Source organism: Marinomonas sp. G8-14, assembly GCF_055808935.1.
This window is the reverse complement of sequence record NZ_CM147891.1, coordinates 1519206-1632924: the sequence shown is the minus strand read 5'-3', so window position 1 is coordinate 1632924 and position 113719 is coordinate 1519206. Positions and strand designations below refer to the sequence as shown.

Genomic DNA, 113719 nt, shown 5'->3' with positions numbered 1-113719 from the left:
TTCAAACGTGGTAATGATGCGATGGCGCAATACTGGCAAGGCAACTTGGCGAACATCATCTGGTGTCACAAAGTCTCTGCCGTTTAATAATGCATTGGCTCGAGCGCAACGATCCAGCGCAAGCGTACCCCGTGGACTCGCTCCAAACTCAATCAAATTAGTGCCTTTGCCCGCTTCGCCCAAGTAACGTTCAGGTTGGCGAGTGGCCATAACAAGCTGCACTATGTATTGCTCAACGCTTTCTGACATATATAAGGATAAAGCTTTATGTTGAAGTTCAAGAATATCATGGGGCTTGCAAATGGGTTGTGGTTTGCTTGCTGAAGTCTTGTGTAAGTCTTGTTGGCGAACCAGTCTTAGTACATCTAATTCGCTGGCTGCACTCGGATAACCAAGATTGATCTTCATCATAAAACGATCAAGCTGCGCCTCTGGCAAAGGATAAGTTCCTTCTTGCTCTATTGGGTTTTGTGTGGCGATAACAAAAAACAGCGCTGACAGTGGGTAGCTGTGATTGCCCACCGTGACTTGTCTTTCCCCCATGGCTTCCAGTAATGCTGATTGCACCTTGGCAGGCGCTCGGTTGATCTCATCCGCCAGCACGATATCATTCATAATGGGGCCAGGGACGAAACTAAATTTCCCTGTTTCTTGCTGGTAAATATCAGAGCCCGTCACATCGCCGGGTAATAAATCTGGTGTGAACTGAATACGCTGGAAACGACTGTCGATTGCGCCAGCTAGGGCTTTTGCCGCGGTGGTTTTGGCGATGCCAGGAGGCCCTTCAAGCAGCACATGGCCATTAGCGATTAAAGCGACGAGTAATTCATGAGTTAAATCTGGCTGACCAACGACGGCATGATTTAGGTGATCTTTTAATTGCTCAATTACAGTTACCATCGAACCTAGGTTCCTTATACTTCTATCAAAAAAAGTGTCAACGCAATATAATAGACTTCATCTTATCGGATTCAAATCTTTACGCACAGAGCGTTTTCTGTAAGGGTAGCGTAAGCACAGGACGAACAAAATGGCAAAAATTGTATTAAATGTGGCCCTGCCTGCGTTTAAATATGAAGCTATGTATGCTGGAGCGGCAAAAAACCTCGTCGCAAACAGTCTAGATGGGCGTAAAGTCCAGCTGCCTTTGTCGGCTTTTCAGCGGTTTGTGACCCATCAAGGGATTTACGGTTTTTTTGAAGTAGAATTTGATGACACGAATAAGCTGATTGCCGTCACTAAAGTTAGATAGCACGAATTAGAAGACCACATAAATTAGACAGCACAGATCGGATAAGGCATTTATCTGATCTTAATCGCCTAGGAGCCTTAACAATGTACCAACTTGCCCGCTCGTTACTTTTTAAATTGGACGCTGAAGTGTCCCATGAATTGTCATTGGATCTTCTTGCAGCAGGCAGTCGGTTGGGGTTGAACAAATTTCTAGGCGGATTACCGTCTACCAGACCGGTTGATGTAATGGGGCTACGTTTCCCCAATGCGGTGGGTTTGGCAGCGGGGCTGGATAAAAATGCCGATGCCTTTGAAGCGTTAGGCGCGTTAGGTTTTGGTTTTGTCGAAGTGGGCACCGTGACACCGAAAGGCCAAGCGGGGAATCCTAAGCCACGTTTGTTCCGTTTGCCCGAACACGAAGCCATCATCAACCGCATGGGCTTTAATAACAAAGGCGTGGATCATCTCGTGTCGCGTATTAAATCTCATCGCTATCCAGGCGTGTTGGGTGTCAATATTGGCAAAAACTTAACCACCTCGGTAGAAGACGCTGCAGCAGATTATTTGGCGTGTTTAGAGTCGGTTATTCCTTACGCGGATTACATCACCGCCAACATCAGCTCGCCAAATACGCCTGGTCTTCGCAGCTTGCAATTTGGTGAAAGCTTGGCGCAATTAATCGCGCCATTGGTTGCGGCGCGTGACCGTTATGAGGCGGAACAGGGGAAACGTGTTCCATTAGCGGTAAAAATCGCCCCAGATATGACAGACGATGAAATTAAAATGGTCGCTGATACCCTCGTAGCACAGGGCGTTGATGGTATTATTGCCACCAACACGACACTATCCCGCGATGCGGTTGTCGGTCATGCCTTTGAAAAAGAAGCAGGTGGTTTGAGTGGGGCACCGGTTCGTGACGCCTCAACCCATGTGGTAAAAGTACTGGCTGAACACTTGAAAGACACACTGCCTATTATTGGCGTGGGGGGTATTTCCAGTGGTGCAGATGCGGTAGAGAAGCTGCAAGCAGGGGCACGCCTAGTACAAATTTATTCAGGTTTTATTTATCACGGACCAGAGTTAATCAAGGAAGCCATAGCCAGCACTGATGCTTATTACCGTGAGCTTGATCTCGGTATCTAAAGATCGAATAGAAAACAAGGCGCTGCGTATTTTTGCACCTTGTTTTATAAGAGGGCGGGACACGATCTCGCCTTTCTGCGTTTCGAAACCTTCATTGAAATTTAAAAAAGTATTTTATAAATGAGCACGATATTACAGACAACTGATTCAGCAAGTCAGGTTTACGCATTAGAAATAACCTGTCCTCTTGGGTTAGAAAATGTCTTAGAAAAAGAGTTGCATGGCGAAGGCCTAACGCAAACCCGATTGGGTGAAGCTCAGGTGAAGCTAACCACAGATCTAGAAGGCATGTACAAAGCCTGCCTTTGGTCACGTGTTGCGACTCGCGTTATGTTGCCAATTGCTAACTTTAAAATGGAATCGGCCGACGATCTATACAATGGTGTAAAAGCGATTCAGTGGTCTGATCACATGAGCGCTACCAATACCATGGCGATTGACTGTCACGGTACCAACCACCATATTCGCAACACACAATTTGGTGCCGTGCGCGCCAAAGATGCGATAGCCGATTACTTTGTGGCCTTGTCTGGCGAACGTCCTAACGTTGAAAAAGAACAGCCAGAAGTCCGCATTGCCTTGCGTATCAAACGTGACGTCGTGACGGTGAGTATCGATTTATCTGGCGAAAGTATGCACCGCCGTGGCTACCGTCAACAAGGCGGCATGGCACCGCTTAAAGAAAACCTAGCCGCCGGTCTTTTGCTGCGTGCAGGTTGGGGAACCGATTGCGGCTTGACGCAACTTATCGACCCTATGTGCGGTTCTGGTACATTTTTAGTGGAAGCCGCGATGATGTCTTTGGACATTGCACCAGGTTTACGTCGCTCCTATTGGGGATTCAAGGGCTGGAAGCAGCACGACCATCGTATGTGGCAACAGCTAATGGACTTCGCGAAGAACCGCAAAAAGATCCAGCCACATTGGGTATTCGTTTCCAAGGCACAGATCGTGAGCAAAAAGCCATCGCGGCCGCCCGTGAAAACATCAAGCGTGCAGGGCTGACAGGCGTTATTGATGTCACCATGTCGTCGTTTCAAGAGCATGAATTCGATATCAACCCTGATGCGCTGGGTCTATTAATTACCAACCCTCCTTATGGCGAGCGTATTGGCGATGAAATGGCCTTGATTGCGTTGTATCGTCAATTGGGCGAATGGGTTGTCAACCATGTGCGTGGCTGGCAGTTTATGATGCTCACCAGCAACGATCATTTGGCGCGTCAAATTCCCGCTCGACCTGAAAAAAGCACCCGAGTGATTAACGGTGGTATCGAGTGTCGTGCTTATCAGTTCCCCTTATTGGCAGGCAACATAAAAGAAGACGTGGTCGCGCAATCGGTGATGACGCCGGGCGCGCAAATGTTTGCCAATCGTCTGCAAAAGAATGCCAAAAAGCTGAAAAAATGGGTCGAGAAAAACAAGATTCAATGTTACCGCCTGTATGACGCTGACATGCCAGAATACTCAGTGGCCATTGATATTTACCAAGATTGGGCGCACGTTCAAGAGTATCAAGCGCCCAAGAGCGTTGACCCTGAAAAAGCCAAACAGCGTTTGTTCGACGTGATGTCTGCGATTCCTAGTGCCTTGAATATTTCAGAGGCCAAGGTCATCTTGAAGCAGCGTCAAAGACAGACAGGCAAAGAGCAATACGAAAAATTCGATCAGACAAAACACGAAATGATTGTAGAAGAGTATGGCTGTGACTTCATCGTCAACTTGAAAGATTACTTGGATACTGGCTTATTCCTTGATCACCGTCCTGTTCGTAAATTGATTCAAGACAAAGCCAACGGCAAGCGATTCTTGAACCTCTTTTGCTATACCGCAACAGCATCCGTGCACGCGGGTCAGGGTGGGGCGCACAGTTCATTGAGTGTTGACATGTCGAACACCTATACCGAGTGGGCGCGTCGTAATATCGAACTGAATGAATTTTCGGATCGATATCATCAAGTAGAACGTGCAGACTGCATCGAATGGCTAAAACAAAGCCGCGACACCTTTGATCTAATTTTTATGGACCCACCCACGTTTTCGAACTCGAAAAAAATGGCCGATGTGTTGGATATCCAACGCGACCATGGCGAGCTAGTGCGTTTGGCCATGGCAAGATTGGCGAAAGGAGGCGAATTAATCTTCTCCAATAACTACCGTCGCTTTGTGTTGGATGAAGCGTTAGAGCACGAGTTTGAGGTGAAGAACATCACTCGTGAAACGCTAGATCCGGACTTTGATCGTAATGACAAAATTCATCAGTGCTATATCATTAAACACAAATCATAACTGACTAAGCACACGTGAGTTTATTCGGTATAATTCGCAAACATATCAAGGGCTAAACACCTGATTTAGCCCTGTTTTTTTAGGTTTAATACGTTTTAAGGTTTATAAGTTTTTAGTATGAAAAAAACATTTCGACTTGTGATTAGTTGCCCCGACAGAGTGGGCATTGTAGCGGCCGTGAGTCAGTTTTTGAACGAGCGCCAAGGCTCCATTATGGAAGCCAGCCACCACACAGATTTAGAGCAAAAATGGTTCTTCATGCGTCATGACATCGACGCAGAAAGCTTGTCCATCGATGTTGAGACATTCCGCAAAGAATTCGCCCCCATCGCAGAAGAATTCAACATGCGCTGGTACGTAAAAGACAGTGAAGATCGTCCTAAAGTGGTACTCCTTGCCACCAAAGAATCTCACTGCTTAAACGACATCATGCATCGCTGGCACACAGGCGAGCTGAACTGCGAAATCGTCGGCGTCATTGCCAACCACGAAGACCTTCGCTCCATGGTCGAATGGTACAAGATTCCATACTTCTGCATTCCCGTGCCAAAAGAAAACAAAATGCCCGCTTTCCAAGAAATTGAAGCCTGCATTGATGCGTCTGGCGCCGACACCATAGTATTGGCTCGCTACATGCAGATTTTCCCTGAATACTTGTGCGAGAAATACCGCCACAAAGTCATCAACATACACCACAGCTTCTTGCCGTCTTTCATTGGTGCGAAACCCTACCACCAAGCCGCGGTTCGTGGCGTGAAATTGATCGGCGCCACTTGCCACTATGTGACAGCAGACCTAGATGCCGGCCCGATTATCGAACAAGACGTGATTCGCGTTCGCCACAGCCACGCGGCAGAAGACATGGTTCGCCTAGGTAAAGACATCGAAAAACTCGTACTGTCACGTGGCCTACGCTACCACCTAGAAGACCGCGTACTCGTACATGGCAATAAAACCGTCGTGTTTGCAGAATAACGCCACTACTACAAGGTTAAGCAAAAAAAGGAAGGCCACGGCCTTCCCTTTTTTATTTTGTCATCTTAGTACGATAAAATTTTTTCTTGAAAAAAGTGTCTATAGTCTATAGTTAATAAAACAATTCATTAAGAGACGGCTAGTGAGGTGACGAATGAAACTCAAATTAACGCCAACTCAGAACCTATGTGTTGGCTATTTAGAATCTGGTTTTAAATTGATCCAAATGGGCGAACAATTCTACTTTATCAAAGGCGAACGCCGACAAAAGGTATTACCCAAAACCCTAGACGCACTCGTCAACCGAGGGGCACTAGACTATACCGAACAAGGCGACTACATGCTGAGTGACGAATTTATCGAACACCGCAAACGCATGCGCGAAATGAACGATCCCAAACAGACTCGTCATTAACAAAAGACCAACGACCAACTTGGCCCCATTTTTCTCGTTAGGAATGGGGCCTTTTTTATGACAAGTATTCAGCGCCCAGATGAAACCAAACGGCGTTTATCTTCGAAACTATCGCCTACCTCATCAAAACGCCGTTTGCTTTCATCGTAAATCCTCATAAATCAACATTCCACGTAGGTCTGCATGAGGGAGGCACGACCGTAATCAGACATAAAAGCCTCGTAGCCACAACCTATCTTATCGAAGCACCAAACAACGTTCAGCACCCAAAATGCTGCGCATTTATGCCGACAACGTAATTATTCCCTCCCCTTATGTCTTCCAAGGGGAGGGCTAGGGTGGGGTTATTTCTTAGATTTTCAAGTCTGTTCGCTACTTCTCAGCGTTTCCTAGTTTGCAAGCTTGGTTCCGCTCTGCTGAGCGGGTAACTTTTGCCCAGATCCGCAAAAGTAACCAAAAAGTCTCTTTAAGATCTTTAATGCCTGATTTTCATCATAGGCACATAACTGTTCCCCTACGCTCGTTATATCGTAAGGCATAGATTGTTTTTGCTGGTAGGGGGAAGGGAGTTTTAACTGACTCTGAAACGCCATAAAGTCGCGCAACTTCGTCGCGTCGAACTGGCTTCATCTGTGATGCTGGTTTTTCGTAGGGCGTGATGAGGGAAGTACGACCGCTTTTCCATAACAAAAAAGCCGCTGAAAGCGAAGCTTTCATTGTCGCGCCTTCAGGCCGACAACGTAATTATTGTCTTCTAATTAAGCTAGGGTGGTGTTATTGCTTTGCTGCGTATCACCACAATCTAAGTACTAAAAAAACACACAAAATTTATATGGTTTTCGCTTTTCGCTTCTTGTATTCTGTAAAGAAATGGTCAGGGAAGACGAACAGATAACTCATATCAAATGAACACGTCCTTCTCCCTTTCCCTGGCTAACGTTAAATTTAACACACGCATTTTTGCTTAGCTAAAAAAATAAATGACAAGTCAACGACAAGCCTGATTGGGACATTCTGGGACTAACATCGTTTCGTTGAAAACGCTAAAATGATTAGAACCAAGTAAGCGCTGTTTGCTCGTTGAAAACGCCAAAATGATTAGAACCAAGTAAGCGCTGTTTGCTCGTTGCAATAGCATCAGGGATAAAAGCTAAAAAAGCTTTACGAAAAATCCGAATAGATGGCTGCAAAACTGTTCTTGTTAGATCTTGATTTTACTTGCAAAAATCGGGGTGTCCATAGATGTTAGCACTACTAATTTTACCATCGTGAATAATTCGCGAATTTAGGAAAGAGCATGAAAGATTATGTAAATCAGTTAGACCAGGAAACACGAAAGGTAGATTTCGACTCGTTTGATATATCTGTTAAAGAGTTAGTTTCAATGTCAGATGAGGGAATAGTCGACATTGCGCCTGAATACCAAAGACAGTTTAGGTGGCCTCATGAAAATCAATCAAGACTAATTGAATCAGTTCTTTTAGGAATTCCTGTGCCAAGTCTATTTATGGCAGCAAACAAGGATGGATCTTGGGAGTTAATAGATGGTGTGCAAAGATTAAACTCGTTAATCCATTTTGTTGGAACTGATGAACAGTTAAAAAAATTTGGTTTTGATTCCAATTTAGTGTTAAACGGCTTGGATGTACTAACCGAGTTCAATGGCTCGAGTTTTAAAGATCTCCCCCAAACTTTGAAACTAAAATTCAGCTTGAGACCACTGAAAGTTACTACTTTAAGCGACAAGAGTGATTTAAAAGTTCGCTTCGATCTTTTTGAAAGATTAAATACTGGTGGTATCAAATTAACAGATCAAGAAATTCGCGCTTGTGTATTTAGGGGACAATTTAATGACTTCCTTACTGAGTTATCAGAAAATGAACATTTCAACACCGTAGTAAACCTTCCTAAAGCAAAAAGTAATGATGGCACTAAGAGCGAGTTAATCTTAAAGTTCTTTGCATATAAAAATAATAGAGACAAATTCGACCATAGTGTTGTCGGCTTTCTTAATGATTATATGGCAGAGGCGTCGACCTCATTCAATTACAAGAAGAATCGTTCTATATTTGAGAAAACATTTGAGGCTCTAGCAAACGAATTGCCGGATGGAATAAAAAGGGGAAATAGGAGCACAACACCCTATAACCTTTTTGAAGCTGTAGCTATTGGTGCGGCAGATGCTATTGAGGAAGGACTAAATATTCTTGGCAAAGATGTTGCGAATTGGATTAACGATGAAGAACTTACAAAGTTAACATCTTCCGCAACTAACTCGAGGCCTAAATTACAAGCACGGATTACGTACGCGTACGATAGGTTTAAATAGAATGTATCAAACTATCGAGTTAGAGATAAGAGATAGGCTAAATCAATCAAAAGAGTTGATCAGCCATATTTCTAGTTTGGAAACGGTTGAACAAAGCTCCGATTTATTGAAAATCCAAAAAGGTTTCTTGTTTATCTCTATGTATTCCTCCATTGAGTACACGATAACAAGTGTTGTTTCTAGGTTTTTAGAACTCATAAAACAAGAAGAACTAAAGCCAATGGAGTTCAAAAAATATTTATTATGTACAGTATTGGATAGTAAATTTAATGCATTGTTGGGCAGCAGCAAAAAAATGGTCTGGCATAAGAAAAAAGAGCTTTTCGATGCTTTATTTTCTTCAGAACCCGCAGTTATAGATGATTCTGTTTTTCCAACAGATGGCATTAATATCTCTCAGCAACAGATTGAAGACATTTGGCAAATATTTCATTTGTCAGGTGAAGCTATTCCAACGGGTGTAAACACTTGGATTTTGAAAGAAATAAAAGATCATCGCAATGCTATTGCACATGGCAGAGAGAAAGCCGTAACTATTGGAGGACGGTATACCGCACAAACTCTTATGCAAAGGGTAGCGGATGTAGAGACTCTTTGTTTTCATATTGTTGCTGGATTCGAGAGTTTAACCGTCAGCAAAGCCTATAAATATTCAGGGGTAGCCTAGTGCTAACAAGCACTTTCAGTCTTACGCCAAAACCTCCGGGTTCGGCGCAGCTGAAGTGAGTGTTATAGCAACGAATGCTCGGGCCAAACTAATGAGTAGAGAAAAGGAAATTAAAGTAGCATTTTGGCGGGGAATTCTTGTTGGCCCGTTGGCTATATTTCCGGCTACCTTTCTTTTAGCTTTGGCTTCAATAGCAAGTGAATTTTCGCTGAGAAAGCTGTTTGAATCTTTATTTGTAGGTCTTTATGGGGCGTGCATTGCCTATATAGTCATAATCATTTACGGCAGTATTATTTGGTATTTCTTGCGCCTGCTTAACAAGCTGGCATTAGCAACTCTATTGCTAGCCGCACTTGCTCCAGCTCTAACAGTGGCGCTACTCACGCGAGAGTTTGTATTTTCATTACTAATAGCTTATTACTCTCTTGTGGTCGCATTTACGGCTTGGTTTTTTGGTTTGCGCCAAGTTAAAAAGCTATAACAAAGCGGTCAAACATCGTTCCGCTTCGCTCCACTGGACAGAATTCAAGGATAGAGCTGAGTAAGTAATTTAAAGTGGGTGGCGATATCAATCATTGTCCCATCACTAATAGTAGTATTGGGTGTTCAGTGCTCTTATTGGTTTTCAAGACTAACAAGACACCCACATAAACTTGGTAGCTAAAAATAATAATTATCCGTTAAAAACACACGCACCTCAGAAAGCCAGCATTTACAAGGTTTTTAACATGCGCGTGGACTAACAAGACACCCACACAAATTTGACAGCTAAAAACAATACTGTATATTTAGCCAGTATTGTTTTTTCTCATGGAAGAGAGGTTTCGTCATGCCAAGAGCCAGAAGTCAGCAAGTTAGTTTACAAGATACGCCTTACTATCACTGTGTTTCACGCTGTGTTCGTAGGGCGTTTTTGTGTGGAGAAGATCCTGTCTCTGGTGCAAGCTTTGAGCACCGTCGTGGCTGGGTTGAAAAGCGTTTGTTATTTTTAGCCGGTGTCTTTGCTATCGATGTTTGTGCCTATGCGGTAATGAGTAACCATCTTCATGTGGTGTTGCATATCAATACAGAAAAAGCCGCGAAGTGGTCTACATTAGAGGTTCTGCAAAGGTGGCATAAGTTACATAAAGGCACCGTGTTTACTCAGCAATTTGTACGAGGTGAGTCATTGCCTGACTATGCTATGACGTTGGTGGAATCGTCTGCCGAAACCTTTAGAAATCGTCTTACAGACATTAGCTGGTTTATGAGGGAATTGAATGAACCTATTGCTCGCCAAGCGAATTTTGAAGACCAATGTACAGGTCGGTTCTGGGAGGGGCGATTTAAGTCTCAGGCTCTTCTAGATGAATCGGCATTAGTGGCTTGTATGGCCTATGTTGATCTTAACCCATTGAGAGCAAAAATAAGCCAGACACCAGAAACCTCAGAATTCACCAGTGTTAAAAAACGTGTGACCGCTGCAAGGCATCAAAAGCAACCAAAGTTGCTTTATCCTTTTGTTGGTAACCCCAGAGAAAGCATGCCAGATGGTCTACCTTTTGAATTGTCAGATTACCTTGAGTTGGTTGATATGACTGGGCGAATCATCCGAGAAGATAAACGAGGTGCGATAGACGCTTCATTGTTACCGATTCTTCAACGACTCAACATATCCTCAGAAAATTGGCTGTGTATTGCAACAGAATTTGGCGCAAGAACGGGTGCTGTGGTTGGTGCTGAACATTCCATTGCTCATTATTGTGATTCAAACAAACTAAATAGAAAACCAAGATCCAGTCATAACCGACTACTCGCCTAGCTTCATTCCATCCACCATCCACCATTCATCGTCTTTCTTTACTAATCATATATTAGTAAATTTACTCGCCTAACAACCTAATAACTAGCCTTTTAGTAGTGAATTGCTCCTTACCAAAACGATAAAAGATGAACTCCATATAAGTACTATCTCTTGAGAAGGTGGTTTTGTATGATAAATATCAGTGTTTAACGTGGGTGTCTTGGTAAGCCCCTTATAAATACTCATTCCTCAGTATTTGTGGCTGACGAGCATCTACATCAAAAAATCTATAAAGTTGAGAAGGAAGATAGTATTACTCACTTTAGGTACGTTGATCAATTGGATAAGCCCTATGTTGTATTTGAATTATTAGGTCAGTGTTTAACGTGGGTGTCTTGGTAAGCCCCTTTTCGACTTGATGCATTGTAATTATATAGTATCAATTTTCAGGAAGAGAGGTGGGCAGTTATGCCGCGGCCAAGAAGTTAACAAATCAGTGTAAGCGATACGCCTTATTATCATCTAATAAAAATCAGCGGTAGTTGGGAGTATCAGGCTTTAATAGGAGACATTATGAGACTCGAAGGAAAGGTGGCTTTAGTCACTGGGGCTGCTAAAGGGATTGGTGAGTCAATTGTTCGACATTTTGCTCAGGAAGGTGCCTTTGTTTATGTCACGGATATTGATCAGGACAATGGGCTGCAAGTAGCGCTATCCATTGGTCAATCTGCCCAGTTTGCTTTGTTAGATGTTCGCGACGAAGGAGCGTGGCAGAAGCTTATTGGGAAAATAATCGATGTACATGGTCGGCTTGATATTGTCGTTAACAATGCTGGCATTACTGGCTTCGAAGAGGGCTTCGTCCCGCATGATCCAGAGAATGCAACCTTAGACGCTTGGCGCAAAGTACATGAGACAAACCTTGATGGGGTATTTTTAGGATGTAAGTATGCCATTAAAGCCATGCGTGCCACACAGAAAGGGTCCATTATTAATATATCCTCACGCTCTGGCATCGTCGGTATTCCAACGGCCGCGGCCTATGCTTCCAGTAAAGCGGCAGTGCGAAATCATACAAAAAGTGTCGCCTTGTACTGCGCACAGCAAGGCTTAAAAGTGCGGTGTAATTCCATTCACCCTGCTGCAATTCTGACGCCTATGTGGGAACCGATGCTGGGTGATGGGCCTGAACGTGAAGCGAATATGGCCGCTTTTGTTCAAGATACACCGCTTAGGCGTTTTGGTTTACCTGAGGAAGTCGCTTGTGTTGCTGTCATGTTGGCTTCAGATGAATCTGGCTATTTGACAGGAACAGAGATAAATATTGACGGTGGCATTCTTGCAGGTTCAGCCGGAACGCCTGCAAAATAATGTTTAACAACGTTGATCTCACTATTTACATAGATAGATTTTATACAGGGGAGTAACGCATAAAATTTGTCGTTCGTTTTACGGTCTGTCGGCTGTCGTCACTTACAGGGATGCTCGTATTCGTCTAATTTCAGTCAGGCGTTCCCGCAATAAGGAGATTGAGCTTTATGAAAGCTAAAGACTTCGATAAAAAATTTGAGGAAGGCCAGGAAGACATGGTTGATGACCTAGATCTTTCTTCTGCTCGCCGCGTAAATCAGGAACAGAAGCTGATGGTGGAACGTATGAAGATCTTGGAAGGTATTGCGAAGGGCGAGCAGGCCATCCGTGAAGGTCGAACAATGGATATGTCGCAAGCCAAAGATAAAATGAGTAAATGGCTCAAATAATTTGGACTGAGCCAGCACTGAATAGTCTGAACGATATTGCTGAGTATATTGCCGTTAATAAGTCACGCACTTTAGAAAGCCAGCATTTAAAAGGTTTTTAACATGCGTGTGCTTATCAAATCGATTTTTCAAAAAAGCCGTTATCAATTGAAGTACGTTAAGGAGAGATGTTGAAAACAAGTATCCGTATCAGTTTGGCTCAGGTTCCTGTTGTTAAAGGTGATGTGACAGAAAATCTCGCACAGCATATTAAGATGATTGAGCAGTCTTCATCATGCAAAGCTGATGTGGTGGTGTTTCCTGAGTTATCTTTGACGGGCTATGAGCTTGAACTTGCTCAAGAACTGGCTTTATCTGAAACATCACATGTGTTCGAAGCGTTATCTCAAGCGGCAGTAGATCACAACATTATTGTTCTCGCAGGGTGCCCTCTTAAAGTCACTCTTACATCGGGAAGGGACGCCAAACCAACCATCGGAGCGGTTATTTGTTTTCCTGATGGGGCACGAGAGTTCTATGCTAAGCAGTATTTGCATGAAGGCGAGGGTAAGCATTGTTCGAGCGGTGCAGCTGACTACGTTTTCACTGTAAATGGTTATCGAATTGCATTGGCGATATGCGCGGATTTTGCGTCGCCAGAACACGCTCAAAAAGCACGCGAACTGGGTGCTGATATATACATTGCCAGCGCTTTAATATCTGAACGTGGCTTTGAAGCGGACGCCAAAATGTTGTCCTCCATCGCAGCGATACATGGTTTTCCTGTGCTTTTGAGCAACCATATATCTACAACGGGCGGTTGGTCCTCATGCGGTAATAACTCAATTTGGAATGCAAGTGGAGAGCGTGTTTTCAGTTCGGAGTCGAAAGAGCCTTGCCTCGTTTTATGTGCAATGGCCGACCACAAGATAGACGCTATCAAAATATGATATTGAGACAAAAAGATCAGCATGTAGTTGGTGAATATTTGCATACTGGCGTTGTGCGCAAAAGGAGCGGCTGTGATTAGTCCCATTATACAAGAAGAAACCACAGGATGCGGGATTGCTTCTGTGGCTAATGTTGTTGGTAAAAGTTACGCGGAGATGAAGGCATTAGCGAATTCAATGGGTATTTATGCTTCTGATACATCGCTGTGGTCGGATACGCAATATGTTCGACATATGTTGTCTCGTGTTGGTGTTGAGGCTACTGAGAATGAAATTCTATTTGAATCTTGGGGCGCATTGCCTGATCTGGCGTTGTTGGCTATTAAACATCATCAGGAAGAGGGGAGAGATTTTTGGCACTGGGTTGTTTTTAAACGTGTGGATGGGCGAGACCTTGTTCTCGATTCTGCTAGTTATTTGACCTCTAACATTCGAACCGATTTTAATGCCATGCAGCCCAAGTGGTATATTGGACTCAAAACTATCAAACGTTAAGAAGACACGCACTTTAGAAAGTCAGTATTTACAAGGTTTTTAACATGCGTGTCCTAATAAAATTTACATGATCTGTTGGGTGAATGTTTGTCAGGTCACATTCTATCAAGGAGGCTTAGAGTTACTAATGAGTCGTACCATTAAACAATTATTCAAGGGCTACTTATTACAGTTGGAGACGATTGTTAATAAAGTGCCCCCTGAACTGTTCTCTGAGTCTTTAGCGGATGATATGTTTTCGCTTGAAATGAACGCAAAAATTGCAGCCAATTTTGTGTTAAGAGGGTATTACCCGCTGCTGGGGAAAGAGGCTGTTTCATTAATGTCGGATGAGGTAGGGAAAGCCGCCGTTGTTCGTCAAATCATTGAAACGAGAGAACTGTTAGAAAAGCTTCCTGATATTTGTTTTTTTGATGATAGTAAAGTTTTGAATGATAAAGCGGGTTTTTCAGAAGTTCAGCTGTGCCAGTCAGATTTTATTCATCAATACATAGTGCCTAATTACTTCTTTCATATGGGGATGGTTTACGCTATCGCTAAAAGCAAGGGCGTAGCGGTGAGTAAAGGCGATTTTGATGGTCTTCATTCTTACCCTGTAGGCTTTAGTTTTGTAAGTAGTTAAGCATGGCTGCTTGGTGTTATACATTGAGTATTAAATTAGGCTATTAGAAAGATTTAAATTTTATGATTACTTGCTATGTCAGGTACGTGATTGACCCGAAAAAGGTTAAAGAATTTGAAGAATACGCAAGAATGTGGATTCCACTTGTTGAGAAGTTCGGTGGTCAACACAATGGCTATTTCCTACCGTCAGAAGGTGCGAATAATATAGCTCTAGCTTTGTTCACATTTGAAAGCTTATCTGTATATGAAGAGTATCGTCTTAAATCTTTAAATGATCCCGAGTGTATTGAGGTTTTTAAGTTTGCAGATAAAGTCGACTGTATTATTAGCTACGAACGTAGTTTTTTCAGACCAGTGCTTGGGCAGGGAAGCAACGTATAACAAACCTTTCAAGTCGGATTCTCAACACTTGGTGGTTTTGGGTTTATTTGGCTCCTGCGTTTATAGGATAACAGTTGAGTGTTGGGATAGTGTTGTTCACCATTTGAGCGGGCGTTATGTGTCAGGGAGAGTTCACTAATTGGAAATATTGATATTCGCAGGAATCATCGCTTTATTAGCATGTCTTTCGGCAGGGCCATGTTTGCTGATCTGGTCATTGTCGGCTAAATGGCTTCCTGAAAAGTATTACTTCCCACCTATTAAAATGACTTTTTTATGTGTGGTGTTGTCTTTGGTTACCGCATACGCCATTAATTTTGAGCTTGAGGGAGGCGGCATATCCATACTCATCGCAATCCTATTTCTATCAACTATTTGGTCAGTTGTTTTGTTGCCGATACTTTTAGTATTTAAATTGTTTGCAAAAGATTCTTGCAGTAAGAGAAACACATAATAAATCGCTCATATACGGAGATCTAAATGAATAAGAAGGAAGCTGAAGAACTAAGTGTTCTACTAATGCAAGTGTCAGGAAAGCTTGACCAAAGCGTGCGTTTCGTTATGGATAAGGATACAAAAGAAAATTTTGAATCTTATAGATCAAGCGCAGGGAAAGTTATGGGAGAGCTGTTCTTAGAGATGCTACAGCCTTTATGGGAACGTTATCCTGAGCTTAGGCCAAAAGAAATGGATGGAATTTACGAGGTAAACCCTCAAATACACGAACCACATTTTTACAAGCCAGATGACAATACATAACAAGCACATGAAAAATCGCCAACAAAAAGCGTGGGCTGGACTCGCTACTGTTCGTCTTTTATGTGGGCATTAGTTCTTTTTAAATTGGAGTGATACTATAGTGATACATTTTAATCTGAGGTGTCGCTATGAGAACCGAAGTCGTTACTACATTAAAGAGGCAGGCAACGAAGCTGCTTGCTGACTTGCGTGAGTCAAAAGAGCCTATTCTCATAACCGAGCATGGTCAGCCATCAGCTTATTTGCTTGATGTTGCTGATTACGAGTTGATGGTGGAACGGATGAATATCTTGGAAGGTATTGCGAAGGGCGAACAGGCCATCCGTGAAGGTAGAACAATGGATATGTCGCAAGCCAAAGAGAAAATGAGTAAATGGCTCAAATAATTTGGACTGAGCCAGCACTGAATAATCTGAACGATATTGCTGAGTATATTGCAGTGAGTAATCCGTACGCTGCGAGGCAATTAGTAGAAAATGTTTTCAGTAAGGTGCAGAGACTCGAACAATTTCCTGACTCCGGTAGAATCCCTGAAGAAATTTCGACTCTAAATTATCGAGAAGTGGTAGTGAATCCTTGCCGTGTTTTCTACAAAGTTGATAACGATTCAGTCTATATCCTTCATCTGTTGAGGCAAGAAAGAGATTTACGCAAGTATTTATTGTCTACTACGGATGAGAACTAGAGGATTATCGCTATGCGTGATCATTATGATTTTTCAAATTCAGTCAAAAACCCTTACGCTAAAAAGCTTAAGAAGCAGGTTACGATAAGGCTTGATGAAGATACTGTTGAGTATTTTAAGGCTTTGGCAGATGATAAGGGCATTCCTTATCAAAGCTTAATTAACCTGTATTTAAGGGGATTGTGCGCAGTCACGCCGTGACTTGAAGATAGCATGGCAGTAAGCCATTTCACTCATTTCAAAAAACCAAAGTCTGAAGCGTTTTTTTCTATGTAAAACGCCACAGACTCTATTCTTTTCGTTACTAACTATTTCTCATCACTGTACCGATGTGGGCGTTTGTGTGAATAAATAACTTACCGCTTGGGCCAGTTTCGGGCTGACGTGGCCGCTGCGTAACAAGCTCCAAAGGGGTTGTTTGGCTTCAGGGTGTTGGCTCAGTTCGGCGGCGATTTGTCTGAAAGCGATGTAGCCGTCTTCTCGGTGCGCCAGTTTTTCCATGATAATACGCAGTAGCTGTGGGTTTTGACCCAGCCAATGGGGGCATTTTGCGGCGAGAGCAGCAATGGGGTGAAGGTCGTTGTCTTGGCATTCTGTTAGACTGCCGAGCAAACCAAACAGTGGTAATAACAATGTATTGTTTAACTCTGCTCTGGATAAGGCGCGTAGGTAGCTTGCTTGCATGAGTGCGTCTTGCTCCGTTTGCAGTTGCGCAATCAGCGTTTCTTGTAGCTGACTTGACAGCGTTTCGTGCTCAAGAGCATGGCATAGGGCGCTGACAACGGGCTTGGCGGCGTGTTGAATGGCTTTTTGTATGAGCACTTGGTATGTGTCTTCGTCTACTCTGGCGGCGAGTTCGGCAATGCCTTGCAGCCCGAGTGTTTGCCAGCTGTCGTCTTGTTTGTTTACGTCCGATGACAGGTGTTTAACCACGTCGTCAAAGTAGTGCGAAGGGGCTTTGTGAAGATCTTTGCCAAGAATAGCGTGAAAACTGGCCATGCGTTCTTGATCTGGCTTGAAGACATAAGGGTTGTCTTCGAGGGCTTCGGATAAGCCAGCTTCTTCGCCTTTGTGCAGTATTTTATCGACAATACTTTTGATGAAGTGATCTCGCGTACCAAGATTTAGGCAACCTGCTTCGTCGAGCGGCAGTTTAACAAACCAAATGACGCCAGCATTGGCACTGTCTTTTTTGGCTGTGTCTTTTGATGTTAACAGGCAAGCTAGCCAAGCGTGTTGGCGAAAGGGAAAAGGGTAGGCTTGCTGTTTGCGATCGAACTGTATGGCTTGCTGCGGAGTGATTTTGGTGATGTTGCGTCCTAGGTCGTAGTAGCTCACATCACATCCGACCATATCAAATAAGTCAGAAAGCGATTCTATTTTGTTCATGATAAAGTATGGATTCGTTTTGCAAGTAAGGGCGCAGTGGGCGCCCTTTGTTGAATAAAAGACAGTTATATAAAGAGAAAGTTACATAAAAAGATGCGTTATCTTACCGTTTTTTAGAGGAGAAATCAGGTTGAAAAAAGCCTTTTCTGACCATCATGTGTTGGCGGATTTGTTGATGGACTTGCAAATGGCGATGCAAGATTGTGGTGTTTGGGAATGTGGTACGCCAAGTAACGAGGCCTTACAGAGTACAGAGCCTTTTTGTATTGATACGATGCGGTTTGAGCAGTGGTTGCGATTTGTGATGATAGAGCGTTTTAAAACCTTGTTAGCCACTGGGAGTGATTTGCCTGTGCGCTGTCATATTTCTCCCATGGCGGAAGAGGCGTTTAAACATAAGCCTTCAGCCAACGTTGCGCATCTTGTCAATTGTTTGAATCGCATCGATCAACATTTAAGTGGCGCATTGTGATTTCTGATCAGCTTCATCATCCTTTGGTAAAAGACCTTGCTTGGTTGGTGGAAGGGCATTATATCGAGCGAGATTTTTACCTCGAAGCCTATTGGGTGGCCGATGTTGAAGCGCGGTTATTGGCACTGGATCAGATGCCTGCGCCATTGATTAATGCCCTTGCTGAATGTAAGTCACATTTTTTGGGCAGCTACTTTGAAAGTCTGTTTTCGTATGCGATAGAACATTTGTCTTGTTTAACGGTTATTCGCGAACATTTTCAAATAACGGCGTCAGGAAAGACGCTGGGCGAAGTGGATATGTTGGTGGAGACACCTGACGGAGTGCTCCATCAATTTGAAATCGCCGTTAAATTTTATTTAGAGCGTCCCGATCTTTTTCCCCATGATTGGATTGGGCCAAATAAAAATGATAGCTTATTAAAAAAGGTCACCAGAGCCAGAGAGCATCAGTTACAGATTTTACAAACGCAAGAAGGTTTTTCTGCCATTGCCGAGTTTGCTAGAGATCGTGTGCCGCAGACCAGTTTGTTGATATTTGGGCGTTTGTATCTTGCTCTTAATCATCAGCAGGATGTGGAGAAGTGGTTGAGTCAAACTGAGCATGGTGGCTGGATACGGGTGTCCCAAATGGCGTTGCTAACGCCGTATTTTTCTTATTTTTCTATCTTACAAAAGCCTCATTGGTTGGCGAATCAAAATATAACTGATAATTTCACTTTCAATTCTCTACAATCTGCCTACAATCTTGTAAGCGAATTCCTACATGACAGTCGCCCCAAACATGTACTTTTATGGCGAGCTGTGCGTCATGCTGAAAATAATAGAAATGTATTTATTGTGCCAGATTCATGGTGAAACAGAGTCCAATATTAAGATGCACTTTAGTTGCTTTACAAACTAGTAGTATTAAAAAGTAGATGACCGATTTATCAAAGTTACTGCAGGCTAAAATGCCATTAGCCGCGTGGATTATAGACGTAGAGCAATCAAGTGTACCGTGCTGTAATGAAGCGGCTGAAGCCTTGTTAATTGGCTCTCTGAAGGACATTAAATTGGGGCAACGTGCTATTCCGAGTGGATTAAGAGAACGTTTGTCACTTCATTTAGCGTCGCTTGATATTGGTGAAAGCTTACCCTTTAAGTGGCCATTTACGTCCAAGGATGGGGTTGAGTATCAGGTTCGTGGCTCGGTCATTGCTCTAGAGGACGCGCGAAAAGGGTTGTTTGTTGAGGCACACCCGGTCTCGCATTACGATGCTGTTTCTGTTGTTCAGGATGACTCTATTATTGTTCATCATGCCGGTTTGTTGGCGCAGTTTCGAAGTTTGTCTTTCGCTATTTTTGATCAATATGGTCAGTATCTTGAAGCCAGTGAGCATTTTATTGCGCATTTTGGTGTCATTCAGCACGTTCGAGATTTGTTTGCTGTGTCTGGTGCGGCTAATAGTTTTATTCGTCGTCTTGCTCATCAAGAAAATTTATTCCAAGAAATTCGGCTGGCGACACAAAATGGAATACGCTGGCATAAGATAGAAGTGTCTTATCATCCCTCAACGAACATGATTTATCTGTTAACTCATGATATTCAAGAAGAGCGAGATCATGAGGTGGCGCTTTATCGTCTTAATAATTACGATGGTTTAACCAATTTGCCCAATCGTAATTTGCTTTATCATCAGTTAGAAAGTGCGCTGATTAATGCCCGTAAGCGTCATCGACAGTTTGGTCTTTTGTATTTGGATTTAGATGGTTTTAAAGTCATTAATGACAATTTTGGTCATCGGGTCGGTGACGAGCTGATTCAACGCGTGGCGGAACGTATCAAAGACAGTATCCCTTCTGGAGCGTGTTTATATCGTTTGGGCGGCGATGAATTTGTTGTGGTGCTTGAGAATACGAATTCTATTGCAGAATTAGAAAGCATTGCTGAAAGTATTATGCAGAATGCCAGCAATACTTACCCTGTGGCCAAAATGGAAATGATGATCACCGCCAGTATTGGTATTGCCAGTTACCCTCAACATGCTGACAACGTGGATCATCTACTGAAAAATGCCGATGCTGCTATGTATCGTGCAAAATCCATGGGCCATAATATGTGTTTTGTCTATCAAAATAGCATGGCAGAGAATATTGATGCGTATTTAACATTGGGCGGTGGGTTGCGAAAAGCGATAGAAGAAGAGCAATTTATTTTGCACTATCAGCCTAAAATTCGCCTTCCAGATGAGACGGTAGTGGGCGCCGAAGCCCTTATTCGTTGGATTCATCCTGAGCTTGGCATGATTAGCCCAGATCAATTTATTCCTTTAGCAGAAGAGAGTGGTCTTATTCTGCCTTTAGGGGAATGGGTCATTCGCAGGGCGTGTCGTCAGTTACAGGAATGGCGCAAAGCGGGTTATCCTGATATCAAATTGTCGGTCAATTTATCCAGTCGGCAATTTATGCAGGCAGATTTGGTTGATATGGTTGAGCGAGTCCTTGAAGAAACGGGCGTTGATTCGAAATATTTCGAACTTGAGGCTCACTGAAAGCATGTTGATGGTCGATGCACAGCAATCGATTGAAAAACTGCACAGCTTTCGTAAGCTCGGCTTAACCTTATCAATTGACGATTTTGGTACGGGCTATTCTTCATTGGCTTATTTGAAAAAATTCCCTATTCAAACGTTAAAAATCGATCGTTCTTTTATTCATGATTTGGGGTTGGACAGTGATAATGACGCCATTGTTAAAGCCACCATTGCTATGGCAAATAGCCTGAATCTAAAAGTGATTGCAGAAGGCGTCGAAAACCGCGGCCAGGTAGATGTGTTGAATAAATATCATTGTCAAGAAGTGCAGGGGTATTTGTTTTCTAAACCCTTGAGTAGTGATGATTTTCTTGTCTATCTTGATAGCCATAATGTTGTCGCTTAGCAAGGGCTGGTTAGAATGAATGGCCGAAATAAGAAAGCATTATGGCAGCGCTTTTTTTCGTGTTCAGTATCCCACTAATAGGTTATCCTTATCGTTAATAGCGCTTATTAATCAACTATGGATACATTGTGTCGACGCTTGAAAATCTTTCTTGTCCGATAGATTCTGCGCCCTTGCAAAGACGCGAGCGCAGCTTAATTTGTCAACACGGACACACTTATGATTTGGCCAAAACTGGCTATGTCAATCTTCTTCCAGTACAAAACAAACGTTCTAAAGACCCAGGCGACAGCAAGGAAATGGTGGCTTCACGCCATGCTTTTCTCAATCAACACCACTATCTGCCTATCGTTCAGGCAATTCTCTCGTCTTGGCCAAAAGAAAACTTACACAGCGGTGTTCGTATTCTTGACGCTGGGTGTGGGGAGGGCTATTACCTTAGTGAGCTCGGCCGTGCCTTGTCAGGCCAAGGTATCTATGCTGAACGTATGGGGTTGGATATTTCCAAATGGGCGGTCACGGCCGCTAGTAAACGCGATAAAGATATCAGCTGGCTGGTAGCCAGTAATGCCGGTTTGCCGATGCCAAAGGAACGCTTTGATGCGGTGCTGTGCTTGTTTGGCTTTCCCGTATTTACAGAGTTTTCTCGGGTATTAAGTGATCATGGTGTGTTATTGCTGGTGGAGTCTGGTGCCGATCACTTGATTGAGTTACGTAAATTACTTTATCCATCCATTTATGAGTATAAAGCCACATTTGCGTCGGGTGTGTCGGGCTTTGAGTTGCTACATGAGCAGGCTGAACGCTTTACTTTTACTCTGGATTCCCAGTTGCACATTCAACAATTGTTGAGCATGACGCCTCACATTCATAAGGCTTCCTATGATGGCCGCGAGGCGGTAAAGCAGCTTAACTCTATTACACTGACGGCGGACATTAAGCTGCGTTGGTATCGAAAGGAAATAAAGGAAGTGAATTATGTCTAGTCATTTAGATGAGCTGTTTAATAAAAATAGAGAATGGGCGGCCAAGGTGACGGCAGAGGACCCAGAATTTTTTTCTACCTTATCGAAACAACAAAAGCCGGAATATCTTTGGATTGGTTGTGCCGATAGCCGCGTTCCTGCCAATCAAATAGTGGATCTTTTACCTGGCGAAGTCTTTGTTCATCGTAATATTGCCAATGTAGTGGTGCATACAGACTTAAATTGTCTGTCTGTTATTCAGTTCGCTGTGGATGTGTTAAAAGTGAAACACATCATGGTGGTGGGGCATTATGGTTGCGGTGGTATCAAAGCGGCCATGGGGACGGAAGAGCACGGTATGATAGACAACTGGCTGCGTCATATTAAAGATGTTTATCGCTTGCATCGTGACGAGTTGGATAGCATTGAAGATGAGCACGCGCGTTTTGATCGTATGTGTGAGTTAAATGTGGTAGAGCAAGTGGCGAACGTTTGCCAGAGCAGTATCGTGCAAAACGCTTGGAAAATCGGTCAAGAATTGCATGTGCATGGTTGGTGTTACAGTATAGATAATGGGCATATTACGGATTTGAAAAGAACCGTTTCTAATGCAGAAGAGTCGATACAGCAGTTGAACAATATGTCATAGATGTGGCGTATTGCAGCGAGATAAAAAAACGAGCCAAGAGCCTCGTTTTTTTATGAATCAGACGTAAGACGGTCGATTATAAATTGTTGTTTTCAGCAATAGTGCGGGCGCATCCTGCAATAGTGGAGCGCAGCCAAATGTGTCCTGGATCATGTTGTAATAATGGGCTCCATAGCATTTTCAATTCCACTGGTGGAATGTCAAACGGTGGCGGTAGCACCACAACACTTTGATTGCCTTTCATAAGGCGTGTGGCCAACGATGGCAGTGTGGCAATGAGTCCCAGTTGTTCTGTAGCGCGCATGGCGACATTATAGTTGCGTGTGAATAGACGGATATTGCGTTTAAAGCCTAAGTCCGCCAAGGTGCCATCGACCCAACCCAGTTTTTGCACTTCTTCTGGCTGAATGCCAACACCGACACCAAAGCCTGTTTTACTGACCCAAACATGCGGGGAAGCAAGGTACATTTCTAAGGAGAAATTTTTGGCAATATCAGAATTGGCCGGTACTAGACAAGAGAAATGATCCACCCAAACGGACTTTTGGTGGAAAGATTGTGGCAGGGTATCAAAGCGATTGATAACCAAATCTACTTTACCCTTTTCTACATCGTGAAAGCTGACATCACTTGGGTTCATGACATCGAGTATGACATTGGGTGCTTCATCCTGTAGCTTTTTCATCAGCGGTGGAATGAGCGTGGCTTCTGCGTAGTCACTGGCCATAATACGAAACACTCGAGAGCTTGATTCCGCTTCAAAGTTTTGGCCTAGGTGCAGCACTTCATCGACCGCTTGTAAAATGTTTTGCACACGAGGTTGCAGTTGTATGGCGAGTGCGGTTGGCATCATGCCATCACTGGTTCTTACTAGAAGTGGGTCGTGGAATAGATCTCTTAAACGTCTTAGTCCATTGCTCATCGCTGGCTGAGTGATGCCCAACTGATTGGCGGCGTGGGTGACATTCTGCTCCCGAAGTAAGGAGTCCAAATATCGAAGTAAGTTGAGATCTATTTTGTCTAACTGCATAAGGGAAGAGGCTCATGTCCACTGACGTTGGGGCTGCATGATACTGTATTTTGCCACTAAATAGAATGAGACCTTTGCTTGTGACATTGTGCAAAGGTCTCATAATGATTGCCCTCTAGTGAGTAAGGGGGATTATTTCACCTTGGTTAGCTGGTCTATTACCTCATAACAAGCGCCCATGGTGTGGTAGTCGGTTTTTCCGGCTGGACTTTTGCAGTCATCGTAGGCTTGGTTGTCTTGGGTAAGAATGCGAAACCAAGCACCGTATTGGTGATCAATCATGTGGGACCAGCTGTATTGCCAAAGTTGCTGATATTTATCCCAGTAGTGTGTTTCTTTGGTTAGGATCGCAAGCATGGCGGCAGCGGCAAACGATTCGGCTTGAACCCAAAAATATTTATCCCCATCGCAAATATTACCTTCTGGATCATAGCCATAACAAAGGCCACCATTGGTTTCATCCCAAGATTTTTTCCACGCTGAGTCAAACAGTGTCTGAGCTGTTGGAATCAACCAATCAAGTGGTGAGCGTTGATGAATCAATAGCAGCAGTTTGGCCCATTCCGTCTGGTGACCGGGCTGAAATCCCCATGGGCGGAATAAATGTTTAGGGTTGTCTTTGTTGTAATCCCAGTCCACTTGCCAATCTGGCGTGTAGTGTTCCCAAATCTCACCACCTGCTAACGCCGCTTGGCGTTGGCAAATGTGCTTGGCGAGTAGAGTAGCGCGTTCTAAATAACGATGTTCATGTGTTGCATCATAGGCGGCAAGCAGTGCTTCACAGCTGTGCATGTTGGCGTTTTGGCCACGGTAAGGGGAAACGTTTTGCCAATCGCTGGAAATTTCATCTTTGTATAATCCGAATTCAGCGTCCCAGAAATGTTCTTCCATGGTATGAAAGGTTTCTTCAATCCACGGTTTAGCTTCTGCTACACCCGCTTTGTAGGCCGTTGCATAAGCCAGCATAACAAAGGCAAACCCATAACAATGATTGGTTTCGTCGAGGTTTTGATTCTTGCTGAGTAGCCAGACATAGCCGCCATTTTCTCGACGGTGGCGATCACGCAAATACCTCAGTCCATGGCGAGTGGCATTTAAATAAGCCTGCTTACCTTCGGCTTGATAGGCTTTGGCGTAGTTAAAAATAAAACGCGTGCTGCTGACGAGATGACGCGTATCGGTATCGTAAATGTTACCGTTGTCTTTGAAAAATTGAAAAAAGCCACCCTCAGAGTCGATGCATTTAGGATGATAGAAATTCATGGTGGATTGGATGTGTTCTGTTAAAAAACCAATTGAAGTAAATTCAGGAAAAGAAGACATGATGTTGTCCTTTACTTTGGCTCTGCTTTTAAAAGCCAGCCGTGTTATTTTTGTTGGATAGGTTGTTTAACTCTATTGCTGATTTTCCATATTAATGGGTTATGTGATTAAATCAATTAGATTTATTAAATGTTAGCGATTAGTTTGCGGGCTTAACGTGAGAGTAAGATTATATGAAGTCGTCAGGCAGTACCTCAGAACAAAGCCGTATATACAACGAGCGAATTATTTTGCATTTGGTGCGTCAGCATCCTGAGATATCCCGAGTCACTATTGCAGAGCGAACTGGCTTAAGCGCTCAAACGATCTCGGTGATTACCTCGTCTTTGCTTGAGCGGCAGCTATTACAGATTGACGGCAAGGTAAAAGGCCGTCGTGGGCAGCCTTCGGTCAAATTAAGCATCAACAAACAAGGCGCTTATGGATTGGGTATTAACGTTGACCGAGACCATATCAGTGCTGCGCTGTTGGATTTTAGTGGTCGCTGTATTTTGTTGTTAGAGCGCGTGGTGTCTTTTCCTTCAGAAATGCTTGCGAAAAAAATCGCTGAAGACTTGATTGAAGAGGTCAAGGCGACCTTAGGGACAAATTGGAGTAAGGTGCAGGGCGTTGGTCTGGCCAGACCCGATTATATGGATTCGTGGCTGGAGACTTTAGTAACGGATACCGACCAGCGGGCGGACTTAGACAGGCTAAAAGAAGCACTAGCTTACTGGCAGTCTGATGCATTTGAATCCTGGCTAACCCAATTAACGGGGTTGCCATGTTTTTGTGAGAACGATGCCGTGGCCGCTGCAACCAGTGAATTATTATTGGCATCAGAGGTGCCACAACGGCATTTCTTTTACCTGTTTGTGAGTACGGCCTGTGGTGGCAGTTTTGTTGCCAACGGCGAGTGTTATTTTGGTGCGCATGGCAAAGCTGGCAGTTTTGGTTTGATTCCTTCCGCCACGGGAAAGCATGGTAAGTGGATTCTTGAAGCCTTGTCTTTGTCGTCATTGCGACGTTTTTTTATGGAACAGCAAGTCTTATGGCCAACATCGGCGGACGCTTGGCATGATAGGCAATACCATCAACTTATCGATCGATGGGCAGAAGAGGTGGCATTCGAAGTCACACCGGCTTTGGCTTCGGTGATTGCGTTGTATGATCCGGAAGCGATTCTCATTGGTGGGCGTTTACCGACTTGCGTATTGAACGCTTTAATAGCAAGCATGGAGCGCTCTTTGATGGCTCATAGTATGTTGCCATTACCTATGATACGCATCGCCCAAACAGGCCATACGGCAGGAGTGTTGGGGGCGGCGGTATTGCCCTTGTATGAAACCTTTGCGCCGCAGCAAAATTTGTTGCTTTTAAGTTCAAAAGAAAAGTAGCTCAAAAGAAAAGTAGCTCAAAGGAAAAATAATGCTTCGCTCTGAAGCAAGAGAATGACCATGAGATTAGCAATGCCATGAGATTAGAAATTCAGTGTGAAGACAGAATTGGTATGGTGCGTGAAGCCCTTGATCTGTTTATCCCTCATCAAATTGACATGCGTTTGGTTGAAGTGGATACCAAGCGACGTTGTATTTATTGCGGTTTCTCCGACATTCCTTTTCCTAAATTACAGCGCTTATTGGCGGATATTCGTCGTTTAGACAGTGTGGAAGATGTTAAAACGGTGATGTTTACACCATCGGAAAGAGAGCATAACGCGCTTTATACGCTACTTGAGGCTTTGCCTGATGGTGTGATTTCTGTCGACTTGAAAGGCCATATTACCATGGTGACGGAGGCTCGCGGCGGAAGATTTACAAGTGCCCATTTCGGAGCTGTTACACAAACCTTTGCAGCAATTTATAAAAGGGATTCACTTCTCTAAGGACACTTGGGCCAATCCTAAAGAGGGTATCAGTAAACGCATACGCATTCGTCACAAAACCTTGTTGCTGGAAATGAAGCCTATTTTTGTGTCTGATGATGAAGGGGTTGCCAATCCTGCCGGAACGGTGATTTATGTAAAATCGAAAGTGCGTTTAGATCGCCAAGCAGAAAGTCTTAAGCAAGCGCCAGACGCAGAGAACCCCCTTGAAAGCTATTTTCAACCTGCGGTACGCAAAAGTCCTAGCATGAGGCAAACTTTGAACCAAGCCAAAGCCTTTGTCGACGTTCCTCAGCCGTTATTGGTGCAAGGAGAAACGGGAACCGGCAAACGCAGCTTGATTGATGCCTTGTTTCAGTATTGGCATAAACGGCATGGCGAGCGTGATGCTAGCTTGATCGTTCGTCATGCTAGAGACTTGACCAAGGCAGACATCGAAGCGTTCGATAACCTATCTGGTTGGATTGTCATTGAGGAGATCGAATACCTCAGTGAATCAATGCAAATTGAGATAATGAACTGGCTAACTCGGCAACCCAGTATGCGTTTGGTGAGTGTGTCTTCTTTGAGCCAAGCTCAGTTGGCTGATGGAACGAGGTTAAATAAAGCGCTGTATTTCGCTTTAGCGACGCTGGTTTTGTCTATGCCGCCATTGCGAGAGCGAAAAGAAGACATAGAAGGTTTAGTTCAGCAAATAGTGGTTGCTCAATCTGAGCGTCATCGACAAACGGTGCCATCAATAGCAAAAAATGCGATAGTGAAGTTGGCCCTGTATGATTGGCCGGGAAACCTGAAAGAGTTACAGAATATTTGCTTGCAAACCTTGCTGACGCAAAAAACATTATGGCTCGCGGAAGACATTCATGTGCCTCAATTAAATGCGTTTGCTGAGATGGCATTGGTAAACGATTCATTAGAGCAAACCGTAAAACAATGGGAAGCAGAGTTGCTAAAAAGGTTGTATCCAAACTTTCCTAGCACTAGACGTTTGGCCAAAGCGGTTGGCATGAGCCACAGTGCGATTGCTAATAAACTAAAAGAGTATGGTATTAAGACGTAAATGCCAGATCGAATGAATCAATCTGGCAAGCAGAGAATGGAAAAATGTCTTATTAAAGCACACTCACTCAGTAACGAGGTCTTTGGCGAGGTACTGGGCGACGTGTTTCTTCGCGTTCAATTTTGATAGGTTGCAGCTTTGTTTTTGGTTGCATAGTCTGTTTCTGGATGTTGGCAACCAAGAAAGCAATTGCCGCGCAGGCAACGATGAATAGCAAAAATTCAAACATGGCATTTCTCCAAACTAATTATTCTTTTAACAATCATGGTTCAAAATGATCGCTGGGTAAAGGCATTTATGTTGTCTTTTGGTAACTTAAAAGCACTTACAGACTACAAGTCGTACCTTTTTCTTAAGTATCTTGCAACGCCATCTTCGTCATGATGACCAATCACATCGGTGGCTGCATCTTTAACGTGCAGCAAAGCATTTTCAGTGGCAAAGGCTTCATCTGAAACAGAGAACATTGATAAATCGTTGTCACCGTCACCGAAGACTAGCATTCTTTTGGCACCAATTTCTGCCTTTAGTTCCATTAATGCGGAACCTTTACACACATCACTGTGGTGGATATCCAGCCAGAACGCATCAGGGTTATAGATGCCACCGCCAGAATACGCTGTCAGATGGCGGTGTTTTTGTGTGTCTTGCACAATATTTTCAATAAACTCAGGGCGTCCCATGGCACTGATATTGGTGATTCTGGCGGTATGAGAAAGCTCAGCCAAAGGGTGAAGGCTCATGTTCTTATGGTTGCCTAGTTCATTGGCAATGTGGTCGCTTAGATGACCACTCAAGGGGGAATGATACACGCGGTGAGAACCATCGTCTTCTAAACAAAAAACAAACGGCGTGACTTGGTTTTCTTCAAAAGAGCTTAGCAGTTCTGAAATGTGGCTCTGAGACAGTAAATTGCGGTGACGATACAGATTTTGTTGAGGATTCCACCATTCAACACCATTTTTAAAAATCTGCCAGTTAGGAAAGTCATGTCCCTCAATGCAAGGCATGGCTGCAAAACGTGTGCGGCCCGTTGCAATTGTATAAAAAACACCAGCAGACTTTAAGCGCTTAAGCGTCTCGAGAGTGTATTCAGAAAGACGCTGGTGCCGATTTAATAGCGTGCCGTCTAGATCAAATGCCACTAATTCCATAATCACCTCATGTTCAAGGGTATCGACTATCGCACTGATTTAACGAGGTGTTCAAGTGTCTTTTTCATTTTCCTCATGGTTTTCTTTCATATTTTTTAGCCGTTTACTGAGTGCAGGTTGTGAAATGCCGAGCATTCTTGCGGCGAGTGATTGGTTGTTGCTGGCTCTCTTCATGGCTTCATCGACTAATAAATCGGCCATATTGCTCAGCGTCGGCAACGGCATATTGGCAGCAAAGAGAATGCTGCTTTCCGTTAAGACGACGGGCTTTTCTCGATTGAACAGTGGCTCAAAAGGTGCGCAGTTTAGTTCATTCGATGTGCTTTGGCTTACCGCATCGTAAACCAGGGCCTTTAGCTCTCGTGCATTGCCAGGGAAAGAGTACTGGGACAAGTTCACAGACAAGTTTTTGGGGACGGTTAAACTTGGTTTATTCATCTCTTTGCAAGCTAACGTCATAAAGTGGTCGATTAGCAAGGGAAGGTCCGCTAATCGTTCTCGTAACGGTGGAATCGTCACCATATGCGTTTTTAGGCGGAAAAATAAATCTTTGCGAAATTTACCTTCCGCTTGGAGCTGTGCTAGTTGTTGATGTGTTGCGACAACGATTCTAGCTTCCAGTCTCTTGGGTTTATCGCTGCCAACAGGGTAGTACTCGCCTTCTTGCAAAAGGCGTAACAGTTTAATTTGAGACGCCAGACTGAGATCACCAATTTCATCGAGAAATAATGTCCCTCCAGCCGCTTTTTCCACTAAACCTAGTCGTGTTTTGTCTGCGCCAGTGAAAGCGCCTCGAGCGTGTCCAAAGAGTGTGTCTGCGAAGACATTGTCATCGACGCCCGCTACATTGACGCTGACAAGTGGTCCTGGGCAACGACTTAATTCATGGATAACATTGGCGATTAGCTCTTTGCCAACGCCACTTTCACCAGATATTAAAACAGGTTGGCGTGTACTGGCGATTGACTCAATATAGCGAAAAGCAGACCACATGGCTTTGTCTGAGGTAATAATGTTTGCAAAGGCATCTGGTTTTTCTAGCTCGTTTGACAAAATTTGCGCGCGTAAAGCTTGGTTTTCTAGAGTGAGTTCTTGGGTATGAATGGCGCGCTTTAAACCGTCTAGGATTTGATTCTGGTCTGAGGTTTTTACAAAGTAGTCAAAAGCGCCTTGTTTGACGCACTCCACAGCGGTGTTGACTTGATTGACACCACTAATAATGATGACGCACACATTGGGGTATTCTTCTTTTAACCAAGACAATACTTTTTGGCCCGATACTTTTGGCATGGTGAGGTCTAATAAGACCAATCCTATGTCTTCACTTTCCATTAATGACGGGATGAGACTTGGATCAGAGCAGGTTATTAGGTTGTTAAAACCTTGTATTTCCAATGTTAACGACATGCTTCTAAGAAAGGCGATTTCATCATCAACCAATAAAATCTTAAATTGAGGGTAGAGATTATGTTTCATGAAAAGGCTCTTATTTTTTGGTAGGGAGTTCAAAAAGATCAGTATTGCTCAATGTGCCTTCCATTGCCGTGTTTGGCTTATAGACTGGGAAAGACACGGTTACACAAGTCCCTTTGCCTACTTCAGAATCAAAGGCCAATTTCCCTTGATGTGTATTAATAATGGCCGAAGAAACAGACAGCCCCAATCCTGTTCCACCTTGCTCCCTTTTGGTGGTAAAAAAGGGATCGGTTAAGCGAATTAGGTTGGCAGGATCAATGCCTTTTCCTTGATCCTCAATGACAATAAGGACCTCTTTCTCATCCAAGCTTAAAGTCGTTGTGACACGAATGCTATCTTGGCGTTTTTCTATGGCGTCACAAGCGTTGATAATTAAGTTAATCATCACTTGTTCTACTCGTTGAGCGCTACCGATGATGATTGGATCGCGTTTGTCTACATAAAGTTCAAAGTCATCGGTGGCATTCCGAATTGAGGTGTCCACGAGTCTTATGGCGGTGGAGACCACTTCATTTATATTGACTTCTTGGGTGATTTCATTGGGTTCTTCACGGGCAAAATCTTTTAAATCATTGACTATGTTGCGGATGCGCAATGTACTTTGATCCATTTCGTCTAGTAAATACGGTAACTCCTGACGTAAACGATCAAACTTAAGGCCCGCGAGTGAAAAACTAGGGTCATTTTGGGCGTGTTTTGCTAAATAGGGGAGCGCGTCTTCCCAAGCGGCTTTCAAAATGGGGAGATTCAGCATTAATAAGCCAGTTGGGTTGTTGATTTCATGGGCAACACCGGAAACGAGTATACCCAACGAGGCCATTTTATCCGCTTGAATGAGTTGTTCTTGCTGAGACTTGAGTTGATTAGAGCGCTTTTCTACTTCTTTTCTCAGCATTGCGTTCCATATGCTTATGGCGCCGATGGCGAGCAACAAAGCGATAATGATAGAAGCTGCATACAGCCCCAGTTTTTTCCAAGGAAAAGGTGGTGGTTCTAGTGCACCAAACCATTTCTCATAAATTTGTTGTTGCTTGCCAGTGTTTTTAAGAATAGCGAGGCCTTCATTGAAAAGGGCGATGATGTCTTCATTTTTGGGCAAGGCGCCATAACCCAAGCGTTGACCCGATATTGGGCTGGCGATGGCATGAATATTATTAAGCTGCATTTCCTTGCTTAAATAAAGGCTAGGGGAGTTGGCTGTTAAGGCGTAATCATGTTTTCCCGACGCCAATAAACGCAGTGCTTCAGCGTGGGTTTGAACGGGAATGATGATGGCTTGGATGTTATTGTCGATTAGGTATTCGTGCATGATGCTGGCGTTTTGGATCATGACTTCTTTGTTTTTGAGTTGTGAGACATCGTCAATAACGGGCGAGTCTTTACGAGCAAAAACAGAGTAATTGACAATCGAATGTGCGGATGAGAAGCGAATACTCTGGGCACGCTCATCGGAATACGCAATGCCTTGAAGAACGTCTAAACGACCAGAATGTAGGCCTTCAAATACGGTTTGCCAATCGGCCATTTCTATTTGGACATGAACTCCCATTACTTCTGCAATAGCGTTTGTGAGTTCAACCGTGTAGCCCGTAGGCTCACCGTCGTCTCCCGCAAATTCGTAAGGTGGAAAATTATAATCCGCACCTACGGATATGACTCTTTTTCCAGCCAGTATGGCCGAATTGCTGTCTCTTGCCGATAGCGGACCAGATAAGGACGCCAAGCCTAAAAATAGACAAAACAACGAGGCTAAAGTGCGTATTTTTAATGAGCTTAGCATGTACGGAAGGTCTTTTTTATTGATGTTATTGGGGCGAATACTAACGGTATAAGCCCAATAAAAAAAGCGTGGGAAATGAAATAGAGGTGAGCAATGAGTTTATTTATTGGTGCAATATAACAAAAGTTATAATTATAGCTTTTGTTATTAAGTGTATAGAGTGTGCATGTTTCGTAGGCTCTGGCTGACAGTTTCTTTGCAAAGCGATTTTTCTATAACTTAAGTTATAATTTTGATCACGAATAAATGTGTGTTTTTATTTTGTTATTTTTATAAATATCAATTGGTTAGAGAGTTTTATGGAGTTGGCACTTAATTTGCCATATAGCCCTGGTCACATGACATTAATTTAAATACCGGAATGCTTGAGGATTCTATGACAATTAAAAAAACACTATTTAAAGCTTTGTTTGTACCTGCTCTTGCGGGCGCTTCTATGTTGTCTATGGCTGACACGCAGTTTGTTTCGATTGGTACAGGTGGTGTAACAGGGGTTTACTACCCAGCTGGTGGTTCAATTTGCCGTATGTTAAACAAAGATCGCAAAGAACATGGTATTCGTTGTTCTGCCGAGTCCACAGGTGGTTCAGGTTATAACGTCAACAGTATTCGTGCTGGTGAATTAGAGTTTGGTGTTGCTCAGTCCGATGTTCAAACAGCCGCCCTAGCAGGTACAGGACCATTTGAAGGGAATCCTTTCCCTGAGTTGCGTTCGGTTTTTTCGTTGCATCCAGAGCCTATTCATCTAATGGCGCGTGCTGATTCTGGTATTAAAACATTTGATGATCTTGCTGGTAAGCGAGTCAATATCGGTAACCCAGGTTCTGGTAACCGTTCGATGATGGAGCTATTAATGGCGGAAAAAGGCTGGACCACAGCAGACTTCGCTATAGCCGCTGAGCTAAAAGCATCGGAGCAAGCACAAGGTATTTGTGATGATAAATTTGATGTGACCATCTACGTGTCAGGTCTTCCAAATGGCGTTGCCCAAGAAGCAACGACGACTTGTGATATTAAATTGATTCCAATGAATGGATCTGCCTCTCTTGCGGTAATGCAAAAAAATAGCGCTTTCTCACAAGCGATTATTCCAGCCGGAATGTACACAGGAAATAATCAAGATATTGCGACATTTGGACCCAAAGCGACCATAGTGACGTCTGCTAATGTCTCTGATGAGGTGGTTTATCAACTGACAAAATCTGTTTTCGAAAATTTAGATTCTTTTAAACGTCTGCATCCTGCCTTCGATCGTCTTGAGCCACTTGAAATGGTTCACACTTCCCTTGTGGCACCATTGCACCCAGGTGCTGTGCGTTACTACCAAGAAAAAGGTTATATCAAGTAAGTACTCTGTTGCATGACGTTTCATGCACTTTGAATCAAGCACCTATCTTTTGATGGGTGCTTTTTGAGTTTTGCAATGCGCTGCCACTGTGAAGTGGTGGATTAGGAGTCTGTATGTCGACCAACACAAGCACCACAGTTTCACCCGATAAGTTAGATGAACTTGTCGCGGAAGCCGATATCGGTAAGCGTAGCCCGACAGGTAAAATCTCTATCGGTTTACTTTTTTTGGTACCACTGATGTGGTCTTTGTTTCAGCTATGGACAGGCTCACCGTTGCCATCACAATTTGGCATTGGTTTTTTAAATGATACCCAATCTCGTGCCCTTCATTTGGCTTTTGCGGTTTTTTTGGCATTTTTAGCGTTTCCCGCTTTTAGTAACAGTCCTACACGTTATATTCCATGGTTTGATTATGGTTTGGCTATTCTGGCAGCGGCTTGCGCTTCCTATTTGTTTCTCTTTAATGATCAGTTAGCCATGCGTCCTGGTCTGCCAACGACTATGGATCTTGTGGTGTCTGCGATTGGTTTGGCCTTAACTTTAGAGGCGGCAAGACGCTCTCTTGGGCCGGCATTGATGTTGATTGCCTTATTTTTCCTGCTGTATGTCTTTTTTGGCGACAGCGCTGTGTTACCAGAAATATTACGCTGGAAGGGGGCCTCTTTCGAAAAAGCCATGAATCATATGTGGCTCACAACGGAAGGTGTATTTGGTATTGCCTTGGGCGTGTCTTCTGGTTTTGTTTTCTTATTTGTTTTGTTCGGAGCCTTGTTAAATCAAGCGGGAGCGGGGAATTATTTTATTAAAGTGGCGTTTGCTTTACTGGGTCACATGCGTGGCGGTCCAGCAAAAGCCGCGGTTCTTTCCTCTGCCATGACGGGCTTGATTTCGGGATCTTCTATTGCCAATGTGGTGACGACGGGAACCTTTACTATTCCACTAATGAAGAAGGTGGGGTTTAGCGCCGAGAAAGCGGGTGCGGTAGAAGTGTCGTCATCGGTAAATGGTGTCATCATGCCACCGGTTATGGGGGCGGTGGCTTTTTTGATGGTGGAATACGTTGGTATTTCATACATTGAGGTGGTCAAGCATGCTTTTTTACCAGCCACTATCTCTTACATTGCCTTGCTATACATTGTGCATTTAGAGGCGCTTAAAGCGGATATGCAAGGTTTACCTCGCTCTACGCCAGCACGCACGTGGACTGCACAGTTGATTCGTACCGGTATTCTTGTCACCAGTATGTTGATATTGGCGGGCCTTTTTTACTACATCGTTGTGGCGGTTAAGTGGTTACTCGGTGACTATGCCAACGCCGGGTTATTGGCACTGGTGGTGCTGGGTTATTTTGGTTTGTTGTATGTGTCTTCAAAGTCCGATGATTTAGAAATAGAGGCGAGTGATGAGGCGATTATTAAGCTGCCTATTTTCTCGGAAGTTTACAAAGCCGGTTTGTATTACCTTGTACCACTTCTTGTCTTGGTGTGGTTTTTAATGGTTGAGCGCAAGTCTCCGGGGTTATCGGCTTTTTGGGCTTGTATGTTGATGGCTTTCATTTTGTTAACACAGAAGCCTTTAAAAGCTTGGTTTCGTCAACAAAAGCACATTGTGCAGCAGGCAAAGTCGGGGGTTGTTGATTTGGTTGACGGGACTCAATACAGGCGCTCGTAATATGATCGGTATTGGTGTGGCAACCGCAACGGCGGGGATTATCGTCGGCACGGTTACCTTGACGGGGATTGGTCAAGTCATGGCCGAGTTCGTCGAGCTGGTCTCTGGCGGTGTGTTGATCATTATGCTACTGATGGTGGCGTTGATCTCCTTAGTACTTGGAATGGGATTGCCAACGACAGCGAACTACATTGTTGTGTCTTCACTGATGGCAAGCGTTGTGGTGGAGCTTGGTGCTCAGTCAGGTTTGATTGTTCCTTTAATTGCCATCCATATGTTTGTGTTCTATTTTGGCATTATGGCCGATGTGACTCCCCCTGTCGGTTTGGCTTCCTTTGCCGCTGCCGCTGTGTCGGGTGGGGATCCGATTAAAACGGGCTTTACTGCGTTTTTTTACTCGATGCGCACCGCTTTGTTGCCATTCTTGTTTATTTTCAACACGGATTTATTGTTAATCGATGTAACCTTTATTGAAGGGGTGGTGGTTTTTATTGTGTCTTTAGCGGCCATGTTGATTTTTGCGGCTGGTACTCAAGGGTACTTTATGGCACGCAGCAAATGGTATGAAAGTGCAGCATTGTTATTGATCGCCTTTACGCTTTTCCGCCCTGGTTTTTGGTTGGATATGGTCGAGGCTCCATACCAAGCGCAGTCAACTCAAGAGATGTATCGCTACATTGATCAGCATCCTAGTTTAGACACACTAAGAATGTCGGTGGAAGGCGAGAATTTAGACGGTCGTTGGATATCGAAAACGGTGCATATGCCGTTATCAGGTCAAGGTGATGCCATCGATAGGTTAGCCAAAGGTTCGGGTATTGAGTTGCGCGAAGAAGACGGAAAATTTCTAATTGATAATTTGGCGTTCGGGAGTTTCGCAGAACAACAAAAATTAGATTTTGACTGGGAAATAACACAATTTGAAGTTGAGTCAGATAGGCCTGCGAAAGAATGGTTTTTTATCCCAGCCTTTTTATTGGCTGTGTTCGTTGCTTGGTGTCAGAGTAAACGTAAAGCGAACGCTCTATAGGGTGGTCACAGATGACCTGTTGCTCAGAGTAAACTAAAAAAGGGCCGGTTGCGATAACCGGCCTTTTTGTTTAAGCGCTTTTTTTCACCAAAGCCGAGGTTTCTAAGTGTATTCCAGACCAGCCATTCTCGATAAATTGGCGAATGTTTTGATGGTCTGTTCCTGCTGGATTATCTAAAACGTCTACTCGATAGAAGTCGCCAAATAAATGCAAGGTTTCCACTTCGTTAAGCTGATGGATCGATGCAAAAGAGAAAATTTTGCAAGAGCCATTGTTTTCATTGACGCCATTTTTTTGTTTGCCGTTGCTAAAGGCCATTGGTGTGAAATCGTACTCTTGCTCAATCACTTCAATGACTTCTTTGAACTGAACCTGTTCAGGCGTGGTTTTGATTTTTTCAATGAGTGTTTGTGTGCTTAGCATGGTTACTCCATGTAGTGAGTTGGTTTTATAGTATATGGATCAGTACTAACGTTCGGTTAGGGTTATCTTGTTGGTGTATCTTACGGTGGCTTTGAAGCAGACAAAAGCAATAATACCGCATGCGGCTATGGTGCCAAGCATTGGTATGGAAGTACCGTTATGAAGAATACTAACGACCGCGCCGCCCAGTGCTCCCATTGCGAACCGCGATGTTCCTGCAAGGGCTGTCACGCTGCCGTTATGATTACCTGCGTTTTTCAGTGCTCCAGCCATAAAACCACTGCCAAGGATGCCCATCGGTCCCATGAATAACATGCTTGAAACTATGATTAACCAAAGGGGGGATGGTTAAAAAGGCTAAGGACAATCATGAGTATTGAAGCGACTAACGGAATATAGATGGCGTATTTAGACAAAACTTCGGTGCCCAGTTTTTCTACATAGCGCCCGTTAATAGTGGAAGCAAACATCATGGAAATGACATTGAGACCGACTAAAAATCCAAAATGAGCTGGGTTAACATGATAAATTTCAATATAGACAAACGAACAGCCAGTAATAAAACTCATCATGCCAGCAAAGTAAAAAGCGGAGGCAATGATATAGCCCATGACTGAATGATTTTTAAGTAAGGTAATATAGTTTCGTATGGCATTTAAAAAAGAAAAAGGGGTGCGTTTTTCAACGGGTAATGTTTCTGGAATTGTTCGTAAAAAAAGCAACACAGCGACGATAGCTAATACACCTAAGAGGACAAAAATATAGTGCCAACTTAATACCGTCAGGATAGCGCCACCAATAATGGGCGCAGCCAAAGGGGCCAACGCCATGACCAACATGATCATCGACATGGCTTTAGCAAACTGATTAATGGACAAGCCATCTTTCACCAAAGCCGGAACACAAACCGCTACCGCTGCGCCACCAAAGGCCTGAATAGCTCGTCCTACCAACAGCACTTCATAACTTTGCGCCAACGCGCACAAAAAACTACCTATAGCAAAAATACCCAATCCGCCAACCACAACTTTACGACGGCCAATCGCATCGGAAATAGGACCAAACAAAATTTGCATAAACGCAAACACCAGTAAGTAGATACTTAGCGTCATTTGAACGAGGCCGATGTCTGTGTTTAGACTTTTGGAAATCGTTGGAATGCTAGGTAGGTATGCATCAATTGCTAAGGGTGTTAGCCCAGATAAAAGACCAAGTACAAGAATGATTGGGAAGGTGAGTTTCATAGGGTGACTCAATGAGTAGGTTGGTCGCTAATCGACATAGGGTAAGCCAATAACAGAACGAGCTAAATTATAATCGGTTTAGGCGCAATGAAGCAGATTAATTGTGCAAGTAATAAGTAAAGCTGGGTAATCATGTGGGAGGAGGGTCTATCTGGTGAGGTTTAGCCGAATAAAAAAAGAGACAACCCAATGACTGAATTGTCTCCAAATACCCTATCTAATAAAATCTATTGCCGTACTGTGTTGCATACGACTATTTCATGACGCTGCGGTTTTGTTTCTTTTGCCTAATAATTTGCTAATTAGTGGCATAAGCAACAATATTACTGCAATGATCATGATGGTTAAGGTTAGCGGACGCTCCCAAAGGAAAGACAAACTGCCATCCGACAATACCATAGAGCGGCTGAGGTTTTGTTCCATAATGTCACCAAGAATATAGCCCAATAGCATCGGTGCCATAGGGAAGTCCAACATCTTAAGAAAGATGGCAATCACGGTAATGAATACCATCATCTGAATATCAAACGTATTGAAGCTGACCAAATACACGCCCGTGACTGAGAAGAACAAAATCAGCGGAATCAGTATGGGACGAGGAATGGCTAACAAACGTGAAATATAGGGAATCAAGGGTAGATTCAAAATCAACAGTACCAAGTTACCAAAGTACATTGAAATGATCACCGACCAAAACACATCAGGATTATCGACAAACAAACGTGGACCAGGTTGCACACCTGCGGCAATCAGCGCGCCCAGCATGATGGCAGTGGTACCTGACCCTGGAATCCCCAAGGTTAACAATGGCACAAAAGACCCTGTAGACGCCGCATTGTTAGCTGTTTCAGGGGCGGCAAGACCGCGCAAAGCCCCTTTACCAAATTTTAGCTTTTCTTTTGCTGAAGCAAAGTTACGCTCCATGCCGTAGGCCAAGAAGGACGCAATGGTGGCACCTGCGCCTGGTAGTACACCAATGATAAAACCAAACACAGAAGAACGTGCAACCGTAGGCGCCACTTCTTTTACTTCTTCTTTGCTAAGCTTCATGCTGCCCAGCGCGGCCATGTTGATTTCAGGGTCTTTTTCAAGATGCTGTCCCTTCATGACGGACATGATGACTTCAGTTAGCGCAAACGTCGCCATCGCCAATAACAGGAAGCTAACGCCATCCAGCAAATCGAGACTGCCAAAGGTAAAGCGTGGTACGCCTGTCATGACATCGGCGCCCATCGTAGCAATCATCAGACCGAAAACCGTCATGATCATGGCTTTAATGACTTGGCCTTTACCAGAAAACGCCGCCACCGCAGTGAGGCCCAGTACCATCAAGGCAAAATAGTCACCAGACTGAAAGCTTAAAGAAACGGTCGCCAGCGCAGGCGCCGCAAACAATAAGATAATCGCGCCCACTGTACCGCCAGTGAAAGAGCAATAAGCTGCCAATGCCAACGCTTTACCGGCTTGGCCGCGTTGCGCGATAGGATAACCATCAAACGAGGTTACCACGGTACTAGAGCAGCCCGGCGCATTAATCAAAATAGAAGAGGTCGAGCCACCAAATACTGCGCCATAATAGACGCCGGCCATTAAAATAATGCCAGAAGAAGGGTCGAGGCCGTAAGTGATAGGAATCATCAAGGCCACTGCCGATATTGGCCCAAGGCCTGGCAGCATACCGATGAAGGTACCCGCAAAACAACCCACGACAACCATCATGATGTTGAAGGGCATGATCGCGGTGCTAAGACCAACAAATATTCCGTCTAACATGTTCTTAACCTCCAAACAGCATGGTTATTAAACGCCCAGGAGCAAGATAAATATCCAGCAGTTGGGACAGAGAGAACCAAATAAAGACGCTAAAAGGAAGCGAGGCAATTAACAGCACTTTCCAGCGACGTTCCCCTAAAACCCAATAGCCGCCAATGAGAAATAACATGGTAGAAAGCAAAAATCCGACCCACTCTAGTGCAAGACCAAACAGTATCACCAACACTAATAGCTTAATAACAATAGCAAAATCATAGCCTTGCAAAGAAAGGCGCTCGCCGCCATTTTTACTGGCATTGATGATGAGAGCGATGGATAAAATTCCGCCCATATAAGCCAGCACAGTCGGCAAGGTTTGTGCGTTGAAGGGTTCGTATTCATCACCTGGCAACATAGGTATGTCGCCTGTGTAGTAGCCATAAGCGGCGGAAAGGCACAGGAACGCCAAACCACCAATATGATCTTTTGTAATCACCATAGGGTTCACCTTTGACGGTACAAATGCCGTCCATCTCATAATAAAAGGGTAGGATAAGAAAGAGCTTCAAGGACATGAATTGTCGTTGAAGCTCTAAGAGCGTTGGGATACCGGTGCCGTTATCTTAAGAAGCCTAGTTCACGCATCAGGTCACCAATCACGGCTTCTTGGTTCTCTAAGAAGGCAACAAAGTCTGCGCGAGGTTTGAATACTTCAGTCCAACCATTACGGTCACGAACGACTTCCCATTCGGCCGTGTCGTACATTTTAGACAGTAAGTTAGCGTATTCATCGGCTTCAGCATCGGATAGCGTTGGTGCTCCGAAGAAGCCGCGCCAGTTTAAAAAGCTTGCGTCATAGCCCAGTTCTTTTAGCGTAGGTACATTCGGCGCAGCAGCGGAGCGTTCATCCCCAGTAATGGCTAGGATACGCACTTCACCCGCATTGGCTAACACCAAGGCTTCACTGAAACCGGTTGACAATATGTTGGCTTCACCAGATAAAATGCCTGCCATAGCGGTACCGCCGGCATCATAAGCCACGTATTTTAGACGACGAGCATCACCACCCGCCGCTTTGAATGCCATGGCGGCAACTAGGTGATCCATGCTGCCACGGGCTGAACCGCCGGCGATAGAGACTGAACGAGGGTCATTGTTAAAATCGCTGACCACTTCGGTAAACGTCATATATTTTGAGCTGGTTGGCACGACAAAAGCACCATAATCACCAACCACAGCGGCAATGGGTTTTAAATCACGGAAAGATTGTGGAAACACTTTAGACAAAGAACTGATCACAATAGGCGTAGAGTTCACCATCAAGGTGCCATGGCTCTGATCGGCTTTTTCAATCAAGTTTGCGATGGCTTTGCCGCCGCCGCCACCCGATAGGTTTTCAAAAGACACTCTTTCTATTAAGCCTGACTTAGTCAGTGCTTCACCGACACCGCGAGCGGTACTGTCCCAGCCACCGCCTGCGCCGCCTGGAACCAAGAAATGAATCTGATCGTTCGCGGCTTGTGCCATGCCTGCAGTCAATGTAGATGCGAAAACGGCTGCCAATAGCGTTGAACGTTGACGAGTAAGAAATCGAGATAGCATAGAAGTATCCTCAGTTGTTTTTATATTTTTAGTGATTTCTTTACTATATTCGGACGCTTCCTGTTTAAAAATATATTGCACTTAAAGGCTATATCATCCTTTAAAATCATTTTGTGCATTTTGTTCACAGGCAGTTTGATTAGATATTCGCTACCATAGAATAAAAAAGAGCCACACACCCTATGACAAACCCTTTACGTAACCTTAAACTCAAGACTCGCATGACCTTGGTTTTGGGGCTGATGGCCCTATTGCAAACGGGCTTTTTGGGCGTCTTTGCCCTCAATCACCTCAATGAATCACTGGAAGAGCAGGTGGCGGAACGTGCGCTGCAGGTCGCTAAAACTATTGCTGTTATGCCGGAGATTATTGCCGCGGTTAAAGCGTCGGACACATCCTTTTTACAGCCTTTAAGTCTACATTTAGCAGACACTACCCATGCACGTTTTGTCGTCATTGGCGATAAAAATGGCCTACGTTTATCTCATCCTACGCCAGAGCGAATCGGTAAACCGATGAACGATGACGATGAAGATGGCATGGGAGGTGAGTACAACAATCCCGCCTTATTGGATGGTAAGGCTTATGTGCAAAAAGCCACCGGGAGTTTGGGCGTTTCCATTCGAGGAAAAACCCCCATTATTGATCAAGATGGTGACATTGTTGGCATTGTTTCGGTTGGCTTTATTTTGGATACGGTAGAAAGCATTCTGGCGCGTTATCGCACCACCTTGTTGATCGCTATTTTATCGGCTTTTGTGCTCAGTGTGTTGATTGCACTCTGGTTTGCCCGTCATTTTAAGAAAGCCATTTTTGGGCTTGAGCCAGAGCAAATAGGGCTGTTGTTTGAAGAGCGTAATGCCACATTAGAGTCGATTCGTGAGGGTATTATTGCGATTAACGCAGAAGGGATTATCACTACCTTTAACCGTGCTGCATTAAATACCTTGAATTTGTCAAACAAGGACGGTTTGTTGGGGCAGCCTATTCAACAAGTGCTGCCTGATAGTCAAATGATCAGTGTACTGGAAAATGGACAGCCGCAATTCGATCAAGAAGTGTGGTTGGGGGAGGCGTGTTTTATTACAAACCGTCTGCCTGTGCGTCAAGATGACCGCATTATTGGTGTGGTGTCCAGTTTTCGGCCAAAAGATGAGCTGGACATGGTCAGTCGCAAGCTGACGCGTATTCGCCAGTATGCGGATAGTCTGCGCAGCCAAACCCATGAGTATTCCAATAAATTGCACACCATTGCGGGTTTAATCCAAATTGGCGCCGCTAAAGAAGCGTTGGCTTTGATTGGTCAAGAAACCGAGAATCATCAAGCGTTAATTGATCTGTTGGTGGTGGCCATTCCTGATCCGGTATTAGCAGGGTGTCTATTGGGTAAATACAACCGAGCGCGTGAACTTGGTTTGCGTCTCATCATCGACTCAGAAAGCCATATGACAGATATTCCTGCAAACATTCCCCGCGAGTTATTAGTCAGTGTGATTGGGAATCTATTAGACAATGCGTTTGAAGCCACACTGTCTCATACGGGGGCGGGAGGTGAGGTCAGCTTGACCATGACAGACTTAGGCAACGATCTGATTTTTGAGATAGAAGATCAAGGTGCTGGCATTCCGCTTGAAGAGCAGGCGCGTATTTTTGAACGTGGTGTCTCTACAAAGGGGGAGCCAAATCGAGGCATAGGTCTGCACTTAGTGAATCAACTGCTGACACGCATGGGGGCGACCATTATTATTGAGCCAGCCGATTTATGCGGTAGTCGCTTTACTGTTTATATCCCCAAAAAGAAACTTTCTATTGATCCTAAATCGACTCAGGAGTGACGTTATGAGTGCCAATATACGTGTCGTAATTGCCGAAGATGATTTGCAGATTGCGGAAATTCAGAAACGCTTTTTGGAGCGCATAGAAGGTTTCGAATTGGTTGGTTTAGCCCATGGTCTTGAAGAGGCTCGAGATCTAGTTGACATATTAAAGCCTGAGCTTTTGCTTTTAGATGTACAGTTTCCCAAAGGCAATGGGCTGGAATTACTGCGCGACCTTCGTGCTAATCATTGTGCGACAGATGTGATCTTGATTACCGCTGCACGCGAAATTGATACCCTTCGTGCGGCTTTGCATGGCGGTATCTTTGATTATATTTTAAAGCCCTTAGTGTTCGAGCGACTCAAAGAAGCCCTTGCGAATTATGCGCTGCACCTGGAAAAACTCCACGGGATGAGCACTTTGGTTCAGACCGAGGTAGATCGTCTGCTGCCACGTGGTCAACACACTTCCTCTGCGCCAGTGGCTTCGCCATTACCAAAAGGTGTCGATGCGCTTACTTTGGCCAAGGTTATTGAGGTTATTCATGAGACAAATACGTCTCTTAATGCTGAAGAAGTAGGTAAACAAATCAACGCCAGTCGAACCACCGCAAGACGCTATTTAGAGCACTTGGTGAGCCGAGGGGAGCTGACCGCAGAAGTCAGTTATGGCACGGTTGGTCGCCCAGAAAGACGCTATCAAAAAATAAGATAACTGTCAGGCTCAGTCTAAACAGGTATAATGAAAAGGATTATCTTTTCTGGTTTTATATAATGGAACGTGGTTCAATTTCGTCTCCATTTCATGTCGATAATCATATTGCTTTTATGTCCCGCCTAGCACTTTTTTATAAAGTGCTGCTTTTTTGTCGGCCAAAGTTCGGTTTACTAAGGAATATCCATGTTACGTTTTTTTGAAAAGTGGGTGTCTGCTTACCCAGACACAGATGCGATAAAAGCGCCTAAAACCTTATTTGCGTTCTGCCGCTATTACTCAAAAGGAGTAGAGATTCCGCTTTTGATTATGTCGTTATTAACCGCGACCATTGCCATTTTAGAAGTGACCTTGTTCAGCTTTATGGGGCAATTGGTGGACTGGTTGATCAACAAAGATCCAGAGACCTTTTTTGCCGAAGAGGGCACACACTTATTATTGATGTCCTTGATGATTTTAGTGGTGATGCCATTAGTGGCTTTTTTGCACTCGACCATTATTCATCAAACCTTATTGGGTAATTACCCAATGCGTATTCGTTGGTTGTCACACCATTATATTTTGCGTCAAAGCATGTCTTTCTTTCAGGACGAATTTGCTGGGCGTATCTCCACTAAGGTGATGCAAACTTCCCTTGCGGTTCGTGAAACCGTGATGAAGTTGTTGGATGTCTTGGTTTACATTGGGGTTTATTTCATCTCCATGGTGGTATTGATCGCTAAGGCCGATTATCGCCTAATGATTCCCATGTTGGGATGGTTAGTCTGTTATGTGCTATTGCAACTGTATTTTGTGCCGAAGCTTAAAAAGGTCTCTGCCGAGCAGGCGGATGCGCGTTCCACTATGACAGGACGAGTGGTAGACAGCTACAGTAATATTTCGACGGTAAAACTGTTTTCGCATCATCAGCGTGAAGCTGACTATGCCAAAGAAGGCATGGATGGTTTTTTACAAACGGTTTATAAGCAAATGCGCTTGGTTACCCTGCTCAGCGTGGGCGTGCAAACCTGTAACTATGTGTTGGCATTTTCCGTGGCGGCTTTGTCTATTTGGTTGTGGACGGGCAGTATTATCAGTGTGGGCGCGATTGCCATTGCGGTCAGTTTGGCGCTGAGGTTGAATGGTATGTCGCAATGGATTATGTGGGAAATCAGCGCCTTATTTGAAAATATTGGTATGGTTAACGACGGCATGAAAACCTTGTCTCGAGCCATTGAAATAGAGGATAAGCCCAATGCACCGGCGTTATCTGTGCCAAACGGCATGATTGAGTACGATGCTGTGAATTTTCATTATGGTAAGCAAGACAGTAAGGTCATTGAAAACCTGACGTTATCGATTAAAGCAGGCGAAAAAGTCGGTCTGGTTGGACGTTCTGGTGCGGGTAAATCGACCATTGTGAACTTGCTGATGCGGTTTCATGATATCGAATCCGGTCAAATTCGCATTGACGGGCAAGACATCAGCGCGGTTAAACAAGACTCTTTACGTGCGCAAATTGGTATGGTGACTCAAGATACTTCCTTGTTACACAGAACGGTGCGGGAAAACCTACTATACGGCCGTCCCGATGCTACGGAAGAAGAGATGATTGCGGCGGCGAAAAAAGCCGAAGCTCATGAGTTTATTCAGGGACTAACCGACCCATTTGGTAATTCTGGCTACGATGCCATGGTAGGCGAGCGTGGGATCAAATTGTCTGGTGGTCAGCGTCAGCGTATTGCCATTGCTCGTGTCTTGTTAAAAGATGCGCCTTTATTGGTATTGGATGAAGCAACGTCGGCATTGGATTCTGAAGTGGAAGCTGCTATTCAGGACAGCTTGTACAAATTGATGCAGGGCAAAACGGTTATCGCCATTGCTCATCGCTTGTCGACCATTGCAGCCATGGATCGCTTAATTGTGTTGGACAAAGGCAACATTGTAGAGCAGGGCAGTCATGAAGAGTTGATTCAACATGCGGGGATTTATGCGTCACTGTGGGCGCATCAGACCGGCGGCTTCTTAGCAGAGGATATTGATTTAGACGAGGTTGATCTGGATGCGATTAAGCAAGAAGAGCCAATCAAATAGCCGTATTCGTTGAAAATCTAAGGCAGAGAAAGGTCATGACGTATTTAATTTTGTTTCTGGCGATATTGGCGGAAGTCATTGCAACCACGGCTTTAAAGGCGTCTGATTCTTTTACTAAATTAGGCCCTAGCATCGTTCTGGTTGTTGGTTATGGTGTGTCATTTTATCTATTAACCATTGTGATGCGCTCCATGCCAACGGGTGTGACTTACGCGATTTGGTCAGGTTTAGGGATTGTGTTGATTTCGGTATTTGGTTATCTATTTAATCATGAAAAACTCGACTTGGCGGCTTGCCTTGGCATGTCCCTGATTGTCGCTGGTGTGGTAGTGATTAATGTCTTCTCTAAAACGGTAAGCCATTAAAATACGGCCAAGCCGTTGCTGAGCTAATGTGATTTTAAAAGCACGACTGTACTTTGACATAAAAAGAACCCCCAATGTTGTTTGTCCAACAATTGGGGGTCACTTCATTGATCTTGGTCAGCGAGGGATTTTTTACATCGTTTGAGGTGGTTAAACGCGTAATTACAATGCGTCGGTGATTTCTTTGATTTGCATGTTAAGGCTTTGCAAGCCATTGCCTGACAAGTACCAAAGTTTCGGTGATAAATACGCGACCTTGATGGATTGACCACCTTGAGCGGCTAAGTCTGCTTTGAATTTTTCAATATCGAGCGCCTCTTTTGTGTTGCCAATGGCGGCACTGCGATCAATGATGAACAAAGTGGTGAGTGTCATTTCAGCCATATCGCTTACGGTAAGCGAGGTAAAGGTCCGAGTGCCACGTTGTTGAGGCTTCACTTGGGCCGGAAGGGGGGACGTTGTTAAGCCCAATAGCTGGGTTGCAATGGGTTCATCGCGTAATCCAAAAGAACCATTATTATGGGTGACAAACAGTACAGTGGGTGCCCCTTCTATCGCCATTTTGCTGGTTTCTATGCTTGTGTTCAACGCAGCAAGGGCCGTGTCTGCTGAGGCTTTTGCATCAAATAAGGCTGCCAGTGAGGTCACGTTGTTACGTAAGCTTTGCCAGTAATCATCACTAGAAGCGTCCACTTGTTTCACCGTACTAACGGTTGCCAGTTCGGCTTTGCTGGCGGCTTGGCGACCGGTGATCACAACAATATCTGGGCTTAAGGCTTTTAGGGTCTCCATGTCTGGCGTCTTTAAGCCGCCAACATCAGTATAGCGTGCGTCTTTAAATTGCGTTAAATAATCCGGCAGTGTTTGTTTCGGGACGCCAACCACATGAGCCTCTAATCCAAGCGCCGCCATGGTGTCTAAGCTGCCAAGATCGAAGATGGCTGCCGTTGGTGAAGACGTTGCGGCTGTATTGAGTTGGCTGAAAGCCAGCAAGGTGCCAACAGCGAGTATTTTCCGTAAATTCATCATGTTCACAATTACCTATGTCCTGAAATAAAAATAACCATTATCAAGTTATGATAATGGTTATCATTGTCTCATCTTTAATGCTGAGTTTCTTGACCATAAGCTGGCACGATGTGTTGCTCAATGTGAAACAAAATTAATTGTCTTTGATTTTTCCCTTTTTATTGGCAAGCCAAACGAATTGGTAAGGCATGAGCGTTACCTTGCCTAAATGATCTTCGTATACTTGTTCTGAGACGAGATCTGTCCAATCATCGGTGGCAATGAGATTGAGTTCTGATAGATTAAAGCTTTGCGGCTGGTCAGTCATGTTATACACGGCAAACAGGCTTTGTCTTCGGTCCAAACTTTGGCGCCAGAAAGCGAATAGGTTTTCTCCCATGTGTAATACATATTGAGTGGCATTGGGGTGAAAAGCTGGTTGAGCACGGCGAATTTTGGTTAACTTAGTGACATTCTGGAAGACTTTTTGATGATGCGTTGGCGTGTTTAACACATGTTCTAAATCTTCCATATCCCAAATATGTCGATTAATGGAGCGGAATTGTCCTGTATTTTCGACACGTTCTACATCGTTTTCGGTGCCAAACAAGCTGTGAATGTAAAAGGCGGGGACGCCTTCTAACGCCATCATCACACCAGCGGCACACAGAAAACGGGCAAACTGCCATTGATCAGGTCCTTGTTGTGCTGAACCTGACAACGCATTCCATAGACTGATATTAATTTCATAGGGTTTGGCTTCCCCTTGTGGCGTGGTACGAGAGCTAATTTTGCCACCAAAACGCTTCATGGTATTGATCAGCGTTTCTAGTTCCCATTCAGTCAGCAAACCTTCCGTTGGGCGCAGGCCAATACCGTCGTGGGAAGCAATAAAGTTGAGGTACGTTGTGCCTTGTTGGGCTGGGGTCATGCTCATTAGCCATTGTTTTAAATGGCGGCAATTGCCTGTCACCAAGCTATTGATTAACAGCGGAGGTAAAGAAAAGTTGTAGATCAAATGGGCTTCGTTGGCGTTGCCGAAGTAGGTTAAGTTTTCCTGATTCGGTATGTTGGTTTCGGTGATGATAACGGCTTCTGGTGCATAATGTTCAATCAGTAAGCGCAACAGACGAATCATTTCGTGAGTCTGCGGTAAGTTGATGCAGCTGGTACCGGGAATCTTCCATAAGAAAGCCACAGCGTCTAAACGAAACCAACGGATGCCTTTCTCAAGGTACAAATGAATAATGCGCAAAAACTCCAACAGCACGTCTGGGTTTTCGAAATTCAAATCTATTTGATCATGACTAAAGGTACACCAAACATGCTTGGTGCCATTTTTAGTTTGCACTTCTCTCAGCAGTGGCGAAGTTCTGGGTCGAACAACGGCACTTAAGTCCGCATTCGGGTCGGCCTCATAAAAAAAGCGTGAGCCAGGATCAACACCCGCTTTGTAATTTTCAAACCACATGCTTCGGCTGGAGCAGTGGTTAATCACCAGATCTCCCATTACCTTAAAGTCTTTTGATAAGTTGACAATATTGGCCCAGCGTCCACAGGATGGGTTAACGGTGGTGTAGTCCATCACACTAAAACCATCGTCTGAGCTGTAGGGGAAAAAGGCAATAAATGCACCGCAGAAATACAATCCGATAACGTGCTTTTTACGAACTGGTGCAGTGTTTCCAGTGGTGCTTCTTCTTTTCTTCGTAAGGTATCCGCGTAGGTAATCAGCATGATGTCTGACTGATCCCACAGGTTTCTATGGGGGCGAGGGGATTCCGTCGCGGGATCGAGTTGAAAGGTGGTTAGGCATTTCTGAGCGAGGCTCTTTGTGATCTAAGTTCGGGTAAATGACGTGTAAATGAGCAATGATTCGCTGCTCTAAGGGCGATAAAGGCGCATTTTCCATGGTTACCTACTTATGTCTCGTTGAGTGAAAACCACGTAAAGGCGTCGACAAGGACGACGCTTTACGTTGACTGGGCGAATTTTTTTAGAGCCACCGTTTTGCAGGGGCTATTTTTATAGTGCGTTATTTTTTCGGCCCGTATTGGGCCATATCCAATTCAACTGCTTGGGCGAGTTGGCTCATCACACCCGGAAACGCACTGACAACACGGTTCCAGCTTGGAATAAAGGGCGTTTCCATTGGGTTATCTAAATATTGGTTGCCCGCTTTCATGATATTACTGGCAAACAATTCAACCGCTTGTTCTTCGGTATGAACATCTAATTTTAGACCATTTATTTCCGCATCGTTTTTATAGGTTTCAATGAAATCCAGCGCAACACGATAATAGGTGGCCTTGATGGTACGGAAGGTTTCTTGATTGAAAATAGTGCCATTGGTCGCGAGCTTTCTGAAAATGGCTTTGGTAATGTCGATGGACATTTTTGATAAACCGCCATCGTCGTTGTCGGCCGATAGGTCTTGGTGTTTATGATCGTAAATGTCGGCAATATCGACCTGACATAAACGGTTGGTCGAGTAGTTGCGGTACATTTCACTGAGTACACCAATTTCCAAACCCCAATCACTCGGAATGCGAAGGTCTGTCATCACATCACGACGGAACGAAAACTCCCCCGCTAGTGGATAACGGTAGCTGTCTAAGTAATCCAGATAATCTAGATGGCCGAAGACTTTTTGAGGGAGCATAGCAGTGGTGTAACCAGTAAACGGCTGACGCGGCCGTTCATCTTGCCATTGGCGGCACGAGCATAAAAACCCTTGCAGAATTCGTAGTTAAAATTTGGATTGGCAACGGGGTAAATCAGTCGCGCCAGCAGTTCTCTGTCGTAAGTGACAATATCACAGTCGTGCATGGCGATGGATTCAGCTTGACCAGCGGCTAGGTTATAACCCATACAAAACCAGACATTGCGGCCTTTGCCCGGATCCGAAGGAGAAAGATGTTCGCCCTTTAAGACGTTATCGATTTCTCTTAAACGTGGGCCATCGTTCCATAGTACCTTGACGTTTTGCGGTAACACACTGAAAAACTCAAGCGCATGTCGGTATTGTTCTTCCGTGGCGCGGTCCAATCCGATCACGATTTCAGACAAATAAGGCACTTGCTGTAAATGCTTGAGAATATTCGGCATGGCGTCTGTTTCCAGCTCGGAATACAGACACGGTAGGATAAGTGACATGGGCCGCGTTTTTGCGAACTCACACAGTTCTTTTTCCATTTCTTCTAACGGGCGGTGTGCCAGATTGTGAAGTGTGGTGATGATACCGTTTTGGTGAAAATCGCCCATGTTATTTCTCCTAGTTTCAAAATGACTATTGGTATTATTTTTGTGTCTGGATCTACAAAATACCTTGCTTAGTTAATGCTAAATTGATGGCTTGCGCCCATCCTTCTGGACCGTAGGCATCGCTCAACCACGCATCGCTGCGGTTGGGGATTTCTGGCGGAGCATGAACTGGTGAGCGAATCACCACAGGGATATCGGCTTTACTCAACATGCCGACATCGTTCTCGCCATCGCCTAGCGCCATGGTCGTAATCTCTTCATCGCTTTGCTCGGCGTATACAGTTTTTAGCCATTGCATGGCGTTGGCTTTGTCGCAGTTTTTTCCCATTAAATGCGCAAAACGGCCACCTTTTTGCACTTGCACATCAAACTTGGCAAGATCGTCGCGGAAAATACGCAACGCAAGATTGGAATCTGTCCACACCATCGGCTCAGTAAATTCACGCTGCATGGCAAGTTTGGCGTTGGTTTCGTTTAATCCGGTCAGAGCAACCAGCTCTTGCCACGTCATGTCACTAAAACGTTTAAAGGTGTATTGATCTTGCTTATCGTTCGTCAACGCGATGAGCCTCGGCTCGTGTTGGTCCAAATGACTTGCGCCAGTAATCGCCACAATCTTCTAACGTCTCGTTCACCGTGAGCGTTAAATGCTTCGGGATGTATACGGCAGCCCCGTTTTCTACGATAAACGGGTCTTGGTGATTGAGTGCTTTTCTCAGTGCCACAAGCTCCATAAACGTCTTGCTGGTATTGATCACACAGGGAATAGAAAAGGTCTTTAAAGACTGCATAGCCGCTTGCGCAGGCTGAAAACTGTAGGTGTGATGATCGAGTAAGGTGCCATCCAAATCGGTAAAAATTAAAAGCGTTGTCATATCGATTCCTTCTTGGGTCCATCAAGATACCACTGGTGGACGTTAGTCATAGTCTTGCAAATCTGGTGCCAGTGCGTAACAGTGGTGCTTTACTTAGGAGGTACATGCCCAAGACTAACTGGGCTAATAAACAACTATATGACAAGTTTGCTACGGTTATGTGTCTTGGTGATTCTGGCTTTGTTGGCCTTCGCTGCCAACTCGGTATTGTGCCGTCTTGCGCTTAACGGCGGTCTGATCGATCCGACGCAATTCACCGCTTGGCGCCTGCTGAGTGGTGCTGTGACCTTGGTCTTACTCTGTGTCTTGTCGTCGCTAACAAAGCCGCGTGGTGATTTGAAAACCGCCTGGCTAGAGGGGAGTTGGTTATCGGCGCTTGCGCTGTTTATTTACGCGTTAGGGTTTTCCTATGCCTACGTTACTTTATCGACTGGAATGGGCGCTTTGATCCTCTTTGGTGCTGTGCAACTGACTTTGATCTCATTGGCTATTAGGGCAGGGCAGCAGCTGGTTTGGTTAGAATGGTTAGGGCTGATGATCGCCTTTGCAGGCTTTATTTATTTAGTGCTTCCGACCTTGTCGTCACCTTCTGTATTGGGCTTTGTTTTAATGACGTTAGCGGGCATAGCATGGGGGGTGTACACATGGCGAGGCAAGGTATCAACTAAGCCGCTGTTTGCCACCACGTCAAACTTCGTTCGAACCCTTCCTATGTTGCTGGTTAACTTGCTGATTGTGTATATCAGCACTGAACCTGCGCAAAGTGCCCAACTTAAAGGCATTATCCTCGCCATCACCTCGGGCGCGATCATGTCTGGACTCGGCTATGCCATTTGGTACGCTGTCTTGCCTTATCTTAGTGCTTCTAGTGCTGCTGTTTTACAACTCTTAGTCCCCATCATCGCCACTATTGGCGGCGTATTTTTTGCCAATGAATCCATCACCTTACACTTAATCATCGCCACATTAGGCGTCCTAGGTGGCGTGTTATTAGTCATCCTTGCCAGAAACAGAGTACGCAGAAATGCCTAGTTTTGGTGCGTTTTTTCTGCGGCGCGCCATAATCGACAGGCTTGTGTTTGAAAATTGATCGCTTTTTTATAGTGTCGTTTGACTTCGTCCTAGGCGCGTTCGCTTTGCTCCTTACAGCTGCCGCCATCACCCGTTGGGCATGATAAGATAATTGGACTCCCCCAACTTATGGAGCAGGGTTAATATTTTAGCTCTCCCAAAAAATGGATAAAAACGCCGCTTTGGCTGTTGCTCAGGCTTCCAACTTTTAGGCGTTTGATTTATTAACGGCAAATCAAAAGAACAGAAAGAACTGCATCAAGAAAGCCCAAGTTTTATTGTTACTTTTACAGATGGAACAACTGAGAAATTAACTGACTATGTTTTTAAGGCAATTAAATATTGGGTTGACTATTCATCCACCTCTAGCACCTCTAGAAGGCAGTCGTATCAAGGAAATAACGTAGTTGGCAATGCCGTCAGTGTGGTGTTAAATTTCTAAAGATTATTTGATGTCTGTTGAGGGTAGAGTGGTGCAAGAACGAGAAGTGATCCAAAAAATAAAGCTTGTCACAGCTGAGCCGAGCAGTCTCACCGAGTTTAAATTGGCGTTGCAGGATTCTTTCCGTGTGGCGGCAGAAGCTGATTTTGGGCATCCGCTTGAAGAGCCGATTCCCTCTGATGACGATATTGAAAAGTCATTCAACGCCACGGGGGCCGTGACTTACTGGATCATGGAAGACGAGCAACGTGTTGGTGGCGCTGTTTTGGTAATAGACCCCATCAGCGGTCGGAATAACTTATCACTTTTCTTCATTGCGACCAGCCAACAAAGTCGAGGTTTGGGGTTGAAGGCTTGGAAAGCAATTGAACAAGAATTTCCGTTTACCAAAGTCTGGGAAACGGTGACTCCCTACTTTGAGAAAAGAAATATTCATTTTTACGTAAACCGATGCGGTTTCAAGATTGTCGATTTTTATAACCGATACCATCCAGACCCTCATCAGGATTCACGCCAAATTCCTGATGAGGAAGATGATGAGATGTTTCGGTTTGAGAAGATAATGAAAAACGTGGATGAGTAATATCGGTGAGGTTGACTCGTTTTCCGTATTTAATAAGCCACTCATCTTTAGAAGGCAGTCATATCAAGGGAACAGCGTAGTTGGCAATGAAAATAACTGTGGTGATAAATTCCCCGAGCGTGGAGTCAGATAAAAAATAGTATTTTTCGTCTGACTCCACAAGAGCACTGTTTTCTCTATTTTAATTCGTTGGCAAAGCGGCCTACCGCGTGTACCACCTGTTTGGCACCTTCTTGAATCTCTACAATGACAGTACCTGACTGGTTTGCTAGTTCTAAACCTTCTTGGGCTCTTTCTTGAGAGTTGAGCATTTGGCGCATGACGTCATCTGATAGCCCTTGGTTTTTCTTCACTACGCCCACAATCTCTTCGGTAGCGGAACTGGTACGTGCCGCCAATTTTCGTACTTCATCAGCCACAACTGCGAATCCTCGACCCTGCTCTCCGGCTCTGGCGGCCTCAATAGCCGCGTTTAGTGCCAGCAAGTTTGTCTGCTCTGCAATGCCCCCGATGGTTTGCACGATGGCGTTGATTTGTAAGGACTGCTTGCCCAGAGCCTCAATGCTTTCGGTCGCTGTCTGCATTTGTGCAGCTATCTGTTGCATGGTTTCGACAGTTTGTTGTACGACGATCGCACCTTTTTTGGCACTTATGTCCGTTTGTTGTGACACATCATAGGCAACGCTTGCGCCTTCTCTTACCTGCGTTTCTCGTGCCACTTGATCGGTGATGACGCTCGCAAATTTTACGATTTTAGTGAGGTTGCCCTCGGCGTCATAGACGGGGTTATACGTTGCCTCTAGCCACACATCGGCGCCTTTACTATCGATGCGTTTAAAACGGTCCGCCACATAAACGCCGTTATTTAATTTTTTCCAAAAGTTAGCGTATTCTGGCGAAGCACTTTCTTCAGTGGTGCAAAATATACGGTGGTGTTTACCGATGAGTTGATCTAACCGGTACCCCATAGCCTGTAGAAACTGCTCGTTTGCAGTGATGACAGTGCCATCTAGGTTGAATTGGATAACCGCGGTCGAACGGATCAATGCATTAATGAAAGACTCGCTTTCTTTTGCGCTGACTATTTCTTGTGTTACATCGCGACCATAACCCTTTATGAAGGCGAGCGTGCCATCTTCTCCTCGTACCGGAATCCACTGAATATTTATCCAAGCAAGAGTGCTGTCTACTCGACAGTAGCGGTAATTGTCACTGACGGGTTTGAACTTTGCTACGGCGTCATTAAAGTTTCGAAAACAGGGTAGTTTCGAAACGTAAGGCGGCACAATTTCTGATAATAATTTTCCTACGAGCTGCTCTTGCTTGAAGCCGAGTGCGTTCGCAAAGTCTTGATTGACGGCCGTGATTCGGAAGTCGGCATTTAAGGTAATGCACAGCATCCCCTGATCCATCTGGTTAGCTAGCTGGCGCAGAATCGCCAACTCTTTAAGTTGTGCTTCGTGTTCTTTTTTGAGGTGACCATTAAACATTAAGAAACTCCAATCAAACTCAACAATAGGCAGGCTGAACCGGATGTTGAATCTTTATTTAACTATTTAAGTTAAGGTGTATAAAAATACCCTTACGGTGCAAAGGTATCGCTCGGTTCTCATGTCGTCAGATCCTTAAAAAAACAATATCATCTGCAGAAAATAATTCCCCCTTCCAACGCAACTTTATGCTTGCTGTTTTTAAGGGGGAATTTGAGATAGCCAAAGTAAGAAAGTGTGACATGGCTGCAGCGATAAAGCGACAGGTAAGTTTGATGTTACCAATAGGGCTGTTAACAAGGGCAAGTATTACCAAGCCACTCACCTCTATAAGGCTGTCGTGTCAAGGAAGTAGCGTAGTTGGCAATAAAAATTATAGTGGTGATAAATTTTCCGAGTGTAGAGCCATGAAAAAATAGTATTTATATTTGGTCGTTTTTTTAGTCTGACGATGCCACAACTTCCTCCTAATGGTGATATACGTCATCACTCTCAAGGTAATGAATGCATTCAATTAGCGCTGTCCGCTCAACGACTAAAATACGAATCAGCATTGGTAAGTGAGTCTGAACATAAAACGATTCATCTAGAGATAGATGAGTCGTTTTATTTTACCAAAATTCAGATTTTTTTAGATACTAACGGCAATGTTATTCAATTTGGTAATGGCTTCACTTGGTAAGATCAATTCCGCTGCGGCTAAGTTTTGTTGTAGATGCTTAGCTGAAGATGTTCCAGGATTAATAAAATATTCGCTGAACGCTGAAGCAACCAAGCCAAAGCGACTTGCATTACTGTGGCATTTAGCGATGTGGCAACCTCTTCTAAAATGGAAGATTGTAGCGGCGTGAAGCCGCCAAGTGGAAAGAAAGGTACATAGGCAATACCTTCTTTTGCAAGCAGATCAATAAGTGTATCGTCTCTTCTATGAACCAAATTGTATTGGTTCTGTACACAAACAATAGGAGTAATACGGCGCGCTTCCTCGATTTGTGTGGCGGTAACATTACTGACGCCTAAGTGATTTATTAAGCCTTCTTTTTGCAACTCGGCCAGTATGGATAATGGTTCTGCTATCGAGCCTTCAGCTGGGCCATGTACATCAAACATAGCTCGCAGGTTGACTACCTCGATTTGTTCTATGCCAAGGTTGGTTAGATTATCATGCACGGCTTGAATCAGTTCAGGCTTTGAAAAAGCTGGCAACCAATCCCCTTTTTCATTGCGACGAGCACCAACTTTAGTCACTAATGATAGTTCTTTAGCATAAGGGTGTAATGCCTCACGAATGATTTGGTTCGTAATATGTGGGCCGTAAAAATCGGAGGTGTCGATATGGTTAACACCACTTTCTATGGCGGCTTGAAGGACAGCAATGGCTTCTTTTTTATCTTTAGGTGGACCAAAAACGCCGGCGCCTGCCAATTGCATAGCGCCGTAACCCATTCGGTTGATTGCTTTATTACCAAGTTTAAATGTACCAGCTTGTTGAATGTTAACCATGATGATTTTCCTGTGTGAGCTGTTGGATAGGTGATCTATTCTAGGTCCCATTAATTTGTGCGACAATCATGTTTAATTTGTACATATTGTGCGAGATTTAGAACAATGAAATCATCTATGAATGACATTACGGCATTTGTTGCTGTCGCCAGAGCCGGCGGTTTTCGAGAGGCTGCGAGAGTAGAAAATATAAGTGCTTCACGTTTAAGTGATGCCATACGACGCTTAGAAGGGGAATTGGGGGTAAGATTGTTTCATCGCAATACTCGCAGTGTTGTTCTTACTGAAGTGGGTATGGTGTTGTTAGAACGTATGAACCCTATTATGAGTGAATTTGATTCTGCGTTAGATATGGTCAACCTATATCGAGATAAACCTGCAGGTAAACTTCGTCTTAACGTACCTGTTAGTGCCGTAAAATTAATATTACCAGCTATTGTCCCTGCATTTTTGGAGGCCTATCCTGATATTGAACTGGAAGTGACAGCGGAGAGTAACGTTGTCAATATTATTGATGCAGGTTTCGATGCCGGTATTCGTTATGACGAGCGACTCGAGCAGGATATGATCGCCGTACCTATCGGCCCACGTCAACAACGGTATGCGTTAGCAGCTTCACCTAAATTGCTAGATAGATTAGGCCGACCAACTCATCCTCGTGACCTATTAAATTATCCTTGTTTAACCGGTCGGTTTCGATCAGGGGTAGCCAACACTTGGGAATTTGAGAAAGATAATGACACGATAGACATAAAGGTGTCAGGTCCTTTAGTGGTTAATATAGGTAGTGCTGTTGATCTTGCTGTCGATGCTGCGGTTGCTGGCACGGGGGTTATTTATTTGTTTGAGGAATGGCTGCAACCTTATTTTGATTCAGGGCAACTTGAACCTATTCTTGAAACGTGGTGGTTGTCTTTTAGTGGGCCGTATTTGTATTACTCTGGTCGAAGATTGGTGCCTACACCCTTACGAACTTTTATTGATTTTATAAAAGATATGAATAAAGAATGAGTTATAAGCAGCCCCGAGTTGTGGCTCTATTGTGTCTTTGCTTTAAGCATTGGAATATTAAAAAACGGACGCCATTCATGGCGTCAGTTTTTTTATTGCGAAATCTAACGACTTACGCTTCAGGAATGTGCTCTGAAAGTGCGGCATAAGCTACGGTGAAAGCGCTTTCTTGAAATGCACGTAATCCCGTTGCTTTAAAAGGAATAGGCATCGGGTTGTGTTGCAAGATGTCCTTCACTTTGGCTCCGCTGAATAAATCCACTTGAACGGTGTCGATCAGTTGAATTATTGCTTCGATTTTAAAGCCCACCGAGCCGCCAGCAAATTTGCCTTTGGTTGGGCGTTCGCGAATCACGGCTCTTTTTACTTTGTAATCTTCAAATAGCTTTTTCAGTAAAAACTGAAATTTACGCACGCTTTCGCTGTCGTTTGGGTTGTTCAGTGTGTGTCGAGTTTGGCGACAGTCGGCGATTTGAAACAATCCGTCTTGTTTAGACAGAAGGCAAAGAATCACTTCGCTGCCTTTGATTTCGATACCACAAGTAATCATAACGAGATCCTGAATAGGGAATTTCGCGCATTATCGCATACTTTATTCTCTTCTCGCAGAGTAAAAAATACTGCTTGTTGAAAAGGAAACACGTCAGATGTAAGGCGAAAGTGAAAGCTTGTGGTTTATTACACTCTTTTCATTTTGCCGTCTCTTATTATCACAATGAATAATGTACTATTTCAAAATATTATTTTGTAAAAATCATTTTCTCGACATTTTCTACTGTAAAAACGTGAAAACAGGCTTTTTACTCTAGATGTGTTTTTTTCAACTTTGATCAATTAGGCTGCATAAAATGACTGCTTCATCGCCAATGGGTATTCCTCGTCCCCAGGTGAAATCTTTAGACGAAATTCTTCCTCATGAACCTTTGTTAATGATGGGCGCAGGCCCTGTGCCTATTCCTGAACGTGTCGCCAAGGCCAACTCGGTGGTCATTAACCACCTAGGCAGTGTGATGGCACAGGTGATTGGCCAAGTTAAAACAATGGCGCGTTATGTGTTTCAAACTGAGTCTAAATGGGTGCTTGGCGTCGCGGGGCCAGCGTCAGCGGCGATGGAGATGGCGGTGGCCAATTTGTTGCAACCAGGCGAGCGTATTTTATGCATTAATAATGGCTTCTTTAGTCATCGCATGGCAGAAATGGCAACACGTATTGGTGCTGACGTGCATGAGTTGCATGTAGGGGCTCATGAAGCGGCGGACCCAGAGCGTGTTCGTAAAGCCATTGAGGAAACACGTCCAAAAGTATTAACGCTGGTGCAAGGCGAAACGTCGAATACGGTGTTTAACCATACATTAGAAGACATCACTAAGATCGCTAAATCTTATGGTTGTTTGGTGGTGGTAGACGCTGTTTGTACACTCAGCACTATGCCGTTAAAAATGGATGCATGGCAAGTGGATGTGGTGATTACGGGTGGCCAAAAAGGCTTGTCGTCTATCCCTGGTGTGTCCTTGTTGGTGTTTTCTAATGAAGCTTGGGCCGCAGTAAAAAGTCGTACCAAACCCACTGCACAATGGTGTTTTGATGCGCAGTTAGCCGAGAATTTTTGGCACAACGATGGCTATCATTATACGGCACCCGTATCTGGCATCATGGCGTTGCATGAGGCATTAAAATTGGTGTGCGATGAAACATTAGAGCATCGTTTTTCGCGTCATTTGCGTTGTTCAAAAGCCTTGCAAGCAGGCATTGAAGGCATGGGATTAGAGTTGTTTATTCCGCCAGCATCGCGTTTGAATTCTGTGGTGGGTATTAACATACCGCAAGGGTTAACAGCCCCTAAAATTTGTCGACACATATCCGAAATGTACCGCGTTGAAATCGCGGGCTCTTTTGGCCAGCCTATCGTGCGTATTGGGCAGATGGGTGAGCAATGTCGCGAGCATAACTTGTTCCGCACCTTGCATGCGTTGGGCAGTACCATGCGTGATTTGGGTGTAAAAGTTGATCAACCCAATGGCATGGCGGAAATGGAGGCGTACTTGCAAAAGATTCCACGTAACGCTTATCAGGTTCACGTTGCTTAGTGAAAAAAGTGGTAAAAACATCAGGCGCTTTATAATAAAAAGCGCCTTTTATTCAGATGCCTTTGGCTTCCTTTTCAGGGACCAAGGGCATTTTTTTGTTTGGCATTAAGCTGGCAAATAATGCCCCTGCGGTAATGAATAGGCAGGCGATGATTTGTCCTGTGGTGAGTTGTGCTTCGGTGAAAAGCCCAAGCCAAGCAGTGGATAGGGCAGGAGCGGTATAAGACAAGACGCCAAGCAAGGATAAGTTGCCTTTTTTTACCCCAAAATCCCAACAAAAAACGCGATACCAACAGGGCCAAAGCCGAGTCCTAAAATGGCAATCCATGTGGAGGCTGGAAAAGAGGCTGCGGTGGTCCAGTTGTGTGTTTCTATTGCAAGATGGGATGCGCTTGCTAATAGTGTGGTGATGAGGCAATACCAGAGTACAGCGCTGGAAGGAACATCTTGATAGCGTCGATTCGCAACGGAATAGCTCGACCAAATAAACGCACAGGCGAAGGCGGCAGCGTATCCTGTCCAATGGTAAGCTGTGCTGTTGTCTGTGGTTAAGACTTGTGCCTTTGATTGTAACATGATGCCGGTACCAATAAACGCGACCACTGCACCGACTAAGTGTGTCCATGACAGAATATTGCCTTTTGTCATGCCTGCCATTAAGACAATCAGCAACGGCCAAAGGTAAGCAATGAGTCCCGCCTCTACTGGAGGTGCGTGTTGAAATGCGTAAAAATAGCAAAAATGGTAAAAATAAAAGCCGAGTCCCCCCATTAATATGGCGTTTTTCGGTGTTTGCCTCCAAGAACTTTTTATTTCACCTTTAAATAGATACACGATAAAAAAGAGTAAGCTGGCAACACCAAATGTAAGGGCCAACAACAATAGTGGCGGCACTGAGTTGGCTTGCGTGGTGAAGAGCGCAAGGCTGCTCCATAGCATGATGGCGATGCTGCCAATGAGAGTGGCTTGTGTATTATGTGCGGTCATCTTGTTGTTTCCTGAAACCTGTCCTAGTCTAATAAACAACAGATTACCGTGTCAGGGCGTTAAAAACATTGTCAAAAATGCGCAATGTGTTTTGTCAAAAATGCGCAATGTGTTTTGTCAAAAATGCGTTTTTAATCACAATTCTGTCAGAAATGTGTTTTCTGACAGGGTGGTGACAGGTTTGACAGGTAATGTTTGTTCATCGAGTTTTCTAAAATAAGCGTTTCAGGAACTCGAATAGCTAACAACAAAAAAAATAACAAGCAGGAGATAACCATGCTTAATACCCTTTCTTTGAAGTCTATCCTAATTTCTGGTGCTGTCGCACTAACCATCGCTGGACAAGCTCACGCTTATGAACCCGCTCGTAGTGCAGAATGTATTGCGCCAGCAAACCCTGGTGGTGGCTGGGATTTTACTTGCCGTAGTGTTGGTCGAGTATTGGTTGACCAAGGATACTTTAAAGGCAATGTTCAAACCGTCAACATGACAGGTGCTGGTGGCGGTGTGGCTTACGCTCATACCATCAGTAAACGCGATAAAGATGATAATCTTATTGTAGCGGCTAGTACGGCCACGACGACTCGCCTTGCACAAGGTCAGTTCCCAGGTATGGATTCCAAACAAGTTAAATGGATTGGAACCTTGGGCGCAGACTACGGCATCATTGCAGTAGGCAAAGATTCAAAATACACCACACTGACTCAACTGTTAGATGCGTTGAAAAGCGATCCAACATCAGTGAAGTTTGCCGGTGGTAGTGCTTCTGGTGGTTGGGACCATTTAAAAGTCTTGATGACTGCTCAAAAAGCAAACGTAGGCGATTTGCCTAAAGTGCGTTATTTGGCTTTCAGCGGCGGCTCCGAAGCCCTAGTTCAAGTGGTTGGCGGACACGTTGATGCCTTTACTGGTGATATCTCTGAAGTAAAAGGCTTTATGGATTCCGGTGATTTACGTGTGTTGGCGGTGCTTTCTGAAGAGCGTTTACCAGAACCATTTGCTGCGATTCCAACAGCAATGGAGCAAGGTATTGATTCCGTTGCACCAAACTGGCGCGGTTTTTATATGCCAGGAAATTCCAGTGCGGAATCTTACGATTGGTGGGTTAAAACCATGGACGAACTTTACAAAACAGAAGAATGGAAAGACATCATGGTGAAAAACGGTGTGATGCCATTCCATAAATCTGGTGAAGAGTTCACACAATTCGTTAACAACCAAATTCTAGATATTCAAATCTTATCTAAAGACATCGGTTTGATTAAATAATTTAGAACCGCTATTTGGAGGGGGATTTGTTTTGACACAATGACCCCTCCTGTTTTTACTTATTACTCACCCTTTGATTTACTGACACGGAGCAGAGACATGCGTATTAATGATCGTGTGTTTGGCATGCTGATGCTGATTCTTGCCGTTGCTTACGGCTGGGAAGCAACGCAATTTCCCATTCCATTTGGTGGACACGAAAGTGTCGGGCCTGAAACCTTTCCTATTATGCTATCAATCATCTTAGGTATTAGTTCTATCTACATGATTGTTCGTCCTGATCCGGATGAGAAATGGGCGCCATCTGCTATGTTGATTGAGCTTACTATCGTTGTGCTTTCTATGCTTGCTTTTGCATGGGCGATTGAACCAATCGGTTTTATGCCAGCCGCTGCGCTTGTGGTGAGTTTTTTAAGTTGGCGCATGGGGGCGAATATAACTAAGAGTATTATTACGGGTGTGGCAAGCTCTGTGGTTATCTTCTTCCTTTTCAATACTGTGCTAGAACTAGCACTGCCTCTAGGTCTATTGGAGTTTTAATATGGAGACTATGAGCTTATTAATGCAAGGCTTTGCCGTCGCATTAACGCCAGAGAGTATTATGTTTGCGGTCATTGGTGCCATATTGGGTACTTTGATTGGTGCTTTACCGGGTCTTGGTCCTGCAAACGGTGTGGCTATTTTAATTCCGTTGGCATTTAGTTTGGGTTTGTCTGCTACATCTTCTCTTATTTTGTTGACGTCGGTGTATGCCGGTGCCATGTATGGCGGTCGTATTTCGTCTATCCTGCTGAATATTCCAGGTGATGAGCCTGCCATGATGACCTGTTTAGATGGGTATCCAATGGCGGTAAAAGGTAAAGCGGCTGAGGCTTTGGCGATTTCTGCGATTGCTTCTTTTATCGGTAGCTTTATTGCAACTGTTGGTTTGGTTATTTTGGCGCCTATTTTAGCGAAATTCGCCTTGAGATTCGGCCCGTCTGAATACTTTGCCTTGTTTGCTTTGGCCTTTGCAACGTTAGGTGGCATTACTGGTAAAAACCAATTTAAGACGCTCATGGCGGCGGCTATTGGTTTGATGATTGCGTCTGTGGGGATTGATATCTCTACTGGTGTTCAGCGTTTTACTTTTAATTCGCTTGAGTTGTTTGAAGGTGTTGATTTCATTATCGCGATCGTGGGGTTGTTTGCGATTAGTGAGTTGTTGTTTTTCTTGGAGCGTCATGCTGGTGATGGTCTCAAGCAAGTAGCAGTTAACAAATTAAAACTTACTGCAAAAGATATTATTCAAGTATTACCTGCTTCCTTGAGAGGTGCGGTATTAGGCTTTATTGCTGGTGTTTTGCCTGGCGCAGGTGCGTCTTTGGGTAGCTTTGTTAGTTACACCTTGGAGAAACGTTTTTCCGATAAAGGTGAGTTTGGTAAAGGTGATCCACGTGGTGTAGCGGCTCCTGAAGCGGGTAACAATGGCGCGGCGTCTGGTGCACTTGTGCCTATGCTAACGCTTGGTGTGCCAGGTAGTGGTACGACAGCGGTGTTGTTGGCGATGTTGATTTCATTAAACATCTCTCCTGGCCCGATGTTATTTCAACAAAACGCAGACCTTGTTTGGGGCGTTATCGCTGCCATGTTCGTGGGCAACCTTGTGTTGTTGTTGCTAAACATTCCAATGGTAGGCATTTTCGTCAAACTGTTGAGTATTCCACCTAAATACTTGATGCCGATTGTGACTCTTGTGGCATCTGTGGGTATTTATTCTGTTAGTCACAGTGCGTTGGATTTGTATTTCATGGTTGGTTTTGGCGTATTGGGTTATATTTTCCGTAAGGTGGATATCCCATTAGTTCCTATCATTTTAGGCATGTTGCTTGGGCCTGAAATGGAGAAAAGTCTTCGTCATGCCCTTGTACTTTCTGATGGCGATTGGTCTGTGTTGTTTAATAGTGGATTAAGCATTGGTCTTTGGACTGTAGCGATACTTGGTTTGATTTTGCCTATGATCGTAGGTCCCATGGTACGTGCTAAAATGGCAAGAGCAAAAGTGTCTGAAAAGGACGACTAGGTCGACATACTATTCGGTACTATTGTCTGCGCTAAGCGGTTACTATTAATACGTAAAAATGGAATTCGAACAGTTTAGGCTGTTCGAATTTTTTGCTTTTTATTATTTAAGGTTTTTAATATTTTATAAAAAAATAATAACGATATGGCTGACGTGTTATGCGAATTTTAGTGGTAGAAGATACTCAGGTTTTAGGGCAGGCGATCTGTGAACGATTAACTAGTCTAGGACACGGCGTGGATTTGATGGGCGATGGCAAAAAAGCGGATGAGTTATTAAGGTATCAATCGGTCGATTTGATTTTATTGGACCTGAATTTGCCTGGTTTGTCTGGTTTACAACTGCTGCAGAAACTGCGCCAGCGTGACGACGATACCCTGGTTCTTATTATGACAGCCCGAGATCAGATAGAGGACCGTATCCGTCTTTTGGATGAAGGTGCAGACGACTATCTTACGAAACCGTTTGATTTTGGTGAGCTTGAAGCGCGTTGTCGTGCGCTGTTGCGTCGCAAACAGGGCTACGCTGCCAATGTCACTGAGCATGGCAATATTGTGGTAAACAGGGACAGTCGACAAGTATTTATTGAAGGTGAGCTGACGGCGATTACTAACCGTGAATTTCGCTTATTGGAAATATTTCTCGGGCATCTAGGCCGAGTGTTAAGTAAAGATGAGATCACCGATCACTTATTTAATTTTAATGAAACCCCAGGCCCTAATGCGATTGAATTGTATGTTGGGCGTTTGCGAAAAAAATGGTTAAAGGGGATTTGGCGATTAGTACTCTAAGGGGCATTGGTTATGTGGCAGAAATCGCTCGACCACCAAAACCTGAGTGAGGAAGAGGAAAAGCGGGCGTTAGCTAAGGCGCCTTCGTTACGCTTTCGTTTCATCTTAGCGGGTGTTCTAGTGATTGGTATTATCGCTGGTTTGGCGATTAATTTGATTTTTGATTACAGTCAGAAGCTTGCCGATTTGTCTTATGATCGTCTGCTGCGCAGTGCTTTATTGCAGATAGATGAAAATGTCAGTTTAATTCGCAACGAAGTCAGTATCGATATCCCTTGGTCAGCTTTTGCGACATTGGCGCAAGCAGATGAAGATCGTGTCTTTTACAAGGTGGAAAGTTTGGAGCAAGGCTTTATAACAGGCTACCAAGATCTAAACAGTACGCCGCCTAAGCCACCAGAGTTGGATCAAATACAGTTTTATAATCAAGAGTATTCCGGTGAGATGGTGCGATTTGCGTGGTTAGAACGCAGTTTGACTGATCCTGAGACGTCGCAAACCGTTCGTATTGTATTGGGACAAACTCGATTATCACGGGAAGCCATGTCGACGGCGGTGACGCAGCGAGCGGTTGAGGTGGTTGTGTTTATTGCTTTGGTCGCCATTACTTTGATTGCTATTGGCAGTCATTTAGTCCTTCGGCCTTTGCACCGTATCGAAAGGGCATTAGAAGAAAGGGCAATGGGAGACCTCACGCCATTAGATATCAATACACCAAAAGAAACGCATCACCTCAAAGTGGCGATTAACCACTTTATGGCTCGACTACAGACCAACTTAGAGCAACTGGAGAATTATACGGCTGATGCGGCTCATCAATTGCGCACACCTTTAGCCAGTTTAAAAGCTTTAGCCGAAAATGCACGAGACAATACCTCGGGTGACAGTGGCTCGCCACAAGCACAGCAGCAAGCTCTAGAAAACATTGTCAAGCAATGTGACGCGTTGAGTCAGACAGTGACTTTGTTGCTTAATCAGGCGGTTGTCTCTCATCGTTTACAGACCCATCGCTTGGAACCCACGAGTCTACTGGAACCAATTAGGGCTTCATGCCGCGCACAAGCGGTCACCGCGTTGCATCAGGGTGTTCAGCTTTCGCTTGATTGTGAGTTAAACAATGCTTTTGTATTGGGCGACAGTTTTTCGATTCAACAGATGATGCAGAACCTTATTGAAAATGCTGTGCGTTATAGCTCATTGGGTATGAACAATGCTACTGAGGTCATCGTGCAAGTGAGTGAGTTTGAACGCTTTTATCGGATAAAAGTCATAGATTATGGCAATGGTATTCCTGAGATAGAAAAGGCGCGTGTCTTTGAGCGTTTTTATCGCGGCCGATACGACATTGCAGGCAGTGGGGTGGGTTTGGCGATGGTGAAAGATATCGTTGATCATCATTCGGCCAGAATTGAGATCTTAGATACACATCCCAAAGGCACCACTTTTCAGGTGGATTTTGCCAAATTTATTTTTGATGAGGGGACTGTATGAGATCCGTAATCGCTTTTCTTTTTTATATCTTAATCATGATGTCTTCTAAACTCTGGGCAGCCGAGCCTGTATGGTTTGGTAATACGAACGCGCCAAGGGTTTTGGCTATTGATTCTGCTATGGATTTGGCGTCGTTTGAGCCTATTCTGAAGGCTTTTGTCGCACTTCATCCGGATGTACGAGTGGCATATCGTGATGTGAATACGCTGGAATTGTATTACCTAATTATCCAAGAACAGAAGCATCCTGTTGCGAGTTTGGCTATTAGCAGTGCCATGGATTTGCATTTGAAACTGGTCAATGACGGTTATGCACAGACCTATCAGTCTGATTTTACGGATAATTTGCCGGATAATTTTAAGTGGCGTAATCAGTTGTTTGCTTTCTCTATTGAGCCGATTGTGATGTTAGTGAACAAAAATGCTTTTCCTGGCGAGTTGCCTGATGATCGTCAGTCGTTACTGCAGACTATTCGACAAAATGAGAAAAGCATGACCAAGCGAATCGGTACTTATGACATTCGAGAGAGTGGTGTCGGATACTTGTTGGCAAGCCAAGATGCTCGTCAGGCGGATGTGACCTGGGGACGTTTGTTGGAGGCATTTGGTAGTCATGATGTGCAAACTTACTGTTGTACACACGACATTATTGATGATGTTGCTTCAGGTAAATTGGTGTTAGGTTACAACTTGTTGGGTTCTTATGCGTCACAAAGAGCCTCGTGATGATAATCGATTGAAAATGATCCTTCCAAAAGATTACACATTAATGCTGATGCGTGCGGCTCTGATTCCTAAAGGTGCACCTAATGCGGCGGATGCGGGTGTTTTTTTAGACTTTTTGCTGTCGGACAAAGCGCAAAAAATGATGCAGACTCAAGGCTTGTTGTTCCCCATTCGACCAGATATGAATAATGCGAACGACCCTTACGTAGTGAGTGCCCCAGGACCAACAGGGGTCATTGAATTGGATCAGCAGTTATTGGTAGGGCGAGATTACGCTAAGCAAAAACGTTTTATTCGTAACTGGGAGATGGCGCTCGAAATCAGTTCAGAAGATTAGTTTTTCTTGTCTTGGTGACTTTTTCTGATGCTTCCTGGTGTGGCGTTGAAGTGTTTCGTAAACAAGCGAACAAGACTGCTGGCGTCGTTTATTCCAACTTTTTGTGCAATGCAGTCTAAGTTTTTATTGCTTGATATTAGCCATCGTTTGGCTTCTGTCAGGCGACGTTGCTGAAGGTATTGTTTAGGTGTCATGCCGAGATGACGTTTGAACAAAATGCTAAGTTGGCTTGGACTTAAGTGCACTTCTGTTGCCAGTTCGCTCAAGCTCCATGGTTCCTGAAAGGCATGATCGAGCCGTTGTTTTGCCTTAGCTAAGCGAGCGTCTGCTTGGATAATTTTCTCTTGTGGAATGGGCAATAAGTGTTCCAGTAAATTTAACGCCTGATGTGTTTTTATCTCGCTGGGGTCGCTGATCAAGCTAGATAAAAAAGGCAAATAGGTTTTAGCTTGATCGCTTAGGGTGATAAAAATCGACGAACTTTGTAGTTGGCTGTTCCATGCCGGTAAAGAGTTCAATACCAAACAACGGTTCTCTTCTCTGGCTAAATGGGAATGTGGTTGGCTGGTAGAAATAAGGCAGGCTTGACCAAATTCCACCGCTTGCTGGTGGTTATCCACATCAAGTATTAGACGTCCTGAAAGCGGCAAGACAATTTGCGTGTGGTGATGTGAATGGGCATGAGCTGTGTCTTGGTAGGTAATGACTTCGATCAGATCACGCATTTTTTCCTTCCTTCTAAATCGCTTTTACTTGAATGGTGAATAATATTACAGAAAGCATAATGATCTGCTAAATACTTTAAAGTAATCATAGTAATACTTAAACGAATTAAACAAAGGCGACTGTTCCTAAGGAAAAATGATGCGTTATCTAATTGTACTGATGTTTGGTTGTTTTTTGTCTAGTGTTTGGGCTGAAATGACCTTGAGTGTTGTCGATCAAGATAATCTACCTGTTTCAGACGCAGTTGTGACAGTTTCCAAAAATGTTGTGGGCACACCGAGTATGGTCGCTGTTATGGATCAGGTTGATGAGTCCTTCTTGCCACGCGTGCTTGTGGTGCAAAAAGGTCAATATGTTAACTTTCCTAACAGTGATGATATTCGACATCACGTTTACAGTTTTTCTGAGCCTAAAACGTTTGAAATTAAATTGTATAAGGGCACAGACGTTGAGTCCATATTGTTTGATACCCCTGGTCTGGTTGTGCTCGGATGTAACATACATGATGACATGATTGGTTACATTATCGTGGCAGACAATATGCTTACCTTGAAAACAGATAAAAATGGTCAAGTTCGGTTACCAGTAAAACAAGGTGACAAGGTGTCAGTGTGGAGCGAAAGATTGATTGATGGTGTGAATGCACTAGAGTCTATTGATATTACGAGTGACGCAGAACAAACCGTGGTATTGGAACTATTACCACCGATTGAAGTCATGGATCATAGTTCGCATACCAGATTCGGTAAAAAGAAATGGTGAAAGCCAATATACTTGTAACGAAAGAAGGACATGATGAATAAAAGACAAATCAAAATACTCATCGCTAGTGGCACTTTGTTGTGTGCTATACCTACCATGGCAGCTGATGGTAAATTGCTGGCCACCGCAGGGCTTTCGCAATTAGAGGGTAGTGGTGGTGGCGGTCTTGTGCCTTGGGCTACGTTGTCTGGATACGATAGCCGTGACGAGACTGCAGCGTCGTTATTTATGACGGATGTGAATATTACGGATTATCGATTGTCATCGATCGGTGTGGCGACGAGTTTCTACGACAGAGTTGAATTAAGCTATGCTCAACAAACGTTTGATTTGCCTGTTGGTTTGGTGAAGCAACTAAGTGTTGGCGAGATCAAACAAAACATTATTGGTGCAAAAGTTCGTTTATATGGTGACGTTGTTTATTCAACTTTTCCTCAGCTGAGTATAGGTTTACAGCATAAGCAATTAGATGACGACTCTGTGGCGACAGCCCTTGGTGCAAAAGACGATAGTGGCACGGATTTTTATGTGGCTGCGACTAAGGTGCATTTAGGGGCGATTGCGGGTTACAACCTGGTTTGGAACGTAACTGCTCGTGCTACCAAGGCCAATGAGATGGGGTTGTTAGGTTATGGTGGACCGGACAATAATGGTTATCAAATGATGATGGAGGGCAGTGTCGGCTTACTTCTATCACCTAATTGGGTAGTTGGCATGGAGTATCGTCAAAAACCAAATAATCTATCCAGCGTCAAAGAAGACGATTGGAAAGATCTGTTTGTGAGCTATATGCCAAACAAACATGTTAATGTTACCGCGGCTTATGCTGACTTGGGTACGGTTGCTACGCAGAAAAATCAAAAAGGCTTTTATTTATCTATGACGGGGTATTTATGGTAAACCTTGTAAAAAACGCATGTATTACGTTGAGCTTTTTTCTTGTTGCTTGTGCCTCACTAAATAAAGCGCCGCAAAGTTTGTACGATGAAATTGGCGGTCAGCCAACCATAGAAGCGATTACCGATAACTTTATTGATGAGATTAGTTTTAATAAAGACATCTATCGCTATTTTGAAAAAACCAACATTAAACGCTTTCGAGAAAAATTCATTGAACATCTTTGCGTTGACACTGGCGGTCCTTGTACTTACACCGGTGATACTATGTTGAAAGTCCATCAAGGGCAGAAGATTAACGAAGCCGATTTCAACTTGACGGTCGACTTATTAGTGAATGCTATGAAAAAGGCTGGGTTAACGTACCCGCAGCAAAACCGTGTATTGAAGGTGCTTGCGCCGATGCGTGGTGAGATGCTGTATAAGTGATCGAAGTGTTTGAATAGACATTATTCAGTAATGGATGTTGTATTTCGTTTTATTGTAACTTACATCATAGGTCAGGGAAGACGAGTGATTGAACAAACTGGATTGCTCCTGCTTTTCTCGGCTGAATTATCAAGCTAGCTACGAAAATAGGCGTCTCTTATGATCCCCAAAATAACTAAAATGCGTGTCGCAAGACCAACGGATAACCTAGGTAAAATAACGGATATGTACATTCATGGTCTGGGTTTTAAACTGCTTGGTCGCTTTGAAGGACACAATGGCTTTGATGGCTCGATTATCGGTCATGAACAACATAATTATCATTTAGAATTCACCCACCATAAAGGCACTACCGTCGGTAAAGCCCCAACCCAAGATAACTTACTTATTTTCTATGTTACGGACGCACAAGTGTGGCGACTATGTTGCGAGAAAATGTTGTCTGCGGGTTTTGTTCATGTGTCATCCTATAATGACTACTGGGATGTTGTGGGGAAAACTTTCGAAGACATAGATGGTTATCGAGTGGTACTGCAAAACCGAGAATGGACCGCTTAGTGGCGACAGAGTCATTCTTTTAACCTTGCTGTAGATCAGCCTTTGTTCGAAAGCTGCTTCTTTCTTTTGGCTTTTTATTTTAAATTAGCTTTATCTAATGTTTTGTCTAATCATAAAGGTGAGCTATGAAAAGTTATAAAGATATTAACAAAGAACAAAACGCTTTCGCTCGAGAGTATCGTAAAGCCTCTCCCGGAATATTGGACGGCTTCATGGCCATGCATAAAGCCGCGATGGAAGAGGGGGCGCTAACCTTAAAAGTAAAAGAAATGATGGCCTTGAGCATAGGTATTGCCGCCCGTTGCGATGGTTGCATCGCTTCCCACGCTAAAGCCGCACTTCGCGCTGGCGCCACTCGGGAAGAACTTATTGAAACCATAAATGTCGCACTCATGATGGGCGGTGGTCCTGCCGTAATCTACGGTACACAAGCTCTCGCCGCAGTAGATGAATTTTTGGCAGAGTGATTTACACTCATATCATCACTGAGCATTGTTTCTTTTCGACACTATCGTCTACCTCATCGACATGCTGCTTAATATTGACATGTTATTTGGTGGTGACTGCTTCATTATTTTCAATAATCCATATTGGAAACCTGAATTCTATCGGGGTGAAAAGAGGTTTTACCCCTTGGCGCTGAAAAACAAAAAAGGCGACTCATCGTCGCCTTCCATATTTCTAGATCACTAATTTGCCCTTAGGCTTGGTGGTCGCCTCGTTTTACCTGCATGCGGCGTAAGAATTCTGACATGATTTGCATGTAGAGTTCGTCGCCGATGTATTTGTCTTCTACACCACGGTCGATGCTTGGGTTATCGTTCACTTCGATAACGTAGCCTCGGCCATTGATTTCTTTTACGTCTACGCCATATAAGCCTTCGCCAATCGGTTTGGTGGCAGCAATAGCGGCTTGTAACACGCGACGTGGTACTTCAAAGGTGGGTAAGGTATCAAAACCACCACTTTGGCTTTTGCTGCCTGTGTGTTGGTAGATTTGCCAGTGATTTTTCACCATGTAGTAACGGCAGGCAAAAATCGGTTTGTTGTTCAGTATGCCGATACGCCAGTCAAATTCCGTGTAGAGATACTCTTGCACTAATAGCAAAGACGATTTCTTAAACAGAGTATTTAAGCTCTCGGTTAAGGCTTCACGGTTTTCAGCTTTGATCACGCCTTTGGAGAAGGCACCATCAGGGATCTTCACGACCATTGGGTAACTGATTACAGCTTCCAAGGCATCTTCTACGTTGCTTTCACCTTTATGAACGATGCGTGTTTTTGGGCAAGGCACTTTATGGGTGTTAAACAAATCGGCTAAGTAGACTTTGTTGGTACAACGCATGATGGATTGTGGGTCGTCCATAACAACTAAGCCTAGGCCTTCTGCTTTTTTCGCGAATCGATAGGTATGGTGGTCGATGTTGGTGGTTTCACGAATAAACAAGCCATCGTATTCAGGTAGACGCATGATGTCTTTCGGGCCAATAAGGTCAACATGAATGCCAAGTTGCTTACCCGCTTGGATAAACTTTTTAATAGCCTGGTCGTCGCTGGGAGGCATGGCTTCTTCTGGGTTAACCAGAATAGCCATGTCAAATTTCGCTGCGCGCTGGATACGGCCTTTGCTCCACACTTTGTTGCTAAAGGCTTCTAATGATTCTGCGAAGAGCGTTTCTTCTGCGTCGGTCAGTTTGCTTTGTGATGTAGAAAATAAGGCGGTGACTTGCCACTCTTTGCGGAATTTTAAAGTAACTTCTAATACTGGGCTTGGGAAACTTTCAAACAGTTTGCGTGCGAATTCCTTCATCTCTGGATGAACGGTTTTGCCGAAAACACAGTGGAATTTCATTTCCATGGGCGCTTCTGGTTTAGCGAGTTTTTTCGCGAGCAATGGCAGCCACTGTGAGATCTCAAGCTCATAAAGATCTTTTTTGCTTAGGTCGTTCAGTACACGCACAGACGGCATAACGTGATGACCTCGGCTTTCTGCTAATAAAGAGCAGTAGTAGCCGTCTGATAGGTATTTGCTGTTTTTACAAAGATTGATGATTCGAATGCGGCCTTGGCTTTTTGTTGCTGCCAAGTTGAGGTATTGAGTAAAGGTGATTACGCGGTCGCTGGGCAAAAAGGCTGACCAATCTTTTGCCTGATCAACAACAATGTACGTCTGTGACATTGGCTTTATTTTTCCTTATAAAATAGCGCGTTAACGCGCTTCATAGCCTAGTATTAAGGCGTTTTGGTGGTTTTATACACCCTGAATTTGTGCGGATAGTGCGCTTGTTTTACTGTTTTAACAATAGACTAATATAAAAAAATAAAAAGTCTTTTTAGGAAAAAAATGGTCTATCTTTTGCTATCTTTTACATAAGTTTCGCCCTAGAATGCGCGAAAATTCCTCTATTCATTGGTTGGCTTATTCTATTCTGCTTGGGTTTGAATGATCAGCCATTGGATGGCCCTAATGGCTTTTTGCCCCTCTGAGACGATGTCATGAGCACCAGTACTTCTGCAAATATTGAGATACGTTTAGCCAGTTTAGACGATTTAAAAGCTCTGCTTATTTTGGAAAGTAAGTCGTTTTCCGGTGACCGTTTGAGTCGTCGTAGCTTTCGTCATGCGATTACCAGTTCCGGCTCAGCTTTATTTGTTGCACACCAAGAAGAAGGCGAACTTTTAGGTTATGCCCTGTTACACCTTCGTCAAGGTACTCGTTTGGCACGTTTGTATTCCCTTGCCGTTTCGCCTGACGCACGAGGTCTTGGAATTGGTAAGTTGCTAATTCAAGCATGTGAGAAAAAAGCCCTCAAGAAAGGTAAGATGTTACTGCGCTTAGAAGTTAGTGATGTGAATCATAATGCCATCGCTCTGTATCAGAAAATGGGCTATAAGGAATTTGGCCACTACGATGCCTATTATGAAGACCAAACGGATGCGATTCGTATGCAAAAACGTTTGCGTCATGCGGGTAGCGAGCAAACCACGCGAGCTATGCCTTGGTTAGCACAAGGTACACCATTTACTTGCGGACCCGCTTCTTTGCAAATGGTGCTGTCGGCGTTACATGCGGATTATCAAGCAACACCAAACGATGAATTAGAGATTTGGCGTGAGGCCACGACGATCTTTATGACCTCTGGTCATGGCGGTTGCCATCCTATGGGGTTGGCGTTGGCGGCGAAGAAACGCGGTTTGTCAGCGGACGTTTGGCTGAGTGAAGAGGGACCGCTGTTTGTCGACAGCGTGCGTAACGAGCTGAAAAAAAGCGTCATTACTCGCGTACATGAAAGTTTCGCCCAACAATGTGATGAGGTTGGTGTTCCCTTGCACTACAGTGCGATGCCCTTGGCTCAGTTGATCGAAGCATTTGATGATGGTGCCTTAGCGATTATCCTGATTAGCACCTTTAGGATGGACGGTAAAAAATCTCCTCATTGGGTGGTGATGTCGGGTTACGATGAGCATTGTATTTTAGTGCACGACCCTGATTTAGATGATGATAAAAAATTGCCTGATGATCCGCCAAGCCCATTAGATTGCCAGTTTGTACCCATTGCTCGTGATGAGTTTGAGAAAATGTCGCGCTTTGGGCAAAGTCGTTTACAAGCCACTGTTGTGCTATGGCCAAAACCATAAGGTGTTTTGGCCGTTATTGGTTTTGACTGAAGCTCACGTTACACTGTTGGCACATTTAGCCGATAGGCTGTTTTATCGATGAAGGTATTGGTTCGCGTCTGCTTGCCAATACAGAGTAGGCGACCTTATGCAGTATGTTTCCACCCCTCGACTGATACTCCGCAACTTTCTTCCAAGCGATGCTGAGGCATTATTTGACTATCTTGCTGACCCCCGTGCTAATTGTTTTCTGGATGAAAAACTGAATAGTCTTGACGAGGCGAGAGCCGATGCAGAGCAACGCAGCAAAAGCAATAACCACTTGGCAGTCTGTTTAAAAGACACTGGGCGCGTGATTGGCGATCTGTTTCTCTACCCTGAAGAAAAGTTCATGCTAGAAGAGGCTAAAGGGTTATCTGTTCAAGCTCTAGAGCCTGTTGAGGCAGATACCTACTCGGTTGGCTGGAATTTCAATGCTCAATTCGAAGGCAAAGGTTATGCTTATGAAAGCGCAGCCGCTTTATTTGAGTATTTGTTTCAGCAAAAAAATGTCAGACGCATTTACGCTTATGTGGAAGACGATAATCATCGCTCTCAAGCTTTGTGTGAAAAACTGGGCATGCGTCAAGAAGGTTGTTTCATGGAGTTTGTGACGTTTGTTAATCATGACGATGGCACGCCTAAATACGAAAATACCTACCAGTACGCCATCTTGAAAAAAGAGTGGCTAAAGCAAAGAAGTCTAGAGCAAGAAAGCGAAGAGCGTTAGCTTTTCATTATTGCACAAAAATACAAGTGAACCTTCTTTAGACTTGTTATGGTCTAATTCATTACAGGACATTGAGTCGTAAGGAGAATTTTATGACGTGTGCTTTTTTTAGTGACAACATGGCAGGTGCGTCCGAAGCCGTATTTAAAGCCATGATGGAAGCCGCGCAGGGTGATGCGATGCCTTATGGTGGCGATGATGGTACGGCACAAGTAACACGTATGTTGTCGGATTTTTTGAATGCGATGTGGATGTTTTTTGGTATCGACTGGAACGGCGGCGAACGTGTTGAGTATAGCAGCATTGACCCCGCCTTGGGGCAGTGTGTTGTGTCACTCTGAAAGCCATTTGTTGAATGACGAATGTACTGCGCCGGAGTTTTATACCAGTGGTGCACGTTTTGTTGGTATTGGTGGTGCTGACGCGAAGATGGATCCAGCTCAGCTGCAAAAACTGGTGGCTCAAAAAATCGGTGATGTGCATTCTTGTCAGCCGTCTGTGATTAGCTTGTCACAAGTGACGGAAGTGGGCAGTGTCTATTCATTAGAGGAAATTAGAGCCATTACGGATGTGGCAAAAGTGGCTGGTCTTCCTGTTCATATGGATGGTGCACGTTTTGCCAATGCTTTGTTGGCCTTAGGTTGTACCCCAGCAGAAATGACATGGAAAGCGGGTATTGATATTTTGTCTTTTGGGGCGACCAAGAATGGTGTGATGACTGGTGAGGCGATTGTTGTTTTCAAATCGTCATTCGAAAGCAAGGGCATAGACAGTAATAAAGTGGCGCAAGAGTTGGCTTATCGTCGTAAGCGTGGTGGTCATTTATTATCAAAAATGCGTGTGGTTTCCTCGCAAATGATGGCTTATTTAAGCAACGATGAATGGCGACGTAATGCGACCCACGCCAATGCCATGATGGCTTTATTACAGGAAGGTTTGAAAACCGTTCCTGGTGTAAAAATTAATACGCCAGCTCAGGCGAACATGCTGTTTTGTACCTTGCCTTTGGACATGATGCGACATCTTCAGGCGGAAGGTTTTGGCTTTTATACTGGGCGCTGGGAAGAGGGCGTTATTCGTCTGGTTACTTCATTCCAAACGCCAAAAGCGGGTGTGGAGGCTTTTATTGACAGTGCTAGACGATTCTCTCTGCTTTACTAGGTGTTCGCTTTTATTAAGTTGCTAAGGGAAAAGGCTATTCCCAACTGATTTCTGTGTTGGAAAATAGCCTTTTTATAATTGTTTTATTTCATTTCTGACATCAGCCCTTTAAGTAAGCTATAACAGAGTATGATTAAAATGACAGCAAAGGGTAGTCCTGTGGTGACAACGCCAGCTTGAAGTGCCTGTAATGCTTGCGAACCTCCACCGACCAGCAATCCAATGGCAATTAGTGCAATCATTGATGCCCAAAATACTCTTTGGCGTACCAGGGTATCAACTTTACCACCTGAGGCAATGCTATCAATTACGATAGCCCCAGAGTCTGCAGAAGTGACGAAGAATATGACTAGCAGTACAATAGATAAAGCCGATAAAAAACCAGACATTGGTAATTCACCATACATTTGAAAGAGCGCAAGGGATACGCTTGAAATACCATTAGCTAATTCACCACTATTGCTTTCTACTAGGTCTATTCCTGTACCGCCTATAATGCCAAACCAGATACCGATGAAGATCGATGGAACGATAAACACTGCAAGGAAAAACTCTCGAATGGTACGTCCTTTAGAAATACGTGCCATGAACATACCAACAAATGGTGACCAGCTAATCCACCAAGCCCAATAAAAGATAGTCCATCCATGGAACCAAGTAGAATCATCACGGCCTATCCAATTAGATAGAGGGAGTATTTCTTTTCCATAGGAAATAAACGTATTTCCTATGGAATGAAGTAATCCTAATGTATTACCGATAACGAGTACTATTGCTAGCAAAACAATGGCTAAGATAATATTCAAATTACTTAAAAAACGAACGCCTTTATCCATTCCTCTGATAATAGAAAAAAAGTAATTATTGTGATTAGTATAATGACAATAACTTGTGTTGTTGTGGTATCTGGGATGTTAAATAAGTAATTTAAGCCACTTGCTGCTTGTTGTGCGCCAAGACCAAGTGATGTTGCCAGACCAAAGACCGTGGCAATAGCGGCTAATATGTCAATGATATTGCCCATTGTTCCCCAGCATTTCTCGCCTAGAATAGGGTAGAAAGCAGAACGAATGGTAAATGGCATGCCTTTATTGTAACTAAAGAAAGCCAGAGCAAGGCCTACTATTCCAAACGTTGCCCAACCATGAATACCCCAATGAAATAGAGCGGAAGATAGAGCAAGATTTTTTGCTTCAGGTGTTCGTGCTTCTACATTTAATGGAGTACCGTACCAATCTGTATAATAGGCAACAGGCTCTGCAACGCCCCAGAAAAGCAGCCCTATGCCGACACCAGATGCAAATAACATGCAGTACCAAGAAAAGGTTGAGAATTCTGCTTTTGAGCTGTCTCCCCCTAATCTAATTTTCCCTAGAGGGGAGGCTGCAATTGCAATACAGAATAGTACGATGGCATTCACGGAAATCATAAAAAACCAATCAAAGTTATTAATTACCCAAGTTCTAGAGGCTATTAATATTTCATTTGCTTTACTGGGCATGAGTAAAGTGAAAGTTATAAAAATGGCCATTAATAAAGCGCTTGTGCTAAATACAGGGTTATGAATATCAAAACCTAGAAAACGGACGTTATCTTGTCCCGCTTTGTAGTTTGTTGTGTAATCTAGCGACCTGTTTTTTGATGATTTTTTGAGCTTGTCATTATCTGTTTGTTCCATTGTGATTCTCTCTTTTTTAGTTATTAAAACGACCAGGTTAGCCGAACGTTCTTTTTATGCACTTACTCCTGACATAGCGATATCAATTGAACTTTTTCCCATGGTTTGGGAGCCTACATATTGTTTAGAAAAAGCGGGTCTTGAGAAAATTTTACGAACTAATGGCTCAAAGTATTCTAAAGGTTTGGTTGGATAATCTGGGTCGAATGATGCTTGGTCCCATTTTTCGCAAAACTCAACACACTTTTGGTACCAAGGGTGATCCTTAAGATAGTCACGTTCATTTGGGTTACCACCAAAAAAGTGGATGTAGTAATAGTTTTGAAATAAACCGTGCTGGTTGATAATCCAAGTTACTTCTGGTCGTACGTATGGCCGTATGATCGAGGCGGCAAGTTGAGAATGGTTATATGGTGAAAGGTCATCTCCTATATCGTGTATAAGGGCTGCAAGCACCATTTCTTCATCTGCTCCATCTGCTTCGGCCCTTGTTGCTGTTTGTAAGGAATGTTCTAGTCTGGAAACCTGATAACCCGATAGGGTATTTTCAAGATTTCTGAGAGCAGTAAGAATGCGATCAGGTAAACCAGCAGCGTATTCGCTCTCGTGTTTTTCTAAAAATTCATATTCTTCTTTTGTGCCATCTTTCATTTGGCGGAATTGTACTTTGTGCATTTATTTCTCCTGCTTATTGCTTGTTCATGCTAAGAGCTTTTTTTTGAGGGCGATATAGCGTCCTTTGGGACTCATCAAGGTCAATATAGGCACCTTGTAAATGTCGATATCCTTCATTGGGATCAAAAGAGGTACGACCATGTAATACACGAGTGTTGTGAAACATTTGAAGCTGACCAGGCTCCAACTTAAAACGCCATTCAAAGCGTGGGTTAGAGAATAATTGTCCTAACCTTTGACGTGCACGATGGAAGACTTTCAGTTCTTCTGGTTTTAGTAGAGGTAGAAAATCTAGTCTAGGACTGTAGGCGACCCCTTCGACTCGTCCAGTTGAATCTAGCTGAATCATGGTGCGTCGTTCGATAAGGTCGACATCTTGGTCGAAGTGACGATATCTAACTGGTATTTTGCTAAGTAATTCAACACCATGAGGGTCTTCTTTACGTAATTGCTCAACAACCGCTAAACTATCAACTAGTGTGGATAGGCCGCCAGTGGTTTCATTTTGAATACAGTGCAGTAGCTGAACACCAGGCATTGGATCACGATAAGGGTTGTCTGTATGTGCCCCAAGAGATATTGAGCGATATGCTAAATCGTTTGAGTCTGGCCGTGTGTATACTTCAAAGTATTTCCCAAAGTTGGTTTGACGCACGTGCCCAAAAAACTCAGCCACTTCTAGCACTGCATCAGGACGTTCAGGCACGCCATTTATGATAACGAGACCATACTCTAAAAAAGTTTCTAGTGCTTTAAAGAGTCCAGTTGGGGATTTTAGATCTTCATATTCCACATAGAAGATAGATTTATCAACATCACTTAACCATGATGTTGTCGCAGGAGTCCCATCCCAATAGTCAAAATCTGCATAGAATTCTCTAATGTCATAAGTTCCTGTATAACCGTCGCTAAATGATATTCTTAGTTTATTTTCTGATATAAACTCTATGTGATTAATGCAAAGGTCTTCGGGAAGCTGATGTGGATCGAAAAGACGTTGTTTGGTTACTTTGTCTAAATTGTGTTCGTCTTGGCAGCGTTCTCGTAGCCATAAAGCGTGCAATTCAGTGGTTTCCCCATCAAAATTGCTGAATAGAGCATTATTATCTTTGTTAACTGAAAAGGTTACTTGTTTCATATTTGCCCCTCTTTTGTGTAAGGGGAAGTATCTCTTTTATTACGGTTACAAGGCAGGCTTAAACTCTAATAGATAACATGCGAAACTCTAATGATAAAAGAAACTGACTTTCCATCCATCTCGGCACTTATTGCATTTGAGATGACTGTAAAAAAAGGCTCAATGACTAGCGCGGCTGAAGAATTAGGAATCACTCAGCCGTTAGTCTCCCAACGTATTCGAGCGTTAGAGGAATATGTTGGAGGGGTTTTACTAGATCGATCTAAGAAACCAGTGGTAGCAACTGATGCAGGCCAAAAATTTTATAAGGAGATGAGAAATGGCTTAGGACCGCTTTTGTCTTCGTTAGAAACAATAAGATCTAGCTTGGTTGAGACAAAGGTAAAAGTGTCTATTAGTGCTTATTTCGGTTTTGCTTTTTATTGGTTGATGCCAAGGTTGACTGAATTACAACGAGAGTTTCCCGATTATTTGTTTGAAATTCGTCCTACGAATAGCAAGCAGGATATGCTTTTGTTGAATTCTGACATCTCGTTTCATTTTTGTAATGAATTGGGGCAGTATAAGTTTGAGAAATTACTTATAGAAGAAGAGGTGTTTCCGGTATGCTCCCCAGACTTGGCAAAAAAATTAAACCTCTTCCCAGGAAAAACATTGGGAGACCTCAGGTCGCTGCCACTTTTGCATAAAGATCAAAATGATCCTAGGTGGATAAATTGGTTTAACTGGGCGTCTACTTTAGGTGTTTGTATTTCGGATCAGCCTATTACTTTTTGTTATCAAAATTATCCACTTGTTGTGGAGGCGGCCATTGCTGGACAAGGCATTTGTCTGGGGTGGGGAGGTTTGTTAGATAGACAAATTAAGGAAGGAAAACTGATCGCACTCAATCCGGTCCTTAAGTCACCAAGACGCGGTTATCATATTTGTTCTGACTATAAATCTACCGCAACAATAGGGTTGGTCGTTGACTGGTTTATTAATGAGGTAAGTAAATAATCAGTTAATCTCGATAGTTTGATGGGGTTACGCCAAAGGCCTGCTTAAATACTCGGTTGAAGTGGCTCTGGTCATAAAAACCGACATCAGTGGCGATGTCGGTAATCATCGCATTCTGTTTTGCTAATTGGGCGCAAGCCCGCTCCAACCTTAACCGCATTAACCAAGCATGTGGGGCCAATCCTGTTTGTTTTTGGAAGCGTCGAATAAATTGAAAACGCGTTAGTTCGCATAATTCCGCGAGGTTGTTGAGTGATATTTTGCTGGATAAGTTGGCTTCGCAATATTCTCTAATGGTTTGTAATTGCGTACTCGTTAGGCCAAATGTTTCTTGAGTAAGTGATTTTTTCTCTGCCGCAAGTAGTAAGTTTGACAGCGCGTTGGTCCATAATGTGTCTTTGTGAAGCTGGCTGGTATATTGGCTTGGATCGAATGCTTGAATGAGCTGTAAAAACGTATCGTTGTGTGTGGGTTGTGTAATTAATGACGGTGCCAGTTGAAGGTGTGCTTCTCTATTTTGGCTATCAAGCAAGGCGGCTTGCATTAACTCTGGTGGAACACGGAAAGTTTTTAAATGGCGTGTTGTTTTATCCCGACCAGCGCCGTCATGTACTTCGCCGGGTGGCATTAGGCAAATTTGTCCAGGAATTAAGTCTAGAATTTTGTGCTGAACTTTTTGATGCTGAGTGCCTTGAGTCACAAGCCCTATGTGGTAGTCCAAGTGATAGTGCGGCTGAAAATGAAACTCAGTGAGGGTGGCTGCGCTGATGACAAGGCCGGGTAACTCTTCAATGTGTTGATAGCGAAAGGATTCATTGCTCGACATCGTACAAACGTCTCATTGTTTCTTTGATTAATCTCGTATTATTGGTGACTTTTGTCCCTTAACAGTGCTTACTTATGGTAGCGATAAATTTGTCGTTCCGCTTGTATTTTTGTGCGTGGTGATTCATAGCATCATGGAAAGGAAATTAAGTCGGGTATGTTTTGAAAATTAAGGATTCATTGTTATGGAAGAGTTATTTGGCTATATATTGAGCGTTCAGACTCTGGTACTTGTGCTGGTGGTTGTGCTGTTAAAAACCTCAATCAAGTTTGTACCGCAGAATCAGGCGTATGTGATTGAGCGTTTTGGGAAGTACCAATCCACAAAAGAAGCAGGGTTGAATTTTATCTTTCCTTTTATTGATCGTATTTCTGCCGATCGTACCTTAAAAGAGCAGGCGGTGGATGTGCCTGAGCAAAGCGCTATTACCAAGGATAATATTTCTTTGCGTGTTGATGGCGTATTGTATTTCCGTGTATTAGACCCTTATAAAGCAACGTATGGCGTAGAGAATTATGTCTTCGCTGTTACTCAGTTGGCGCAAACGACCATGCGTTCTGAGTTAGGTAAGATGGAATTGGATAAAACGTTTGAAGAGCGCGATGTGCTGAATACCAATATTGTGGCGTCGATTAACGATGCGGCAGGCCCTTGGGGGATTCAAGTGTTGCGTTACGAAATAAAAGACATTGTTCCACCACAATCTGTGATGGAAGCAATGGAAGCTCAAATGAAAGCGGAACGCGTAAAACGTGCGCAGATTTTGGAGTCGGAAGGGGATCGTCAAGCGGCGATTAACCGTGCTGAAGGTCAAAAAGCGTCTGTGGTTTTGGCGGCAGAAGCGGATAAAGAAGAACAAGTGTTACGTGCTGAAGGTGAGGCGAAAGCCATTGTTGCCGTCGCTTCAGCCCAGGCTGAGGCATTGCGTCAGGTTGGTGAAGCGGCCAATACAGAAGCCGGTCAAAAAGCCATACAATTAGATTTGGCAACCAAAGCCATTGAGGCGAAGCACGCCATTGCGAAGGAATCGTCCGTGGTCTTGTTGCCGGATGGCGCGACAGAAGCATCGGCGGTGGTTGCTCAAGCGATGACGATTATTCAGAAAATGTCGAAAGGGAGCTAGTTATGGACATCATTGCCAATAATCTGGCCCAAAGCTTGTTTATTGTTGGTTTGATTCTACTAGCCATTGAAGTGGTAGTGCTGGGGTTTTCTACCTTTGTGTTGTTCTTTGTTGGCTTGGCTGCCATGGCAACAGGTGCTTTGGTTTATATTGAAATATTGCCAAATAGTTTGTTGAGTGCTTCGTTGAGCACTGGCGTGATTACGGTGGTGGCAGCATTGGTTTTGTGGAAGCCAATGAAGCACATGCAATCTAAGGTGAGTACAAAAAAAGCCAAAAGCGAATTTGCGGATCATCAGTTCTTTTTGACGGAATCAGTGTCACCTACTCAGTCGCCTAAATATCGCTATTCTGGTGTGGAATGGTCTTTGGTCAGTGAAGAGTTCATTGAAGCCGGAACGAAAGTCGAAGTGACTGAGGCTGAAGTCGGTAAATTGCATATCAAAGCGATTGATTTGAAGTAACAGTTTTTTGTTTTTCTCAAGAAGCGTCAAGTGGATAATGTCTCACTTGACGCTTTTTTTGTCATATGGCTTTCGCCCGATGGCGATGGATTAACGAAGGATGAGCAAAGGAATATCACTTTCAATAATCATTTTACTGGTGTTGCTGCCTACGAAAAACTGCCGTAGTCTTGAATGGCCGTAAGCTCCCATTGCCATCAATTCTATCTGATTTTCTTCTTTGTACAGGGTTAATGTAGGGTAAATTTTGCCCGGTTTAATAGAAGCGATTACCTCAAAACCTTCTTCTTCAAGAATTTGCTGCGCTTCATCTAATTTCTGGCGCCTTTCTGGCGTCTCTTCTCCTACCATGACCAAGTGGCAGGGTAATCCAATTAATAGCGGGCTTTGTGCAATACGCGAGATGGCATTATCGGCTGCTTCTCGACCATCATAAGCAATCATAAAATTACGAGGGGGGTGAATTTTCCTACGTTGATAAGAATGGGACGATGTGATGTTCGAGCGACTCTCTCTATATGTGAGCCAATGGTATGGGCGTCCATGGTATGGTTACTACCAAGGCGTCCAACCACGATAAGACGTGTTTCGTCCTCTAAATGCAGTAAATTGTCGACTAGGTCTCCATGACGTTGGAGTAATGCAATTTGCTTCGCGCCTGCGTTTTGCGCGAAGTCTTTGGCGTTTTCGAGCACCAGTTTGCCATGTTCCAACGCAAGTTTAGCTCGCTTTTCATCAAGAGCAACCAGTTCATCGAGCAGATGCTCTCGACTACCAAGACCAATTGAACCAGATAAATCCTCATCGGATCTGTTGGCTTCTTTTTCTAAAGAATGTAGCAATATTAACGGTGATCCCATTTGTTTTGCAGCCCAAACTGAGGCTGTAGTGACGTGCTCAGATAAAGAGGATCCATCAATACAGGCGATTATGTTTGTCATAATTATGCTCCTTGTCTTTATTCTAAAGCCTATTTGTGAGGGCTTTATCAGCATCATTAATAAGAATAGTTCATAGGCAGTGTTTTTACCGCTTAGAAATAAGACTGAAGCTGTGTTGTCTTGCTCGAGATGAATAAAAAATACCCAGACTGTACCAAGGTACAATAGCGGCCTTGTTATTAATCTCCTATCTTGTGGGTAATCATAAAATTATTGCGTCTTTTTTAAGGCTCTTTTAAAGACTTCTTTTCTAGGGAAAATACCATGAGCGACAGTCAAGTTTCATTTGCAACACTAGGTAACGCGATCGGCTTTATTACAAAATTAAGCGGATCGGTTACTGTTCAATCGATTGATGGGCAAGAGCGAGTGGTTAAAATCGGGGATCCGATTTTCTTTGGAGAAACCGTCATTACTGGAGCTAACGGCAGCGCGACTATTGCATTTATTGATGGTACAGAGGTTGTCATTGGTAATGATGCTGTGGTTGAAATCACTGATGAAGTTTACAACAGTGGTGATAACGCTGACCTTGTTGCAGACTCTTCTGCCGATGTCGATGCCTTGCAAGAAGCGATTTTAGCGGGTGATGACCCGACGCTTATTCAGGATGCACCTGCGGCAGGTGAAGCGCAAGGCTTCGAACAACAACGTGTCGATGTTGATATTGATCGAAATGACAACAGCGCACTGCCTACGTTTGGTAATGATACCTCTAGTGTATTACCAACATATGGTTATGACACAGACAACGGTAGCGGCGGACAAACAGGACAAAACCAATACTCCGCTCCTTCTAGTTCAAACAGAGCATCCTCTGAGACAACCTCAACAACATCCTCTGAGACAACCTCAACAACAGCATCTCCTGTTGCAGCCGTTGCTGGTACTGTGACGGTTAATTCTATCACCTCCGACGACATGATTAATGCGACCGAAGCAACCAGTACCATTACCGTGTCTGGTACGGCGACTGGCGGTGATATTGCTCAAGGTGATCAAGTTGTATTAGTGATCAATGGAACGACTTACACCACGACCGTCAGTGCTACTGGTACTTGGTCGGTTGGCGTTGCAGGCTCTGATCTGGCTGCGGATACCGAATTTGATGTGGTTGTAACTTCTAGTAATAGCTCTGGTGACACAGTTGAGAGCATTGGTACTTCGACGCATACCGTGGATCAAAGCGCTTTGCTTGTTAACCTTGATATCGATCCTATTACGGAAGACAGTACTATTAATGCTGCTGAGAGCAACGCTACTGTTACGATCACGGGCACGGTTACGGGTGATGCATTTGAAAGTGGTGTTGTTACTCTTGTTATCAATGGTGTTAGTTATGAAACACAGGTAGAGAGTGATGGCACTTGGTCTGTTGATGTGGCAGGGTCAGACCTATCCGCTGATTCAGATCGTATTGTTGAAGCCAGTGTTGTTGTTTCCAATAATATTGGACAACAAGGAACAACAGATACAACAGAAAGCTACCTCGTTAAAACAAGTTCCAGAGCAAGTATTAGCGTCAATAGTATTACTTCTGATGATATTATTAATGCAGAAGAAAGCGAAAGTAACGTTACTGTTTCCGGTCGAGTTGGTTTTGATGCATCCGCTGGCGATGTTGTTTCAATGACCATTAACGGCACGCTCTATACTGCGGTTGTTTTAGCGAATAAAACTTGGAGTGTCGAAGTTGCGGGTTCTGACCTTGCTCAAGATACTTCTTTCCAAGCCAGTGTCACAGGGCAAGACAGCGCGGGCAACTCTTACAGTGCAACAACAACGTCAACTCATACGGTTGACCTTGCCGCGACAGCGGGTACGGTGACAGTGAATGCGATCACATCTGATGACGTGATCAACGCGAGCGAAGCGGCTGGCACAGTGTCCGTGACAGGTACAGCAACAGGTGGCGACATCGCAGAAGGCGATACCGTGACCTTGGTGATCAACGGCAAGACTTACACAACCGCAGTGGATGAAAACGGCGAATGGTCTGTAGACGTAGCGGGTTCTGACCTTGCCGCGGATACGGCGTTCGATGCGGTCGTGACGTCTTCTGATGCCGCGGGCAACACAGTCGATACAACAGGTTCTTCAACTCATACGGTTGACCTTGCCGCGACAGCGGGTACGGTGACAGTGAATGCGATCACATCTGATGACGTGATCAACGCGAGCGAAGCGGCTGGCACAGTGTCCGTGACAGGTACAGCAACAGGTGGCGACATCGCAGAAGGCGATACCGTGACCTTGGTGATCAACGGCAAGACTTACACAACCGCAGTGGATGAAAACGGCGAATGGTCTGTAGACGTAGCGGGTTCTGACCTTGCCGCGGATACGGCGTTCGATGCGGTCGTGACGTCTTCTGATGCCGCGGGCAACACAGTCGATACAACAGGTTCTTCAACTCATACGGTTGACCTTGCCGCGACAGCGGGTACGGTGACAGTGAATGCGATCACATCTGATGACGTGATCAACGCGAGCGAAGCGGCTGGCACAGTGTCCGTGACAGGTACAGCAACAGGTGGCGACATCGCAGAAGGCGATACCGTGACCTTGGTGATCAACGGCAAGACTTACACAACCGCAGTGGATGAAAACGGCGAATGGTCTGTAGACGTAGCGGGTTCTGACCTTGCCGCGGATACGGCGTTCGATGCGGTCGTGACGTCTTCTGATGCCGCGGGCAACACAGTCGATACAACAGGTTCTTCAACTCATACGGTTGACCTTGCCGCGACAGCGGGTACGGTGACAGTGAATGCGATCACATCTGATGACGTGATCAACGCGAGCGAAGCGGCTGGCACAGTGTCCGTGACAGGTACAGCAACAGGTGGCGACATCGCAGAAGGCGATACCGTGACCTTGGTGATCAACGGCAAGACTTACACAACCGCAGTGGATGAAAACGGCGAATGGTCTGTAGACGTAGCGGGTTCTGACCTTGCCGCGGATACGGCGTTCGATGCGGTCGTGACGTCTTCTGATGCCGCGGGCAACACAGTCGATACAACAGGTTCTTCAACTCATACGGTTGACCTTGCCGCGACAGCGGGTACGGTGACAGTGAATGCGATCACATCTGATGACGTGATCAACGCGAGCGAAGCGGCTGGCACAGTGTCCGTGACAGGTACAGCAACAGGTGGCGACATCGCAGAAGGCGATACCGTGACCTTGGTGATCAACGGCAAGACTTACACAACCGCAGTGGATGAAAACGGCGAATGGTCTGTAGACGTAGCGGGTTCTGACCTTGCCGCGGATACGGCGTTCGATGCGGTCGTGACGTCTTCTGATGCCGCGGGCAACACAGTCGATACAACAGGTTCTTCAACTCATACGGTTGACCTTGCCGCGACAGCGGGTACGGTGACAGTGAATGCGATCACATCTGATGACGTGATCAACGCGAGCGAAGCGGCTGGCACAGTGTCCGTGACAGGTACAGCAACAGGTGGCGACATCGCAGAAGGCGATACCGTGACCTTGGTGATCAACGGCAAGACTTACACAACCGCAGTGGATGAAAACGGCGAATGGTCTGTAGACGTAGCGGGTTCTGACCTTGCCGCGGATACGGCGTTCGATGCGGTCGTGACGTCTTCTGATGCCGCGGGCAACACAGTCGATACAACAGGTTCTTCAACTCATACGGTTGACCTTGCCGCGACAGCGGGTACGGTGACAGTGAATGCGATCACATCTGATGACGTGATCAACGCGAGCGAAGCGGCTGGCACAGTGTCCGTGACAGGTACAGCAACAGGTGGCGACATCGCAGAAGGCGATACCGTGACCTTGGTGATCAACGGCAAGACTTACACAACCGCAGTGGATGAAAACGGCGAATGGTCTGTAGACGTAGCGGGTTCTGACCTTGCCGCGGATACGGCGTTCGATGCGGTCGTGACGTCTTCTGATGCCGCGGGCAACACAGTCGATACAACAGGTTCTTCAACTCATACGGTTGACCTTGCCGCGACAGCGGGTACGGTGACAGTGAATGCGATCACATCTGATGACGTGATCAACGCGAGCGAAGCGGCTGGCACAGTGTCCGTGACAGGTACAGCAACAGGTGGCGACATCGCAGAAGGCGATACCGTGACCTTGGTGATCAACGGCAAGACTTACACAACCGCAGTGGATGAAAACGGCGAATGGTCTGTAGACGTAGCGGGTTCTGACCTTGCCGCGGATACGGCGTTCGATGCGGTCGTGACGTCTTCTGATGCCGCGGGCAACACAGTCGATACAACAGGTTCTTCAACTCATACGGTTGACCTTGCCGCGACAGCGGGTACGGTGACAGTGAATGCGATCACATCTGATGACGTGATCAACGCGAGCGAAGCGGCTGGCACAGTGTCCGTGACAGGTACAGCAACAGGTGGCGACATCGCAGAAGGCGATACCGTGACCTTGGTGATCAACGGCAAGACTTACACAACCGCAGTGGATGAAAACGGCGAATGGTCTGTAGACGTAGCGGGTTCTGACCTTGCCGCGGATACGGCGTTCGATGCGGTCGTGACGTCTTCTGATGCCGCGGGCAACACAGTCGATACAACAGGTTCTTCAACTCATACGGTTGACCTTGCCGCGACAGCGGGTACGGTGACAGTGAATGCGATCACATCTGATGACGTGATCAACGCGAGCGAAGCGGCTGGCACAGTGTCCGTGACAGGTACAGCAACAGGTGGCGACATCGCAGAAGGCGATACCGTGACCTTGGTGATCAACGGCAAGACTTACACAACCGCAGTGGATGAAAACGGCGAATGGTCTGTAGACGTAGCGGGTTCTGACCTTGCCGCGGATACGGCGTTCGATGCGGTCGTGACGTCTTCTGATGCCGCGGGCAACACAGTCGATACAACAGGTTCTTCAACTCATACGGTTGACCTTGCCGCGACAGCGGGTACGGTGACAGTGAATGCGATCACATCTGATGACGTGATCAACGCGAGCGAAGCGGCTGGCACAGTGTCCGTGACAGGTACAGCAACAGGTGGCGACATCGCAGAAGGCGATACCGTGACCTTGGTGATCAACGGCAAGACTTACACAACCGCAGTGGATGAAAACGGCGAATGGTCTGTAGACGTAGCGGGTTCTGACCTTGCCGCGGATACGGCGTTCGATGCGGTCGTGACGTCTTCTGATGCCGCGGGCAACACAGTCGATACAACAGGTTCTTCAACTCATACGGTTGACCTTGCCGCGACAGCGGGTACGGTGACAGTGAATGCGATCACATCTGATGACGTGATCAACGCGAGCGAAGCGGCTGGCACAGTGTCCGTGACAGGTACAGCAACAGGTGGCGACATCGCAGAAGGCGATACCGTGACCTTGGTGATCAACGGCAAGACTTACACAACCGCAGTGGATGAAAACGGCGAATGGTCTGTAGACGTAGCGGGTTCTGACCTTGCCGCGGATACGGCGTTCGATGCGGTCGTGACGTCTTCTGATGCCGCGGGCAACACAGTCGATACAACAGGTTCTTCAACTCATACGGTTGACCTTGCCGCGACAGCGGGTACGGTGACAGTGAATGCGATCACATCTGATGACGTGATCAACGCGAGCGAAGCGGCTGGCACAGTGTCCGTGACAGGTACAGCAACAGGTGGCGACATCGCAGAAGGCGATACCGTGACCTTGGTGATCAACGGCAAGACTTACACAACCGCAGTGGATGAAAACGGCGAATGGTCTGTAGACGTAGCGGGTTCTGACCTTGCCGCGGATACGGCGTTCGATGCGGTCGTGACGTCTTCTGATGCCGCGGGCAACACAGTCGATACAACAGGTTCTTCAACTCATACGGTTGACCTTGCCGCGACAGCGGGTACGGTGACAGTGAATGCGATCACATCTGATGACGTGATCAACGCGAGCGAAGCGGCTGGCACAGTGTCCGTGACAGGTACAGCAACAGGTGGCGACATCGCAGAAGGCGATACCGTGACCTTGGTGATCAACGGCAAGACTTACACAACCGCAGTGGATGAAAACGGCGAATGGTCTGTAGACGTAGCGGGTTCTGACCTTGCCGCGGATACGGCGTTCGATGCGGTCGTGACGTCTTCTGATGCCGCGGGCAACACAGTCGATACAACAGGTTCTTCAACTCATACGGTTGACCTTGCCGCGACAGCGGGTACGGTGACAGTGAATGCGATCACATCTGATGACGTGATCAACGCGAGCGAAGCGGCTGGCACAGTGTCCGTGACAGGTACAGCAACAGGTGGCGACATCGCAGAAGGCGATACCGTGACCTTGGTGATCAACGGCAAGACTTACACAACCGCAGTGGATGAAAACGGCGAATGGTCTGTAGACGTAGCGGGTTCTGACCTTGCCGCGGATACGGCGTTCGATGCGGTCGTGACGTCTTCTGATGCCGCGGGCAACACAGTCGATACAACAGGTTCTTCAACTCATACGGTTGACCTTGCCGCGACAGCGGGTACGGTGACAGTGAATGCGATCACATCTGATGACGTGATCAACGCGAGCGAAGCGGCTGGCACAGTGTCCGTGACAGGTACAGCAACAGGTGGCGACATCGCAGAAGGCGATACCGTGACCTTGGTGATCAACGGCAAGACTTACACAACCGCAGTGGATGAAAACGGCGAATGGTCTGTAGACGTAGCGGGTTCTGACCTTGCCGCGGATACGGCGTTCGATGCGGTCGTGACGTCTTCTGATGCCGCGGGCAACACAGTCGATACAACAGGTTCTTCAACTCATACGGTTGACCTTGCCGCGACAGCGGGTACGGTGACAGTGAATGCGATCACATCTGATGACGTGATCAACGCGAGCGAAGCGGCTGGCACAGTGTCCGTGACAGGTACAGCAACAGGTGGCGACATCGCAGAAGGCGATACCGTGACCTTGGTGATCAACGGCAAGACTTACACAACCGCAGTGGATGAAAACGGCGAATGGTCTGTAGACGTAGCGGGTTCTGACCTTGCCGCGGATACGGCGTCTGATGCGGTCGTGACGTCTTCTGATGCCGCGGGCAACACAGTCGATACAACAGGTTCTTCAACTCATACGGTTGACCTTGCCGCGACAGCGGGTACGGTGACAGTGAATGCGATCACATCTGATGACGTGATCAACGCGAGCGAAGCGGCTGGCACAGTGTCCGTGACAGGTACAGCAACAGGTGGCGACATCGCAGAAGGCGATACCGTGACCTTGGTGATCAACGGCAAGACTTACACAACCGCAGTGGATGAAAACGGCGAATGGTCTGTAGACGTAGCGGGTTCTGACCTTGCCGCGGATACGGCGTCTGATGCGGTCGTGACGTCTTCTGATGCCGCGGGCAACACAGTCGATACAACAGGTTCTTCAACTCATACGGTTGACCTTGCCGCGACAGCGGGTACGGTGACAGTGAATGCGATCACATCTGATGACGTGATCAACGCGAGCGAAGCGGCTGGCACAGTGTCCGTGACAGGTACAGCAACAGGTGGCGACATCGCAGAAGGCGATACCGTGACCTTGGTGATCAACGGCAAGACTTACACAACCGCAGTGGATGAAAACGGCGAATGGTCTGTAGACGTAGCGGGTTCTGACCTTGCCGCGGATACGGCGTCTGATGCGGTCGTGACGTCTTCTGATGCCGCGGGCAACACAGTCGATACAACAGGTTCTTCAACTCATACGGTTGACCTTGCCGCGACAGCGGGTACGGTGACAGTGAATGCGATCACATCTGATGACGTGATCAACGCGAGCGAAGCGGCTGGCACAGTGTCCGTGACAGGTACAGCAACAGGTGGCGACATCGCAGAAGGCGATACCGTGACCTTGGTGATCAACGGCAAGACTTACACAACCGCAGTGGATGAAAACGGCGAATGGTCTGTAGACGTAGCGGGTTCTGACCTTGCCGCGGATACGGCGTCTGATGCGGTCGTGACGTCTTCTGATGCCGCGGGCAACACAGTCGATACAACAGGTTCTTCAACTCATACGGTTGACCTTGCCGCGACAGCGGGTACGGTGACAGTGAATGCGATCACATCTGATGACGTGATCAACGCGAGCGAAGCGGCTGGCACAGTGTCCGTGACAGGTACAGCAACAGGTGGCGACATCGCAGAAGGCGATACCGTGACCTTGGTGATCAACGGCAAGACTTACACAACCGCAGTGGATGAAAACGGCGAATGGTCTGTAGACGTAGCGGGTTCTGACCTTGCCGCGGATACGGCGTCTGATGCGGTCGTGACGTCTTCTGATGCCGCGGGCAACACAGTCGATACAACAGGTTCTTCAACTCATACGGTTGACCTTGCCGCGACAGCGGGTACGGTGACAGTGAATGCGATCACATCTGATGACGTGATCAACGCGAGCGAAGCGGCTGGCACAGTGTCCGTGACAGGTACAGCAACAGGTGGCGACATCGCAGAAGGCGATACCGTGACCTTGGTGATCAACGGCAAGACTTACACAACCGCAGTGGATGAAAACGGCGAATGGTCTGTAGACGTAGCGGGTTCTGACCTTGCCGCGGATACGGCGTCTGATGCGGTCGTGACGTCTTCTGATGCCGCGGGCAACACAGTCGATACAACAGGTTCTTCAACTCATACGGTTGACCTTGCCGCGACAGCGGGTACGGTGACAGTGAATGCGATCACATCTGATGACGTGATCAACGCGAGCGAAGCGGCTGGCACAGTGTCCGTGACAGGTACAGCAACAGGTGGCGACATCGCAGAAGGCGATACCGTGACCTTGGTGATCAACGGCAAGACTTACACAACCGCAGTGGATGAAAACGGCGAATGGTCTGTAGACGTAGCGGGTTCTGACCTTGCCGCGGATACGGCGTCTGATGCGGTCGTGACGTCTTCTGATGCCGCGGGCAACACAGTCGATACAACAGGTTCTTCAACTCATACGGTTGACCTTGCCGCGACAGCGGGTACGGTGACAGTGAATGCGATCACATCTGATGACGTGATCAACGCGAGCGAAGCGGCTGGCACAGTGTCCGTGACAGGTACAGCAACAGGTGGCGACATCGCAGAAGGCGATACCGTGACCTTGGTGATCAACGGCAAGACTTACACAACCGCAGTGGATGAAAACGGCGAATGGTCTGTAGACGTAGCGGGTTCTGACCTTGCCGCGGATACGGCGTCTGATGCGGTCGTGACGTCTTCTGATGCCGCGGGCAACACAGTCGATACAACAGGTTCTTCAACTCATACGGTTGACCTTGCCGCGACAGCGGGTACGGTGACAGTGAATGCGATCACATCTGATGACGTGATCAACGCGAGCGAAGCGGCTGGCACAGTGTCCGTGACAGGTACAGCAACAGGTGGCGACATCGCAGAAGGCGATACCGTGACCTTGGTGATCAACGGCAAGACTTACACAACCGCAGTGGATGAAAACGGCGAATGGTCTGTAGACGTAGCGGGTTCTGACCTTGCCGCGGATACGGCGTCTGATGCGGTCGTGACGTCTTCTGATGCCGCGGGCAACACAGTCGATACAACAGGTTCTTCAACTCATACGGTTGACCTTGCCGCGACAGCGGGTACGGTGACAGTGAATGCGATCACATCTGATGACGTGATCAACGCGAGCGAAGCGGCTGGCACAGTGTCCGTGACAGGTACAGCAACAGGTGGCGACATCGCAGAAGGCGATACCGTGACCTTGGTGATCAACGGCAAGACTTACACAACCGCAGTGGATGAAAACGGCGAATGGTCTGTAGACGTAGCGGGTTCTGACCTTGCCGCGGATACGGCGTCTCGATGCGGTCGTGACGTCTTCTGATGCCGCGGGCAACACAGTCGATACAACAGGTTCTTCAACTCATACGGTTGACCTTGCCGCGACAGCGGGTACGGTGACAGTGAATGCGATCACATCTGATGACGTGATCAACGCGAGCGAAGCGGCTGGCACAGTGTCCGTGACAGGTACAGCAACAGGTGGCGACATCGCAGAAGGCGATACCGTGACCTTGGTGATCAACGGCAAGACTTACACAACCGCAGTGGATGAAAACGGCGAATGGTCTGTAGACGTAGCGGGTTCTGACCTTGCCGCGGATACGGCGTCTGATGCGGTCGTGACGTCTTCTGATGCCGCGGGCAACACAGTCGATACAACAGGTTCTTCAACTCATACGGTTGACCTTGCCGCGACAGCGGGTACGGTGACAGTGAATGCGATCACATCTGATGACGTGATCAACGCGAGCGAAGCGGCTGGCACAGTGTCCGTGACAGGTACAGCAACAGGTGGCGACATCGCAGAAGGCGATACCGTGACCTTGGTGATCAACGGCAAGACTTACACAACCGCAGTGGATGAAAACGGCGAATGGTCTGTAGACGTAGCGGGTTCTGACCTTGCCGCGGATACGGCGTCTGATGCGGTCGTGACGTCTTCTGATGCCGCGGGCAACACAGTCGATACAACAGGTTCTTCAACTCATACGGTTGACCTTGCCGCGACAGCGGGTACGGTGACAGTGAATGCGATCACATCTGATGACGTGATCAACGCGAGCGAAGCGGCTGGCACAGTGTCCGTGACAGGTACAGCAACAGGTGGCGACATCGCAGAAGGCGATACCGTGACCTTGGTGATCAACGGCAAGACTTACACAACCGCAGTGGATGAAAACGGCGAATGGTCTGTAGACGTAGCGGGTTCTGACCTTGCCGCGGATACGGCGTCTGATGCGGTCGTGACGTCTTCTGATGCCGCGGGCAACACAGTCGATACAACAGGTTCTTCAACTCATACGGTTGACCTTGCCGCGACAGCGGGTACGGTGACAGTGAATGCGATCACATCTGATGACGTGATCAACGCGAGCGAAGCGGCTGGCACAGTGTCCGTGACAGGTACAGCAACAGGTGGCGACATCGCAGAAGGCGATACCGTGACCTTGGTGATCAACGGCAAGACTTACACAACCGCAGTGGATGAAAACGGCGAATGGTCTGTAGACGTAGCGGGTTCTGACCTTGCCGCGGATACGGCGTCTGATGCGGTCGTGACGTCTTCTGATGCCGCGGGCAACACAGTCGATACAACAGGTTCTTCAACTCATACGGTTGACCTTGCCGCGACAGCGGGTACGGTGACAGTGAATGCGATCACATCTGATGACGTGATCAACGCGAGCGAAGCGGCTGGCACAGTGTCCGTGACAGGTACAGCAACAGGTGGCGACATCGCAGAAGGCGATACCGTGACCTTGGTGATCAACGGCAAGACTTACACAACCGCAGTGGATGAAAACGGCGAATGGTCTGTAGACGTAGCGGGTTCTGACCTTGCCGCGGATACGGCGTCTGATGCGGTCGTGACGTCTTCTGATGCCGCGGGCAACACAGTCGATACAACAGGTTCTTCAACTCATACGGTTGACCTTGCCGCGACAGCGGGTACGGTGACAGTGAATGCGATCACATCTGATGACGTGATCAACGCGAGCGAAGCGGCTGGCACAGTGTCCGTGACAGGTACAGCAACAGGTGGCGACATCGCAGAAGGCGATACCGTGACCTTGGTGATCAACGGCAAGACTTACACAACCGCAGTGGATGAAAACGGCGAATGGTCTGTAGACGTAGCGGGTTCTGACCTTGCCGCGGATACGGCGTTCTGATGCGGTCGTGACGTCTTCTGATGCCGCGGGCAACACAGTCGATACAACAGGTTCTTCAACTCATACGGTTGACCTTGCCGCGACAGCGGGTACGGTGACAGTGAATGCGATCACATCTGATGACGTGATCAACGCGAGCGAAGCGGCTGGCACAGTGTCCGTGACAGGTACAGCAACAGGTGGCGACATCGCAGAAGGCGATACCGTGACCTTGGTGATCAACGGCAAGACTTACACAACCGCAGTGGATGAAAACGGCGAATGGTCTGTAGACGTAGCGGGTTCTGACCTTGCCGCGGATACGGCGTCTGATGCGGTCGTGACGTCTTCTGATGCCGCGGGCAACACAGTCGATACAACAGGTTCTTCAACTCATACGGTTGACCTTGCCGCGACAGCGGGTACGGTGACAGTGAATGCGATCACATCTGATGACGTGATCAACGCGAGCGAAGCGGCTGGCACAGTGTCCGTGACAGGTACAGCAACAGGTGGCGACATCGCAGAAGGCGATACCGTGACCTTGGTGATCAACGGCAAGACTTACACAACCGCAGTGGATGAAAACGGCGAATGGTCTGTAGACGTAGCGGGTTCTGACCTTGCCGCGGATACGGCGTTCTGATGCGGTCGTGACGTCTTCTGATGCCGCGGGCAACACAGTCGATACAACAGGTTCTTCAACTCATACGGTTGACCTTGCCGCGACAGCGGGTACGGTGACAGTGAATGCGATCACATCTGATGACGTGATCAACGCGAGCGAAGCGGCTGGCACAGTGTCCGTGACAGGTACAGCAACAGGTGGCGACATCGCAGAAGGCGATACCGTGACCTTGGTGATCAACGGCAAGACTTACACAACCGCAGTGGATGAAAACGGCGAATGGTCTGTAGACGTAGCGGGTTCTGACCTTGCCGCGGATACGGCGTCTCGATGCGGTCGTGACGTCTTCTGATGCCGCGGGCAACACAGTCGATACAACAGGTTCTTCAACTCATACGGTTGACCTTGCCGCGACAGCGGGTACGGTGACAGTGAATGCGATCACATCTGATGACGTGATCAACGCGAGCGAAGCGGCTGGCACAGTGTCCGTGACAGGTACAGCAACAGGTGGCGACATCGCAGAAGGCGATACCGTGACCTTGGTGATCAACGGCAAGACTTACACAACCGCAGTGGATGAAAACGGCGAATGGTCTGTAGACGTAGCGGGTTCTGACCTTGCCGCGGATACGGCGTCTCGATGCGGTCGTGACGTCTTCTGATGCCGCGGGCAACACAGTCGATACAACAGGTTCTTCAACTCATACGGTTGACCTTGCCGCGACAGCGGGTACGGTGACAGTGAATGCGATCACATCTGATGACGTGATCAACGCGAGCGAAGCGGCTGGCACAGTGTCCGTGACAGGTACAGCAACAGGTGGCGACATCGCAGAAGGCGATACCGTGACCTTGGTGATCAACGGCAAGACTTACACAACCGCAGTGGATGAAAACGGCGAATGGTCTGTAGACGTAGCGGGTTCTGACCTTGCCGCGGATACGGCGTCTCGATGCGGTCGTGACGTCTTCTGATGCCGCGGGCAACACAGTCGATACAACAGGTTCTTCAACTCATACGGTTGACCTTGCCGCGACAGCGGGTACGGTGACAGTGAATGCGATCACATCTGATGACGTGATCAACGCGAGCGAAGCGGCTGGCACAGTGTCCGTGACAGGTACAGCAACAGGTGGCGACATCGCAGAAGGCGATACCGTGACCTTGGTGATCAACGGCAAGACTTACACAACCGCAGTGGATGAAAACGGCGAATGGTCTGTAGACGTAGCGGGTTCTGACCTTGCCGCGGATACGGCGTCTCGATGCGGTCGTGACGTCTTCTGATGCCGCGGGCAACACAGTCGATACAACAGGTTCTTCAACTCATACGGTTGACCTTGCCGCGACAGCGGGTACGGTGACAGTGAATGCGATCACATCTGATGACGTGATCAACGCGAGCGAAGCGGCTGGCACAGTGTCCGTGACAGGTACAGCAACAGGTGGCGACATCGCAGAAGGCGATACCGTGACCTTGGTGATCAACGGCAAGACTTACACAACCGCAGTGGATGAAAACGGCGAATGGTCTGTAGACGTAGCGGGTTCTGACCTTGCCGCGGATACGGCGTCTCGATGCGGTCGTGACGTCTTCTGATGCCGCGGGCAACACAGTCGATACAACAGGTTCTTCAACTCATACGGTTGACCTTGCCGCGACAGCGGGTACGGTGACAGTGAATGCGATCACATCTGATGACGTGATCAACGCGAGCGAAGCGGCTGGCACAGTGTCCGTGACAGGTACAGCAACAGGTGGCGACATCGCAGAAGGCGATACCGTGACCTTGGTGATCAACGGCAAGACTTACACAACCGCAGTGGATGAAAACGGCGAATGGTCTGTAGACGTAGCGGGTTCTGACCTTGCCGCGGATACGGCGTCTCGATGCGGTCGTGACGTCTTCTGATGCCGCGGGCAACACAGTCGATACAACAGGTTCTTCAACTCATACGGTTGACCTTGCCGCGACAGCGGGTACGGTGACAGTGAATGCGATCACATCTGATGACGTGATCAACGCGAGCGAAGCGGCTGGCACAGTGTCCGTGACAGGTACAGCAACAGGTGGCGACATCGCAGAAGGCGATACCGTGACCTTGGTGATCAACGGCAAGACTTACACAACCGCAGTGGATGAAAACGGCGAATGGTCTGTAGACGTAGCGGGTTCTGACCTTGCCGCGGATACGGCGTTCGATGCGGTCGTGACGTCTTCTGATGCCGCGGGCAACACAGTCGATACAACAGGTTCTTCAACTCATACGGTTGACCTTGCCGCGACAGCGGGTACGGTGACAGTGAATGCGATCACATCTGATGACGTGATCAACGCGAGCGAAGCGGCTGGCACAGTGTCCGTGACAGGTACAGCAACAGGTGGCGACATCGCAGAAGGCGATACCGTGACCTTGGTGATCAACGGCAAGACTTACACAACCGCAGTGGATGAAAACGGCGAATGGTCTGTAGACGTAGCGGGTTCTGACCTTGCCGCGGATACGGCGTCTCGATGCGGTCGTGACGTCTTCTGATGCCGCGGGCAACACAGTCGATACAACAGGTTCTTCAACTCATACGGTTGACCTTGCCGCGACAGCGGGTACGGTGACAGTGAATGCGATCACATCTGATGACGTGATCAACGCGAGCGAAGCGGCTGGCACAGTGTCCGTGACAGGTACAGCAACAGGTGGCGACATCGCAGAAGGCGATACCGTGACCTTGGTGATCAACGGCAAGACTTACACAACCGCAGTGGATGAAAACGGCGAATGGTCTGTAGACGTAGCGGGTTCTGACCTTGCCGCGGATACGGCGTTCGATGCGGTCGTGACGTCTTCTGATGCCGCGGGCAACACAGTCGATACAACAGGTTCTTCAACTCATACGGTTGACCTTGCCGCGACAGCGGGTACGGTGACAGTGAATGCGATCACATCTGATGACGTGATCAACGCGAGCGAAGCGGCTGGCACAGTGTCCGTGACAGGTACAGCAACAGGTGGCGACATCGCAGAAGGCGATACCGTGACCTTGGTGATCAACGGCAAGACTTACACAACCGCAGTGGATGAAAACGGCGAATGGTCTGTAGACGTAGCGGGTTCTGACCTTGCCGCGGATACGGCGTCTCGATGCGGTCGTGACGTCTTCTGATGCCGCGGGCAACACAGTCGATACAACAGGTTCTTCAACTCATACGGTTGACCTTGCCGCGACAGCGGGTACGGTGACAGTGAATGCGATCACATCTGATGACGTGATCAACGCGAGCGAAGCGGCTGGCACAGTGTCCGTGACAGGTACAGCAACAGGTGGCGACATCGCAGAAGGCGATACCGTGACCTTGGTGATCAACGGCAAGACTTACACAACCGCAGTGGATGAAAACGGCGAATGGTCTGTAGACGTAGCGGGTTCTGACCTTGCCGCGGATACGGCGTCTCGATGCGGTCGTGACGTCTTCTGATGCCGCGGGCAACACAGTCGATACAACAGGTTCTTCAACTCATACGGTTGACCTTGCCGCGACAGCGGGTACGGTGACAGTGAATGCGATCACATCTGATGACGTGATCAACGCGAGCGAAGCGGCTGGCACAGTGTCCGTGACAGGTACAGCAACAGGTGGCGACATCGCAGAAGGCGATACCGTGACCTTGGTGATCAACGGCAAGACTTACACAACCGCAGTGGATGAAAACGGCGAATGGTCTGTAGACGTAGCGGGTTCTGACCTTGCCGCGGATACGGCGTCTCGATGCGGTCGTGACGTCTTCTGATGCCGCGGGCAACACAGTCGATACAACAGGTTCTTCAACTCATACGGTTGACCTTGCCGCGACAGCGGGTACGGTGACAGTGAATGCGATCACATCTGATGACGTGATCAACGCGAGCGAAGCGGCTGGCACAGTGTCCGTGACAGGTACAGCAACAGGTGGCGACATCGCAGAAGGCGATACCGTGACCTTGGTGATCAACGGCAAGACTTACACAACCGCAGTGGATGAAAACGGCGAATGGTCTGTAGACGTAGCGGGTTCTGACCTTGCCGCGGATACGGCGTCTCGATGCGGTCGTGACGTCTTCTGATGCCGCGGGCAACACAGTCGATACAACAGGTTCTTCAACTCATACGGTTGACCTTGCCGCGACAGCGGGTACGGTGACAGTGAATGCGATCACATCTGATGACGTGATCAACGCGAGCGAAGCGGCTGGCACAGTGTCCGTGACAGGTACAGCAACAGGTGGCGACATCGCAGAAGGCGATACCGTGACCTTGGTGATCAACGGCAAGACTTACACAACCGCAGTGGATGAAAACGGCGAATGGTCTGTAGACGTAGCGGGTTCTGACCTTGCCGCGGATACGGCGTCTCGATGCGGTCGTGACGTCTTCTGATGCCGCGGGCAACACAGTCGATACAACAGGTTCTTCAACTCATACGGTTGACCTTGCCGCGACAGCGGGTACGGTGACAGTGAATGCGATCACATCTGATGACGTGATCAACGCGAGCGAAGCGGCTGGCACAGTGTCCGTGACAGGTACAGCAACAGGTGGCGACATCGCAGAAGGCGATACCGTGACCTTGGTGATCAACGGCAAGACTTACACAACCGCAGTGGATGAAAACGGCGAATGGTCTGTAGACGTAGCGGGTTCTGACCTTGCCGCGGATACGGCGTCTCGATGCGGTCGTGACGTCTTCTGATGCCGCGGGCAACACAGTCGATACAACAGGTTCTTCAACTCATACGGTTGACCTTGCCGCGACAGCGGGTACGGTGACAGTGAATGCGATCACATCTGATGACGTGATCAACGCGAGCGAAGCGGCTGGCACAGTGTCCGTGACAGGTACAGCAACAGGTGGCGACATCGCAGAAGGCGATACCGTGACCTTGGTGATCAACGGCAAGACTTACACAACCGCAGTGGATGAAAACGGCGAATGGTCTGTAGACGTAGCGGGTTCTGACCTTGCCGCGGATACGGCGTCTCGATGCGGTCGTGACGTCTTCTGATGCCGCGGGCAACACAGTCGATACAACAGGTTCTTCAACTCATACGGTTGACCTTGCCGCGACAGCGGGTACGGTGACAGTGAATGCGATCACATCTGATGACGTGATCAACGCGAGCGAAGCGGCTGGCACAGTGTCCGTGACAGGTACAGCAACAGGTGGCGACATCGCAGAAGGCGATACCGTGACCTTGGTGATCAACGGCAAGACTTACACAACCGCAGTGGATGAAAACGGCGAATGGTCTGTAGACGTAGCGGGTTCTGACCTTGCCGCGGATACGGCGTCTCGATGCGGTCGTGACGTCTTCTGATGCCGCGGGCAACACAGTCGATACAACAGGTTCTTCAACTCATACGGTTGACCTTGCCGCGACAGCGGGTACGGTGACAGTGAATGCGATCACATCTGATGACGTGATCAACGCGAGCGAAGCGGCTGGCACAGTGTCCGTGACAGGTACAGCAACAGGTGGCGACATCGCAGAAGGCGATACCGTGACCTTGGTGATCAACGGCAAGACTTACACAACCGCAGTGGATGAAAACGGCGAATGGTCTGTAGACGTAGCGGGTTCTGACCTTGCCGCGGATACGGCGTCTCGATGCGGTCGTGACGTCTTCTGATGCCGCGGGCAACACAGTCGATACAACAGGTTCTTCAACTCATACGGTTGACCTTGCCGCGACAGCGGGTACGGTGACAGTGAATGCGATCACATCTGATGACGTGATCAACGCGAGCGAAGCGGCTGGCACAGTGTCCGTGACAGGTACAGCAACAGGTGGCGACATCGCAGAAGGCGATACCGTGACCTTGGTGATCAACGGCAAGACTTACACAACCGCAGTGGATGAAAACGGCGAATGGTCTGTAGACGTAGCGGGTTCTGACCTTGCCGCGGATACGGCGTCCGATGCGGTCGTGACGTCTTCTGATGCCGCGGGCAACACAGTCGATACAACAGGTTCTTCAACTCATACGGTTGACCTTGCCGCGACAGCGGGTACGGTGACAGTGAATGCGATCACATCTGATGACGTGATCAACGCGAGCGAAGCGGCTGGCACAGTGTCCGTGACAGGTACAGCAACAGGTGGCGACATCGCAGAAGGCGATACCGTGACCTTGGTGATCAACGGCAAGACTTACACAACCGCAGTGGATGAAAACGGCGAATGGTCTGTAGACGTAGCGGGTTCTGACCTTGCCGCGGATACGGCGTCTCGATGCGGTCGTGACGTCTTCTGATGCCGCGGGCAACACAGTCGATACAACAGGTTCTTCAACTCATACGGTTGACCTTGCCGCGACAGCGGGTACGGTGACAGTGAATGCGATCACATCTGATGACGTGATCAACGCGAGCGAAGCGGCTGGCACAGTGTCCGTGACAGGTACAGCAACAGGTGGCGACATCGCAGAAGGCGATACCGTGACCTTGGTGATCAACGGCAAGACTTACACAACCGCAGTGGATGAAAACGGCGAATGGTCTGTAGACGTAGCGGGTTCTGACCTTGCCGCGGATACGGCGTCTCGATGCGGTCGTGACGTCTTCTGATGCCGCGGGCAACACAGTCGATACAACAGGTTCTTCAACTCATACGGTTGACCTTGCCGCGACAGCGGGTACGGTGACAGTGAATGCGATCACATCTGATGACGTGATCAACGCGAGCGAAGCGGCTGGCACAGTGTCCGTGACAGGTACAGCAACAGGTGGCGACATCGCAGAAGGCGATACCGTGACCTTGGTGATCAACGGCAAGACTTACACAACCGCAGTGGATGAAAACGGCGAATGGTCTGTAGACGTAGCGGGTTCTGACCTTGCCGCGGATACGGCGTCTCGATGCGGTCGTGACGTCTTCTGATGCCGCGGGCAACACAGTCGATACAACAGGTTCTTCAACTCATACGGTTGACCTTGCCGCGACAGCGGGTACGGTGACAGTGAATGCGATCACATCTGATGACGTGATCAACGCGAGCGAAGCGGCTGGCACAGTGTCCGTGACAGGTACAGCAACAGGTGGCGACATCGCAGAAGGCGATACCGTGACCTTGGTGATCAACGGCAAGACTTACACAACCGCAGTGGATGAAAACGGCGAATGGTCTGTAGACGTAGCGGGTTCTGACCTTGCCGCGGATACGGCGTCTCGATGCGGTCGTGACGTCTTCTGATGCCGCGGGCAACACAGTCGATACAACAGGTTCTTCAACTCATACGGTTGACCTTGCCGCGACAGCGGGTACGGTGACAGTGAATGCGATCACATCTGATGACGTGATCAACGCGAGCGAAGCGGCTGGCACAGTGTCCGTGACAGGTACAGCAACAGGTGGCGACATCGCAGAAGGCGATACCGTGACCTTGGTGATCAACGGCAAGACTTACACAACCGCAGTGGATGAAAACGGCGAATGGTCTGTAGACGTAGCGGGTTCTGACCTTGCCGCGGATACGGCGTCTGATGCGGTCGTGACGTCTTCTGATGCCGCGGGCAACACAGTCGATACAACAGGTTCTTCAACTCATACGGTTGACCTTGCCGCGACAGCGGGTACGGTGACAGTGAATGCGATCACATCTGATGACGTGATCAACGCGAGCGAAGCGGCTGGCACAGTGTCCGTGACAGGTACAGCAACAGGTGGCGACATCGCAGAAGGCGATACCGTGACCTTGGTGATCAACGGCAAGACTTACACAACCGCAGTGGATGAAAACGGCGAATGGTCTGTAGACGTAGCGGGTTCTGACCTTGCCGCGGATACGGCGTCTCGATGCGGTCGTGACGTCTTCTGATGCCGCGGGCAACACAGTCGATACAACAGGTTCTTCAACTCATACGGTTGACCTTGCCGCGACAGCGGGTACGGTGACAGTGAATGCGATCACATCTGATGACGTGATCAACGCGAGCGAAGCGGCTGGCACAGTGTCCGTGACAGGTACAGCAACAGGTGGCGACATCGCAGAAGGCGATACCGTGACCTTGGTGATCAACGGCAAGACTTACACAACCGCAGTGGATGAAAACGGCGAATGGTCTGTAGACGTAGCGGGTTCTGACCTTGCCGCGGATACGGCGTCTGATGCGGTCGTGACGTCTTCTGATGCCGCGGGCAACACAGTCGATACAACAGGTTCTTCAACTCATACGGTTGACCTTGCCGCGACAGCGGGTACGGTGACAGTGAATGCGATCACATCTGATGACGTGATCAACGCGAGCGAAGCGGCTGGCACAGTGTCCGTGACAGGTACAGCAACAGGTGGCGACATCGCAGAAGGCGATACCGTGACCTTGGTGATCAACGGCAAGACTTACACAACCGCAGTGGATGAAAACGGCGAATGGTCTGTAGACGTAGCGGGTTCTGACCTTGCCGCGGATACGGCGTCTCGATGCGGTCGTGACGTCTTCTGATGCCGCGGGCAACACAGTCGATACAACAGGTTCTTCAACTCATACGGTTGACCTTGCCGCGACAGCGGGTACGGTGACAGTGAATGCGATCACATCTGATGACGTGATCAACGCGAGCGAAGCGGCTGGCACAGTGTCCGTGACAGGTACAGCAACAGGTGGCGACATCGCAGAAGGCGATACCGTGACCTTGGTGATCAACGGCAAGACTTACACAACCGCAGTGGATGAAAACGGCGAATGGTCTGTAGACGTAGCGGGTTCTGACCTTGCCGCGGATACGGCGTCTCGATGCGGTCGTGACGTCTTCTGATGCCGCGGGCAACACAGTCGATACAACAGGTTCTTCAACTCATACGGTTGACCTTGCCGCGACAGCGGGTACGGTGACAGTGAATGCGATCACATCTGATGACGTGATCAACGCGAGCGAAGCGGCTGGCACAGTGTCCGTGACAGGTACAGCAACAGGTGGCGACATCGCAGAAGGCGATACCGTGACCTTGGTGATCAACGGCAAGACTTACACAACCGCAGTGGATGAAAACGGCGAATGGTCTGTAGACGTAGCGGGTTCTGACCTTGCCGCGGATACGGCGTCTCGATGCGGTCGTGACGTCTTCTGATGCCGCGGGCAACACAGTCGATACAACAGGTTCTTCAACTCATACGGTTGACCTTGCCGCGACAGCGGGTACGGTGACAGTGAATGCGATCACATCTGATGACGTGATCAACGCGAGCGAAGCGGCTGGCACAGTGTCCGTGACAGGTACAGCAACAGGTGGCGACATCGCAGAAGGCGATACCGTGACCTTGGTGATCAACGGCAAGACTTACACAACCGCAGTGGATGAAAACGGCGAATGGTCTGTAGACGTAGCGGGTTCTGACCTTGCCGCGGATACGGCGTCTCGATGCGGTCGTGACGTCTTCTGATGCCGCGGGCAACACAGTCGATACAACAGGTTCTTCAACTCATACGGTTGACCTTGCCGCGACAGCGGGTACGGTGACAGTGAATGCGATCACATCTGATGACGTGATCAACGCGAGCGAAGCGGCTGGCACAGTGTCCGTGACAGGTACAGCAACAGGTGGCGACATCGCAGAAGGCGATACCGTGACCTTGGTGATCAACGGCAAGACTTACACAACCGCAGTGGATGAAAACGGCGAATGGTCTGTAGACGTAGCGGGTTCTGACCTTGCCGCGGATACGGCGTCTCGATGCGGTCGTGACGTCTTCTGATGCCGCGGGCAACACAGTCGATACAACAGGTTCTTCAACTCATACGGTTGACCTTGCCGCGACAGCGGGTACGGTGACAGTGAATGCGATCACATCTGATGACGTGATCAACGCGAGCGAAGCGGCTGGCACAGTGTCCGTGACAGGTACAGCAACAGGTGGCGACATCGCAGAAGGCGATACCGTGACCTTGGTGATCAACGGCAAGACTTACACAACCGCAGTGGATGAAAACGGCGAATGGTCTGTAGACGTAGCGGGTTCTGACCTTGCCGCGGATACGGCGTCTCGATGCGGTCGTGACGTCTTCTGATGCCGCGGGCAACACAGTCGATACAACAGGTTCTTCAACTCATACGGTTGACCTTGCCGCGACAGCGGGTACGGTGACAGTGAATGCGATCACATCTGATGACGTGATCAACGCGAGCGAAGCGGCTGGCACAGTGTCCGTGACAGGTACAGCAACAGGTGGCGACATCGCAGAAGGCGATACCGTGACCTTGGTGATCAACGGCAAGACTTACACAACCGCAGTGGATGAAAACGGCGAATGGTCTGTAGACGTAGCGGGTTCTGACCTTGCCGCGGATACGGCGTTCGATGCGGTCGTGACGTCTTCTGATGCCGCGGGCAACACAGTCGATACAACAGGTTCTTCAACTCATACGGTTGACCTTGCCGCGACAGCGGGTACGGTGACAGTGAATGCGATCACATCTGATGACGTGATCAACGCGAGCGAAGCGGCTGGCACAGTGTCCGTGACAGGTACAGCAACAGGTGGCGACATCGCAGAAGGCGATACCGTGACCTTGGTGATCAACGGCAAGACTTACACAACCGCAGTGGATGAAAACGGCGAATGGTCTGTAGACGTAGCGGGTTCTGACCTTGCCGCGGATACGGCGTCTCGATGCGGTCGTGACGTCTTCTGATGCCGCGGGCAACACAGTCGATACAACAGGTTCTTCAACTCATACGGTTGACCTTGCCGCGACAGCGGGTACGGTGACAGTGAATGCGATCACATCTGATGACGTGATCAACGCGAGCGAAGCGGCTGGCACAGTGTCCGTGACAGGTACAGCAACAGGTGGCGACATCGCAGAAGGCGATACCGTGACCTTGGTGATCAACGGCAAGACTTACACAACCGCAGTGGATGAAAACGGCGAATGGTCTGTAGACGTAGCGGGTTCTGACCTTGCCGCGGATACGGCGTCTCGATGCGGTCGTGACGTCTTCTGATGCCGCGGGCAACACAGTCGATACAACAGGTTCTTCAACTCATACGGTTGACCTTGCCGCGACAGCGGGTACGGTGACAGTGAATGCGATCACATCTGATGACGTGATCAACGCGAGCGAAGCGGCTGGCACAGTGTCCGTGACAGGTACAGCAACAGGTGGCGACATCGCAGAAGGCGATACCGTGACCTTGGTGATCAACGGCAAGACTTACACAACCGCAGTGGATGAAAACGGCGAATGGTCTGTAGACGTAGCGGGTTCTGACCTTGCCGCGGATACGGCGTCTCGATGCGGTCGTGACGTCTTCTGATGCCGCGGGCAACACAGTCGATACAACAGGTTCTTCAACTCATACGGTTGACCTTGCCGCGACAGCGGGTACGGTGACAGTGAATGCGATCACATCTGATGACGTGATCAACGCGAGCGAAGCGGCTGGCACAGTGTCCGTGACAGGTACAGCAACAGGTGGCGACATCGCAGAAGGCGATACCGTGACCTTGGTGATCAACGGCAAGACTTACACAACCGCAGTGGATGAAAACGGCGAATGGTCTGTAGACGTAGCGGGTTCTGACCTTGCCGCGGATACGGCGTCTCGATGCGGTCGTGACGTCTTCTGATGCCGCGGGCAACACAGTCGATACAACAGGTTCTTCAACTCATACGGTTGACCTTGCCGCGACAGCGGGTACGGTGACAGTGAATGCGATCACATCTGATGACGTGATCAACGCGAGCGAAGCGGCTGGCACAGTGTCCGTGACAGGTACAGCAACAGGTGGCGACATCGCAGAAGGCGATACCGTGACCTTGGTGATCAACGGCAAGACTTACACAACCGCAGTGGATGAAAACGGCGAATGGTCTGTAGACGTAGCGGGTTCTGACCTTGCCGCGGATACGGCGTCTCGATGCGGTCGTGACGTCTTCTGATGCCGCGGGCAACACAGTCGATACAACAGGTTCTTCAACTCATACGGTTGACCTTGCCGCGACAGCGGGTACGGTGACAGTGAATGCGATCACATCTGATGACGTGATCAACGCGAGCGAAGCGGCTGGCACAGTGTCCGTGACAGGTACAGCAACAGGTGGCGACATCGCAGAAGGCGATACCGTGACCTTGGTGATCAACGGCAAGACTTACACAACCGCAGTGGATGAAAACGGCGAATGGTCTGTAGACGTAGCGGGTTCTGACCTTGCCGCGGATACGGCGTCTCGATGCGGTCGTGACGTCTTCTGATGCCGCGGGCAACACAGTCGATACAACAGGTTCTTCAACTCATACGGTTGACCTTGCCGCGACAGCGGGTACGGTGACAGTGAATGCGATCACATCTGATGACGTGATCAACGCGAGCGAAGCGGCTGGCACAGTGTCCGTGACAGGTACAGCAACAGGTGGCGACATCGCAGAAGGCGATACCGTGACCTTGGTGATCAACGGCAAGACTTACACAACCGCAGTGGATGAAAACGGCGAATGGTCTGTAGACGTAGCGGGTTCTGACCTTGCCGCGGATACGGCGTTCGATGCGGTCGTGACGTCTTCTGATGCCGCGGGCAACACAGTCGATACAACAGGTTCTTCAACTCATACGGTTGACCTTGCCGCGACAGCGGGTACGGTGACAGTGAATGCGATCACATCTGATGACGTGATCAACGCGAGCGAAGCGGCTGGCACAGTGTCCGTGACAGGTACAGCAACAGGTGGCGACATCGCAGAAGGCGATACCGTGACCTTGGTGATCAACGGCAAGACTTACACAACCGCAGTGGATGAAAACGGCGAATGGTCTGTAGACGTAGCGGGTTCTGACCTTGCCGCGGATACGGCGTTCGATGCGGTCGTGACGTCTTCTGATGCCGCGGGCAACACAGTCGATACAACAGGTTCTTCAACTCATACGGTTGACCTTGCCGCGACAGCGGGTACGGTGACAGTGAATGCGATCACATCTGATGACGTGATCAACGCGAGCGAAGCGGCTGGCACAGTGTCCGTGACAGGTACAGCAACAGGTGGCGACATCGCAGAAGGCGATACCGTGACCTTGGTGATCAACGGCAAGACTTACACAACCGCAGTGGATGAAAACGGCGAATGGTCTGTAGACGTAGCGGGTTCTGACCTTGCCGCGGATACGGCGTTCGATGCGGTCGTGACGTCTTCTGATGCCGCGGGCAACACAGTCGATACAACAGGTTCTTCAACTCATACGGTTGACCTTGCCGCGACAGCGGGTACGGTGACAGTGAATGCGATCACATCTGATGACGTGATCAACGCGAGCGAAGCGGCTGGCACAGTGTCCGTGACAGGTACAGCAACAGGTGGCGACATCGCAGAAGGCGATACCGTGACCTTGGTGATCAACGGCAAGACTTACACAACCGCAGTGGATGAAAACGGCGAATGGTCTGTAGACGTAGCGGGTTCTGACCTTGCCGCGGATACGGCGTCTCGATGCGGTCGTGACGTCTTCTGATGCCGCGGGCAACACAGTCGATACAACAGGTTCTTCAACTCATACGGTTGACCTTGCCGCGACAGCGGGTACGGTGACAGTGAATGCGATCACATCTGATGACGTGATCAACGCGAGCGAAGCGGCTGGCACAGTGTCCGTGACAGGTACAGCAACAGGTGGCGACATCGCAGAAGGCGATACCGTGACCTTGGTGATCAACGGCAAGACTTACACAACCGCAGTGGATGAAAACGGCGAATGGTCTGTAGACGTAGCGGGTTCTGACCTTGCCGCGGATACGGCGTTCGATGCGGTCGTGACGTCTTCTGATGCCGCGGGCAACACAGTCGATACAACAGGTTCTTCAACTCATACGGTTGACCTTGCCGCGACAGCGGGTACGGTGACAGTGAATGCGATCACATCTGATGACGTGATCAACGCGAGCGAAGCGGCTGGCACAGTGTCCGTGACAGGTACAGCAACAGGTGGCGACATCGCAGAAGGCGATACCGTGACCTTGGTGATCAACGGCAAGACTTACACAACCGCAGTGGATGAAAACGGCGAATGGTCTGTAGACGTAGCGGGTTCTGACCTTGCCGCGGATACGGCGTCTCGATGCGGTCGTGACGTCTTCTGATGCCGCGGGCAACACAGTCGATACAACAGGTTCTTCAACTCATACGGTTGACCTTGCCGCGACAGCGGGTACGGTGACAGTGAATGCGATCACATCTGATGACGTGATCAACGCGAGCGAAGCGGCTGGCACAGTGTCCGTGACAGGTACAGCAACAGGTGGCGACATCGCAGAAGGCGATACCGTGACCTTGGTGATCAACGGCAAGACTTACACAACCGCAGTGGATGAAAACGGCGAATGGTCTGTAGACGTAGCGGGTTCTGACCTTGCCGCGGATACGGCGTCTCGATGCGGTCGTGACGTCTTCTGATGCCGCGGGCAACACAGTCGATACAACAGGTTCTTCAACTCATACGGTTGACCTTGCCGCGACAGCGGGTACGGTGACAGTGAATGCGATCACATCTGATGACGTGATCAACGCGAGCGAAGCGGCTGGCACAGTGTCCGTGACAGGTACAGCAACAGGTGGCGACATCGCAGAAGGCGATACCGTGACCTTGGTGATCAACGGCAAGACTTACACAACCGCAGTGGATGAAAACGGCGAATGGTCTGTAGACGTAGCGGGTTCTGACCTTGCCGCGGATACGGCGTTCGATGCGGTCGTGACGTCTTCTGATGCCGCGGGCAACACAGTCGATACAACAGGTTCTTCAACTCATACGGTTGACCTTGCCGCGACAGCGGGTACGGTGACAGTGAATGCGATCACATCTGATGACGTGATCAACGCGAGCGAAGCGGCTGGCACAGTGTCCGTGACAGGTACAGCAACAGGTGGCGACATCGCAGAAGGCGATACCGTGACCTTGGTGATCAACGGCAAGACTTACACAACCGCAGTGGATGAAAACGGCGAATGGTCTGTAGACGTAGCGGGTTCTGACCTTGCCGCGGATACGGCGTTCGATGCGGTCGTGACGTCTTCTGATGCCGCGGGCAACACAGTCGATACAACAGGTTCTTCAACTCATACGGTTGACCTTGCCGCGACAGCGGGTACGGTGACAGTGAATGCGATCACATCTGATGACGTGATCAACGCGAGCGAAGCGGCTGGCACAGTGTCCGTGACAGGTACAGCAACAGGTGGCGACATCGCAGAAGGCGATACCGTGACCTTGGTGATCAACGGCAAGACTTACACAACCGCAGTGGATGAAAACGGCGAATGGTCTGTAGACGTAGCGGGTTCTGACCTTGCCGCGGATACGGCGTTCGATGCGGTCGTGACGTCTTCTGATGCCGCGGGCAACACAGTCGATACAACAGGTTCTTCAACTCATACGGTTGACCTTGCCGCGACAGCGGGTACGGTGACAGTGAATGCGATCACATCTGATGACGTGATCAACGCGAGCGAAGCGGCTGGCACAGTGTCCGTGACAGGTACAGCAACAGGTGGCGACATCGCAGAAGGCGATACCGTGACCTTGGTGATCAACGGCAAGACTTACACAACCGCAGTGGATGAAAACGGCGAATGGTCTGTAGACGTAGCGGGTTCTGACCTTGCCGCGGATACGGCGTTCGATGCGGTCGTGACGTCTTCTGATGCCGCGGGCAACACAGTCGATACAACAGGTTCTTCAACTCATACGGTTGACCTTGCCGCGACAGCGGGTACGGTGACAGTGAATGCGATCACATCTGATGACGTGATCAACGCGAGCGAAGCGGCTGGCACAGTGTCCGTGACAGGTACAGCAACAGGTGGCGACATCGCAGAAGGCGATACCGTGACCTTGGTGATCAACGGCAAGACTTACACAACCGCAGTGGATGAAAACGGCGAATGGTCTGTAGACGTAGCGGGTTCTGACCTTGCCGCGGATACGGCGTTCGATGCGGTCGTGACGTCTTCTGATGCCGCGGGCAACACAGTCGATACAACAGGTTCTTCAACTCATACGGTTGACCTTGCCGCGACAGCGGGTACGGTGACAGTGAATGCGATCACATCTGATGACGTGATCAACGCGAGCGAAGCGGCTGGCACAGTGTCCGTGACAGGTACAGCAACAGGTGGCGACATCGCAGAAGGCGATACCGTGACCTTGGTGATCAACGGCAAGACTTACACAACCGCAGTGGATGAAAACGGCGAATGGTCTGTAGACGTAGCGGGTTCTGACCTTGCCGCGGATACGGCGTCTCGATGCGGTCGTGACGTCTTCTGATGCCGCGGGCAACACAGTCGATACAACAGGTTCTTCAACTCATACGGTTGACCTTGCCGCGACAGCGGGTACGGTGACAGTGAATGCGATCACATCTGATGACGTGATCAACGCGAGCGAAGCGGCTGGCACAGTGTCCGTGACAGGTACAGCAACAGGTGGCGACATCGCAGAAGGCGATACCGTGACCTTGGTGATCAACGGCAAGACTTACACAACCGCAGTGGATGAAAACGGCGAATGGTCTGTAGACGTAGCGGGTTCTGACCTTGCCGCGGATACGGCGTTCGATGCGGTCGTGACGTCTTCTGATGCCGCGGGCAACACAGTCGATACAACAGGTTCTTCAACTCATACGGTTGACCTTGCCGCGACAGCGGGTACGGTGACAGTGAATGCGATCACATCTGATGACGTGATCAACGCGAGCGAAGCGGCTGGCACAGTGTCCGTGACAGGTACAGCAACAGGTGGCGACATCGCAGAAGGCGATACCGTGACCTTGGTGATCAACGGCAAGACTTACACAACCGCAGTGGATGAAAACGGCGAATGGTCTGTAGACGTAGCGGGTTCTGACCTTGCCGCGGATACGGCGTCTCGATGCGGTCGTGACGTCTTCTGATGCCGCGGGCAACACAGTCGATACAACAGGTTCTTCAACTCATACGGTTGACCTTGCCGCGACAGCGGGTACGGTGACAGTGAATGCGATCACATCTGATGACGTGATCAACGCGAGCGA

The 113719-nt window shown here is 47.0% G+C and carries 129 protein-coding genes and 4 pseudogenes (2 of these 133 only partly in view); 101 read left to right on the top strand and 32 right to left on the bottom strand.

Annotated features, from left to right (window positions below):
* Nucleotides 1-900: the 5' portion of an AAA family ATPase gene (locus tag AC0L6V_RS08440; protein WP_265219254.1), read on the bottom strand. The gene continues 69 nt to the left of window position 1, outside the view; 900 of the gene's 969 nt are visible here — the first part of the coding sequence; the start codon lies at nucleotides 898-900; the stop codon falls past the left edge of the window.
* Nucleotides 901-1030: 130 nt separating this feature from the next.
* Here AC0L6V_RS08440 and AC0L6V_RS08435 point away from each other — a divergent pair, with 130 nt between their 5' ends.
* The 20 genes from AC0L6V_RS08435 (at nucleotide 1031) to AC0L6V_RS08340 (ending at nucleotide 16667) form a co-directional block, all read left to right on the top strand.
* A complete protein-coding gene (locus tag AC0L6V_RS08435; protein ID WP_265219256.1) occupies nucleotides 1031-1252 on the top strand; it encodes a DUF2835 domain-containing protein in 222 nt (73 codons plus the stop codon).
* Between the two features lie 83 nt (nucleotides 1253-1335).
* On the top strand, nucleotides 1336-2376 hold the full coding sequence (locus AC0L6V_RS08430; protein WP_111607698.1) for a quinone-dependent dihydroorotate dehydrogenase: 1041 nt from the start codon (nucleotides 1336-1338) through the stop codon (nucleotides 2374-2376).
* A 120-nt stretch (nucleotides 2377-2496) separates the two neighbouring features.
* The gene (locus AC0L6V_RS08425; protein ID WP_418138924.1) at nucleotides 2497-3381 is read left to right on the top strand and encodes a THUMP domain-containing protein; all 885 of its coding nucleotides are present in this window, start codon (nucleotides 2497-2499) and stop codon (nucleotides 3379-3381) included.
* Nucleotides 3300-4664, top strand: coding sequence for a bifunctional 23S rRNA (guanine(2069)-N(7))-methyltransferase RlmK/23S rRNA (guanine(2445)-N(2))-methyltransferase RlmL (rlmKL, locus tag AC0L6V_RS08420; RefSeq protein WP_418139080.1), 1365 nt, complete (start codon nucleotides 3300-3302; stop codon nucleotides 4662-4664). Before AC0L6V_RS08425 ends, rlmKL begins: the two co-directional genes overlap by 82 nt.
* 117 nt (nucleotides 4665-4781) lie before the next feature.
* A complete protein-coding gene (purU, locus tag AC0L6V_RS08415; RefSeq protein WP_111636686.1) occupies nucleotides 4782-5639 on the top strand; it encodes a formyltetrahydrofolate deformylase in 858 nt (285 codons plus the stop codon).
* Between the two features lie 154 nt (nucleotides 5640-5793).
* Nucleotides 5794-6054, top strand: coding sequence for a formyltetrahydrofolate deformylase (locus AC0L6V_RS08410; protein WP_265219260.1), 261 nt, complete (start codon nucleotides 5794-5796; stop codon nucleotides 6052-6054).
* 1297 nt (nucleotides 6055-7351) lie between these two features.
* On the top strand, nucleotides 7352-8383 hold the full coding sequence (locus AC0L6V_RS08405) for a DUF262 domain-containing protein (RefSeq protein WP_265219261.1): 1032 nt from the start codon (nucleotides 7352-7354) through the stop codon (nucleotides 8381-8383).
* Nucleotide 8384: 1 nt separating this feature from the next.
* Complete coding sequence (locus AC0L6V_RS08400) at nucleotides 8385-9050, top strand: MAE_28990/MAE_18760 family HEPN-like nuclease (RefSeq protein ID WP_265219263.1); 666 nt, start codon at nucleotides 8385-8387, stop codon at nucleotides 9048-9050.
* A gap of 91 nt (nucleotides 9051-9141) precedes the next feature.
* A complete protein-coding gene (locus tag AC0L6V_RS08395; RefSeq protein WP_265219264.1) occupies nucleotides 9142-9531 on the top strand; it encodes a hypothetical protein in 390 nt (129 codons plus the stop codon).
* Between the two features lie 348 nt (nucleotides 9532-9879).
* The gene (locus AC0L6V_RS08390; protein ID WP_265219266.1) at nucleotides 9880-10851 is read left to right on the top strand and encodes a transposase; all 972 of its coding nucleotides are present in this window, start codon (nucleotides 9880-9882) and stop codon (nucleotides 10849-10851) included.
* Nucleotides 10852-11406: 555 nt separating this feature from the next.
* Nucleotides 11407-12204, top strand: a complete 798-nt coding sequence (locus AC0L6V_RS08385) for a glucose 1-dehydrogenase (protein WP_265219267.1) — start codon at nucleotides 11407-11409, stop codon at nucleotides 12202-12204.
* A 167-nt stretch (nucleotides 12205-12371) separates the two neighbouring features.
* Complete coding sequence (locus tag AC0L6V_RS08380) at nucleotides 12372-12593, top strand: hypothetical protein (protein ID WP_265219268.1); 222 nt, start codon at nucleotides 12372-12374, stop codon at nucleotides 12591-12593.
* Nucleotides 12594-12760: 167 nt separating this feature from the next.
* A complete protein-coding gene (locus AC0L6V_RS08375) occupies nucleotides 12761-13522 on the top strand; it encodes a carbon-nitrogen hydrolase family protein (RefSeq protein ID WP_265219269.1) in 762 nt (253 codons plus the stop codon).
* Between the two features lie 72 nt (nucleotides 13523-13594).
* The gene (locus tag AC0L6V_RS08370; RefSeq protein ID WP_265219270.1) at nucleotides 13595-14017 is read left to right on the top strand and encodes a hypothetical protein; all 423 of its coding nucleotides are present in this window, start codon (nucleotides 13595-13597) and stop codon (nucleotides 14015-14017) included.
* 127 nt (nucleotides 14018-14144) lie between these two features.
* Entirely contained in the window at nucleotides 14145-14639 is a 495-nt protein-coding gene (locus AC0L6V_RS08365; protein WP_265219271.1) for a DUF1993 domain-containing protein, read from the top strand.
* 62 nt (nucleotides 14640-14701) lie between these two features.
* The gene (locus AC0L6V_RS08360; protein ID WP_265219273.1) at nucleotides 14702-15022 is read left to right on the top strand and encodes an NIPSNAP family protein; all 321 of its coding nucleotides are present in this window, start codon (nucleotides 14702-14704) and stop codon (nucleotides 15020-15022) included.
* A 480-nt stretch (nucleotides 15023-15502) separates the two neighbouring features.
* Nucleotides 15503-15781, top strand: coding sequence for a hypothetical protein (locus AC0L6V_RS08355; protein ID WP_265219274.1), 279 nt, complete (start codon nucleotides 15503-15505; stop codon nucleotides 15779-15781).
* 128 nt (nucleotides 15782-15909) lie between these two features.
* Nucleotides 15910-16167 carry a type II toxin-antitoxin system Phd/YefM family antitoxin gene (locus AC0L6V_RS08350; RefSeq protein WP_265219276.1) on the top strand — a complete coding sequence of 86 codons (258 nt, stop codon included), beginning with the start codon at nucleotides 15910-15912 and terminating at the stop codon, nucleotides 16165-16167.
* The gene (locus AC0L6V_RS08345) at nucleotides 16155-16466 is read left to right on the top strand and encodes a type II toxin-antitoxin system RelE/ParE family toxin (RefSeq protein WP_212918493.1); all 312 of its coding nucleotides are present in this window, start codon (nucleotides 16155-16157) and stop codon (nucleotides 16464-16466) included. The genes AC0L6V_RS08350 and AC0L6V_RS08345 overlap by 13 nt, the downstream gene beginning before the upstream one ends.
* Before the next feature lie 12 nt (nucleotides 16467-16478).
* Nucleotides 16479-16667, top strand: a complete 189-nt coding sequence (locus tag AC0L6V_RS08340; RefSeq protein ID WP_265219278.1) for a BrnA antitoxin family protein — start codon at nucleotides 16479-16481, stop codon at nucleotides 16665-16667.
* Between the two features lie 117 nt (nucleotides 16668-16784).
* Here the strand turns inward: AC0L6V_RS08340 and AC0L6V_RS08335 are convergent, their stop codons facing one another.
* Nucleotides 16785-17855, bottom strand: coding sequence for a DUF3549 family protein (locus AC0L6V_RS08335; protein WP_265219279.1), 1071 nt, complete (start codon nucleotides 17853-17855; stop codon nucleotides 16785-16787).
* A 130-nt stretch (nucleotides 17856-17985) separates the two neighbouring features.
* Between AC0L6V_RS08335 and AC0L6V_RS08330 the strand changes: the two genes are divergently transcribed.
* The 6 genes from AC0L6V_RS08330 to can all read left to right on the top strand — a co-directional run bounded on the left by AC0L6V_RS08330 (nucleotide 17986) and on the right by can (nucleotide 22862).
* Nucleotides 17986-18327, top strand: coding sequence for a YqcC family protein (locus tag AC0L6V_RS08330; RefSeq protein WP_265219281.1), 342 nt, complete (start codon nucleotides 17986-17988; stop codon nucleotides 18325-18327).
* The gene (locus AC0L6V_RS08325; protein WP_265219282.1) at nucleotides 18324-19184 is read left to right on the top strand and encodes a DUF1853 family protein; all 861 of its coding nucleotides are present in this window, start codon (nucleotides 18324-18326) and stop codon (nucleotides 19182-19184) included. The genes AC0L6V_RS08330 and AC0L6V_RS08325 overlap by 4 nt, the downstream gene beginning before the upstream one ends.
* A gap of 62 nt (nucleotides 19185-19246) precedes the next feature.
* Nucleotides 19247-20860, top strand: a complete 1614-nt coding sequence (locus tag AC0L6V_RS08320) for a putative bifunctional diguanylate cyclase/phosphodiesterase (RefSeq protein ID WP_265219283.1) — start codon at nucleotides 19247-19249, stop codon at nucleotides 20858-20860.
* Nucleotides 20826-21248, top strand: coding sequence for an EAL domain-containing protein (locus AC0L6V_RS08315; RefSeq protein WP_265219284.1), 423 nt, complete (start codon nucleotides 20826-20828; stop codon nucleotides 21246-21248). Before AC0L6V_RS08320 ends, AC0L6V_RS08315 begins: the two co-directional genes overlap by 35 nt.
* A 128-nt stretch (nucleotides 21249-21376) precedes the next feature.
* On the top strand, nucleotides 21377-22234 hold the full coding sequence (locus AC0L6V_RS08310) for a putative RNA methyltransferase (RefSeq protein ID WP_409419660.1): 858 nt from the start codon (nucleotides 21377-21379) through the stop codon (nucleotides 22232-22234).
* A complete protein-coding gene (can, locus tag AC0L6V_RS08305) occupies nucleotides 22227-22862 on the top strand; it encodes a carbonate dehydratase (protein WP_409419659.1) in 636 nt (211 codons plus the stop codon). Before AC0L6V_RS08310 ends, can begins: the two co-directional genes overlap by 8 nt.
* 76 nt (nucleotides 22863-22938) lie before the next feature.
* On the opposite strand, the gene AC0L6V_RS08300 is transcribed toward can, so the two are convergent.
* Both AC0L6V_RS08300 and AC0L6V_RS08295 read right to left on the bottom strand, forming a co-directional pair.
* Complete coding sequence (locus tag AC0L6V_RS08300; RefSeq protein ID WP_409419658.1) at nucleotides 22939-23892, bottom strand: LysR family transcriptional regulator; 954 nt, start codon at nucleotides 23890-23892, stop codon at nucleotides 22939-22941.
* A 132-nt stretch (nucleotides 23893-24024) separates the two neighbouring features.
* Nucleotides 24025-25215 carry an AGE family epimerase/isomerase gene (locus tag AC0L6V_RS08295; RefSeq protein WP_265219288.1) on the bottom strand — a complete coding sequence of 397 codons (1191 nt, stop codon included), beginning with the start codon at nucleotides 25213-25215 and terminating at the stop codon, nucleotides 24025-24027.
* A 173-nt stretch (nucleotides 25216-25388) separates the two neighbouring features.
* On the opposite strand from AC0L6V_RS08295, the gene AC0L6V_RS08290 reads away from it, so the two are divergent.
* The 3 genes from AC0L6V_RS08290 (at nucleotide 25389) to AC0L6V_RS08280 (ending at nucleotide 28139) form a co-directional block, all read left to right on the top strand.
* Complete coding sequence (locus AC0L6V_RS08290) at nucleotides 25389-26591, top strand: ROK family transcriptional regulator (RefSeq protein WP_265219289.1); 1203 nt, start codon at nucleotides 25389-25391, stop codon at nucleotides 26589-26591.
* Between the two features lie 77 nt (nucleotides 26592-26668).
* A complete protein-coding gene (locus tag AC0L6V_RS08285) occupies nucleotides 26669-27079 on the top strand; it encodes a hypothetical protein (RefSeq protein WP_418138922.1) in 411 nt (136 codons plus the stop codon).
* Complete coding sequence (locus AC0L6V_RS08280) at nucleotides 27045-28139, top strand: TyrR/PhhR family helix-turn-helix DNA-binding protein (RefSeq protein WP_418138921.1); 1095 nt, start codon at nucleotides 27045-27047, stop codon at nucleotides 28137-28139. The genes AC0L6V_RS08285 and AC0L6V_RS08280 overlap by 35 nt, the downstream gene beginning before the upstream one ends.
* 67 nt (nucleotides 28140-28206) lie before the next feature.
* Here AC0L6V_RS08280 and AC0L6V_RS08275 read toward each other — a convergent pair whose 3' ends face one another.
* The 4 genes from AC0L6V_RS08275 to AC0L6V_RS08260 all read right to left on the bottom strand — a co-directional run bounded on the left by AC0L6V_RS08275 (nucleotide 28207) and on the right by AC0L6V_RS08260 (nucleotide 32549).
* Nucleotides 28207-28368, bottom strand: a complete 162-nt coding sequence (locus AC0L6V_RS08275) for a hypothetical protein (RefSeq protein WP_265219292.1) — start codon at nucleotides 28366-28368, stop codon at nucleotides 28207-28209.
* Nucleotides 28369-28471: 103 nt separating this feature from the next.
* A complete protein-coding gene (locus tag AC0L6V_RS08270) occupies nucleotides 28472-29293 on the bottom strand; it encodes an HAD family hydrolase (RefSeq protein ID WP_265219293.1) in 822 nt (273 codons plus the stop codon).
* Nucleotides 29294-29344: 51 nt separating this feature from the next.
* Nucleotides 29345-30769: a sigma-54-dependent transcriptional regulator gene (locus tag AC0L6V_RS08265; protein WP_265219294.1), complete on the bottom strand. Its 1425-nt coding sequence runs from the start codon at nucleotides 30767-30769 to the stop codon at nucleotides 29345-29347.
* Between the two features lie 10 nt (nucleotides 30770-30779).
* Complete coding sequence (locus AC0L6V_RS08260; protein WP_409419656.1) at nucleotides 30780-32549, bottom strand: transporter substrate-binding domain-containing protein; 1770 nt, start codon at nucleotides 32547-32549, stop codon at nucleotides 30780-30782.
* A 376-nt stretch (nucleotides 32550-32925) separates the two neighbouring features.
* Here AC0L6V_RS08260 and AC0L6V_RS08255 point away from each other — a divergent pair, with 376 nt between their 5' ends.
* Both AC0L6V_RS08255 and AC0L6V_RS08250 read left to right on the top strand, forming a co-directional pair.
* Nucleotides 32926-33897, top strand: coding sequence for a TAXI family TRAP transporter solute-binding subunit (locus AC0L6V_RS08255; protein WP_265219297.1), 972 nt, complete (start codon nucleotides 32926-32928; stop codon nucleotides 33895-33897).
* A gap of 113 nt (nucleotides 33898-34010) precedes the next feature.
* A pseudogene (locus AC0L6V_RS08250) lies at nucleotides 34011-36600 on the top strand (TRAP transporter permease).
* A gap of 70 nt (nucleotides 36601-36670) precedes the next feature.
* Here the strand turns inward: AC0L6V_RS08250 and AC0L6V_RS08245 are convergent.
* From AC0L6V_RS08245 to AC0L6V_RS08220, 6 genes are all read right to left on the bottom strand, one after another.
* Complete coding sequence (locus AC0L6V_RS08245; RefSeq protein ID WP_265219300.1) at nucleotides 36671-37024, bottom strand: HopJ type III effector protein; 354 nt, start codon at nucleotides 37022-37024, stop codon at nucleotides 36671-36673.
* Between the two features lie 45 nt (nucleotides 37025-37069).
* On the bottom strand, nucleotides 37070-37339 hold the full coding sequence (locus AC0L6V_RS08240; RefSeq protein ID WP_265219301.1) for a hypothetical protein: 270 nt from the start codon (nucleotides 37337-37339) through the stop codon (nucleotides 37070-37072).
* A 14-nt stretch (nucleotides 37340-37353) separates the two neighbouring features.
* Complete coding sequence (locus AC0L6V_RS08235) at nucleotides 37354-38268, bottom strand: Bcr/CflA family multidrug efflux MFS transporter (RefSeq protein WP_418138920.1); 915 nt, start codon at nucleotides 38266-38268, stop codon at nucleotides 37354-37356.
* A 258-nt stretch (nucleotides 38269-38526) separates the two neighbouring features.
* Nucleotides 38527-40041 carry a tripartite tricarboxylate transporter permease gene (locus AC0L6V_RS08230; RefSeq protein WP_265219305.1) on the bottom strand — a complete coding sequence of 505 codons (1515 nt, stop codon included), beginning with the start codon at nucleotides 40039-40041 and terminating at the stop codon, nucleotides 38527-38529.
* A 4-nt stretch (nucleotides 40042-40045) separates the two neighbouring features.
* On the bottom strand, nucleotides 40046-40519 hold the full coding sequence (locus AC0L6V_RS08225) for a tripartite tricarboxylate transporter TctB family protein (protein ID WP_265219306.1): 474 nt from the start codon (nucleotides 40517-40519) through the stop codon (nucleotides 40046-40048).
* Between the two features lie 119 nt (nucleotides 40520-40638).
* Nucleotides 40639-41622: a tripartite tricarboxylate transporter substrate binding protein gene (locus AC0L6V_RS08220; protein ID WP_265219308.1), complete on the bottom strand. Its 984-nt coding sequence runs from the start codon at nucleotides 41620-41622 to the stop codon at nucleotides 40639-40641.
* A 182-nt stretch (nucleotides 41623-41804) separates the two neighbouring features.
* Between AC0L6V_RS08220 and AC0L6V_RS08215 the strand changes: the two genes are divergently transcribed.
* The 4 genes from AC0L6V_RS08215 to AC0L6V_RS08200 all read left to right on the top strand — a co-directional run bounded on the left by AC0L6V_RS08215 (nucleotide 41805) and on the right by AC0L6V_RS08200 (nucleotide 46592).
* Nucleotides 41805-43457 carry an ATP-binding protein gene (locus AC0L6V_RS08215; RefSeq protein ID WP_409419654.1) on the top strand — a complete coding sequence of 551 codons (1653 nt, stop codon included), beginning with the start codon at nucleotides 41805-41807 and terminating at the stop codon, nucleotides 43455-43457.
* 4 nt (nucleotides 43458-43461) lie between these two features.
* Nucleotides 43462-44154 (top strand): response regulator, encoded by a 693-nt coding sequence (locus AC0L6V_RS08210; protein WP_409419653.1) that lies wholly within the window; start codon nucleotides 43462-43464, stop codon nucleotides 44152-44154.
* Nucleotides 44155-44340: 186 nt separating this feature from the next.
* Nucleotides 44341-46227 (top strand): ABC transporter ATP-binding protein, encoded by a 1887-nt coding sequence (locus tag AC0L6V_RS08205; protein WP_265219310.1) that lies wholly within the window; start codon nucleotides 44341-44343, stop codon nucleotides 46225-46227.
* 35 nt (nucleotides 46228-46262) lie between these two features.
* A complete protein-coding gene (locus tag AC0L6V_RS08200; protein WP_111607737.1) occupies nucleotides 46263-46592 on the top strand; it encodes a DMT family transporter in 330 nt (109 codons plus the stop codon).
* Between the two features lie 162 nt (nucleotides 46593-46754).
* On the opposite strand, the gene AC0L6V_RS08195 is transcribed toward AC0L6V_RS08200, so the two are convergent.
* The 5 genes and pseudogenes from AC0L6V_RS08195 to AC0L6V_RS08175 form a co-directional block, all read right to left on the bottom strand.
* The gene (locus AC0L6V_RS08195; protein WP_409419652.1) at nucleotides 46755-47621 is read right to left on the bottom strand and encodes an ABC transporter substrate-binding protein; all 867 of its coding nucleotides are present in this window, start codon (nucleotides 47619-47621) and stop codon (nucleotides 46755-46757) included.
* Between the two features lie 133 nt (nucleotides 47622-47754).
* A pseudogene (locus AC0L6V_RS08190) lies at nucleotides 47755-49512 on the bottom strand (alpha-amylase family glycosyl hydrolase).
* Between the two features lie 123 nt (nucleotides 49513-49635).
* Nucleotides 49636-50864: pseudogene (locus AC0L6V_RS08185) on the bottom strand (glycosyltransferase family protein).
* Between the two features lie 52 nt (nucleotides 50865-50916).
* Entirely contained in the window at nucleotides 50917-51423 is a 507-nt protein-coding gene (locus tag AC0L6V_RS08180; protein WP_418138919.1) for an HAD-IIB family hydrolase, read from the bottom strand.
* A complete protein-coding gene (locus tag AC0L6V_RS08175) occupies nucleotides 51410-51739 on the bottom strand; it encodes an HAD hydrolase family protein (RefSeq protein WP_418138918.1) in 330 nt (109 codons plus the stop codon). The genes AC0L6V_RS08180 and AC0L6V_RS08175 overlap by 14 nt, the downstream gene beginning before the upstream one ends.
* A 138-nt stretch (nucleotides 51740-51877) precedes the next feature.
* Between AC0L6V_RS08175 and AC0L6V_RS08170 the strand changes: the two genes are divergently transcribed.
* Together AC0L6V_RS08170 and AC0L6V_RS08165 are read left to right on the top strand one after the other, a co-directional pair.
* Nucleotides 51878-52771, top strand: coding sequence for a DMT family transporter (locus tag AC0L6V_RS08170; protein ID WP_265219320.1), 894 nt, complete (start codon nucleotides 51878-51880; stop codon nucleotides 52769-52771).
* A 491-nt stretch (nucleotides 52772-53262) separates the two neighbouring features.
* The gene (locus AC0L6V_RS08165) at nucleotides 53263-53835 is read left to right on the top strand and encodes a GNAT family N-acetyltransferase (protein ID WP_265219321.1); all 573 of its coding nucleotides are present in this window, start codon (nucleotides 53263-53265) and stop codon (nucleotides 53833-53835) included.
* Nucleotides 53836-54011: 176 nt separating this feature from the next.
* Here the strand turns inward: AC0L6V_RS08165 and AC0L6V_RS08160 are convergent, their stop codons facing one another.
* The gene (locus AC0L6V_RS08160; protein WP_473482980.1) at nucleotides 54012-55325 is read right to left on the bottom strand and encodes a methyl-accepting chemotaxis protein; all 1314 of its coding nucleotides are present in this window, start codon (nucleotides 55323-55325) and stop codon (nucleotides 54012-54014) included.
* 451 nt (nucleotides 55326-55776) lie between these two features.
* Between AC0L6V_RS08160 and AC0L6V_RS08155 the strand changes: the two genes are divergently transcribed.
* Complete coding sequence (locus tag AC0L6V_RS08155; RefSeq protein WP_265219324.1) at nucleotides 55777-56007, top strand: hypothetical protein; 231 nt, start codon at nucleotides 55777-55779, stop codon at nucleotides 56005-56007.
* Between the two features lie 17 nt (nucleotides 56008-56024).
* Here the strand turns inward: AC0L6V_RS08155 and AC0L6V_RS08150 are convergent, their stop codons facing one another.
* Nucleotides 56025-56828 (bottom strand): oxidoreductase, encoded by an 804-nt coding sequence (locus AC0L6V_RS08150; RefSeq protein ID WP_418138917.1) that lies wholly within the window; start codon nucleotides 56826-56828, stop codon nucleotides 56025-56027.
* Nucleotides 56829-56945: 117 nt separating this feature from the next.
* Between AC0L6V_RS08150 and AC0L6V_RS08145 the strand changes: the two genes are divergently transcribed.
* Nucleotides 56946-57839: a LysR family transcriptional regulator gene (locus tag AC0L6V_RS08145; RefSeq protein ID WP_265219325.1), complete on the top strand. Its 894-nt coding sequence runs from the start codon at nucleotides 56946-56948 to the stop codon at nucleotides 57837-57839.
* Between the two features lie 112 nt (nucleotides 57840-57951).
* Here AC0L6V_RS08145 and AC0L6V_RS08140 read toward each other — a convergent pair whose 3' ends face one another.
* On the bottom strand, nucleotides 57952-58389 hold the full coding sequence (locus AC0L6V_RS08140; RefSeq protein ID WP_265219326.1) for a DUF3010 family protein: 438 nt from the start codon (nucleotides 58387-58389) through the stop codon (nucleotides 57952-57954).
* A gap of 298 nt (nucleotides 58390-58687) precedes the next feature.
* Here AC0L6V_RS08140 and AC0L6V_RS08135 point away from each other — a divergent pair, with 298 nt between their 5' ends.
* Nucleotides 58688-59926, top strand: coding sequence for a pyridoxal-phosphate-dependent aminotransferase family protein (locus AC0L6V_RS08135; protein ID WP_409419647.1), 1239 nt, complete (start codon nucleotides 58688-58690; stop codon nucleotides 59924-59926).
* Between the two features lie 52 nt (nucleotides 59927-59978).
* Here AC0L6V_RS08135 and AC0L6V_RS08130 read toward each other — a convergent pair whose 3' ends face one another.
* Together AC0L6V_RS08130 and AC0L6V_RS08125 are read right to left on the bottom strand one after the other, a co-directional pair.
* The gene (locus AC0L6V_RS08130) at nucleotides 59979-60167 is read right to left on the bottom strand and encodes a hypothetical protein (protein WP_418138916.1); all 189 of its coding nucleotides are present in this window, start codon (nucleotides 60165-60167) and stop codon (nucleotides 59979-59981) included.
* Nucleotides 60168-60184: 17 nt separating this feature from the next.
* Nucleotides 60185-60913: a DMT family transporter gene (locus tag AC0L6V_RS08125; RefSeq protein ID WP_418138914.1), complete on the bottom strand. Its 729-nt coding sequence runs from the start codon at nucleotides 60911-60913 to the stop codon at nucleotides 60185-60187.
* Between the two features lie 276 nt (nucleotides 60914-61189).
* Between AC0L6V_RS08125 and AC0L6V_RS08120 the strand changes: the two genes are divergently transcribed.
* From AC0L6V_RS08120 to AC0L6V_RS08090, 7 genes are all read left to right on the top strand, one after another.
* On the top strand, nucleotides 61190-62182 hold the full coding sequence (locus AC0L6V_RS08120; protein ID WP_265219329.1) for a Bug family tripartite tricarboxylate transporter substrate binding protein: 993 nt from the start codon (nucleotides 61190-61192) through the stop codon (nucleotides 62180-62182).
* Between the two features lie 99 nt (nucleotides 62183-62281).
* The gene (locus tag AC0L6V_RS08115; RefSeq protein WP_265219330.1) at nucleotides 62282-62722 is read left to right on the top strand and encodes a tripartite tricarboxylate transporter TctB family protein; all 441 of its coding nucleotides are present in this window, start codon (nucleotides 62282-62284) and stop codon (nucleotides 62720-62722) included.
* Nucleotide 62723: 1 nt separating this feature from the next.
* The gene (locus AC0L6V_RS08110) at nucleotides 62724-64244 is read left to right on the top strand and encodes a tripartite tricarboxylate transporter permease (RefSeq protein WP_265219332.1); all 1521 of its coding nucleotides are present in this window, start codon (nucleotides 62724-62726) and stop codon (nucleotides 64242-64244) included.
* Nucleotides 64245-64402: 158 nt separating this feature from the next.
* Complete coding sequence (locus AC0L6V_RS08105; protein WP_418138913.1) at nucleotides 64403-65035, top strand: response regulator transcription factor; 633 nt, start codon at nucleotides 64403-64405, stop codon at nucleotides 65033-65035.
* A gap of 12 nt (nucleotides 65036-65047) precedes the next feature.
* Complete coding sequence (locus tag AC0L6V_RS08100) at nucleotides 65048-66526, top strand: sensor histidine kinase (protein ID WP_265219334.1); 1479 nt, start codon at nucleotides 65048-65050, stop codon at nucleotides 66524-66526.
* On the top strand, nucleotides 66523-67251 hold the full coding sequence (locus AC0L6V_RS08095; RefSeq protein WP_418138911.1) for an ABC transporter substrate-binding protein: 729 nt from the start codon (nucleotides 66523-66525) through the stop codon (nucleotides 67249-67251). Before AC0L6V_RS08100 ends, AC0L6V_RS08095 begins: the two co-directional genes overlap by 4 nt.
* The gene (locus AC0L6V_RS08090) at nucleotides 67229-67588 is read left to right on the top strand and encodes an ABC transporter substrate-binding protein (protein WP_418138910.1); all 360 of its coding nucleotides are present in this window, start codon (nucleotides 67229-67231) and stop codon (nucleotides 67586-67588) included. The genes AC0L6V_RS08095 and AC0L6V_RS08090 overlap by 23 nt, the downstream gene beginning before the upstream one ends.
* Here AC0L6V_RS08090 and AC0L6V_RS08085 read toward each other — a convergent pair.
* Nucleotides 67585-68313: a helix-turn-helix domain-containing protein gene (locus AC0L6V_RS08085; protein ID WP_265219337.1), complete on the bottom strand. Its 729-nt coding sequence runs from the start codon at nucleotides 68311-68313 to the stop codon at nucleotides 67585-67587. The genes AC0L6V_RS08090 and AC0L6V_RS08085 overlap by 4 nt on opposite strands.
* 139 nt (nucleotides 68314-68452) lie before the next feature.
* On the opposite strand from AC0L6V_RS08085, the gene AC0L6V_RS08080 reads away from it, so the two are divergent.
* The 5 genes from AC0L6V_RS08080 to AC0L6V_RS08060 all read left to right on the top strand — a co-directional run bounded on the left by AC0L6V_RS08080 (nucleotide 68453) and on the right by AC0L6V_RS08060 (nucleotide 71426).
* Nucleotides 68453-69076: a methylamine utilization protein gene (locus AC0L6V_RS08080; RefSeq protein WP_418138909.1), complete on the top strand. Its 624-nt coding sequence runs from the start codon at nucleotides 68453-68455 to the stop codon at nucleotides 69074-69076.
* Between the two features lie 30 nt (nucleotides 69077-69106).
* Complete coding sequence (locus tag AC0L6V_RS08075) at nucleotides 69107-69976, top strand: DUF3034 family protein (protein ID WP_265219341.1); 870 nt, start codon at nucleotides 69107-69109, stop codon at nucleotides 69974-69976.
* Nucleotides 69970-70401, top strand: coding sequence for a group I truncated hemoglobin (locus tag AC0L6V_RS08070; RefSeq protein WP_265219342.1), 432 nt, complete (start codon nucleotides 69970-69972; stop codon nucleotides 70399-70401). The genes AC0L6V_RS08075 and AC0L6V_RS08070 overlap by 7 nt, the downstream gene beginning before the upstream one ends.
* Before the next feature lie 159 nt (nucleotides 70402-70560).
* Nucleotides 70561-70959 carry a VOC family protein gene (locus tag AC0L6V_RS08065; protein ID WP_265219344.1) on the top strand — a complete coding sequence of 133 codons (399 nt, stop codon included), beginning with the start codon at nucleotides 70561-70563 and terminating at the stop codon, nucleotides 70957-70959.
* A 125-nt stretch (nucleotides 70960-71084) separates the two neighbouring features.
* A complete protein-coding gene (locus AC0L6V_RS08060) occupies nucleotides 71085-71426 on the top strand; it encodes a carboxymuconolactone decarboxylase family protein (RefSeq protein ID WP_265219347.1) in 342 nt (113 codons plus the stop codon).
* A 233-nt stretch (nucleotides 71427-71659) separates the two neighbouring features.
* On the opposite strand, the gene AC0L6V_RS08055 is transcribed toward AC0L6V_RS08060, so the two are convergent.
* Nucleotides 71660-73138, bottom strand: coding sequence for a RimK family protein (locus tag AC0L6V_RS08055; RefSeq protein WP_265219349.1), 1479 nt, complete (start codon nucleotides 73136-73138; stop codon nucleotides 71660-71662).
* Between the two features lie 317 nt (nucleotides 73139-73455).
* Here AC0L6V_RS08055 and AC0L6V_RS08050 point away from each other — a divergent pair, with 317 nt between their 5' ends.
* From AC0L6V_RS08050 to AC0L6V_RS08035, 4 genes are all read left to right on the top strand, one after another.
* Nucleotides 73456-74598 carry a GNAT family N-acetyltransferase/peptidase C39 family protein gene (locus AC0L6V_RS08050; protein WP_265219350.1) on the top strand — a complete coding sequence of 381 codons (1143 nt, stop codon included), beginning with the start codon at nucleotides 73456-73458 and terminating at the stop codon, nucleotides 74596-74598.
* Between the two features lie 127 nt (nucleotides 74599-74725).
* Nucleotides 74726-75346 carry a GNAT family N-acetyltransferase gene (locus AC0L6V_RS08045; RefSeq protein WP_265219351.1) on the top strand — a complete coding sequence of 207 codons (621 nt, stop codon included), beginning with the start codon at nucleotides 74726-74728 and terminating at the stop codon, nucleotides 75344-75346.
* A 92-nt stretch (nucleotides 75347-75438) separates the two neighbouring features.
* Complete coding sequence (locus AC0L6V_RS08040; protein WP_418138908.1) at nucleotides 75439-75687, top strand: hypothetical protein; 249 nt, start codon at nucleotides 75439-75441, stop codon at nucleotides 75685-75687.
* Nucleotides 75632-76507: a threonine aldolase family protein gene (locus AC0L6V_RS08035; RefSeq protein WP_418138907.1), complete on the top strand. Its 876-nt coding sequence runs from the start codon at nucleotides 75632-75634 to the stop codon at nucleotides 76505-76507. The genes AC0L6V_RS08040 and AC0L6V_RS08035 overlap by 56 nt, the downstream gene beginning before the upstream one ends.
* A gap of 83 nt (nucleotides 76508-76590) precedes the next feature.
* Here the strand turns inward: AC0L6V_RS08035 and AC0L6V_RS08030 are convergent.
* The 3 genes and pseudogenes from AC0L6V_RS08030 to AC0L6V_RS08020 form a co-directional block, all read right to left on the bottom strand.
* Nucleotides 76591-78008, bottom strand: a pseudogene (locus tag AC0L6V_RS08030) (BCCT family transporter).
* A 231-nt stretch (nucleotides 78009-78239) separates the two neighbouring features.
* Entirely contained in the window at nucleotides 78240-78860 is a 621-nt protein-coding gene (locus tag AC0L6V_RS08025; RefSeq protein WP_265219356.1) for an HD domain-containing protein, read from the bottom strand.
* Between the two features lie 13 nt (nucleotides 78861-78873).
* A complete protein-coding gene (locus tag AC0L6V_RS08020; protein ID WP_418138906.1) occupies nucleotides 78874-79998 on the bottom strand; it encodes a TauD/TfdA family dioxygenase in 1125 nt (374 codons plus the stop codon).
* A 90-nt stretch (nucleotides 79999-80088) separates the two neighbouring features.
* On the opposite strand from AC0L6V_RS08020, the gene AC0L6V_RS08015 reads away from it, so the two are divergent.
* Nucleotides 80089-80997: a LysR family transcriptional regulator gene (locus tag AC0L6V_RS08015; RefSeq protein ID WP_265219357.1), complete on the top strand. Its 909-nt coding sequence runs from the start codon at nucleotides 80089-80091 to the stop codon at nucleotides 80995-80997.
* Between the two features lie 4 nt (nucleotides 80998-81001).
* Here the strand turns inward: AC0L6V_RS08015 and AC0L6V_RS08010 are convergent, their stop codons facing one another.
* Entirely contained in the window at nucleotides 81002-81823 is an 822-nt protein-coding gene (locus tag AC0L6V_RS08010) for an AraC family transcriptional regulator (RefSeq protein WP_409419641.1), read from the bottom strand.
* 184 nt (nucleotides 81824-82007) lie between these two features.
* Here AC0L6V_RS08010 and AC0L6V_RS08005 point away from each other — a divergent pair, with 184 nt between their 5' ends.
* Together AC0L6V_RS08005 and AC0L6V_RS08000 are read left to right on the top strand one after the other, a co-directional pair.
* Nucleotides 82008-82946: an SPFH domain-containing protein gene (locus AC0L6V_RS08005; RefSeq protein WP_409419640.1), complete on the top strand. Its 939-nt coding sequence runs from the start codon at nucleotides 82008-82010 to the stop codon at nucleotides 82944-82946.
* A gap of 2 nt (nucleotides 82947-82948) precedes the next feature.
* Nucleotides 82949-83410 (top strand): NfeD family protein, encoded by a 462-nt coding sequence (locus tag AC0L6V_RS08000; protein ID WP_265219359.1) that lies wholly within the window; start codon nucleotides 82949-82951, stop codon nucleotides 83408-83410.
* Between the two features lie 90 nt (nucleotides 83411-83500).
* Here the strand turns inward: AC0L6V_RS08000 and AC0L6V_RS07995 are convergent, their stop codons facing one another.
* Entirely contained in the window at nucleotides 83501-83854 is a 354-nt protein-coding gene (locus tag AC0L6V_RS07995; RefSeq protein ID WP_418138905.1) for a universal stress protein, read from the bottom strand.
* A complete protein-coding gene (locus AC0L6V_RS07990; RefSeq protein ID WP_418138904.1) occupies nucleotides 83851-84351 on the bottom strand; it encodes a universal stress protein in 501 nt (166 codons plus the stop codon). The genes AC0L6V_RS07995 and AC0L6V_RS07990 overlap by 4 nt, the downstream gene beginning before the upstream one ends.
* A gap of 264 nt (nucleotides 84352-84615) precedes the next feature.
* Here AC0L6V_RS07990 and AC0L6V_RS07985 point away from each other — a divergent pair, with 264 nt between their 5' ends.
* The 42 genes in view from AC0L6V_RS07985 to AC0L6V_RS07780 are tightly spaced (at most 7 nt apart) and all read left to right on the top strand, a layout consistent with a single transcriptional unit that may run on beyond the window.
* Nucleotides 84616-94215, top strand: a complete 9600-nt coding sequence (locus tag AC0L6V_RS07985; RefSeq protein WP_418138903.1) for an Ig-like domain-containing protein — start codon at nucleotides 84616-84618, stop codon at nucleotides 94213-94215.
* Entirely contained in the window at nucleotides 94202-96067 is a 1866-nt protein-coding gene (locus tag AC0L6V_RS07980) for a beta strand repeat-containing protein (RefSeq protein WP_418138902.1), read from the top strand. The genes AC0L6V_RS07985 and AC0L6V_RS07980 overlap by 14 nt, the downstream gene beginning before the upstream one ends.
* A gap of 7 nt (nucleotides 96068-96074) precedes the next feature.
* Nucleotides 96075-96692, top strand: coding sequence for an Ig-like domain-containing protein (locus AC0L6V_RS07975; RefSeq protein ID WP_418138901.1), 618 nt, complete (start codon nucleotides 96075-96077; stop codon nucleotides 96690-96692).
* 7 nt (nucleotides 96693-96699) lie between these two features.
* Complete coding sequence (locus AC0L6V_RS07970) at nucleotides 96700-97026, top strand: Ig-like domain-containing protein (protein ID WP_265219363.1); 327 nt, start codon at nucleotides 96700-96702, stop codon at nucleotides 97024-97026.
* Nucleotides 97013-97339 carry an Ig-like domain-containing protein gene (locus AC0L6V_RS07965; protein WP_265219363.1) on the top strand — a complete coding sequence of 109 codons (327 nt, stop codon included), beginning with the start codon at nucleotides 97013-97015 and terminating at the stop codon, nucleotides 97337-97339. Before AC0L6V_RS07970 ends, AC0L6V_RS07965 begins: the two co-directional genes overlap by 14 nt.
* Nucleotides 97326-97652 (top strand): Ig-like domain-containing protein, encoded by a 327-nt coding sequence (locus AC0L6V_RS07960; RefSeq protein ID WP_265219363.1) that lies wholly within the window; start codon nucleotides 97326-97328, stop codon nucleotides 97650-97652. The genes AC0L6V_RS07965 and AC0L6V_RS07960 overlap by 14 nt, the downstream gene beginning before the upstream one ends.
* Nucleotides 97639-97965 carry an Ig-like domain-containing protein gene (locus tag AC0L6V_RS07955; protein ID WP_265219363.1) on the top strand — a complete coding sequence of 109 codons (327 nt, stop codon included), beginning with the start codon at nucleotides 97639-97641 and terminating at the stop codon, nucleotides 97963-97965. The genes AC0L6V_RS07960 and AC0L6V_RS07955 overlap by 14 nt, the downstream gene beginning before the upstream one ends.
* Nucleotides 97952-98278: an Ig-like domain-containing protein gene (locus AC0L6V_RS07950; protein ID WP_265219363.1), complete on the top strand. Its 327-nt coding sequence runs from the start codon at nucleotides 97952-97954 to the stop codon at nucleotides 98276-98278. The genes AC0L6V_RS07955 and AC0L6V_RS07950 overlap by 14 nt, the downstream gene beginning before the upstream one ends.
* The gene (locus tag AC0L6V_RS07945; RefSeq protein ID WP_265219363.1) at nucleotides 98265-98591 is read left to right on the top strand and encodes an Ig-like domain-containing protein; all 327 of its coding nucleotides are present in this window, start codon (nucleotides 98265-98267) and stop codon (nucleotides 98589-98591) included. The genes AC0L6V_RS07950 and AC0L6V_RS07945 overlap by 14 nt, the downstream gene beginning before the upstream one ends.
* A complete protein-coding gene (locus AC0L6V_RS07940) occupies nucleotides 98578-99216 on the top strand; it encodes an Ig-like domain-containing protein (protein ID WP_409419635.1) in 639 nt (212 codons plus the stop codon). Before AC0L6V_RS07945 ends, AC0L6V_RS07940 begins: the two co-directional genes overlap by 14 nt.
* Nucleotides 99203-99841, top strand: coding sequence for an Ig-like domain-containing protein (locus AC0L6V_RS07935; RefSeq protein WP_409419635.1), 639 nt, complete (start codon nucleotides 99203-99205; stop codon nucleotides 99839-99841). Before AC0L6V_RS07940 ends, AC0L6V_RS07935 begins: the two co-directional genes overlap by 14 nt.
* A complete protein-coding gene (locus tag AC0L6V_RS07930) occupies nucleotides 99828-100154 on the top strand; it encodes an Ig-like domain-containing protein (RefSeq protein ID WP_265219363.1) in 327 nt (108 codons plus the stop codon). Before AC0L6V_RS07935 ends, AC0L6V_RS07930 begins: the two co-directional genes overlap by 14 nt.
* Nucleotides 100141-100467, top strand: coding sequence for an Ig-like domain-containing protein (locus AC0L6V_RS07925; protein ID WP_265219363.1), 327 nt, complete (start codon nucleotides 100141-100143; stop codon nucleotides 100465-100467). Before AC0L6V_RS07930 ends, AC0L6V_RS07925 begins: the two co-directional genes overlap by 14 nt.
* Nucleotides 100454-100780, top strand: coding sequence for an Ig-like domain-containing protein (locus AC0L6V_RS07920; RefSeq protein WP_265219363.1), 327 nt, complete (start codon nucleotides 100454-100456; stop codon nucleotides 100778-100780). Before AC0L6V_RS07925 ends, AC0L6V_RS07920 begins: the two co-directional genes overlap by 14 nt.
* Complete coding sequence (locus tag AC0L6V_RS07915; protein ID WP_265219363.1) at nucleotides 100767-101093, top strand: Ig-like domain-containing protein; 327 nt, start codon at nucleotides 100767-100769, stop codon at nucleotides 101091-101093. Before AC0L6V_RS07920 ends, AC0L6V_RS07915 begins: the two co-directional genes overlap by 14 nt.
* Entirely contained in the window at nucleotides 101080-101406 is a 327-nt protein-coding gene (locus AC0L6V_RS07910; protein WP_265219363.1) for an Ig-like domain-containing protein, read from the top strand. The genes AC0L6V_RS07915 and AC0L6V_RS07910 overlap by 14 nt, the downstream gene beginning before the upstream one ends.
* A complete protein-coding gene (locus AC0L6V_RS07905) occupies nucleotides 101393-101719 on the top strand; it encodes an Ig-like domain-containing protein (RefSeq protein WP_265219363.1) in 327 nt (108 codons plus the stop codon). The genes AC0L6V_RS07910 and AC0L6V_RS07905 overlap by 14 nt, the downstream gene beginning before the upstream one ends.
* On the top strand, nucleotides 101706-102032 hold the full coding sequence (locus AC0L6V_RS07900; RefSeq protein ID WP_265219363.1) for an Ig-like domain-containing protein: 327 nt from the start codon (nucleotides 101706-101708) through the stop codon (nucleotides 102030-102032). The genes AC0L6V_RS07905 and AC0L6V_RS07900 overlap by 14 nt, the downstream gene beginning before the upstream one ends.
* Entirely contained in the window at nucleotides 102019-102345 is a 327-nt protein-coding gene (locus AC0L6V_RS07895; protein ID WP_265219363.1) for an Ig-like domain-containing protein, read from the top strand. Before AC0L6V_RS07900 ends, AC0L6V_RS07895 begins: the two co-directional genes overlap by 14 nt.
* Entirely contained in the window at nucleotides 102332-102970 is a 639-nt protein-coding gene (locus AC0L6V_RS07890; protein WP_418138900.1) for an Ig-like domain-containing protein, read from the top strand. Before AC0L6V_RS07895 ends, AC0L6V_RS07890 begins: the two co-directional genes overlap by 14 nt.
* A complete protein-coding gene (locus AC0L6V_RS07885) occupies nucleotides 102957-103283 on the top strand; it encodes an Ig-like domain-containing protein (RefSeq protein ID WP_265219363.1) in 327 nt (108 codons plus the stop codon). The genes AC0L6V_RS07890 and AC0L6V_RS07885 overlap by 14 nt, the downstream gene beginning before the upstream one ends.
* Complete coding sequence (locus tag AC0L6V_RS07880; protein ID WP_265219363.1) at nucleotides 103270-103596, top strand: Ig-like domain-containing protein; 327 nt, start codon at nucleotides 103270-103272, stop codon at nucleotides 103594-103596. The genes AC0L6V_RS07885 and AC0L6V_RS07880 overlap by 14 nt, the downstream gene beginning before the upstream one ends.
* On the top strand, nucleotides 103583-103909 hold the full coding sequence (locus AC0L6V_RS07875; RefSeq protein WP_265219363.1) for an Ig-like domain-containing protein: 327 nt from the start codon (nucleotides 103583-103585) through the stop codon (nucleotides 103907-103909). The genes AC0L6V_RS07880 and AC0L6V_RS07875 overlap by 14 nt, the downstream gene beginning before the upstream one ends.
* A complete protein-coding gene (locus tag AC0L6V_RS07870) occupies nucleotides 103896-104534 on the top strand; it encodes an Ig-like domain-containing protein (protein ID WP_418138900.1) in 639 nt (212 codons plus the stop codon). Before AC0L6V_RS07875 ends, AC0L6V_RS07870 begins: the two co-directional genes overlap by 14 nt.
* Entirely contained in the window at nucleotides 104521-105159 is a 639-nt protein-coding gene (locus tag AC0L6V_RS07865) for an Ig-like domain-containing protein (protein ID WP_418138900.1), read from the top strand. The genes AC0L6V_RS07870 and AC0L6V_RS07865 overlap by 14 nt, the downstream gene beginning before the upstream one ends.
* Nucleotides 105146-105472 carry an Ig-like domain-containing protein gene (locus tag AC0L6V_RS07860; RefSeq protein WP_265219363.1) on the top strand — a complete coding sequence of 109 codons (327 nt, stop codon included), beginning with the start codon at nucleotides 105146-105148 and terminating at the stop codon, nucleotides 105470-105472. The genes AC0L6V_RS07865 and AC0L6V_RS07860 overlap by 14 nt, the downstream gene beginning before the upstream one ends.
* The gene (locus AC0L6V_RS07855) at nucleotides 105459-105785 is read left to right on the top strand and encodes an Ig-like domain-containing protein (RefSeq protein ID WP_265219363.1); all 327 of its coding nucleotides are present in this window, start codon (nucleotides 105459-105461) and stop codon (nucleotides 105783-105785) included. The genes AC0L6V_RS07860 and AC0L6V_RS07855 overlap by 14 nt, the downstream gene beginning before the upstream one ends.
* Nucleotides 105772-106098: an Ig-like domain-containing protein gene (locus AC0L6V_RS07850; RefSeq protein WP_265219363.1), complete on the top strand. Its 327-nt coding sequence runs from the start codon at nucleotides 105772-105774 to the stop codon at nucleotides 106096-106098. Before AC0L6V_RS07855 ends, AC0L6V_RS07850 begins: the two co-directional genes overlap by 14 nt.
* Nucleotides 106085-106411 (top strand): Ig-like domain-containing protein, encoded by a 327-nt coding sequence (locus AC0L6V_RS07845; protein ID WP_265219363.1) that lies wholly within the window; start codon nucleotides 106085-106087, stop codon nucleotides 106409-106411. The genes AC0L6V_RS07850 and AC0L6V_RS07845 overlap by 14 nt, the downstream gene beginning before the upstream one ends.
* On the top strand, nucleotides 106398-106724 hold the full coding sequence (locus tag AC0L6V_RS07840; RefSeq protein WP_265219363.1) for an Ig-like domain-containing protein: 327 nt from the start codon (nucleotides 106398-106400) through the stop codon (nucleotides 106722-106724). The genes AC0L6V_RS07845 and AC0L6V_RS07840 overlap by 14 nt, the downstream gene beginning before the upstream one ends.
* The gene (locus tag AC0L6V_RS07835; protein WP_409419635.1) at nucleotides 106711-107349 is read left to right on the top strand and encodes an Ig-like domain-containing protein; all 639 of its coding nucleotides are present in this window, start codon (nucleotides 106711-106713) and stop codon (nucleotides 107347-107349) included. The genes AC0L6V_RS07840 and AC0L6V_RS07835 overlap by 14 nt, the downstream gene beginning before the upstream one ends.
* Nucleotides 107336-107662, top strand: a complete 327-nt coding sequence (locus AC0L6V_RS07830; protein ID WP_265219363.1) for an Ig-like domain-containing protein — start codon at nucleotides 107336-107338, stop codon at nucleotides 107660-107662. Before AC0L6V_RS07835 ends, AC0L6V_RS07830 begins: the two co-directional genes overlap by 14 nt.
* Complete coding sequence (locus AC0L6V_RS07825) at nucleotides 107649-107975, top strand: Ig-like domain-containing protein (protein WP_265219363.1); 327 nt, start codon at nucleotides 107649-107651, stop codon at nucleotides 107973-107975. The genes AC0L6V_RS07830 and AC0L6V_RS07825 overlap by 14 nt, the downstream gene beginning before the upstream one ends.
* Entirely contained in the window at nucleotides 107962-108288 is a 327-nt protein-coding gene (locus tag AC0L6V_RS07820; RefSeq protein WP_265219363.1) for an Ig-like domain-containing protein, read from the top strand. The genes AC0L6V_RS07825 and AC0L6V_RS07820 overlap by 14 nt, the downstream gene beginning before the upstream one ends.
* On the top strand, nucleotides 108275-108601 hold the full coding sequence (locus AC0L6V_RS07815; protein WP_265219363.1) for an Ig-like domain-containing protein: 327 nt from the start codon (nucleotides 108275-108277) through the stop codon (nucleotides 108599-108601). Before AC0L6V_RS07820 ends, AC0L6V_RS07815 begins: the two co-directional genes overlap by 14 nt.
* Nucleotides 108588-108914: an Ig-like domain-containing protein gene (locus AC0L6V_RS07810; protein WP_265219363.1), complete on the top strand. Its 327-nt coding sequence runs from the start codon at nucleotides 108588-108590 to the stop codon at nucleotides 108912-108914. The genes AC0L6V_RS07815 and AC0L6V_RS07810 overlap by 14 nt, the downstream gene beginning before the upstream one ends.
* Entirely contained in the window at nucleotides 108901-110163 is a 1263-nt protein-coding gene (locus AC0L6V_RS07805; RefSeq protein WP_409419637.1) for an Ig-like domain-containing protein, read from the top strand. The genes AC0L6V_RS07810 and AC0L6V_RS07805 overlap by 14 nt, the downstream gene beginning before the upstream one ends.
* Nucleotides 110150-110788 carry an Ig-like domain-containing protein gene (locus tag AC0L6V_RS07800; protein WP_409419635.1) on the top strand — a complete coding sequence of 213 codons (639 nt, stop codon included), beginning with the start codon at nucleotides 110150-110152 and terminating at the stop codon, nucleotides 110786-110788. Before AC0L6V_RS07805 ends, AC0L6V_RS07800 begins: the two co-directional genes overlap by 14 nt.
* Nucleotides 110775-111101, top strand: coding sequence for an Ig-like domain-containing protein (locus AC0L6V_RS07795; protein ID WP_265219363.1), 327 nt, complete (start codon nucleotides 110775-110777; stop codon nucleotides 111099-111101). The genes AC0L6V_RS07800 and AC0L6V_RS07795 overlap by 14 nt, the downstream gene beginning before the upstream one ends.
* Entirely contained in the window at nucleotides 111088-112974 is a 1887-nt protein-coding gene (locus AC0L6V_RS07790) for a beta strand repeat-containing protein (RefSeq protein WP_409419636.1), read from the top strand. Before AC0L6V_RS07795 ends, AC0L6V_RS07790 begins: the two co-directional genes overlap by 14 nt.
* Entirely contained in the window at nucleotides 112961-113599 is a 639-nt protein-coding gene (locus AC0L6V_RS07785) for an Ig-like domain-containing protein (RefSeq protein ID WP_409419635.1), read from the top strand. The genes AC0L6V_RS07790 and AC0L6V_RS07785 overlap by 14 nt, the downstream gene beginning before the upstream one ends.
* A protein-coding gene (locus AC0L6V_RS07780; RefSeq protein WP_265219363.1) for an Ig-like domain-containing protein crosses the window boundary here: on the top strand, nucleotides 113586-113719 show its start. It continues 193 nt past the right edge of the window; only the first 134 of its 327 coding nucleotides appear in the window; its start codon is at nucleotides 113586-113588; its stop codon lies off the right edge, out of view. Before AC0L6V_RS07785 ends, AC0L6V_RS07780 begins: the two co-directional genes overlap by 14 nt.

Bases quoted from the DNA above. Each gene is read 5' to 3' on its own strand.
- AC0L6V_RS08120 (WP_265219329.1), top strand. From the start codon at position 61,190: ATGCTTAATACCCTTTCTTTGAAGTCTATCCTAATTTCTGGTGCTGTC.
- AC0L6V_RS08150 (WP_418138917.1), bottom strand. From the start codon at position 56,828: ATGGTTAACATTCAACAAGCTGGTACATTTAAACTTGGTAATAAAGCA.
- AC0L6V_RS08240 (WP_265219301.1), bottom strand. From the start codon at position 37,339: ATGTTATTCATGGGACCGATGGGCATCCTTGGCAGTGGTTTTATGGCT.
- AC0L6V_RS08125 (WP_418138914.1), bottom strand. From the start codon at position 60,913: ATGACCGCACATAATACACAAGCCACTCTCATTGGCAGCATCGCCATC.
- AC0L6V_RS08275 (WP_265219292.1), bottom strand. From the start codon at position 28,368: ATGTTTGAATTTTTGCTATTCATCGTTGCCTGCGCGGCAATTGCTTTC.
- AC0L6V_RS08395 (WP_265219264.1), top strand. From the start codon at position 9,142: ATGAGTAGAGAAAAGGAAATTAAAGTAGCATTTTGGCGGGGAATTCTT.
- AC0L6V_RS08355 (WP_265219274.1), top strand. From the start codon at position 15,503: ATGAATAAGAAGGAAGCTGAAGAACTAAGTGTTCTACTAATGCAAGTG.
- AC0L6V_RS08430 (WP_111607698.1), top strand. From the start codon at position 1,336: ATGTACCAACTTGCCCGCTCGTTACTTTTTAAATTGGACGCTGAAGTG.
- AC0L6V_RS08215 (WP_409419654.1), top strand. From the start codon at position 41,805: ATGACAAACCCTTTACGTAACCTTAAACTCAAGACTCGCATGACCTTG.
- AC0L6V_RS08290 (WP_265219289.1), top strand. From the start codon at position 25,389: ATGAAGTCGTCAGGCAGTACCTCAGAACAAAGCCGTATATACAACGAG.
- AC0L6V_RS08295 (WP_265219288.1), bottom strand. From the start codon at position 25,215: ATGTCTTCTTTTCCTGAATTTACTTCAATTGGTTTTTTAACAGAACAC.
- AC0L6V_RS08400 (WP_265219263.1), top strand. From the start codon at position 8,385: ATGTATCAAACTATCGAGTTAGAGATAAGAGATAGGCTAAATCAATCA.
- AC0L6V_RS08425 (WP_418138924.1), top strand. From the start codon at position 2,497: ATGAGCACGATATTACAGACAACTGATTCAGCAAGTCAGGTTTACGCA.
- AC0L6V_RS08015 (WP_265219357.1), top strand. From the start codon at position 80,089: ATGATAAAAGAAACTGACTTTCCATCCATCTCGGCACTTATTGCATTT.
- AC0L6V_RS08380 (WP_265219268.1), top strand. From the start codon at position 12,372: ATGAAAGCTAAAGACTTCGATAAAAAATTTGAGGAAGGCCAGGAAGAC.
- AC0L6V_RS08230 (WP_265219305.1), bottom strand. From the start codon at position 40,041: ATGTTAGACGGAATATTTGTTGGTCTTAGCACCGCGATCATGCCCTTC.
- AC0L6V_RS08265 (WP_265219294.1), bottom strand. From the start codon at position 30,769: ATGAAACATAATCTCTACCCTCAATTTAAGATTTTATTGGTTGATGAT.
- AC0L6V_RS08140 (WP_265219326.1), bottom strand. From the start codon at position 58,389: ATGATTACTTGTGGTATCGAAATCAAAGGCAGCGAAGTGATTCTTTGC.
- can (WP_409419659.1), top strand. From the start codon at position 22,227: ATGTCTAGTCATTTAGATGAGCTGTTTAATAAAAATAGAGAATGGGCG.
- AC0L6V_RS08235 (WP_418138920.1), bottom strand. From the start codon at position 38,268: ATGAAACTCACCTTCCCAATCATTCTTGTACTTGGTCTTTTATCTGGG.
- AC0L6V_RS07985 (WP_418138903.1), top strand. From the start codon at position 84,616: ATGAGCGACAGTCAAGTTTCATTTGCAACACTAGGTAACGCGATCGGC.
- AC0L6V_RS08350 (WP_265219276.1), top strand. From the start codon at position 15,910: ATGAGAACCGAAGTCGTTACTACATTAAAGAGGCAGGCAACGAAGCTG.
- AC0L6V_RS08220 (WP_265219308.1), bottom strand. From the start codon at position 41,622: ATGCTATCTCGATTTCTTACTCGTCAACGTTCAACGCTATTGGCAGCC.
- AC0L6V_RS08170 (WP_265219320.1), top strand. From the start codon at position 51,878: ATGACAAGTTTGCTACGGTTATGTGTCTTGGTGATTCTGGCTTTGTTG.
- AC0L6V_RS08105 (WP_418138913.1), top strand. From the start codon at position 64,403: ATGCGAATTTTAGTGGTAGAAGATACTCAGGTTTTAGGGCAGGCGATC.
- AC0L6V_RS08365 (WP_265219271.1), top strand. From the start codon at position 14,145: ATGAGTCGTACCATTAAACAATTATTCAAGGGCTACTTATTACAGTTG.
- AC0L6V_RS08085 (WP_265219337.1), bottom strand. From the start codon at position 68,313: ATGCGTGATCTGATCGAAGTCATTACCTACCAAGACACAGCTCATGCC.
- AC0L6V_RS08285 (WP_418138922.1), top strand. From the start codon at position 26,669: ATGAGATTAGAAATTCAGTGTGAAGACAGAATTGGTATGGTGCGTGAA.
- AC0L6V_RS08270 (WP_265219293.1), bottom strand. From the start codon at position 29,293: ATGGAATTAGTGGCATTTGATCTAGACGGCACGCTATTAAATCGGCAC.
- AC0L6V_RS08255 (WP_265219297.1), top strand. From the start codon at position 32,926: ATGACAATTAAAAAAACACTATTTAAAGCTTTGTTTGTACCTGCTCTT.
- AC0L6V_RS08100 (WP_265219334.1), top strand. From the start codon at position 65,048: ATGTGGCAGAAATCGCTCGACCACCAAAACCTGAGTGAGGAAGAGGAA.
- AC0L6V_RS08405 (WP_265219261.1), top strand. From the start codon at position 7,352: ATGAAAGATTATGTAAATCAGTTAGACCAGGAAACACGAAAGGTAGAT.
- AC0L6V_RS08095 (WP_418138911.1), top strand. From the start codon at position 66,523: ATGAGATCCGTAATCGCTTTTCTTTTTTATATCTTAATCATGATGTCT.
- AC0L6V_RS08000 (WP_265219359.1), top strand. From the start codon at position 82,949: ATGGACATCATTGCCAATAATCTGGCCCAAAGCTTGTTTATTGTTGGT.
- AC0L6V_RS08385 (WP_265219267.1), top strand. From the start codon at position 11,407: ATGAGACTCGAAGGAAAGGTGGCTTTAGTCACTGGGGCTGCTAAAGGG.
- purU (WP_111636686.1), top strand. From the start codon at position 4,782: ATGAAAAAAACATTTCGACTTGTGATTAGTTGCCCCGACAGAGTGGGC.
- AC0L6V_RS08410 (WP_265219260.1), top strand. From the start codon at position 5,794: ATGAAACTCAAATTAACGCCAACTCAGAACCTATGTGTTGGCTATTTA.
- AC0L6V_RS08260 (WP_409419656.1), bottom strand. From the start codon at position 32,549: ATGCTAAGCTCATTAAAAATACGCACTTTAGCCTCGTTGTTTTGTCTA.
- AC0L6V_RS08135 (WP_409419647.1), top strand. From the start codon at position 58,688: ATGACTGCTTCATCGCCAATGGGTATTCCTCGTCCCCAGGTGAAATCT.
- AC0L6V_RS07990 (WP_418138904.1), bottom strand. From the start codon at position 84,351: ATGACAAACATAATCGCCTGTATTGATGGATCCTCTTTATCTGAGCAC.
- AC0L6V_RS08300 (WP_409419658.1), bottom strand. From the start codon at position 23,892: ATGCAGTTAGACAAAATAGATCTCAACTTACTTCGATATTTGGACTCC.
- AC0L6V_RS08010 (WP_409419641.1), bottom strand. From the start codon at position 81,823: ATGTCGAGCAATGAATCCTTTCGCTATCAACACATTGAAGAGTTACCC.
- AC0L6V_RS08360 (WP_265219273.1), top strand. From the start codon at position 14,702: ATGATTACTTGCTATGTCAGGTACGTGATTGACCCGAAAAAGGTTAAA.
- AC0L6V_RS08065 (WP_265219344.1), top strand. From the start codon at position 70,561: ATGATCCCCAAAATAACTAAAATGCGTGTCGCAAGACCAACGGATAAC.
- AC0L6V_RS08205 (WP_265219310.1), top strand. From the start codon at position 44,341: ATGTTACGTTTTTTTGAAAAGTGGGTGTCTGCTTACCCAGACACAGAT.
- AC0L6V_RS08340 (WP_265219278.1), top strand. From the start codon at position 16,479: ATGCGTGATCATTATGATTTTTCAAATTCAGTCAAAAACCCTTACGCT.
- AC0L6V_RS08200 (WP_111607737.1), top strand. From the start codon at position 46,263: ATGACGTATTTAATTTTGTTTCTGGCGATATTGGCGGAAGTCATTGCA.
- AC0L6V_RS08335 (WP_265219279.1), bottom strand. From the start codon at position 17,855: ATGAACAAAATAGAATCGCTTTCTGACTTATTTGATATGGTCGGATGT.
- AC0L6V_RS08045 (WP_265219351.1), top strand. From the start codon at position 74,726: ATGCAGTATGTTTCCACCCCTCGACTGATACTCCGCAACTTTCTTCCA.
- AC0L6V_RS08050 (WP_265219350.1), top strand. From the start codon at position 73,456: ATGAGCACCAGTACTTCTGCAAATATTGAGATACGTTTAGCCAGTTTA.
- AC0L6V_RS08320 (WP_265219283.1), top strand. From the start codon at position 19,247: ATGACCGATTTATCAAAGTTACTGCAGGCTAAAATGCCATTAGCCGCG.
- AC0L6V_RS08040 (WP_418138908.1), top strand. From the start codon at position 75,439: ATGACGTGTGCTTTTTTTAGTGACAACATGGCAGGTGCGTCCGAAGCC.
- AC0L6V_RS08245 (WP_265219300.1), bottom strand. From the start codon at position 37,024: ATGCTAAGCACACAAACACTCATTGAAAAAATCAAAACCACGCCTGAA.
- AC0L6V_RS08070 (WP_265219342.1), top strand. From the start codon at position 69,970: ATGGTAAACCTTGTAAAAAACGCATGTATTACGTTGAGCTTTTTTCTT.
- AC0L6V_RS08345 (WP_212918493.1), top strand. From the start codon at position 16,155: ATGGCTCAAATAATTTGGACTGAGCCAGCACTGAATAATCTGAACGAT.
- AC0L6V_RS08075 (WP_265219341.1), top strand. From the start codon at position 69,107: ATGATGAATAAAAGACAAATCAAAATACTCATCGCTAGTGGCACTTTG.
- AC0L6V_RS08115 (WP_265219330.1), top strand. From the start codon at position 62,282: ATGCGTATTAATGATCGTGTGTTTGGCATGCTGATGCTGATTCTTGCC.
- AC0L6V_RS08090 (WP_418138910.1), top strand. From the start codon at position 67,229: ATGCGTCACAAAGAGCCTCGTGATGATAATCGATTGAAAATGATCCTT.
- AC0L6V_RS08020 (WP_418138906.1), bottom strand. From the start codon at position 79,998: ATGAAACAAGTAACCTTTTCAGTTAACAAAGATAATAATGCTCTATTC.
- AC0L6V_RS08145 (WP_265219325.1), top strand. From the start codon at position 56,946: ATGAATGACATTACGGCATTTGTTGCTGTCGCCAGAGCCGGCGGTTTT.
- AC0L6V_RS08390 (WP_265219266.1), top strand. From the start codon at position 9,880: ATGCCAAGAGCCAGAAGTCAGCAAGTTAGTTTACAAGATACGCCTTAC.
- AC0L6V_RS08175 (WP_418138918.1), bottom strand. From the start codon at position 51,739: ATGACAACGCTTTTAATTTTTACCGATTTGGATGGCACCTTACTCGAT.
- AC0L6V_RS08025 (WP_265219356.1), bottom strand. From the start codon at position 78,860: ATGCACAAAGTACAATTCCGCCAAATGAAAGATGGCACAAAAGAAGAA.
- AC0L6V_RS08055 (WP_265219349.1), bottom strand. From the start codon at position 73,138: ATGTCACAGACGTACATTGTTGTTGATCAGGCAAAAGATTGGTCAGCC.
- AC0L6V_RS08165 (WP_265219321.1), top strand. From the start codon at position 53,263: ATGTCTGTTGAGGGTAGAGTGGTGCAAGAACGAGAAGTGATCCAAAAA.
- AC0L6V_RS08160 (WP_473482980.1), bottom strand. From the start codon at position 55,325: ATGTTTAATGGTCACCTCAAAAAAGAACACGAAGCACAACTTAAAGAG.
- AC0L6V_RS08195 (WP_409419652.1), bottom strand. From the start codon at position 47,621: ATGATGAATTTACGGAAAATACTCGCTGTTGGCACCTTGCTGGCTTTC.
- AC0L6V_RS08155 (WP_265219324.1), top strand. From the start codon at position 55,777: ATGCCACAACTTCCTCCTAATGGTGATATACGTCATCACTCTCAAGGT.
- AC0L6V_RS08435 (WP_265219256.1), top strand. From the start codon at position 1,031: ATGGCAAAAATTGTATTAAATGTGGCCCTGCCTGCGTTTAAATATGAA.
- AC0L6V_RS08060 (WP_265219347.1), top strand. From the start codon at position 71,085: ATGAAAAGTTATAAAGATATTAACAAAGAACAAAACGCTTTCGCTCGA.
- AC0L6V_RS08080 (WP_418138909.1), top strand. From the start codon at position 68,453: ATGCGTTATCTAATTGTACTGATGTTTGGTTGTTTTTTGTCTAGTGTT.
- AC0L6V_RS08225 (WP_265219306.1), bottom strand. From the start codon at position 40,519: ATGGTGATTACAAAAGATCATATTGGTGGTTTGGCGTTCCTGTGCCTT.
- AC0L6V_RS08210 (WP_409419653.1), top strand. From the start codon at position 43,462: ATGAGTGCCAATATACGTGTCGTAATTGCCGAAGATGATTTGCAGATT.
- AC0L6V_RS08005 (WP_409419640.1), top strand. From the start codon at position 82,008: ATGGAAGAGTTATTTGGCTATATATTGAGCGTTCAGACTCTGGTACTT.
- AC0L6V_RS07995 (WP_418138905.1), bottom strand. From the start codon at position 83,854: ATGATTGCTTATGATGGTCGAGAAGCAGCCGATAATGCCATCTCGCGT.
- AC0L6V_RS08375 (WP_265219269.1), top strand. From the start codon at position 12,761: ATGTTGAAAACAAGTATCCGTATCAGTTTGGCTCAGGTTCCTGTTGTT.
- AC0L6V_RS08110 (WP_265219332.1), top strand. From the start codon at position 62,724: ATGGAGACTATGAGCTTATTAATGCAAGGCTTTGCCGTCGCATTAACG.